Below are 115,343 nucleotides of genomic sequence, written 5' to 3'. Positions count from 1 at the left end.
AGGTCGTCCCTATCTACTTACAGGTATCAAGTGATACGGTTCGGGACCTCTATTTGGCATCCAGTTTGCTCTTAATGGCTTTATCGAAATAACCATTCGACCATTGCCGTACCTTCGTCATGTATCAGAGATGAACCAGACCGTGGTTCCCTTCTGGGGGTCCATCCCGGTGCTGGAATAAGCTCCCAAATAAACATTATAATAGCCACTATTTTCATCCGAAATGACTTGTGACATATCCACTGTCAGGTAAAGTTCTTCTTCTTGGTTGTATATTGCAAATGCTTGTGAAGGCCATATTGGTAAAAAGCTATATAATATGTTTTGTTGCCAGTTATACTGAATATCGGTAGAATAAAAAGACAATGTTAGGCTAGGAATTACAGGGTTACTGTTTCCATTTGGAATGTATTGGATTTCTGTTTCAATCATGTACTGGTTTGTTTGTACGTTATTTATATAAAATGAAAGAGAATTATAGGTATAATAATACCAACTGGAAGTATTAGGATTTGCAACTATACTGTCTTTGACGATAAGATTTTTTGTCGGCTGATTTCCATTCAATTGTAAGCATGCGTATAACCCCGCTGGGGTTTTCATGGACATGGAGCCTTTTCGGTGATAAGTATTAATAGCGCCGGGGGTGCCGGATGGAATGGCGATGGCCGTCCATGCGGGCGTGTTTGGAGGTGGGGCCGCCAGATCCGTATAGATCGGAAGAGCGACTGAAGGGGCAAAAGCCCCAGAATTTCCGAACGGATCATAAGCTGTAATGATATAGTCGCAAGTCATGTCAGTGAAATTTCCAGGCACATCACGTACAAGACTTGGGCTGAATATCAGCGTACCTCTTATGGTTTTGAGATTTGCCATAGTAATATCAATAGACATGTAATCTGTGTAGCCGGTAATTTTTATACCTTGTTGTGAATCGGCGTTCTGTGGCCATATATATGCTGTCGTATTGTAGCCATTTTTAGATTTATTAGCGTAAGGTGCAAAGCCAGGTGGATAATTTAATGCGATATTCAGCATTTCTACATTGGGATATATTCGATAGATAACAGATTCCTCTATATTTAAAGTAATTCCAAAATTATACTGACGCCATATCTGTGGAGAGAAATCTGTATAATTGGTTGGTGGGGTTGCCGAGAAGCTGTCAGTCTCACCATCGTGATATTTATGTTCCAGAGTGCAAGAAAAATCACCTGCTCCATACACTCGGGGAGATTGTGCTATAATTTCTTTTGGACCATTGTTGCCTAAATTAGACAATCCGTTCCTATAGTACTTAAGAAGATCACCATCAGTGGGCTGTATCTGAACGCCGAGCGCAAGAGTAGGTGGATTGGGGTTCGTTGCATTGCATAGAATATAGAACGTTACGCAACTTTGGGAGCTGTCATCAATTTGCCTCGACGAAGCCCCTGTACCTGGGGTTATAAAATCGTTGGCCGTTTGGGTTTGGGCCCAACTCTTGAAGTTCTGAAATTCAGGGGACGAAACAGGGTTATCAGGCGTTGGCGGTGTCGCTAGAAATAGTATTTCCATACCTGTATTATAGTCGATCAACCGGGTAGCTGAATTTAGGATGTCTTGAGGAGCGGAAGCTGGTATTGGTGCATTTCCCGGCCCATTTGAATAAGTAGGTGTGAACCAGACATCGACACGCACCATATTATAACCATTGGAATAGAGAGTTTGACTGTAATCTGGATCTATTTCAAGGTTAGTGACAGAATCCCATAACATGGCGCCGTCATTCAATTCGCGATATTTTTTAAACATTAGTTTCCAATCTGCTTTAATGAATTAATAATAATACTATAATATTAAGTATATTTTATTTCTGCATCGTAATAGTTTGATAGGCATCTTTATTTAAATATCTTCTCGTATTTTTAATACTAGCATGGTTTAATATTAGAGATAACTGTTATTAATTCGGGTTTCGATATAGTGAACGCGCACTGTAACTCTACTCGCATAAAGCCGACCTTGGTATCGCGGTGCTTCGGATCAGAGCTTCAACCGCGAACTGCATTTGAAATGAAATGCGGCTTTCCGATCAGGCGCTGACATAGAGTATGGCAGCATCTACGATCATTCATCAATATTGTTGAACGATATCTTCCATGTTAGAACTTGTCCGTCATAGAATACGCGGTGGCGTATCGTGGCGATCCAAACGCAAGAGAACGACAGAGCGCTTCATGAAGATAAATTCGATCACGCCGCGGCCTGCCGATGCCGCTGCTCGCATGGCCGTCAAACCAGTGATCTGTTATCCGGTCGATACGCTGCCACGACCTGATCTCGATGCCTATCGCGCCCTTCGCGACAAACTTGTTCTTGTCGAGCGCATCACCGTGCAGCCGAGGGATGCAGAGTGCTGGTCCGTTCCGGCCGGGCATTTCTGCCGTATCGTATGCAGCGAGGGACCGCAGGTCGGTGATCTCAACCTGTTCAATGCGGACGACCTCAACGAGAAATTCTATAGCGGCAAGACGCGCGCGCTCAACGGAACCCATGTGGGGCTGGGAGACCAGCTGTTCTCCAGTTTTCCTTACTTGCGTCCGATGGCCACCATCACTCACGACAGTCTGGACTGGTATGGTTTCGACGAATTTGGCGGTGCGGTGCATGACGTGATCGGCACGCGCTGCGATCCTTATACCAATAATCTTCTGAGTCATGGCGGGCAGTACCATCACTGCTGCCATTCCAACCTTACGCGCGCTTTTGCGAAGCAGACGGGCAAGCCGCTGCACGAGGCCGAAACCTATATTCACGACGTGCTCAATGTGTTCATGTGCACGGGCTTCACCCGGGATACTGGGCAATATTTCATGAAGGCAAGCCCTGTGCGACCGGGCGACTATCTGGAATTCTTTGCCGAGATCAATCTTCTTGGCTGTCTGTCAGCCTGTCCCGGGGGAGACTGTTCGGCGGAACATTCTTCCGATACTGCCGCCTGCTATCCGATGGTGGTAGAGATTTACAAGCCAGAACGTCTGCCGGAAGGCTGGGCGGCGCCCGCTCTCAACGGATATGATCGCACACACGGTTTCTGAACCAACAGCAGATCAACAAAAACGCCGCGATCAATCGCGGCGTTTTCTTTCAATTGCCGAAAACTCTATACTTCAGTCGGCGGGAGCGTAGCTGCCATCTTCGCGGTGCACTTCATTGCCAGCCAGCGGTGGCGTGAAAACACAGACCAGCACAAGGTCGCCCTTGGTCGCGCGCAGGATATGCGGGTCGTTTTCGTTCAGCGCATAGATGGTGCCGGGGCGGATCGGAAACACTTCGCCGCTCAGCTTGTGTTCGACTTCGCCTTCACCGGAAAAACAATAATTGGTTTCGAAGTGGTTCTTGTAGTGCAGGTGCAGTTCAGCGCCTTCCTTGACGCGGGTCTCGTGGACCGAATGGCCCATGCCGTCGTCACGCACGATCATGCGGCGGCTTTCCCAACCGGGTCCGGAAGCATCGCGTGCGGTGCCTGCGATTTCATCGGATGTCACGACAATCATAGTATTCTCCTCATTTCAGTGTCAAAAAAGGCTGTTAAAACTTGGCCGCCAGCGGCTCGAGTACTTCTGCGATGGCCAGTAGCGTCTCGTCCTCGCCGCGCAGTCCGGTCAGCATGAGACCGGCGGGGTGCTTGCCCATCGGCAGCGAGATGCTGGGCAGATCAAGACGATTGGCGAATTCTGTCAGCGAGAATGCACGCCGGTTGAGCGCCAGATAGGTTTCCTCGTCTGCAAGCGCGGCCAAAGCGGGCGGCAGCATGGGAACGGTCGGCAGAATGAAACCGTCAAAACCCTCGATTTCCGCGTCGAACTGCTCACGGCAGGCAGCAAGGGCGTTCAATGCATTCACATAGAGATAGGCGGGATTTTCCCGACCTTTTTGAATGCGCGTTCCGACCAAGGGATCATAACTATCGAAATCGACGGCGAGCCGCTCGCGATGAAGCGCGTAAGCCTCGGCACCGATCATCCCGCCATCGACGGCAATCCTGGCACTCTCGATCAAGCTTGGAAGTTCGATATCCTGGACGACAATTCCTGCTGCTTCCAGAGTGGACCGGCAAGCCCCGAAAAGATCTTCAACGGTATCGTCGAGAGCGGTTTCCGAAAGCAGGCGGGGAATTGCCAGTCTTATCTGCTTTGAGCGTCGCGGTTTCCTTGCCGGGATGCCGGTGGCAACATCATCGATCAGGCGACAATGGGCGACGGAAGTGCTGATGATCCCCGGCACGTCAAAGCTGGTCGACAACCAGTGCATTCCATCGGTTTCGTAGCGTCCGCGGCTTGGTTTGAAGCCCACCACGCCACAGAAAGCCGCTGGAATGCGCGCTGAACCGCTGGTATCGGAGCAGATGGCGAAATCGCTATATCCGCGCGCGACGGCCACCGCTGCACCAGAACTAGAGCCGCCGGCGATTGCCTCTCCGGCAGGGTCGAGCGGTGTGCGTGGCGTGCCGAAATGTGTGTTGACCCCCAGCGCGCCATAAGCGAATTCGGTCATGTTTGTCTGCGCGAGCAGTGTTGCGCCACCCATGCGAAGTCTGCGCACCAGAGCGGCGCTTGCACTTGCAGGAGCTGCCTCTTGTAATGCTTTCGAACCACAGCTTGTCACCCAGCCTTCAGTGTCGAAGCAGGCCTTGACCGTCATTGTCAGTCCTGCAAGCGGCGGGAGTTCACGATTGGTTTCACTGAGTGCTTGCCAATGGCCGAGCTCGGTGCGGGCCGCCTCGAACCGCCGGTTGAGAAAAATCTCTCGCGCATTCCAGTCACGCGCCACATAGTCGGCCAGTGCCAAGTCGAGCTTTTCAACCCGGTTGCAAGCCATGGCAGATCCCAATCCGGATTTGTCTTGCGGATCGTGTTTCATAAAGCATGTCCCGTTAGAGCATAATCCGACCGAAGTGAAACGAGGATCGATAAGATTATGCTTGAAATATAAGAGGTTAGAGCGCCGATCTGCTTCAATCGAAGCGAAACGCGCTCTATCGCAATCGGCTGCGATCAGTTCCGGACCAATGCCGTCAGCATTTTCTCTGAATCCGCCAGATAGTTCTCAAGCTGATCGGCGGCGGCTTCGCAGTCTCCAGCTGCGATGAGGCGGCAGATTTCGGCTTCTCTTTTCAACCAAGGCTCATGGAAAGCCTGTTCGTTGCCGGTGACGAAAACCAGACGCAGCTGGGTCACGAGCAGGGAGAACATCTGATCGAAGATAGGACTACCATGCAGCGATACGATTTCCTGGTGAAAGAGAAGGCTCTGGCGGGCCACCGCCGTCCAGTCCGCGCGTGCGGTCGCTTCACTTTCATTGCGGATCACCTCGTTGAGCCTTTCCAGCCAGTCGGCGGGAACCGAGTTTCGCCCACGGAGGGCGCCGAGTTCGACGACCCGGCGCACCACGAAGATGTCGCGAATGTCCGTTTCCGTTAGCCTTTTCACGCGGACGCTCTTGTTCGGCTCCTGCGAGACCAGTCCCTGCTGGCGCAGAAGCTGCATGGCTTCGCGCAGGGTGTTGCGCGATACATCGTAGACATTGATCAGTTCGGCCTCGATCAGGCTCGTGCCGCTCAACAGGCGGCCTTTGAGAATGTCGTCGCGTATGGCATTGGCGACGCGAATGAATGCGGGATCACGAAGGGTGGCAGGCTGGTTCATGTGTCAGACCGTCATATTCTTCAGGAAAGGTTTCAGCTGCGGATAGATACCGGATTTGAGTTTATCCGGCGTATCGTCGCAGACGACCTTTCCCGCGTCCATAAAGAGAATTCTGTCGGAGACTTCGAAAGCGAAGTTCATTTCATGGGTTACGATGACCATCGTCACGCCTTCGCTTGCGAGCGAGCGGATAACGCCCAGCACTTCCTCGACGGTTTCCGGGTCGAGTGCCGAAGTGGGTTCATCGAACAGAATGATGCTTGGCGACATCATCAGGGCGCGAGCGATTGCAACGCGCTGCTGCTGACCGCCCGAAAGCTGGTGCGGATATTTTTCCGCATGGGCGGCCATGCCCACCTTGTTCAGATAATGAAAGGCTTGCCGCTCAAGGTCGGCTCGCGCACCGATCTTGTGGTACAGAGGCGCAAGGAGCATGTTTTCAAGCACAGTCTTGTGATTGAAAAGATTGAAGCTCTGGAACACCATGCCGACATCGCGGATCAAGGAAACGTCTTCCCGGAAAATATGCTTGCCCGATTGCGTCAATTCGGCCGAGATGAACGGCGAGCCGTGCAGTTTTACTTCACCGGCATCGAGACGTTCCAGTCCGTTGAGCAGGCGAATGAAGGTCGTCTTGCCCGAGCCCGAACGACCGATGATAGAGATGACCTCACCGGATTTCACCGTCAGGCTGACGCCCTTCAACACTTCATGCGAACCATAGGCCTTGCGAAGTTCAGTTGCTTCCAGGGCAATGGTGTCGGCTTGCTGGGATTTGCCTTGCGCGCGATCGACGGGAGCTTCAGTGCCGGACAGTTTTGCCGCAACCTCCTGTGGCGACAAGGTGCGTGCCTTCTGACCGCGCCGTATCACATCCGAGCGGCGTTCCAGCATTGAAAGACCGCGATCAAACAGCGTGACGATGAGGACGTAGAAGAAGGCGACGATGGTGAGCGTCTCGAGTACCAGAAAATTCTGCGTATAGAGCCGCTGGCCTACAAGCAGGATTTCGGCAAGCGAAATGACGGAAACCAAAGAGGTAAGCTTGACGATGGTGACGAGTTCATTCGACATTGCGGGTAATGAAACCCGGATTGCCTGTGGAACGACGATCAGGCGCTGGATACCGAGGAAGCTCAGACCCAGCGCACGCCCCGCCTCGATCTGGCCTTTATGAATGGCGAGCAAACCACCCCGATGGATTTCTGCCATATAAGCGGTTTCACTGATGACAAGCGCGATCAGGCCAGCCGCGAAAGCATTCGACAGGAGGGTGCGAAGGACCGGAAAGACCTGCGGCAGGCTGTAGATGAAAATCAGCAGTACCAGAAGCGGAAGGCTTCGGAAGAACCAGATATAGGCCCGCGCGGGACCGTTGATCACCGACCATGATGATTGCTTTGCCAGTGCCAGACCGAAGCCCGCAATCGCCGCCAGAAGCCAGCTCAGCAGGCTGAGCTTGATCACAACCCAGCTCGCCTCCCAGAAATCCCGGTCTGCAAGCAGACCGAGCGCGTAATGCCAATCGTAGTTCAAGCGAAGCCTCCCGTTTCGGCCATGCAGAGGGAAATGGGGCCAGTCCGCCCCGTTTCCGGTTTATTGAGCCGTGGAAACGACCGCTTTGATTTCATCGTCGGTGACAGGCTCCATGCCATAGGTTTTGACGAGCGCGTCATAGGAACCATCCTTTCGCATCTGGGCGAAGGCATCGTTCATGGCATTGAAAAGCTCTTTGTTCTGCGGGGTGGTGGCTACACCCACCATGATCGGATAGATGAGCGCACTGGATGTAACGGCATAATCGTCGGGGAACTTCTTCAGCAGTTCGGCAGCAACGACATTATCCATGAATTCCACGTCGACCGAGCCGCTGCGCAATGCCTGCGTGACCTGCGCATCCGTATCGAATTCGCGTGTCTCGATGGCGCCGAGATTGTTCTTGGCGCAATAATCTTCCGACAGTGCCTTCAGCTTCGGGAGCCAGGACGCTCCTTGCATCGACCCGATGATCTTGCCGCACAGCTCCTTTTCGTTCGCCGGCCGGAACTTGGCGTCCTTCAGCACGAGCAGGGACGAGCCAGCCTTGATGTACGGGATGAAATTGAGAATCTTCTGCCGCTCAGGCGTGACGTAAAGCGCCGATGCAATGACATCGAAATGGTTGGCGCGTGCACCAGTGATGAGGCTGGTGAAGCGCGTGTCCTTGAACTCTGCAGCAAGCCCAAGCTGCTTTGCCACCCCTTCCATCAGCTCGACATCGAAACCTGCCGGCTTGCCGTCCTTCATGTAGACGAAGGGAGGATAGGTCAGGTCAGATCCGACCGACAGTGTGTTTTCCTTGACGGTCTGAGGCGCGGCTGCGGCCTCATGCGGCGCCAACGCGACGACGGCAAATGTGGCGGCGAGCAGGGCTGATTTCAGTTCAGTCACGCGTTTTGAGATTGTCGGAGCAGGCATATCGTTCCCTTTTTTGTTCAATAATATTGTTGAACAATTAAGAGATGGGCTGTGCGATGTCAATATGTCTTCACGCGGGAGCGATGAAGACACGTATGCTCGTCTCTTCCGATGCGATTAGGCGGTATCGGAGCTTCATTTTCGGAACTGGTTTCCAAAACTGGTCTTGGCAAGTTTAGCAGACTTTTGAAGGGTAGCTTTTCGCCAGAGCGCTCCCAGTTAAAACGGAGTCGCTGAAACCGCCCTAAGTATTTGGTTCATTGCATTTGCCTCACGCAAAACCGCTCCGCACTTTTGCTGGAAATGCTTTAACTCTCGAAATCGCCAAAAATATCCTGGAGACGGGTCAGGCTCTGCACTCTTTCATCCACCTGACTACCGAGCTGTATGATGATATGCGAAAGCATGAGATCCATGATGGCAGTCATCGTTGCGGCGCCGTCCCAAAGTGGACCGTGAGAACCGGGTACGATCAGCGCAATATCGGCGACCTCGCTTGCCCACGGGCAAAATTCATCGGTAAAAAGTATCACTTTTACGCCCATTCGGCGCGCTTCAATGGCTAGAGGGCGGGCTTTTGACGCGAAACGGCGGACATCGTGCAGAAACAGAACGCGGTTTTCCCTGGAACCATCCAGGACTTCTGCATAGGTGCCGTTCAACCCGTCCATGAAGGACACTCCCGGACGCGAATAGGATAGCTGTGACGCAAAATATTGCGCTATGCCGCGCACATTCTGATAGGCTGCAACATAGACCTCGCTTGCCCCGATCAGTGCGTTGATGGTCTCCTGCCATTCAGAACGGGTAGTCAGCTCGTAGACGGTGCCGAGATTCTCGATCTGCTGTTGCACCAGGCCGGCAAGCAGTTTGCCTTCGCGAAAATCCTGCTGGAGCCGGGCAACCGGCCCCTTGACCTGCCATGCAGGATTGGAACGACCGCGCCTTAATGCTGTTTTTAACTCCTCCAGCCCGTCGAAACCGAGCCGTCGCAAATAGCGACCGACCGTCATCTGAGAAATGCCAAGACGCTCGGCGATGGACTTTGCCGTTTCGAATGGCAGTTCTGCCAGATTACGCTCGATATAGCTTGCGATCAGCTTGTCGGCCTTGGATTTGCGTAATTCCGCACTTTGGAGACGTATGAGAATTTCTTTAGACAAACTTACCCCTCCCGCTTTGGCTCCGACCCTGATGATGAAGACCGGAGCCAGCACAACAGCTTATTGCGCTGTTTTTACCTTTGTCCATGCCCGGTCGAGCTGGCGCACGCCGGAACCCAGATCCTCGAAGATCTGGAGCCGTTTCATCGTTTCATCTGTCGGATTGATTTCCGTGCTGTTCTTGATGTTGTCAGGTGTCAGCTGACGTGCCGGCACATTGGGCGTCCCGTTGGTCTGTTGGGCTACGTTGAGCGCGGCGATTTCTGGGCGCGTGTAAAACTGCATGAACTTGATGGCATTGTCCTTGTTAGGAGCTGTTTTGAGAACGCACATATCTTCCTGGTACATGGTCGCACCTTCTTCCGGAATGACGTAACCCAAATCTTTCGGATTGCCTAAGACATCCACCATGCTGCCGATAAAATAATGCGCGGCGGCAACGTCGCCCGCGCCGACCATGGGACGGGAATCATAGGTGAAAGCAGCCACATACGGTTTCATTTCGATGACGGTGTCTGCGGCCTGCTGAAGTTGCTTCGGGTCGGTGGAGTTTACGGAGTTTCCGTTGAGAAGAAGCCCAACACCCAGCACCTCACGCATGTCATCGAGAAGCGTGATCTTGAGACCCTTTTCCTTGACCGTCGCAAGCAGATCCTTCCAGCCGGTCACGTCCTTGCCGAGCACGCGACGGTTATAGAGAATGCCCACCGTGCCGAAGGCGTAAGGCAGGCAATATTCTCCGTTGGGGTCGCTTTTGGCGCGCAGAAAGCGCGGGTCGATGTTCTTGAAGCCCTCATATGTATTGATATCGGTTTTCGCAAGCAGATCGAGCTTGGCCATGATGTCCTGCATATGCACGGACGGAAACACGATATCGTAACCGCTGGCGCCACCCTGAATCTTGGCCAGCATTTCCTCATTGGAGGAGTAGGTCGATAGATTGACCTTGACCTTGGTCTCTTCTTCGAATTTCTGAAGCACCGCAGGATTGATGTATTCGCCCCAGTTATAGATGTTCAATTCATCTGCAAAGCTATTGCCTGCAGACATGCCCAGAACGGTGAGCGCAATCAATCCAAGGCGCGGAACGGCACCATTGAAGATCGTCATTGTAGTTCCCCTTGTCATATTTTTCCCCGCAGCCCGCTTTCATTTCTCTGCCTTGGCAGGGATGCAAAGTACGGTCTTCGAGGCGTTGACTTGTACTGGAAAATGATATCAACATAACCAAATCACGCAAGAGTTAATTAAATAACATTTCGGGGAACGAAAATGCGGGATGCGATTGTACGGCTGGTTTCCGCGGCCAAGACCTTTGCGAGTCCAGAAGGCGGCGAGGTCAAGGCACTGGACGGTATCGATCTGGATATCGGCCGTAATGAATTCATCACTTTGCTGGGCCCGTCGGGCTGCGGCAAGACGACTTTGCTACAGGCGATCAGCGGGTTCGCTGCGTTGGATGCCGGACGGATCGAGATCGACGGCGTCGACATGACGGATCGTCCACCTTATCGCCGCCCGGTCAATACGGTCTTTCAGAACTATGCGTTGTTTCCGCATATGAGTGTGGGGCAGAACGCCGGATATGCTCTGGAAGTCGCCGGTATCGGCAAGGCGGAGCGCACGGAGCGTGTCAGGGCTGTTTTGCAGATGGTGGGGCTGGCTGGTTTGGAGGCCCGCCTGCCGCGACAGCTCTCGGGTGGCCAGCAGCAACGTGTGGCTCTGGCCCGGGCCATCGTGGCCCGCCCTAAGGTGCTGTTGCTCGATGAGCCGCTGTCTGCACTTGATAAGAACCTGCGCGAGGCGATGCAGTTCGAACTGAAGACCTTGCAGTACGAACTGGGCATTACCTTCATCTTTGTCACGCACGACCAGCAGGAAGCGCTGACAATGTCGGATCGGGTGGCGGTACTCTCGAACGGGCGCATCCAGCAACTGGACGCGCCGCGGGTTGTGTATGATCGCCCGGTCAATGCCTTCGTCGCCAATTTCGTTGGTGCGAGCAATCTTCTGGAAGGACAAGTCGACGCCAACGGCTTTGTGCTGACGGATGGAACGGTTCTGCAGCACGATGGTGAAGACAAAGCCAAAGGCAGGGGCACCGCACTTCTGCGTCCAGAAAATTTCTCGCTTATCGCGCGCAATGAAAGACATGGGGCGCTTGATGTCACGCTCGACCAGATTGCCTTTATCGGTTCGTCTTTCGAATTGCTCGGACACCTCGCTTCTGGGCGCAAGCTGACGGCGCAGATTCCGGCGGTGGACCGAAACTCGGTCAATGATCTGCAGCCGGGGCAGGCCGCGCGCTGGTATTACGATCCGGCCACAGTCCATCTTCTTTGCGAAGAGGAGGCTGCGTGATGAACCTCGCGAGCTTGCGGCGTCTTCAGCTGGCAGTTCTTCTCGGACCGGCGACGCTGTTCCTGATCGTTTTCTTCGCCATTCCGCTCGCGATCATGGTGGTAACGAGCTTTCTCGCACCTGGCCTTTATGGTGGTGTCGAATGGGAGTTCTATCCTCATAATTTCGGGCGTATCCTCGGTTTTGCGGATCCGGCATTTGAGGAATTCGACCCGATCTATCTGGCGATTTTCTTCCGCTCGGTGAGGATCGCCATCGTGACGGTCATTGCCGCATTGCTGGTCGCTTATCCGGCCGCCTTTTATATCAGCAGGCTTCCCGACAAGTGGAAGAACTTCTGCATCTTCCTCATTACCTTGCCATTCTTCGCCAGCCTGATTGTGCGGCTGTTCGTATGGGTGATGATCCTGCGCCCGACAGGGTTGCTCAACGAGACCTTGATGTCGCTCGGCATTATCTCGCGTCCCCTCGACATGATCTATACCGACGGCGCTATCGTGCTGGGCATGGTCTATGTGTTCCTGCCGTTCATGTTCATGCCTGTCTATGCAAGCATTGAAAAGCTGGACTGGCGTCTGGTGCAGGCGTCGCTTGATCTGGGGGCCGGCCCGGTGCGGACATTCTTCCGGATTGTCCTGCCGCTGACCACGCCCGGCATTGCTGCCGGTTCGGTAATTGTCTTCATTCCTGCGCTCGGAAACTTTGTCGTGCCTGCAGTGCTGGGCGGAGCCAAGGTGATGATGCTCGGCAATCTGATCGAAGGACAGTTCCTGTCGGCGCGCAATTGGCCGTTCGGGTCGGCGCTCGCGATGATGGTGATGGCCGTCATGTTGCTGCTGCTGTTTGGCTATGTGCTCTTTACGAACCGGCGCAATGCCGCCGAAGCGTTGTCGCGGTAAGGGAGACGCAACCATGAAAATCGCCCGTTCCCTCTTCAATGGCGGATTGCTGCTCTACGTCGCGCTGTTCTTCGCCTTCATCTATATCCCGCTGGCACTTATCATCGTCTATTCGTTCAACGCCAATCCGGTGAACATGATGGTGTGGAGCGGCTTTACGACCGACTGGTATGCGCAGGTTCTGGGCTTCAAGACAGTGGTTTCGGAAAGCGCACTCTATATTGAATCGACGGATCAGCTTGTGGCAGCTGTCTTCAACAGCCTGAAGATTGCGACTTCAACGACACTGATATCGACTGTTCTCGGAACTGCGCTGGCGCTGGCCATGCATCGCTACAATTTTCTGGGAAAGCGGTTCTATCAGGTGACGCTTTTCATGCCCATGCTGATGCCGGATATCGTGCTGGGCATTGCGCTCCTGATCTTCTTCGTCAACGCGGGCATTCATCTGGGGCTGACCACGATTATTATCGGCCAATGCACTTTTCTGATCTCTTATGTCTTCATTGTCGTTTCGGCCCGGCTGGCCGGCATGGACCGCACGCTGGAACATGCATCGGCCGATCTTGGCGCCAATGAATGGACCACGTTCCGCAAGGTCGTCATGCCCCAGCTCATGCCCGGCATTCTCGGCGGCGCGTTACTTGCCTTCATCATTTCCATGGATGACCTCGTCATCACCTATTTTATCGCAGGCGTTGATGTTACGACCCTGCCGATGTTCATCTTCGCCATGCTGCGTCGCGGCATCAAACCGGAAATCAATGCGATTGCCGTGATGATGCTGACCTTCTCATTCGTTGTGGCTTCGCTCGGTCTCTATCTTCGTTCTCGGCAGAAATAATATGACTTCACAAACACCTACACGTAAACTGCGCGCTCGCGATCTGGGGCTTCCTTTCACTGGTGTGACCGGTCCGTACAACGCGATCACCGATGTCGATGGCGTTGGCGTCGGCTTTCAGACCATTATCGAGAACGAGCCGCGCCCCGGCCGCAAGCGTCCGGCGCGTAGTGGCGTGACCGCCATTCTGCCGCATATGCAGTCTGAAACCCCGGTTCCGGTTTATGCAGGCGTCCATCGCTTCAACGGCAATGGTGAGATGACCGGAACGCACTGGATCGAAGATGGCGGCTACTTCCTCGGCCCTGTCGTTATCACCAACACGCACGGTATCGGCATGGCACATCATGCGACAGTGCGCTGGATGGTCGACCGCTATGCCTCGACCTACCAGACCGACGATTTCCTCTGGATCATGCCGGTTGTCGCAGAAACTTATGACGGTGCACTCAACGACATCAACGGCTTTCCTGTGACGGAAGCGGATGTGCGCAAGGCGCTCGACAATGTTGCATCCGGCCCGGTGCAGGAAGGCAATTGCGGCGGCGGCACCGGTATGATCACCTATGGCCTCAAGGGCGGCACAGGCACGGCATCGCGTGTGGTCGAATTTGGCGGGCGCAGTTTCACCATCGGTGCGCTGGTGCAGGCCAATCACGGGCAGCGCGATTGGCTGACCATTGCCGGTGTGCCGGTAGGGCAGCATATGCGGGATGGCACGCCGCAGAGCCAGTTGCAGGAGCGCGGCTCGATCATCGTCGTGCTGGCGACCGATCTGCCGCTGATGCCGCACCAGCTGAAGCGCCTTGCGCGTCGTGCAAGCATCGGCATCGGCCGTAACGGAACGCCGGGCGGCAATAATTCCGGCGATATTTTTATCGCTTTTTCCACCGCCAACCAGCGACCTATGCAGCATCGTTCCGCGCCCTTTCTGGACGTCGAGATGGTGAATGACGAGCCGCTTGATCCCGTCTATCTGGCGGCGGTAGATAGTGTGGAAGAGGCAGTGGTCAATGCGATGATCGCGGCTGAGGATATGGGGGGAACACCCTATGACCGGCTGCTTGTTCAGGCCATAGATCACGAACGTCTTCGTGCTGTGCTGCGCCAGTATGGGCGTCTTGCCTGACTCTTCGTAGGATAAGGATTGGAACTCCAGTTCCATCTGATAGCGATCTGGTTCGTGTCACGCGGTTTCCGTCATGCAGGACGGAAATCGCGAATGTCTCCCTTTATCTTGCCGTCTTGACAGTATTCTATCGACGGCACTACGCTACAGTAACACGGCAGATTTTACTGAAGTGAAGGGAGGAATTCATGACTAAAAGTTCAATTATTACAGGGCTGGGTCGAGTTTCAATTTCACGACGCCAGTTTATAACATCGAGCGCACTGGGCGCCGGTGCTCTGCTTCTACCGTCCCTGCCATCTTTTGCAGCTGACAAGCCCAAAGTCGGTCTGGTCATGAAGTCGCTCGCCAACGAGTTCTTCAAGCAGATGCAGGCAGGTGCGGAGGACTACGCCGCCAAGAACACCGACAAGTTCTCCTTTGCCGCTGTTGGCATGAAGGACGAACGTGATTTTGCCGCACAGGTCGATGCTGTGGAAAATTTCATCACGCAGCAGTTCAATGTGATCGTGCTGGCTCCGGCGGATTCCAAGGCCATGGTGACGCCGGTTAAAAAGGCTCTGGAGGCCGGCATCAAAGTCATCAATATTGACGTGGCGCTCGATGAAGAGGCGAAAAAGCAGGCGGGTGTTGACCTTGCCTTTTTCGGTCCGGACAATCGCGAGGGCGCAAAGCTTGCCGGCATGGCGCTTGCCAAGGAGCTCGGCAAGGGCGGCAAGGTGGTTATCCTTGAAGGCAATCCTGAGGCAGACAATGCCAAGGAACGCAAGAAGGGCTTTGACGATGCCGTGGCCGAAGGCGGTTTGACACTGCTCGATTCCAAGACTGCCCATTGGGAAACGGAAGAAGCCAACACGCTGATGACCAATTTCCTGACCCAGTATCAGGACATTCAAGGTGTTATGGCGGCCAACGATTCTATGGCGCTCGGCGTCGTGAAGGCGCTGGATGCCGCCGGAAAATCGGGCCAGATCAAGGTCGTGGGCTTCGACAACATTCCTGCTGTCCAGCCTTTGATCAAGGAAGGCAAGATGCTCGCAACCGTCGATCAGTTCGGCGCACAGATGGCGGCCATGGGCATTGATTACGGCCTCAAGGAACTGGCAGGCGAAAAATTCTCCGGTTGGGTCAAGACGGACATCAAGCTCATCACGGCCCAGGATCTCTGAAAACCGGGATCTTCCAAACATTGCCAATTGTGGGCGGCGCTCCAAGTGCCGCTCCTCTTCACCCGGCAGGCAGGAACAGATATGCAGTCAGCCGACGCCATTTTGAGATTGGAAAATGTCGGCAAGACCTTTCCGGGGGTGGTTGCTCTAAACGGTATCACGCTGGAGCTGCAGCGTGGCGAGACGCATATCATTCTGGGTGAAAACGGTGCGGGTAAATCGACTCTCATCAAGCTTCTTGCTGGCATATATCAGCCCGACACAGGCGAGATTTTTCTGAACGGCCGGCCCTACAAGCCAAAGACCCCGCATGACGCGCAGGTTCAGGGAATCCGCATCGTTCATCAGGAACTCAACCTGCTGTCGCATCTTTCCATTGCCGAAAACCTGATGCTGGAAAGCCTGCCGAGACGTTTCGGCATCATGGACCGAGCGACATTGAACCGGCGCGCCGAAGAGCTTTTGGCCGAGGTCGGTCTGGCGGTCGATCCGCGTATGCCGGTTTCGGAGCTGGGCGTTGCGCAAATGCAGTTGGTCGAGATTGCCAAGGCGCTCGGTTATGACAGCAAACTACTTGTTCTGGATGAGCCGACGGCGACATTGACACCGCCGGAAATCGAACGGTTGTTTGCGATCATCAAGCGGCTGAAGGCAAAGGGTGTCACGATCATCTACATCTCCCACCGTCTGCACGAGGTCTTCGAGATTGGCGACCGCGTGACGGTGCTGCGCAATGGCCGTCTGGTCGAGACGCGCGACCTGCAGGGGCTGAGCGTGCCGGATCTGGTACGCATGATGATCGGTCGCGACATTGCGGATGAGTATGGCTTTAATGCCGATATCAAGCTTGGTTCCGTCGCTCTGGAAGTGAGGAACGTGAAGCGCAACAGCGGCGCTCCGCCGGTTTCGTTTTCGGTGCGTCATGGGGAAATTCTGGGTGTTGCCGGTCTGGTCGGGTCGGGCCGTACTGAAGTGATGCGCGCAATTTTCGGCGCCGATCCCAGATCAGCAGGGCAAATCGATGTTGACGGTCGGCCGGTGACTATCCGTGACCCGCGCGATGCCGTGCGTAATGGTCTGGGTTTTCTGACAGAAGACCGCAAGAGCCAGGGGCTGCTGCTTGATATGCCCGTGTCCGTCAACACCACGATCACCGACCTGAAGAAAATCTCGCACGGTGGCCTGCTGGATAGCCGGGTGGAGAAAGGTGCGGTAACGGAGCTGGTCGAGCGGCTGCGCGTCAAGACTGCGTCTATCGATACGCCGGTGCGTAACCTCTCCGGAGGCAATCAGCAAAAGGTGGTTCTGGCAAAATGGCTGTTTCGCGGGTCATCCACATTGATACTGGATGAACCGACGCGTGGGGTCGATGTCGGCGCCAGACGCGAGATTTATCAACTTCTGTGGATGCTGGCTGCGAACCAGAAGGCCATTATCATGATTTCCTCGGATCTGCCCGAGCTGATCGGCATGTGTCACCGCATCATTGTTTTCTCGAACGGCAAACTGGTTGGGGAACTGGACCGGTCGCAATTTGATCAGGAGCGTATTCTTTCGCTCGCCTATCAGGAGCATGTTCACGCATGACGGAACCCATTTCTCCATCTGCCCAACACCCCGGTGCTGCCGACCGTCAGAAGCTGAAGCGCTTCCTGTTGCGTGATGCCGGCGTATTCTTGGCGTTGATCCTGATAACGCTGGTATTTTCCGTCACTGCGCCCTATTTCGCAACATCGGGCAACGCGCTGAAGATCTTCGTTCAGATTGCGATCAACACAGTCCTTGCGGCAGGTATGACTTTTGTCATTCTGACTGGTGGCATTGACCTCTCAGTCGGCTCGGTTCTCGCCTTATGCACGGTCGTCGGTGCGCTTATCATGACGTCCGGTCTGGAGCCTGCCTTGTCAATTCCGCTGGCTGTTCTGGCATGTATCGCCGTTGGCGGGCTTTGCGGCTTCATCAACGGCAAGGTGTCAACCTACTGGAAAATCCCGTCGTTTATCGTCACGCTGGGCATGCTGAACATCGCCGCCGGTGCGGCACGGGTGGTTTCCAACAACTCCACCATTACCGGTCTTCCGCAGGGTTTTGTCGATTTCGGTAATCTGATTGTCGGCGGCTTTCTGCCGTCAATTTTCTTGATCGCAGTGGCCGTGATCGCTGTCGGCTGGTTCGTTTTGCGCTTTACCGTCTTCGGTCGCATGATCTATGCGGTTGGCGCCAATGATGAGGCTGTGCGCCTGTCGGGACACAATCCCGACACATACAAAATCGCTGCGTTTGTCATTTCCGGCGTCACCGCTGGTATTGCCGCGATTGTCTATCTCCTGCGCCTGAACATCGGCAGCCCGATTGCAGGGGTTGGCTATGAACTGAACGCGATTGCAGCCGTCATCATCGGCGGGACGAGCCTTTTCGGTGGTAAGGGCTCAATCGTCGGCACATTGGCCGGGGCCTGTATTTTGCAGGTGCTCGCGACCGGGCTGCAATTGCTTGGTATCGGCGATAATTACAAGCCGATCATAATTGGCACCGTGATCATCCTCGCCGTGATTGTCGATACCTATCGTGAGAGGCTGTTACGGCGTATTCGCTGACACCGATACTCGAGATGCAGCCACGACCGAACTCAAAAGAAGGCTTCTTGTCCCGCTAACGCATCACGTAATCGGGACGAAGCCATCTTATGCTGGAGTTCAACTGCAGTTAGATATTGATGTTGCCGCGATCTCCGGTCGGAGCCTCCATTTTATTTATAGATGCTCGGCAGGATCGGAGGGAGATTTCGCTGTAGTGGCAAGAGACGGCAAAGCTGTGAGTTTCTCAGAATATTCTTTGCTCCGAATCCTAAGGAAATAACACCATATTTCTCATGAGGCGTAATTTATATATTATAAATTACTGATACTTAAAGTAAATTACAGGAATTGATTTTAACATAAATCAGGTTATACGTTTCAAATAAGCCATTATGAGATTCTCATGGATGAGAATTATTCAATGAATTTCCAAGCAGGCGTCAAATGTTTGGAAATTATAAACAAAATTATTAATCGTCAAGAATTATATTAATACAGAAATTATTAATATAATTATTTTCGGAGAAATTAATATGCATTCCCGTCTGAATTCATCCATTGCGAGTAATATTATAAGTCGGGATGTATTGAGATTAACTTCTGGAATCAGCGCAATAAGTATTCCATTGCTTTTTGGTGTTTTGTTTTCTACCCATGTTAACGCCACGGACTATACAGCACCTGTAACCACCAGCCTTCAAAACGGTGATACTGTCACGATTGTCGGTAATGGCAATGAGGTGAGGGCGCTGTCGAGTGCAAATGGAACAACGCTGACGCTGCCGGGAAATAACACCATAACTGCAACTGGCCCCGCAGCCGCCGGGCTTTATGCCACCGGAAGCGGTTCGGTAATCAATGCTACGGGGGTTGTTGTAATCACCACTGGTTCCAGCAATTCATTCGGCGTTGGTGCCGTCAGTGGTGGGGTCATCAATCTTTATGGCGCGCGAATTTCGACCTCGGGGACGGGAAGCCATGCACTGAAGATCGGTAGTGCTGGAAGTAATGTTACGACCGACAAGAATACGAAAATTTCAGCTTCCGGTGCCAGCGCCTACGCGATTCAGGTCTATTCCGGTGCAGTGAAACAATACGATAAGACATTACCTGCCAATGCTCTGGCAGGAGAGATCAGCGCAACCGGGACCGACGGCGCGGCATTTCAGGTAACTGGGACCGGCTCAAGGCTTATTTTTAAAGATATTGATTTCGCCAACGACACGAAAATCACGCTTGGCAACTCGTCATGGACAGGAATTGTCGCATCAAACGGGTTCATGCAGTTTCAAGGTAATAGCAGCGCCTCCAATTCAAGGTTCCTTGTCGGCACGGGAACAATAGGTTTCGCTGGGAATTCCACTGCACAAGGCAGCCAGTTCACGTTGAACGGTTCGAGCTCTATTCTGGATCTGCGGAGTTATACGGGGACGTCGGATTTTAATGTTGCCAGCATTGACGGGGCTACTGGCGCACGCATTCTGATAGGCAGCAACACATTTGTGGTTGACGGAAGTACGTCAAGCACTTTCTCCGGTACCATCGATGGCACCGGGCGCCTGGTGCGCGGTGGAAGCGGCACTCTTACACTTTCCGGCACCAACACATATTCCGGCGGAACTTTTTTCAACTCCGGAGCCATTGCGGTCAGCAAGGATGCCAGCCTCGGCGCATCAACTGGAGGGCTCAACTTCAATGGCGGTACGCTTCAACTGACCGACAGTTTCGTATCGGCGCGTTCTGTCACACTGGGTGCTCAGGGAGGTACGGTTCAAACGGCGGCAAACGAGATTAACGAGCTCTCGGGCGGTATTGTCGGATCAGGCAAGCTCATAAAGACGGGTGCCGGTACGCTGGTTTTGTCGGGTTCCAATACCTATAGCGGCGGCACCGTGATCAATGGCGGCACTGTATCGATCAGTGCCGATAAAAACCTAGGCGATGCCACCGGCACGTTGGCCATGAATAACAACGCCACGCTTCTGCTGGTTGATAGTTTCGACAATAGCCGGGCGGTTACGCTGGGCAGCGGTGGAGGCACGGTTCAGACCGTCATGGGCAAAAGCAACGCTTTTGCTGGCGCAATCGACGGCTCAGGCCCGCTGACAAAATCGGGCGATGGCACGCTGACGCTTTCGGGCACCAATACTTATAGCGGCGGGACCTTTATCAATGGCGGTGTTGTTTCGGTTGGCGCGGATAGCAATCTTGGGGCTTCGAGCGGCACGCTTTCGTTCGACGGCGGCACGCTGCACCTGACGGGCAGTTTCAACAACAGCCGTGCGGTGACGCTTGGCGCCGGAGGCGGTACGATCCAGACAAGCCTGCTTCACAGCAATGAGTTTTCGGGGACGATCGGCGGTACAGGCAAGCTGACGAAGAACGGCGCGGGTACGCTGACGCTTGCAGGCGACAACAGCTATACGGGCGGCACGGTTGTCAATGCCGGTGTTTTGTCGGTCAGCGCCGATAAAAACCTTGGTGATTTGTCGGGCGGAGTGCAGCTCAATAGCGGCACGCTGCGGCTGACGGGCGATGTTACGAGCGATCGGGTGGTTGCGTTTGATGCGGCGGGTGGAACTATTGATGCGGCGGCTGGTACCAACAGCACATTCTCCGGGCTGATTGATGGACTTGGCTCATTGACCAAGACTGGCGCAGGCACACTGGTACTGTCTGGGAGTAATGATTATCTGGGCGGGACCGTTGTTGAAGCCGGCACACTGTCAATCAGTTCGAATGACAATCTCGGCGATGCAGCAAGTAACTTGACCTTCAATGGCGGTACGCTTCGAGTTGCAGATTCTATCACGACTGACCGCAATGTTGTTCTCAACGCAAATGGCGGTACGATCGAAACCACTGCAGGTACAAGCACCTCTTTCACGCAAGGCATTACCGGCACAGGCAAACTGAACAAGGATGGTGACGGCACCCTGATCCTTACAGGCAACAATGTCTATGCCGGTGGAACCCACGTCTCGAAAGGTGTTCTTCAGATAGGGGCAGGCAGTACGGTTGGACAGATCGGCGGCAATGCCCAGGTTGATGCGGACGCTGCTCTCGCTTTCGATCGATCCGATGATATTATATTTGCCGACGTTATCAGTGGGGAGGGCGCCCTCCGTCATGATGGCTCAGGAAAACTGACGCTTACCGGCGAAAACAGCTTTACTGGCGGGACCACGATTTCGGCAGGCACGCTGCAGATCGGCAATGGCAGCACCACCGGCAGCATTGCCGGCAATGTGGACAATAACGGCACGCTGGCGTTCAATCGCAGCAACACGCTTGACTTCTCCGGTGTCATCAGCGGCACGGGACTTGTTCAGCAGAATGGTGCGGGCAGCCTGACACTGAGTGGCGACAGCAGCGCTTTCGGCGGTAGCACCTCCGTTGCAGCGGGCACGCTTCTTGTTGACGGTTCGCTTGGCGGAACTGTGAGTGTCGCCAGCGGTGCCAGCCTCGGCGGCGGCGGAACCATCGGCGGCAATACGACGGTTGCCGACGGCGCAACATTGGCGGGCAGTGGGGCGCAGACGCTGACATTTGATAAGAACCTCAGCCTTGGTGCTGCTTCAGTGGTTTCTGTCAGCTATGGCACTAGCGCCGGTTCATCGCCTTTCCTTGTGAAAGGCGATCTCGCCCTTGGAGGCGTGATCAATGTCACTGACTTCGGTCACAATGGCCCCGGCATCTATCGCGTGTTCAGCTATGCGAATAATCTGACTGGCACGATTGGATTAGGCAGCCTGCCAACCAATATAACCGATCCGTCTACTGTTACTCTCCAGACCACGGATGATGCAGTCAATCTGATCAACACCGTTGGTCTGGTTCTCAATTTCTGGGATGGACAGGCTGCAGGCCATTCTTTGAATGGTCAAGCCAACGGCGGTAGCGGCACCTGGAACAAACAGAACAACAACTGGACGGGCCTGCCGGATTTCCAGTTGAATGGTCCATGGTCGACAGGCGAGTTCGCCATCTTCCAGGGCGCGAGCGGCATCGTTACAATCGACAACAGCGCCGGAACCATTTCAGCAGCGGGTATGCAGTTTACAACCGGTGGCTATGAAATCACAGGCGACGACCTCACATTGGCATCGACTGCGGCCAATGCCGGCGATACGCCGATAATCCATGTTGGCGATGGCTCCATTAATGACGACACCGAAGTGGTGACGATTTCGACGCGAATTCTTAGTACAGAAGGTATTGATAAAACGGGCTTGGGTACGTTGGTGCTCACCGCAGACAATAACTATACGGGCGGTACATTTGTCACGGGTGGCATCTTGCAGCTTGGCGACGGAACATCTGGCGGTAAGGGCGGGGTTGAAGGTGAGATCAATCTTGGCTCTACAGCTGCTTCCGCAGGTACGCTTGCAATCAACCGTGCTGGCTCTGTTACAATTGACAATACCATTACCGGCTCTGGTCATGTTGTCATCGACAGTCCTGGCGAGATCGAGTTCAATCAGACGAATTCTTATCTGGCTGGTACTTTTATCAAGAATGGCGTTTTGATTGTCTCCAGTGACGACAATCTCGGGGACACCAACAGTGATGTGCAGATTGAAGGCGGATCGACACTGCGTTTCAAGTCTGCTTTCAGCAGCAGCCATAACTATGTGTTGGGAACAGGTGGCGGTTCGATTGAAACAACGGGCACCAACATCAACAAGATCCTGACTGCCGTTACGGGCGTAGGCTCTCTAACCAAGACCGGCACCGGCACGTTGGTTTTTTCGGGTGATAATGATTATGTTGGTGTCACGACGATTTCGGATGGCACTTTGCAGATTGGAGATGGCGGCGGCACGGGCAGTGTTGTCGGCGATATCACCAACAATGCGCGTCTGGCCTTCAACCGCAACAATGCTTACGCTTATAACGGTTTGATTTCCGGTACGGGCTCTGTTGTGCAGGCGGGGACCGGTACTACGACGCTGACAGGCCAGAACACCTATGCGGGTGGCACGGTTGTGTCTGCGGGCGTCCTTCAAGTGTCCAGTGACAAAAATCTCGGTGCAAGTTCGGGCAACCTGACCATTGACGGCGGTACTTTTGCCAACACGGCTGCTTTGACCAGTGCACGCGCTGTCAATGTCACTGCAAATGGCGGGTCGATCCGCACGGATGCCACTTTGACCCTGACCGGAGCCTTTGATGGTTCGCCGGCTTCAGACTGGCACAAGACCGGTACCGGCCTTCTGGTGTTTGACAGCAGTGCGACCGGTGACGTTGGCGCTGGAGCCAATGTCGACGCTGGCAAGATCGTTGTTGAGGGCAGCCTCGATGGAAGCTTCGCTGTAAACAGCGGTGCGACGCTTGAGATCAGTGGCACGCAAGGGGGCGATGTCAATGTGAACGCCGGTGGCACATTGATGGGGTCCGGTCAGGTCGGCCAGAATGTCGTGGTCGCGGACAATGGCAATTTGCAAGGCAAATATGGCCAGACGCTTCAGATTGGCGGCAATCTTGCTCTTGATGCCAACAGCCAGGTCAATGTCACACTCGGCATGCCGAGCCAGACCGCCCTTTACGATGTGCAGGGCAATGTCACTCTGGCCGGGTCGCTGAACATCACGGACGGCGGCGGCTTCGGTCCGGGCCTTTATCGTCTCATCGACTATCAGGGCAACCTGACGGACAATGGGATGACCATTGGCACGGCTCCGGGAGGTGATCCCACACGGATGTGGATCGATACGGATGAGGCGAACAAGCAGGTCAATCTGATGAGCAGCTACGGGGTCAGGCTGAACGTCTGGGATGGCGGCAATGGTGCCTGGAACCTTGTGTCCGATCATTCCAATGATGTCTGGACGGATAATGCAGACAATATCAAGGGTCCTTATGATCAGGGGTCGTTCGCCGTGTTTCGGGGTACGCCGGGTACGGTGACGATCAGCAATGCCGCAGGCAATGTGACGGCATCCGGTCTTAATTTTGCAACCGATGGCTATGTTTTGGCGGGCGATGCGCTCGATCTCGACAATACCGACCAGCCGATTATCAACGTCGGTGACGCCACCGATGCAAGCAAATCGATGACGGCAACTATCGCGGCGACGCTGACGGGCAGCAAGGGCATCAACAAGACCAACTACGGCACCTTGGTTCTGACGGGTGCGAACAGTTATAGCGGCGGGACGACGGTGACAGGTGGTGTCCTGCAGATCGGTGACGGTGGCAATACGGGCAGCATCAAGGGTGACGTTGCGGTTTCGAGCGGCGCCTATGGTGACGGCACGCTGGCCTTCAACCGGAGCGACGATACGGAGTTTGACGGCAACATCACCGGTGACGGCAAGGGTGGTGTGGTCCAGAAAGGCGCAGGCACAACGACGTTTACCGGCGACAACACCTTCTCGGGCGGTCTGACGGTTGAGAATGGCGGGGTCAAGGCAGGTGTCGCTGGCCATGCCTTCGGCACGGGCACCTTGAAGGTCAAGGCGGGTGCAACGGCCGATCTCGGCGGCTTCGACACGACGGTCGGCGGTCTTGCGGCCTTCGACGCGAGCGGTACGACGGGCGATGGCGATATTGCACTTGGATCGGGCAAGCTGACGGTCGAACAAAGCTTCGACAGCAAGTTCTCCGGTGTAATCTCTGGTGCTGGCGATTTGACCAAAAGTGGCACTGGTACCCTGACCCTCAATACGGCCGGCACCTATACCGGTGCGACCAATGTCGATGGCGGCACGCTGAAGCAGGGCGCAGCTGGTGTCTTCAACAATGCATCGTCGGGCTACACTGTCGGTACAGACGGGACGCTCGATCTTGGCGGTTTCGATACCACGCTGGCCGCGCTGTCGAATGGCGGTCTCATCACGATGGGAACACAGCAGACGGCAGGTACGACACTGAGCGTGACCGGCAACTATACCGGCACCGGTGGCACGGTCGTCATCAATACGGTGCTCGGCGACGACAGTTCCAAAACCGATCGCCTGAAGGTGGGTGGTGACACATCCGGCACGACCAATCTGAAGGTCAACAATCGCGGCGGACTGGGGGCACAGACTGTCAACGGCATCGAAGTGGTCGAGGTTGCCGGTCAGTCGAACGGAACCTTCTCGCTTGTCAGCGACTACACCACCAAGGACGGTCAGAAGGCGGTTGTGGGCGGTGCCTATGCCTATACGCTGCAACAGGGGGCGGGCAGCGGCAACAAGGACGGCAACTGGTATCTGACCAGCCAGACGACACAGGAACCGCCGGCCCCCGATTGCCAGCAGACCAATACCTGCCCGGTCGATCCGGACAACCCGCGCTATAGTGCCGGTGTTCCGGTCTATCAGGGCTATGCGCAGAACATGCAGGTGCTCAACAAACTGCCCACGCTGCAGGAACGTGTCGGCAATCGCTATCTGACGAGCGGGAACGACAACGACGCGAGCAATACAGGCAGCAGCACTGTCGACAGCCGCGGGATCTGGGCGCGCATCGAGGGCGCGCATAACCGGCTTGAGCCGCACAGCGCGACCGGCATGAAGCAGGATATCAACAGCTTCATCATGCAGACCGGTGTCGACGGGCAGTTCTATGAGGATGCCAACGGGAAGCTGATTGCCGGGATCACCGGGCAATATGGTACGGCGCATGGCAATTCCAGCTCGTTCTTCGGTGACGGTTATACCGACACCAGCGCCTGGAGCCTTGGCGCGACCGCAACCTGGTATGGCAATGACGGCTTCTATGTCGATACGCAGGGCCAGCTGACATGGTTCGACAATGATCTCAACTCCGATACGGCTAATAGCGGGCTGGCCGATGGCGCAAAGGCCTTCGGCTATGCGCTGAGTGCCGAGGTGGGGCAGCGGATTGCGCTCGACGAACATTGGTCGCTGACGCCACAGGCGCAGCTGATGTGGTCGTCACTCGATGCGGATGCGTTCCACGACATCTGGGGCAACCGCGTGCACATGCAGGATGGCGACAGCCTGACGGCACGCATTGGTCTTGCCGCCAACTATCAGGACAGCTGGCAGGGGGATGACGGCCGCATGGTCAACACATCGGTCTATGGCATCGCCAATGTCTATCAGGAGTTCCTCGGCGGCACCCGCATCAATGTGGCCGGTGTCAACGTCGATACCGACAATGACAAAACCTGGGCCGGCATCGGCGCCGGCGGCACCTATGCTTGGGCCGACAGCAAATATGCAATCTACGGCCAGGGCTCCATCAACACCTCCCTCAACCACTCAACCGACAGCTATGCCGTCAAGGGGAATGCTGGCTTCATCGTCAGGTGGTAACCAACAAGCCACAACCAAAAATCGCCGCAATACAAGGCTCGCGCCTCCAAAGGACCTGCGCGAGCCTGCTTTCCTAACGCTAAAAGAAGGGCGGATGTGCGCATACATTCTTGTCAGCCATGTATTACAGCGGCCGCCGTCCGCTAGCTTTGATTTAACCAGTACTAAGTCTAGTTATCCTGCCCTGTCATCGCGCTGATAAATCGTGAGAACAGCTCTCCCTGCGAATTGATGTGAAGTTTACCGTATATATTGCGTCGATGGATGCGCACGGTTCCACATGATATTCCTAAAGCATGTGCGGTCGCTTCGGCTGAATAGCCTTTCAGAATATACTCTGTTACCTCCACCTCACGGGTGGTTAAAATCTGACGTCCCAGATTGCGAAAAGCATGCTGGATGATTTTTGAAAGATTGTCTGTTTCCGGTTGCTGAGAGGTTTGGGTGAATTGCTTCGACAAGTCCGCCCAATTGTGCCGTCCTACTGCACCAATGAATGGCACCAGTTCCCCCAGCTTGCGAAATTCATGCGCAGAAAACGGCTTTGAAGTTCGCATGGCAGAAATTACAATGCAGATATTTGGTTCAACATTGAACATGAACCCGATTTCTTCGGCCAGTTCCGTTTGGACATAGTAGTTACGGAAATACTCTCCCTGATAAAAACGGTCGGGTGCCATATCCCGCAATCGTACGAGGCGGGGATCACCGGGCCGGGATGATTGCAGGTAAAATGGATCGAGGAGATAAGGTCCTTCCTGATAGTCCTCGACCATAACCTTGTGTTTCCATACGGGGAATTCTGAATGCAGAGCGATGGGGCGCCGGTTGCCACAATAGGCGAAGGTCACCGTATGCTCGAAAGGCACCACGCTGCGGATCGCTTCGATCAGCGTTGCTGGAAAATGTGGCTGGTGTAACGCATCAATGACCCGTGCAGACGTCTGCGCCCAGTTCATTCGGAATCTCCGTCTCTATGCCTTTTGTGATATATACACATATCGACTAGTTTTATATGTTTTTCTCAAAATAAGGGATATGCCGCTTTAGGCAAAGCTCTCTAGGGGAATATATTTTGATGGTATACGCTACCGAGGCTTCTGTTGGTCGAAGCAGCGACACTGTTGCGGAATTTGTCGGCACCACGAAACGCTATGGTGCCGTACTTGCAGCCAGTCAGCTGAACCTGCGAATCCGGCGAGGGGAGTTTCTTTCCTTTCTCGGACCATCGGGCTGCGGCAAGACGACAGCACTGAGGATGTTAGCCGGATTCGAGCAGCCAAGCGAAGGCGAAATATTGATCGACGGGTCAGAGGTGGGGACGACACCGGCCTACAAGCGCCCCGTCAATATGGTATTTCAAAGCTACGCTCTCTTCCCGCACATGACCGTAGCCCAGAATGTGGCTTATGGATTGAGGCAGCGTCGACCGCGATTGGCAAAGGCCGAAATCGCGCTTCGCGTCGCAAAAGCATTGGAAACCGTTCGCCTTGCTGATTTCGGCGGGCGGCGGATCTGGGAGATGTCGGGTGGCCAGCAACAGCGCGTGGCACTTGCCCGTGCGATCGTGAACGAGCCAAAGATATTGCTGCTCGATGAACCCATGGCCGCACTCGACGCCAAGCTTCGGACCGAGATGCAGCTTGAACTTTTGTCGCTACAACGCGAGCTGGGCATCACTTTCGTTCTCGTCACTCATGATCAGCAGGAAGCATTGTCGATGTCCGACCGCATCTGCATCATGGGGCATGGTCGTATCGCTCAGATAGGGACGCCGCGCGAACTCTATGACCGTCCTGCCAATCGCTATGTTGCCAACTTTGTTGGGCGCGCCAACATTCTCGCCGGGAAGGTCGAACATACCGACGGTGACGATGTGGCGGTGAGCCTGGCTTCGGGCCACAAGGTGGTAGTTGAGACAGCTTTTGCTGTGGCGCCCGGCGATGTTGTCGACGTCATGATCCGACCTGAAGCGCTGCGCCTGACTATCTCCCCAACGGAGGGGGAGCAGACGATTGAAGTACAGGTTGCCAACAAGATTTTCCTCGGCGAGCACATCGAATTCCTGCTGACGCACCCGGTTCTGGGCCAATTGCAGGTTCTGGTTCCGAGGCAGGCGGAAAGAGCATTGCCGGGCGTCGAAGTGGGCTCGAGCGCGCATCTTGTCTGGGATCGTGGAGCAGGACTGATCCTTGAGCGTGGCGAATGAGTTTTGCGAGTTTGGCGTCTGGCTGGCATCCGTGAGGACAAACCTCAAGCGCCAAATTCGATCTGCTGACAATAAACGGGAGGGATGAAATGACGAAGAACGACAAGCCGGTTTCCCGGCAGACTTTCATGGAAGAACTGCGCCGTTACCAGAAAGGTTCGGTTACACGCCGCCATTTTTTGGGCGTGACCGGATTGGGTGCCGCAACGGCGGTCCTGGCGGGCGCAATACCGGGACTTTTGCCAACACGTTCCTGGGCAGGCGACATTGGTGACCGGGTTTCGATCGCAACATGGCCAAATTATCAGGACCCCGACAATTTGGCGGCCTTCCAGAAAGCGACTGGCGCAGCGGTGCAAGTGAATGTTTTCGGTTCAAACGAGGAAATGTTCGCCAAGCTGCAGGCCGGTGGAGCAGGCTGGGATATTGTGGTCGCTACGAACTACGCTATCAGCACCTATGCCGACAGCAAGATGATAGAGCCACTCGATCTGACAAAAATACCCAACTACAACGCCGAGTCCTTCGAGGCGCGTTTCGCAACGCCCGGCACTGTCGACGGCAAGCTCTACGGTATCCCAAAACTATGGGGCACAACGGGTATGGCCTGGGACAGCAACAAGGCGAAGACACCTTTCACCAGCTGGAAGGATTTTTTCGACCGGACCAAAACCGACTTTTCAGGTCGCACAATTATCCACGACTATCAGCTGACCGCTATCGGAAATGCCCTGAAATATTACGGCTATTCGTTCAATTCCGTCGATCCGAAGGAATTGGCCGATGCAGAGAAACTGCTGATCGAGGTGAAGCCGCATCTCTTTGCCATCACCTCCGACTATCAGCCCTCCATGCGTAACGGCGATGCCTGGCTGACGATGTGCTGGACCGGAGATGCGAAACAGATGAATCGCGATCTGCCGGAAATCCAATACACGCTCGGAAAGGAAGGCGGCGAAATCTGGTCCGATTTCTATACCATTCCCACAAGCGCGCCCAATCGTGAAGGCGCTTACGCATTGCTGAACTTCCTGCTCGATCCTTCGGTCAATGCGCGCGAGGAACTCTTCCATGGTTATCCGGTGCCCGACGCACGCGTCGAAGCTCTGGTGCCGGAGGAAATGCGCAATGATCCTATCCTTCATCCGGCGGCGGAACTTCTGTCGACACTGGAGTTCGGGGCGGCGGTCACGTTGACCGATCCAAACCGGGCAGAACTTATTGCCCGCTTCAAATCGGCATAACGGACGGACACAATGGCACTGTCTCAGCGAAAAATGCGCTGGCTCCTGCTGGGGCCGGCGGGCCTGTGGTACGCTGCGCTCCTTGTACTGCCGCTGGCGGTCGTCCTCGTCTATTCCTTCGGGGAGCGCGGGGCAGCTGGCGGTTACGAGCCGGCTTTCACCCTTGCGCAGTACGCCAATCTGGGAAGTCGCTGGGCCGCATTCCGCAACACATTGACGCTGGCGCCCATCGGCACCATCGCGGCGCTGCTGATCGCTTATCCGCTGGCCTATTATCTTGCATTGCGGGTCGGCAAGCAGTGGCGAACATTGCTGCTTGTGTTGGTGATTGTGCCATTCTGGACTTCGATCCTGATCCGCTCCTATGCGTGGATCTTTCTTCTTGGCGGGCGGGGAATTCCCCAATTGCTGTCGGCGTTCGGGCTCGGTGAGTTCCGCCTGATCAATACGCCTTTCGCCGTTCTGGTGGGCATCGTCTACGGTTATCTGCCGCTGATGTTCTTCCCGATCTATGTGAGTCTCGAAAAACTCGACCGACGGCTGTTGGAAGCGGCAGACGATCTTGGGACGCCACCCTGGCGGCGTTTCCTGCAGATTACCCTGCCCCTGTCGCTCCCCGGCGTGGCAACCGGCTCGATGCTCGTCTTCATTCTGCTCATGGGTGAATATCTCATCCCGCAGATGCTGGGTGGAGGCAACGTTTTCTTCGTCGGAAATGCGCTGGTCGACCTTTTCCTGCAATCGCGTAACTGGGCGTTCGGCTCCGCCGTGTCGATAACGCTGGTGGCGATCATGTTGCTTGTCGTCTCCCTTTACATGCGTTTCCTGCGCTTGATGGGGACAGCGCGCGACGATGTCAGTTTGATGTGAGGAAACCATGCGCATTTATGCTTTTGCAGTTTATCTGTTCCTCTATCTTCCTATCGGGATTATCGCGCTGTTCAGCTTTTCTGCGGGCCGATCGGCGAGCCAGCTTCAGGGTTTCTCGACGCAATGGTATTCCAAGGCACTCGACAACCCATTCGTTATCGATGCTCTCAAGACTTCGGCATCAGTCGCGTTGACATCGGCGTTCCTGTCTTGCCTGCTTGGCACGATGGCTGCGATTGCATTGACGGGCCTGAAAGGAAAATTGCGCGTTCTCTTTGATGCCCTCATCTATATTGCAGTGATGATCCCAGGCATTGTCATCGGCATTGCAACGCTGATCGCGTTGGTGACCGTATTCAACACCGTTAATCCCTGGCTTCAGGCGGTGACGGGTTTGAAGCTCTCTTTGGGGTATGGCTCGCTCATAGCGGCGCATGTGCTGTTCACCATGTCTCTCGTTATCATTCTGGTGCGTGCCCGTATCGACGGCATGGATCGTTCTTTGCTGGAAGCTTCCTTCGATCTCGGTGCAGGGCCAATCGGCACCTTCCGGCAAGTAACCCTGCCAATGCTGATGCCTGCGATAATGGCCGGATTCCTGCTCAGTTTCACCTTCAGTTTCGATGATTTCATCATCGCTTTCTTTGTTGCCGGGCCAGAAACGACCCTTCCGATCTACATCTTTTCGTCAATCCGTCGCGGAGTGACGCCGGAGATCAATGCCATCGGCACGATGGTAATGGTGTTCTCTCTGCTGCTGCTTGTCTTCGCACAAATCATTCTCCGGCGCGGGAAACCGGCAGGTCATTAGATGCCAAAAGCATTTCAAGCGCCTGCCTTCCTCCTGTTCTCCGCGATCATTCTAGGGAAAAAATCATGAAATCTTGTCTTGAGGGCCGGGTTGCCCTTGTCACTGGCGCCGGATCAGGTATCGGCCGCGCAGGCGCGATTGCCATGGCGGCAGAAGGCGCAACCGTTGTAGTTACGGATCTTCGCGCGGAACTTGCTGAAGCGACTGCGCAGGCGATCAGAGATGCCGGAGGGCAGGCGGAGAGCGCAGTGCTCGATGCCCGTGATGACGCCGCCATCACAGAAACAGTTTCCGGCGTTGCCGCTCGTTACGGACGACTTGATGTTGTGCATTCGCATGTCGGCATCCAGATTGCAGGCAAACTGGAGGATGTGACGCCTGCCCAGATGGATCTGGCGTGGGCGTTGAATGTGCGGTCGCATTTTGTTGTGGCGCAGGCCGCGCTTGCGCCAATGCGGGCGCAGGGCGGGGGATCGGTGATTATTACTGCCTCCAATTCCGGATGCCAGTATGATCGCGGCATGATTTCCTATGCCACCACCAAGCATGCAGCGGTGGCGATGGTACGGCAGATGGCGGCTGACTATGCGCGGGAGAACATCCGGTTCAATGCGCTTTGTCCGGGATTTGTCGATACGCCTTTCAATGCTGGCTTTGAACAGCAGATGGGTGGTCGAGAGGCTCTCGAAAACTACGTCGCCGAAACAATACCGATGGGGCGCTGGGCATCGCCAGAGGAAATTGCAGCCGGTATAGTATACCTCGCCTCGCCGCAGTCGGCTTTCGTGACTGGTCTCGCGCTGGTCATCGACGGGGGCGAAGTTCTTTAGAACGATGGGCGGGCCGTGCTTGGTGTGCTATGTGACATACCCATAAAAGAGTATGTGATTTGACGGATTTCGAATGGTCAATGCTTGAACCACTTATTCCGACCGAAGTGCGCGATAAGGAGCGTATTGATAATCAGCTCCTCATCGATCCGCGTTCATCAACATGGGACCAAAGATCCGAAAAAGCGAAAGATCAAGTTGCATGGGTCGCTCGCTGATTTCATAAGAGACAGATTGCAGTGCGTGACAAGAGCTTTCCTTGCGGGGGTATCTTTAAGCCAAGCAAGATTGCCCTCGTGTTTGATCGATTTGGAAGGCGGCGCCACATTAAGTTGCGCGCAAGCTTGGGTGGTATGTGAGGAGAGATGAAGCAACAGGTACGGCAATAAGGGTGAAACAGACTGCAAAGCGAAAGATGAAGCCGAAACTGGCAAAGCAGCGGGCGTCAGTGTCCCGACCTCATGTTAGTCCAACAACGCGGCATCAAGATTCGGTTGTGCGGATCATAGCATTCGATTCAACTAACCGACAGAACCGCTCGCTTACCGGTATCCCTGATATCACGGCAACGCGATGGACGTGTTTTGGCATTGCCATGCTCTTGTCGTGTGTTGCGTTGGCGCTTCCTGCACTCACGTTTCTCATCCGACCCAGCCTTGACCATGATCCGATAGCCCTCATTGTATCGACACTCATCGCAGCAATGCTTCTTGTTCCGGTCTTCATGTTTGCGCGCGCTGGTCTTTTGGCTGGTGCCTGGATCACGATAACACCACAGAATGTCCAATATGGAACAGGTGATGGGCTTGCGGATCAGCAAGGCACGGTAATCGAATGGGCGCGCATAGCGCCCGATCAGATGGCACGTTATGACGTGCGTCTCATTTTGAAAGGGCCCGTGCGGGAGCCTCGGATAGCGTTCGGTTATAAAATGCCCGACGGAACGCAGAGCGAGTATTCGCTTCCAATGTCATTGCGGGAACGTGGCATGCAATGTCTGTGGTTCGTCAATGCTGACGCCCTGCGTATTGCTCTGCTACAGAACATGGCAGCTCGCTCGAATTTGCGTTTCGACCCGGATATTTTCGTTGAAGCCGGTATTGATCCGGAGACGTGGCATCTGATGCCAAAGCCCCGCAAGGTTGAGTGGGCGATAGCCATAGCTTCGATGGCAGCGGTGTTGATATTCGGCAGTTTTATATCGGCGACGACATCTGTCGTGTTGGTCGTAGGGGGTGTTTTCGCAATTCTGGGATTGGGCCTTCTTGCAACATTCAGTTTCAGGAAGAGAGCTTATCCGGGTTTCGATCACGTCATCTGTTTTCGTGAAAACCGATAGTTCGTGCTGGGTTATTGCGGTTCTTCCATATCCGCATAAACCAGATAGCGAAGCGGCCCAGGCGTGATAGCATCGAATGGATAACAGGTCGCCAGCACAACATGGCGGCCTTCGCTATTCACGGCGATCTTCGCTTCATCCCAACGCGCGACGGCCATATGACTGACACGATAGGAAATCGTCTTACCGTCGCTGCGGGTGACGAGTATCTGGTCGTTCTTCTCGATATTCTTCAGAAAAGCGAAATGTGTGTCGCGATGCGCAGCATAGACGGCTGTTCCCCGTTCGCCGGCCATCGACGTATTGTCCAGATGACCGGGGCCGAAAGCCAATGCCTGACCGCTGGCGCCTTTCAACGCGATGGCGGATTCATTAAGTCGTGGAGCTTCGATGCGGGCAACCGGCCATGTATCGATCCAGCTCCAGGGTTTGACTGGTGCGCCAGTTTCAATGCTTTCCGCAAAAGCTCGTTCGAGGAGGATCTGTGCCACAAATGCCTTCGCATGGATCCAGATTCCCTGACTGGCAATTATCATCCCGAGCGCAATCAGCACCATGCCCACCGTGGGGAGTAGGGAGCGCCACAGTGCGCTCCCTGTCATAATCGGATTGATAGACATCACGCATTCTCCTTGCGGCGGAAGAACCAGAAGACGAACAGGCCAGTCAGCATCAAACCCAAGCCTTGCATGAGCAGTAGTGTCGCTGACGTTGCCGTCTGCGGCAGCGGGATCGACTGCGATGGCGATGATGGTGATGTAGGGCTTTCGTGGCTGCGGACAGCGTCATTTACACCATTCATGTCCATGTTTGCGTGATCCCCGACGGTGCGATCCGCACGGATGTCGAACAGCTTGTCATAGTCCCAGCCCGCGGGCAGTTGCAGAGGAATATCGGCACGGGTCAGCGGAGAATTTGCCGGTCGCGACGGTGTCTTGTCGACAGCCACAAGGCTCGTCAGCCGGCTGACCAGATGATGCTCCAGTGCAAGGTGGAGAATGCGCGCATCGGCAGCGTCCTGGGAAATTTTCCCAAGGGTTAGTTCCACTTCCGCATCATCGATTTTGCGACGTGCCCACAGTTTTGAAATGCCTTCAGCATTCATTGCCTGATCGAGTGGCAGATTGACTGTCCACGGACGGCCATCGATCTGGCCTTCAATAGCAAGGTTTCCGATCGCCTTGCCCATTCGCGCTGCGATGACAAGTGGTTCACCACGATAAAGATCGGGCAAAAGGGAAGGTGTCATGCTCACATTCTTTTCCGAGAAATTGGCCTTCAGATCGGTAACAGCCGGGTTTTCAAGCTTGTCGAACAGAGCCCGCATGCGTTCGTCCACTTCAGCCGCCGACCCGATATGGGTGAAGGTTCCACGTCCAAGTTCTGCCGCACGGTTCATCAGATAGGAGTTCGGGGCAGAGCCGATGCCGACCATGAAAATACGCGAGCGCCCCCGACGTGCTGCAACGGCATCCAGCAATTGCTGCTCATTGCTGATCTCGCCGTCGGTCAGAAACACGATCTGGCGCAATCCATTACCCTGATTACTGTCATCAAGCGCGGCATGAAGGGCAGGCAACATTTCCGTGCCGCCTTGCGCTTCAAGGCTCGTCACGAAACGGCGGGCGGACGCGATATTCTCCTGATTGGCATCGACTGAATCTTCGAAGAATTTGGTCAATGTGTCGTCGAAGCGGATCACGTTGAAACGATCTCCGGGCTGAAGTTGCGACAGTGCATAATCCAGGCTCGCCTTCGCCTGTTCAATGGAAGTACCACCCATTGATCCGGAATTATCGATCACGAAGATGACCTCACGCTGGACCTTTTTTGGGCTGGCAAGCGCCGGTGGCGTAACATAGGCAAGCACATAGTCATCCTTGCCGATATGTTCGCGGAACAGCCCGACTTGTGGTGCATCGCTTGCGACGGCGCTCCACTCCAGAACGAAATCACGATCAGCAGCTGCAGCTCCGTCCAGCGTGATTTCCCGTGTCGCGTCGTTCGTCGTATCGATCCTTACCTTGTGGAAAAGGCTCTCAACCTTTCCAAGCGGGAAGCCTGCCTTCAGTTTGACTGAGATGGTCACAGGATTGGTTCGCAGGGCAGTCGGTGGGGCCAAAGGCGTTACAAGCGGGGTATTGTAAGTATCAGGCTTGCCCGTATCGCGCGACTTGCCCCAGCCGTTCTTTATTTCGACTTCCTGGACAACCGGGGAGGCATTGTCCGGATTGTAACGGGGTGCGACGACCAAAGGCACACGCAGCGAGAAACGCTCATCGGAAAGACGTACCGCCTGCTGATACTCGATCTGGATGACGACTTTCTCGTGCGGACCGATATTGGCGACCGCATTGGTAAACACGTTGGGTCGCTGCTGCTCGATCAGCGTTGCTTTTTTGCCTTCGCTTTTCGCCTGTTCATATATTTCGCGGGCTTTCTGCTTCTCCTTGATGTCAGCGACAATCACGCGATCACCGATAACCATCTTCAGCGAATAGACCGCACTTTCTTCTGGCAATGGGAAAACATACAAGGCTTCAACGAAACCATTGGTCGGGTTCTCGAATGCCTGCGTCAGCCGGGCTCGGGCCGTCGGCCCACTCACATCGAGATTGACGTCCGTTGCGAGCCGAGGCGCTTCGACGTAACGTCCGGCTTCGTTTGTCTCAAGCAGAAGGCTGCCGGATTGAACCTCGTTCGGCCTGACGAGAGCGGGTGTTTCAGCGCTGGCCTGCACGATCTGCAACAGACAGAAAATGACAGCCAGTGCTGGCAGCAACGCCATGTTGCAGAACCAGATGAACGAACAGAAGCGGGAGAGTACCCGACCTCTATTGCTATGATTTGGAAGATTTATCGCGGGTGACATGACGTGCTCCTTGTTCACCTCGAAGAACTGGAGCCATTGTCGCTGGAGCCACTGTTTCCACTCCAGCGTAAGCTTTGCCAAGTTTCAGCCGTCACTTTCCGCAAACCGCCTTGCCGGTTACGCATATGTGTGGAATTGTGCAGAAAAGTACGCAGTTCAGGATAAGCCATGTCCGATCAGGACCCTCATCTGCCCGACCAGATCAATGCCCGTGTTGCAGTCCGGGTTCGTGAGGAAATCGCCCGACGGCGTATTTCGCGCCAGCTTCTGGCCGATGAAGCGCGGATCAGCCTCTCGACTTTGGAAAAGGCGCTGTCGGGTCACAGGCCCTTCACGCTCGCAACCATCATCCGGCTCGAACAGGCAATGGGTGTCGCCCTGCGCGAACAGGCAGGTGAAGCGCCCGCCCAGCTGGCCAGAAATGGCGACAGTCACGCAGCGGAAGAGCTGGGCGCCTATTCGCGCGCCTCGGTTTCATGGCTCGAAGGTGATTACCTGACCTTGCGTCCGTCCTTTGGGGAGGACAAGGCCATCTTCGCTTACATCACGGAAATCGGTTGGGATTTCGATGCCGGGCATCTCAATTTTCGTGAGCGTGAACGTTCTGACGTCTCGTTCTCACAACAGGGGGCTGTCTCCGTTCCACATCTTTCGGGACACATCTATCTCGTCACGAATACATCCGGCCAGTACCGTATGGCCGTGCTCTCCCGCCCAAGCATCACAGGCGAAATGTTCGGCATCCTGACGACATTGCGCGCCGGGCAGGGTGCACATCTGACACCAGTTTCGACACCACTTGCACTTGTTCCCATGAAGCAGTTCGCTGATCCGTCATTTGGGCGGGTGCGACCTGGCGACATATCCTTTGCAGCTTATTCGGCAATTCTGCACAAGACATTGGGCGACGGCTATGCGGGTTTTATTTCAGGGTAATTTTACAGCGAAATCCAATTCGTTTTGGCCTTACTCCGTTCAATCCCTCTGTCCGTGAACGGTGTCGTTATGATGATTAAGTGTACTTCCGTAGCCATGAAATCTCGTATACTTTCCGCTGGCTAACTCCTAACCCGGAGGATTGTCGCGTTGAAAAATTTATTGAGCGCAGCATTTTGTGTCCTGCTACTTGGGGCTTTCAGCCAGTCCGCGTCCGGTGCGTCAATCGGTGCTGGCAATCCCTATCCTGTTAGCCACTACAAGTGCGAGGATGGCACTCAGTTGGCGGTACGCCTCTTCGGTGACCGTGCTTCCGTCTCTGTTAACGGCAATGCGGCGATTGATTTACCTTCTATCGGCAAAGAAGGTACGACCTATTCGAACGGCCGACAAACGCTGACCATCATACAGGGACGTCTCTCATGGGGCGTGGGCCGCGCTGTTCCTTCAGCATGCAAGGGCGGTTGAAGGGCAGGTCTTGCCACGTGGGAATTGGCAGGCATAGGAAATCAGTCCATTGAACTGATTTCCTTCGTTAGGTGCTTTGCGTGTTTACTGGAAATGGCCTAACTCGGACTGTGAATAATCCAAAACTTCTCCAGATCACTCGGATTGTCCCATGCTGCTACAGCGCCGGGACGAACGAGGAAGATATCGCCCGCCACGAATGTCACGCTTCCCTCATCAGGGTTTGACAATGTCACCTCGCCCCTGCGCAGCATCATCAATTCCGAGAATGAATAGGTGATCGGATGACGAGCATAAGGCGTCGTGGCCCAGATGCCCCAGGCGATTGGATCGTCACTTTGGAACTCGTGACGGGAAGTTGTTGGTGCAGGGGTGGTCAGAAGTGCCGGATTGGGCGCTCCGCCGGGTGACATGGGATGGTCAAGATCAAGTTTACCGAAGGATACGCTTAGGCTCTCTTGATGTATCGTGAGGATGACACAATCTGCCGCGCGCGCCTCCCATGAAAATATGCCTGCAGGCAGACTTGCTACCTCACCTTGGGTCAGTGTGATTTCGAGACCATTATTGTCCCGGATATTCAAAGCACCATCACGCAGCATTATGATGGAGGAAAACAGGCTTTCCACCCCTGTTCCTTGGCCAGAAAGGATTGCGCGTCCGAAGCCGAAAGGTTCCGTCGACTGACCGTCCAGGCTGACGGCTCGGAAAGCTGTTTCCAGATCGGAGCCGCAAGAAGGTGCAACGCCCAGATTGATTACGTTTCTCAGCACGTTAGGTTCTCTCTGCATGGGATTTATTTCGATGCGAAACCAAGGCTGTCCTTGATCCAGTACCAGCGGATGCCGAGGTCCATGACAGGCTTGCGGATCGCATGCCAGGCAAGGCGCGGTATATTTGTGGTTGGATAAACCATGGGGCGGCCTTCGGCGATATATTCGGCATACATCTTGCCAAAAGCGGTGGCCATGGCAACGCCCCGGCCATTATAGCCAAGCATGGCATGCAAGCCCGCAGCAGGATTGTGAAGATGTGGCAGGCCATCCATGGTCAGCGCCACGTGCCCGGACCAGTGATAATCGATGCCGATACCTTCGAGCTGTGGAAACAGCCGCACCATTCCGGCTTTCAACGCTTCCATCAGCGCGTTCTTTTCGTTCATTCCGACGGCGCCGCGTCCGCCAATAAGAAAACGCCCGTCTTCAGATTGGCGCATATAAAAAGCGATCTTGCGTGTTTCGGATAGAACCACTCCGCCTGGTATGATCTCCCGCCGCTGCTTTTCTGAAAGCGGCTCTGTCGCGATCAGCATGCTTTGCACCGGAAGAATGCTTTGAGCAAGACCCGGTACGAGGTTGTCAGTGTAAGCGTTGGTGGCGACAAGTGCTTCGCGCGCGCGAACCGACCCATTTGCGGTCTTTGCAATCCAGTCGCCATTCTCCGGCGTCAGGGAAGTTACGGAGGAGTCTTCAAAAATCTGAACGCCGCGTGCCGTGGCGGCGCGGGCAAGCCCACGGGCATAATCCAGCGGCTGCAGGGCACCTGCGCGGGGATCGCGCCATCCGCCGAAATAGCGCTCCGTGCCGGAAAGCTCAGTAATCTGCGCGCGATCCAAAATCTCGACTTCGACGCCTTGCGCCTGCCATTGCCGCGCACGTTTATGGACGGCAGCGGTTGCAAGCTGGGAATGGGCGGCTTGTATCCACCCGGCTCGAACAGGAGAGCATTGGATACCATGTTCGCGTACAAGGTCGAAAACAAGATCGCCTACACCACCCACGAGGTCGATCATGCGCTTGCCGTGCTCTGGACCATAGGCAGCCAGAAGATCTTCTGGGTCATGCTTCAAACCGGGGATCACCTGTCCGCCGTTGCGTCCTGATGCGCCGAAGCCGACATGGCGCGCCTCAAGGACCACTACAGTTTTCCCGCGTTCGGCAAGGAACAACGCGCTGGAAAGGCCTGTAAAGCCGCCTCCAACAATAACGACGTCCGCCTCGTGCACGCCATTCAGTTTGGAATGGTTCGGTTTTGCCTCGCCAGCTGCGTTCCACCATAATGAGCGTGAGAAGCTCTCAGGGCTGCTTGCCATTTTCATCTTTCTCCAGCGTTTTTTCGGCCTGTCGAGCGACTTCACTCGGGTTTGTTCACCCAGAGCACGAAGGCTTCGGCTTCACCATTATTGAAGAATCTGTGGCGGGTCGTTGAAGGCAGTGCAAATCCGTCACCTGCTGAAAGCAGGTACTGTGCGTCTTCAATCTGCAGCGTGAAACTGCCCGAAATGACGTAACCCAGTTCCTCGCCGGAATGCGTGTAGCATTCCTCACCGGAACTCCCGCCCGGAATGATCCGCACTGCGAAGGATTTCATGGTCTCAATGAGTTCAGGCGAAGCACGGTGCTTGATGACGCCACCAGCGTTCAGCACTTCTGGCTGTTCTCCGGCACGCAATACATAGGGATTAGCTCGGGCGGCAGCGGCGAAGCCTTGTGGGTCGATGAGCTGGGCCGGGCTCATGGAGAGCACCTCGGCAATCGTATAAAGGGTGCGCACAGTCGGCGATACGAGGCCCCGCTCGATCTGTGACAAGGCACCCGTCGACAGACCAGAGACTTCCGACAGATAACCGAGAGTGAGACCCAGCGTCTGCCGTCGCAAGCGAATGCGCGCTCCGATATCCCCTGCGTCGTTGGGCGCAGGCTCGCTGGTCGGGGATATTTCTGCCTTGTTCACTTTTGGCATCCTTTGATGGCTCTCGCTACAAACAGGATTGAATCGGGGTTGATTAGTTTTCACTATTCTGCTTCATATTTGATCCACGTTCAATAAACTAAAAACAAAATCCATCCAAAACATGGAGGGGGACATATCGGACATGGCTCACAAGGATACACCTTATTGGTGGGAAGCCGCTCCGCCGCGTAGCATCGAGAACCACGAAATCGAGCGGGACTGCGACGTTGCCATTGTTGGTGCGGGTTATGCGGGGCTTTGCGCTGCTCTTCATCTGGCGCGCGCAGGGCGAAAGGTTCAGGTTTTCGAGCGGGAACAACTGGGGTTTGGCGCTTCCAGCCGCAACGGCGGCTTTACCAGTGGCAATATTCGTCCCGACGATAAGACACTGGTGCGCAAGTTCGGCTTGGAACGTGCGGTCAAGATTGCTGCTGAAGGCCATGAAGCGCGTCGCTTCATGATCGATTTTCTGGCTAATGAAGGCATCGACGCGGATTTCCAGCTTGTGGGACGGTTCAGCGGTGCAATGACGCGCGCCGAATATGACGATATGGCGCGAAGCGCTGAAGCTATCCAGCGAGCGACCGGCATTGAATCCTATGCGGTTCCCTTGAACGAGGTTCGCCGCCATATCGCCACGGACCTCTATGCTGGCGGCAGCGTGCGTATGGATATAGGCGGTCTGCATCCGGCAAAATTTCATGCGGAACTGGTGCGGCTTGCACTCGCTGAAGGGGTGCTGATTCACGCCGAATGCCGCGTAGAAGGTATCGACCAAGGCGCTGATAAAAAGACAGTAATTACCGCGCGTGGCCGCGCTCAGGCACGCGAAGTCCTTGTTTGCACGAACGGTTATACCGACCATTCGGACCGTTGGTTGCGTCAGCGGCTAGTGCCTTTGCGTTCACGAATCATCGCAACCGAGGATCTGGGTGAGGAACGTGTGCGCGACTTGGTGCCGGGGTTGAAAATGCTCACCGACACCCGTGCTATGACTTACTATTTCCGCCCATCGCCGGATGGACGGCGCATTTTGTTCGGTGGGCGTGACGTAACAAGCCGAGGCGACCCGGATAGTGCCACGCAGCGCAATTATGCAGAAATGTGCAGGGTTTTCCCTCAACTTGAAGGCGTTGGTATCTCGCATAGCTGGTTTGGCTATGTGGCGATGAATCGGGACATGGTGCCTCGAATTTTTCAACGTGGAGCGGTTCATTATGCAACCGGTTTCTGTGGCTCGGGTGTTGTCTGGGCTCCCTGGCTCGGCCTCAAAGCAGCGCAGAAAATACTGGGTGTACCGAACAGCGAGAGCAGTTTCGATTTTCGTCCCCCACGTCTTGTTCCTACGTGGCGCGGAAAAGCCTGGTTCATGCCGCTGGTTTTCGCCGACCTTGAACGGAAGGATCGCAAGTTGGAGGCAACCGCATCCAGTGAACGAGCATTGAGAAACAGCACGGGTTCTCAGGGTGGCCACAAGTGAGAAGCCGCAACGCGGACGCTGGTCACAACGAATTTCACTTTATCAAACGCGGTTTCACAACCGGCGTTACGAATAACAGGCTTATCGCTGCATTTAGGAAGGAGAATGTCATGCGTCTCAAGAAAATTTTCGGTCTGGCGGCTATGGCGGTCATCATGGGGGGCGCGATGCCTGCCTTGGCCCAGGAGGTCGTCAAAGTAGGCTCTTCGCCCACCGGTTTGCCGTTTACTTTTGTGAACACGGAAACCAAGGCGATGGATGGCGTATTGGTCGATGTAGTCAAGGCCATTGAATCGGATATCGGCATCAAGCCGGAATTCGAAGCCGTGCAGTTTTCGGCGCTCGTGCCATCGCTAACCTCGAACAAGATCGACATGATTGCTTCGGCAATGTTCATCACGGAAGAACGTGCAAAGGTCGTGGACTTCTCTGATCCTGTCTATGGTTATGGCGAAGGCGTCTTCGTACCGGTTTCGGATGATACCGCATACAAGACCTATGCGGATCTCAAGGGCAAGACTATCGGCGTGCAGGTGGGGACCACTTTCGTCGATCTCTTCAAGAAGAGCGGGCTGTTCAGCGATGTTAAGGTCTACAAGGGCATTCCCGATATCATTGCCGACGTGAACGCCGGGCGTATCGATGCCGGTTTCGGGGATGGTCCGATGGCTGCCTATTACCTCTCTCAGGGCCGGTTCCCCAAGGTGAAGATGGTCGAGAGTTATGAAGCTTCGGCTGGCGGCGAGTTTGGCCTGGCCCTGCGCAAAGGCGATGAACGTATGCCCAAGATCAACGCGGCCATTGCCCGCATCAAGTCGGACGGTACGCTTCAGAAAATTCTTGCGAAATACGGACTGAAATAATTCCAGTGCGAGCATGGGGATCAATCCCCATGCTCGAAATTTCAGGTGTGCTCCACGCGCGCGTCCGAGCTGAAGCTCTTCATGCTTTCCGGTCTGCGCACGAGACGGGGCCTACCGGCCGCAAGGCCTAATCCCCGTTTGATCGCGCCAAATAAATAGAGTTAAAGCCAATGCAAAATTTTCTCATGGACATCCGCGAGTTCTTCCCGATCTTGCTGGAAGGCGTGAAATACACGCTTCTCGTGACCCTGGGTTCCCTTGTCCTTTCGACGCTTCTGGGGCTCGTTTGGGCGCTGATGCGGGTATCGGGGATTCGCTGGGTGTCGGCTATTGCCGCAGCTATCGTTAATGTGATCCGCGGTATCCCCATTCTGGTGCAGCTGTTCTATATCTACTTCGTTCTACCGGAATTCGGCATTGCGCTGTCCGCTCTTCAGGCTGGTATCATCGGTCTCGGCATTGCCTATTCGGCCTATCAGGCAGAAAATTTCCGCGCTGGTATCGAAGCCATCGACCATGGGCAGACGGAAGCCGCGCAGTCCATCGGTATGGGCTGGTTCATGACGATGCGCCGCGTGATCCTGCCGCAGGCTGTTCGCGTGATCCTGCCGCCTTACGGCAACATCATGGTCATGCTGTTGAAGGACAGCTCGCAGGCATCGGCCATCACCGTTGCTGAACTAACTCTACAAGGTCAGCTGCTTGCCTCTTCGACCTTCAAAAACATGAGCGTCTATACGCTGGTTGCCATGTTCTACCTCTGCCTGAGCTTGCCGTTGATGATGGCTGTCGGGCGTCTCGAAAAGCTCTTTGGTAAAAGAAACGGACACTGATCATGGCGATGATTGAAATAAAGAACGTCACCAAATCCTATGGTCCGCTTCAGGTTCTCAAGGGCATCAGTGCTGATGTGCAGAAGGGTGAAGTGGTCTGCCTCATAGGTCCCTCCGGTTCGGGAAAATCCACGATGCTGCGCTGCCTGAACGGGCTGGAAACCTATCAGGGCGGCGATATTCTGATCGAAGGCCAGCGGGTCAACGCGAAGGATCGTTCGATCCACGATATTCGCACGCGAATGGCGATGGTCTTCCAGCGGTTCAACCTGTTTCCCCATCGAACCGCACTTGAGAATGTCATTGAGGGGCCGGTCTACGTCAAAGGTGAAAAGCCAGCCGAAGCTCGCAAATATGGCGAGCATCTGCTTCAGCGCGTGGGTCTCGGAGACCGGGCCAACCACTATCCGGGCCAGCTTTCCGGAGGTCAGATGCAGCGTGTTGCGATTGCCCGCGCCTTGGCGATGCGGCCGCAGGCAATCCTTTTCGATGAGCCCACGTCTGCGCTCGATCCTGAACTGGTGGGCGATGTGCTCGATGTCATGCGCAGTCTTGCCGATGAGGGGCTCACCATGCTGGTGGTGACGCACGAGATGGGCTTTGCCCGCGACGTAGCTGACCGTGTACTTTTTCTCGACGGTGGTGTCATCGTTGAACAGGGTAAGGCCAAGGACGTGCTCGGCGCACCCCAGCATCCGCGTACACAGGACTTCCTGCGCCGCGTTCTCAATCATTGATCCAAATTCACGCGTGACACATGCCTTGTGTCGCGCTGGAGGCGTCATGGCTTTCTATTGTTATCTGGATGCAGCGCGGACCGAGCAGATTCGCGACGTGTTTGCCCACGAACTGCCGGAGATGGAGTTCCTCTCCGGCGCGTTGGATGCAGACACTGCGGCAAGGGTTCGTCATTTATTATGCTGGCAGGTTCCTGAAGGGCTGGCGGAGCGCTTCCCTGCATTGGAAATCATTTTCTCAAGTGGGGCGGGCGTAGAGCAATTTCTTGAAGCAGATATTCCTTCTCACGTTCGCATTGTCCGCATGACCGAGCCAGGTCTTGCACGGATGATGCAGGAATATGTGACGCTCGCCGTGCTGTCCGTATTCCGACAATTGCCCGCTTATCTGAAACAAAGCCGTGACGAGATTTGGCAGACGCTTCCTCAGCCAAGTGCGCATCGCCGCCGGGTGGGTGTAATGGGGCTTGGATATCTTGGACAGGCCGCGTTGACGGCGCTCAAGCCTTTCGGTTTCCCACTGTCCGGCTGGAGCCGCAGCGAGAAGAATATTGAGGGTGTGCAGTGTTTTTCCGGTGAGGATGGGCTTCACGAATTCGTTGCGCAAACAGACATACTGGTTTGCCTTCTGCCGCTCACAACGGAGACGGAAGGCTTGATCAATGCCGGGTTTATTGCGCGTCTGCCGAGGGGGGCAAGTGTGATTCTGGTCGGCCGCGGGCCGCATACGGATTATGATGCGCTTCTTACAGCTCTCGATAGCGGACATCTTTCGTCGGCTTTCATTGACGTGACTGCCCCTGAACCACTTCCATCGGCGCATCCCCTCTGGTCGCATCCAAAAGTAATCCTCACCCCCCATATTGCTTGCGTGACTGACAGCCATGGAGCGGCTGACATACTCGTTGAAAACCTGCAGCGGCTGCAGACGGGCGAAGCGCTTATGGGGGAGATTGACCGCAAGCGAGGTTACTGAAGCAGAGGGGGGAGCCATAACGTTGGCGATCGATCAACGAACCTCCATCGTGGCGGGGTGCAGTTTGATATTGTTCACTCCGTTGCGGCAACAAGGCGTTTGCATGCGCTGACCAGATCAGGTTCCGACAGCAGTGCACCGCCGACGAGGTACATGATGTCATTGCCGTAAGCTTCGCGCATTTCCGGGATGCGGGCGAAGGTCATGCCGCCGCCGGGTGCCGCGACGATGGCCTTGGGACCACCCATATCCACGGAGCAGGTCTTTGCGATCGATTGACATTCCTCGCGAGTAAAGCCGAAACGGCCACCGAAATTTGGATAGACCACGGCGTCAGCGCCCATCAGGCGGTGCAGCGTGCCAAAAAAGGCACGGTGCGTGAAGCCACAATCGGGTGAGACGACGTTGGCGCCGGAAAAGGCCGGGTGCGAGACGATGGGCAGGGAAAAATCCGGATCTGCAGCAAGTGTACGCACGATATCATAGCCTGCAAGCGCTGGAGCGATCATTACACCGCCTGCGCCGTATTCCTGCGCCTGTTTTGCCCGCTCGATGATCGCGGTTGCAGGGCCTGTGATGTTAGGAACGAAACTCGTGCGACCGCCGCTCTTCGCATTCGCCTCGCCGACCGCCTCAATACAGGCCTTCAGCCGCTCCTCGAAGGGAGCGGTCTTCTGGTCGACGAGACCGTGGTCGTCCTTCACAAAATGCATACCACCCAGCGCAAAATCATAGGCGAGGCGGGCAAGCTCCGTAGTCGACAGGCCGGCCGGCTTGATGGCGGACATCAAGAGCGGCTTTTCGCCGATGCCAGCGCGGGCACGCAGGCCTACTATGCCGTGGCGTGGTCCCTTGCACAGATCAAGCAGGCCCGGCGACAGGCCAATATCCTCGACCTTGATGCCGGGCTTGATGGAGCTGTTACCGAAGACGATGTTGAGAAACTGCAGGAAATCCCCGCCGATATCGTCCTCCGAATAGGAGATTGCGGCGAGAAATCCCGGTCTGCCTTCGGGATCCTGGAGCAGGCTTTCCAACCGACCGAGTATCTCGTCCTCGACATAGCCTTTCGGCACGACGTTGCGCGGGATTTCCACGGTCTGTTCCAGCGCAATGTCGAGCGCACGCGCTTTGGCCTCCGCCTCGTCGGCGGCGCGCACGAAATAGGTAACCGTAAAGCGCGGTGCCATCAAAGCGCCTCGGCCTTCTGTGCGGAATGCACATGATCGAGGCGCACTTCCACCAGCTCCTCTTCGCCGATGGCGAGATTCTTGCCGACAAGTTCTTCAATTGCCGAAACCAGAGCGCCAGCATCAAGCCCATATTTCTTCATGAGATATGGCTTCGAGGCGCCGTGCGCAAAAGTGTCGTTGAGACCAAGGCGCTTGAGGCGGATACCAAGCCCTTCTTCCGCAAGGATTTCCGAGACAAGCGAGCCGAGGCCGCCGATGATGGTGTGGTTTTCCAGCGTGACGATACCCTTCTTGCCGCGCGCGGCTCTCAGGAGACCGTCCTTATCGAATGGTTTCAGCGTGGAGGCGTGAAGATGATGGATGCCGACACCACGCGCGGCAAGTGGGCCGGTGGCGCGCAGCGCTTCCTCGGTACATACGCCGGAAGAGACGACGAGGATGTCATCGCCTTCCGAGAGCGTGCGCAGCTTATTGAATTCAAAGGGCGTTGAAAACAGACGAGGTACTTCGCCGCGCAGGATGCGCACATAGACCGGGCCGTCGATGCTGTCGGCGACTTCCAACACAGTCTCGACTTCCGTCGCATCACCCGTTTCGAGGATCGTCATGTTCGGTACCGCGCGCAACACGGCAATATCCTCAATCGCCTGATGCGTAATGCCGCCCGGTGTGGTGATGCCAGGAAGGAACCCCATCAATCGCACCTTGCGATTGGAATAGGCAATCGAGTTGATCAGCTGGTCATAGGGCCGTCGATAGAGGAAAACTGAAAAGGTATGGATGAACGGCCGGAACCCCTGCATGGCGAGACCGCCAGCAAAGGACAACATGTTCTGTTCGGCCATGCCGAGAGTGAGAAACTGCTCCGGATGCCGATCGCGAAAACCGTCGACTTCGCAAGACGAGGTGAGATCAGCCGAAAGGCACAGAACTTCCGGGCGCGCGGTGGCGAAGGCTTCGAAAGCCTTGGCGTAAGGGCGGTTGACGATTTCGACCATTGTCAGGCCCTTTCCATCGCAGTGAGATCGATACCGAGTTCGATGGCAAGTGCCGTCTGCATTTCCTGCCTCTCTTCCGCGCTCTTGAATCGGACATAGTGCAGGCGTGGGAAACGCTTCTTCAGAAAATCCATGCCCTGGTAAGGCGAGGTGTTGGCGAGGATGACAAGTGGCTTACCAGCTTCCGCGCTCTCGGCAGCTGCGCGTAGTGCGCCCAGATCGTGGCCATCCACCGAACGGCAGGTGACCCCAAAGGACGCCACACGGGACGCAAGGTCGCCAAGGTCGAGCACGGAAGACATGGCGCCGTCGCATTGCTGGCGGTTTACATCGACGATCACGCGGATGTTGTCGATCTTGTGGTAGCTCATCGCCGCAAGACATTCCCAGGTCTGGCCTTCCTGGAATTCGCCGTCGGACATATAGACCCAGACTTTGCCGGGCTCCTTTTTACGCAGCCGCGCCCAGGCAACGCCTGACGCCATGGAAAGCCCCTGGGCCAGCGATCCTGTGGTCACTTCCATGCCGGGGCTATGTTCGGCGCCGATCATTTCGACGGAACCGCCATCCTTGTTGAAATGATCAAGCGCGTGTTCGTCCATCCGTCCCATTTCGATCAGCACGGAATAGATGACGAGCGCATAATGGGCAGGCGAGATGAAGAAGCGGTCGAAGTTCGGACCGACGGGACCATGATATCCGGCGCCGGTGAAGGCATCCGGATTATGCGCCGAAGGCACGCCACGGAAAGGCAACGGCACTTTCGGCAGGGTTGGCTCGCCGAGCGTCAGCAACTCATTGTAGAGCAGCGCAAGGCTCTCGGCGGCGGAGCAGGCCTGGCTCAGATAGCCGCCATTGTTCTTCATCGTATGGAAGAAGACCCGTCGACGGATGCCGAGTGCGATTTCCTCGGTGGATTTTTCGTTGGTCAGAATCATCGTCTCAGCTCCTTTCCGGGAAGAGCGCCTTCAGGCCTTCAGGCGACGGCGTTGCGATGCCGCGCTCCGTGATGAGGCCGGTGATGAGGCGGGCTGGCGTGACATCAAAGGCGGGATTGGCGGCAGGGCTGCCTTCGGGCGAGATGCGGACGCTCGCAATGGACCCATCGGCGGCGCGGCCCTGGACGAAGCTCACTTCGTCGGCGGTGCGTTCTTCGATCGGGATTTCCTTGACGCCGTCCTGCACCGTCCAGTCGATGGTTGGCGAGGGGAGTGCAACATAGAACGGCACGTCGTTGTCACGCGCCGCGAGCGCCTTGAGGTAGGTGCCGATCTTGTTGCAGACATCGCCGTTTGCAGTGGTGCGATCTGTGCCGACGATCACCATATCGATATCGCCGTGCTGCATCAGATGTCCACCGGCATTGTCGACGATCAGCGTGTGCGGCACACCATGGCCGTTCATTTCCCAAGCCGTCAGATAGGCACCCTGATTGCGCGGACGCGTCTCATCGACATAGACATGGACCGGGATTCCTTCTTCAACGGCCATATAGATCGGCGCGGTCGCGGTGCCATAATCGACGGTAGCAAGCCAGCCGGCGTTGCAATGGGTAAGGATGCGCACGGGCTCGCCCGGCTTCTTTTTCGAAGCGATCTCGCGAATGACATCGAGGCCGTTCGCGCCGATTGCGCGGTTGAGCTCAACATCTTCTTCGGCGATCTCGGCGGCACGCTTATAGGCAGCATCCGCACGTTCTGCCTCAGGCAATGGACGCAGATATTCGCGCATCGCATTCAGCGCCCAGCGCAGGTTGATGGCGGTGGGGCGGGTCTCGTTGAGTTCTTCCCATACGGCATCGAGGTGAGCATCCGAGGGGTCTTTCGCCATCGCGATGGCAACGCCGTAGGCGGCGGTGACGCCGATCAGCGGCGCGCCGCGTACCCACATGTCGCGGATTGCATCGGCGACATCGGCGACGGTTTTCAGTGTTACGACACGGAATTCATGCGGCAGCCAGCGCTGGTCGATGATGTCAACGGAGCGACCGTCTTCGTTCAGCCAGATCGTATGGTAGTGGCGTTCTCCGACTTTCACGCGAGAATCTCCTTTTCAAGCCGTTCCACGGTCTCTCGGATATCCCGAAGACTATGGATGCGCTGCCGGTTGACGGCGAGGTGACGCCCGAACTTCAGCGCCTTGCTCTCGCAAGAAGCGCGGCGGTCGGGGTCGGTGATGGTTTCAAAATCGGCATTGTGGGCAAGACCCAGGATGCGGCGATGGGTTTCGATGCCGGCAAAGCCCAGCATTTCGTGCCAGATCTCGTCGATGACGATGTTGAGTGCCTGTTCGGCGGCAAGCGGGTCCTGGCGATCTTCGAAGAGGCTTGCCTGATAGAGGATACCCTTGCGCTCCGTACGCCACAGGGCAGCGAATTCGGCGCGGAACGTTTCCCAAAGTGTGTCGATCGTATCCAGAAGATAGGCACGCATGCTGTCGCGAGCGCCGGGTGCAGTCTCATGACCAGCCTGTGAAAAATAGCTCATCCAGAAATTGGCGATCAGCATACCGACGTCGAAGCTGATCGGACCGTAAAAGGCAAATTCCGGATCGATGACACGGGTCTCATCGTCGGTCACCATGACCGAACCGGTGTGCAGGTCGCCATGGCATAGTGTTTCAGCCTTGGCAGAGAAGAGGTGTTTCAGCCGCTGCGCTTCCACCTTGAGCTCGCGGTCGGCGCGCAATTCCGCCACGATTGGATCGAGCTGCGGTGTGGTGTGGTGATTGAGCTTTGCCTCGAAATAGGGATCGGAAAAGACGAGATTTTCCGTGATGTCACAGAGCTCGACATTGTCAGAGAACAAGGCGACGTCCGCTTTCTTCTCGCGGGTCACCATGGAAAGGTCGGACCCCCGGAAAAGAGTACGAGCAACGAAGAGGCCGAGGTCACGACCGATCTTCGGAAGTTCGCGACCGTCAATCAAAGCGCGGCGCAGAATGATGTGCGGGGTCAGGAATTCCATGACGATGATTGCCTGGGCTTCGTCAAAGAACAGGATTTCCGGCACCATACCCGGGTCACGCGCACCCTGGCGCTTGAGAGCGTGATATTCGAAAAACGAGCGTTTGAGCGGAAGCGGCCAGCTTTCGCCGACGAGGCGCACGTAAGGCAGTGCCTGCTTGACGATCACAGCGCCCGCTTCGCCTGTGACGATGAAGACCAGATTGAGATTACCGTCACCAACTTCCCTGATGGCCCAGCGTGACGAATCGCTCCCGACCTTCTCTTTCATGGCGGCATTGCCACCAAGCCGAACTGGCAATGTCTCTGTACTCAGCGCCTCGAAGACGTGGCTGTCCATAATGCTCTCCTCCTGCGCATGGGCCGCCTCCACCATGCGCCGCCATGCCGTCTTTCCCACAGCTAAGGCATCATTCTGTCAAATGTCAATGGCCTTGACATTTGATGGCAGCCTATCTTAACGTGGCGTCAGTGGGAGGAATTTATGAGCGAACAGCCAGTGTTTCGCATTGAGGGCGTGCGCAAATCCTTTGGACCGGTGACGGTCTTGCAAGGTGTTGACCTCGACCTCAAAGCAGGCGCAGTGACGGTTTTGATGGGGGCCAACGGCGCCGGAAAATCGACGCTCGTGCGCATCCTCTCGGGCGTCTATACGCGTGGTGCCGGCACTATCACGCTGGCAGATGCTGCCTTTGATCCAGCGACGCCCGCCGAGGCAATCCGTGCTGGCGTTGTCACAGTGCATCAGAACATCAATGACGGCGTCGTCGCCGATCTCGATGTGGCGACCAATCTCACGCTCGATCGGTTGAACGGGCGTGGTGCGCGGCTTTTTTTCAATCCGCGCCGGGTGCGTCGCGAAGCGGCGGCGGTCGCCTCGCGCATGGGCCTTGCCATCGACCTTTCGGCCAAAATCACTGACCTGACACTTGCGGATCGCCAGATGGTGGCGATTGCGCGTGCCATGGCGCATGAACCTAAAGTGCTGATCCTCGACGAACCGACGTCGTCGCTTTCCAGTGCCGAGGCGGATCGTCTGTTCGACCTCGTTGATCGGTTGAAGGCGCGGGGTGTCGCCATTCTCTATATCTCGCATCGCATGTCGGATATTCGTCGCCTTGCCGACAGCATCGTGTCGCTGCGCGACGGTCGCATCACTGGCCGTTTCGAGGGGCCGGAACTCGATTACGAGGGCGCGGTCAATGCCATGCTGGGGCGCAAGGTGTCGGCTGGTGCCGTCGCCGTGCGTGACGCAAGTCGTCCGGTCTTTAGCGTGCGGGGCCTTAAGCTTTCCGAACAGGCGCGACCCTTCGATTTCGATCTCGGGGATGGTGAGATCGTCGCGGTCACGGGTCTTGTTGGTGTCGGCAAGACGGCACTTGCTGAAACGCTGTTTGGTGCGCGGACCCCGGAAGCAGGCGAAATGACGTTGGATGGTGTGAACTACGCACCGAAGACGACTGGTCAAGCGATAGCCAGAGGCGTTTTCCTTGTCGCCAAGGACCGTGCGATCAGCGGCATCGTGCCGGACTTCAATATCTACGAAAATATCAGCTTGCCATTCTTACGCCGGCTTTCGACTTTCGGCATTTCAAGCCGACGGGCAGAGAAGGCAACGGCGCGCCAGCAGATTTCGTCGCTCGGTGTCGTCTGCCGCAATGAGCGTGACGAGATGCAGACGCTGTCGGGCGGCAACCAGCAGAAGGTTATGGTCGGTCGCTGGCTTTCCGAGCCATCGCGACTGCTCATCCTCGATGAGCCCTTCCAGGGAGTCGATATCGCCGCTCGTCGCGACATAGGTGAGAAGCTGCGCGCTTCTGCGGCAGGGCGCACCACAATTCTTTTCCTGACGGAGCTCGACGAAGCCTTCGAAGTCGCCGACCGCATTCTCGTGATGTCGGAACACACTATCGTGGGCGAGCACCGCAATGTCGACATCGATGTCGAGCGGCTGCTCTCCGAGATTGCCGGACAATCCCATCAACAGGTCAGTGCATGATGATAAGTGAACAGAGCAAATCCACCGCCACCGGCGCAATTCCGCCTGCGGGCCTGAATATCCGGGAAACCGCGATCAAATATGGCTTCCTCGTGCTGCTTGCTGGCATGGTGCTCTATTTCTCGGCTGTGACCGGTGGTTTCGCTTCGCCCCAGAGCGCGGTCTTTATCCTGCAATCCGTGTCTATCACCGGTATTCTTGCACTTGGTGTCACCGCGACGCTCGTTGTTGGCGGTTTTGATCTTTCCATCGGTTCCGTCGCAACGACTGCCATGATGGCTTCGTCTTATGTGATGGTGGTCATGGGTGGGGACGCCCTGACGGCGACACTTGTTTGCCTTGCCGTCGGTGTGCTCGTCGGTTTGGTCAATGGGATCATCATCGTCTATATGCGCGTTCCCGATCTTCTGGCGACGCTCGGAATGATGTTCCTGCTGCTCGGCCTGCAACGCATCCCGACTGAAGGACGCTCGATTGCAACGGGCATGACGTTGCCGGATGGCTCGACGGCAACCGGTGCTTTCAGTCCGGCCTTTCTGGCGCTTGGCCGTCATCGTTTCGATTTCATCCTGCCCAATCTGGTGCCAGTTTCGGTAGTGGTGCTGATCGTGCTGGCCATCGTCATCTGGTTCTTCCTTGAATATACCCGCTTCGGCCGGATGATGTACGCTGTCGGCTCCAACGAGCGCGCGGCAAGCCTCGCTGGCGCGCCGGTCAATGCCTACAAGATCTCGGCCTATATCATCTCCGGCGTCTTCGCCTCGATCGGCGGCATTCTGCTTGCCGCCCGCCTCGGGCGCGGGGATATCGCCTCGGGCAATAATCTGCTTCTCGATGCCGTTGCCGCGGCCCTCATTGGTTTCGCAGTGCTTGGCGCTGCCAAGCCGAATGCGTTCGGCACTGCCGTTGGCGCTCTCTTCGTCGGCATTCTTTTGCAGGGCCTGACGATGATGAACGCGCCTTACTACACACAGGATTTCGTCAAGGGCGCCGTGCTCGTCATGGCCCTGATTTTCACCTTTGCGCTCTCGAAAAGAGGCAAACGCTGAGGCGGGAACCTTCAGCGGGCTAACAATATTGATCAGTGGAGGAGACTGACATGAATTTCACGCGTAGAACCCTGGGCAAGCTGACGCTCGGGCTGATGGCTGCAGCAACATTTGGTACGCCATCCTTTGCGGCCGATATGCCGAAACCCTTTGACAAGCCGGGAGAGGTGAAGATCGCACTCGTGCGCTATCTGTCGACCGGCGACTTCTTCCAGTCCTACCTCGCGGGCGTTGAAGCACAAGCCAAGGCGTTGGGTGTTCAGCTGCAGGTGTTCGACAGCCGTCAGGATGCAGCTCTGCAGGCCGATATGGTCGATCAGGCCATTGCGCTTGGTGTGCAGGGCATCATCATCCAGCACGGCCTGACGGAATCCATGAAGGAGGCCGCCAAGCGTGCGGTCGACGCGGGCATCAAGGTGGTCGCTTTCGATGTGAACGTCGAGAACGAGAATATCCCGCAAGTCGAGCAGTCCGATCATGATCTCGCTCGTTTGGCACTTGAGCAGGCGATCAAGGACAATGGCGAGAGCTTCAAGGCTGGCTATGTCTATGTCGCAGGCATCGCACCGCTCGACCGTCGTGACGAGAAATGGAAAGAGTTCAAGGCGAAATATTCCGGCATCAAGGAAGCCGCCCAGTTCGGCACGATGGACAATCCCATTGCAAATTCGGTCGCCAATCAGGCACGCTCGGTGATCTCCGCCAACCCTGACATCACGGTGATGTTTGCACCCTATGACGAATTCGCCAAGGGCGTGAAGATTGCGGTCGACGAAGCTGGCATGTCTTCCGACGTGAAAATTTACTCGGCGGATATCTCGACCTCCGACATCGCCGCCATGCGTGAATCCGGTTCTGCATGGGTTGCGACGGCAGCGACCAACCCGGCTGTAGTTGGTCAGGTGTCTGTACGCTCGCTCGCCATGCTGCTGGCCGGTGAAAATCCTGGCAAGCAGGTCATCGTGCCGCCGACCCTGATTACGCAGAAAGATCTCAACGATCAGGACATCAAGAATATGGAAGAGCTCGGCACGAAACTGCCGCAGTTCGCTCATGCCGATGTTGCCATGCCTGCATGGATGCCGAAGCCCTGATTTAGAGCATTTCCAGCAAAGGTGCGAAGCGGCTCTGTGTAGGATAATGCGCCGAAACAACTGCTCTAGGCATGACGGAATGAAGAAGGGGCGGTCCATCGGACCGCCCCTTTCTGTATGTCTGGAAGGCTGAAGCAGTTGTCTGCACCAGCCCAAAAGATCAACGCATGGCTGCTGCGATATTGCCGCCATCGACTGTAGTCACGTCGGCAGTCGTGCGTTCGGCTAGTGCGTGATGGACAAAGGCACGGGCAACGTCTTCAGCCGTCACTTCAAGGCCAAGCAGATTGCCGCCCATATAGTCCTTGACGGAGAGGCCGCGAGCCGCAGCCCGATTGGCAATCATCTCATCGTTCAGCAGGCCGGAACGGATACGATCGGCATTGACCGCATTGACGCGGATGTTGTCGGCACCGTGTTCCAGCGCGTATTGGCGCGACAGGAAGAGCGTTGCCGCTTTCGGCAGGCCGTAGGCACCGAATTTCGCGCCGGGATTGACGGCCTGCTTGGAGGCATTGAACAGCAGAACGCCGCCGGTTTTCTGTGCCTTCATGATGCGCACGGCATTTTGTGCGACTGTCTGATGAGCGAAGAAATTGAGCTCGAAACTCTTGCGCAGCAGCGTGTCGTCCATCGTGGCGATAGGGCTTTCCCAGGCTGCGCCGGCATTTGACACTACAATATCGACGCCGCCAAATGTTGCGACTGCCTTGTCAAAGGCGGCTCGCACAGATGCGGGATCGGTGATGTCGCAGGCAATGCCGATGGAACTGTTTCCGGCAGCCTTCGCAACCGCCGAAGCCTTCTCGCCATCGAGATCGAGCGCAACGACATGAGCGCCCTCGGCTGCAAAGGCCTTGACGACGGCAGCACCGATGGCCCCCGCACCGCCAGTGACGACAGCGACCTGCCCAGTGAACGGTTTCGGCTTGGCGCCCGCGAGCTTTGCCTGTTCGAGCGACCAATATTCGAGATCGAAGAGATCGGGACGACTGACCGGCTCAAAGCGACCAACGGATTCGGCATCGCGCGCTGCTTCGATCCACATCTCGCCGACATCGACGGCGATGGTCGCATCCTTGAAGGTTCGACCATGGCCAAACATGCCAAGGCCGGGCACCAGCGTCAGGCGCGGCATGGGATCGAGCATGGTGCGCTTGACGTCGTCGCGCGCATCATTGCTGCGGAAATATTCGGTGTAATCGGCGACAAAGGTTGCAACGTGCTGGTCGATCACCGCGCGGTAACCGGCCAGATCATCCGTGGCCGGTGCGGGCAACACCATAGGGCCGGTCTTGATGCGGATTGAAAGATCGGGTGTGGAGACACCGCGCGCCGCCATGTCCGCGACCTCGCGGGCATTGACGAAATCGAGAATAGCCGGAGTTGTGCGGAAAACGCTGACCATCCGGTCATAGCGGCCTTCTCCCTTGTCGACGGCAACTGCGCCGCGCAGCATGGAGACGATATCGCCGGGCCTTGCCAGCGAAGCAGGCAGGGTAGCGGGCGTGAACGGATTGCGACCGTGGTTCTTGACGTGATCCTCCGCGACCGTGACATAGTGAATCATCCGGTCATAGGCTTCCTTCGCAGTGTCGCCAAAGGTGAAGATGCCGTGCTTGTCGAGGATCAGGCCCTCAACCGTCGAGTCCTGTTCGAACACTTCGGCGGCCGCTTTGGCGAGCGCGAAGCCGGGCATGATATAGGGCACAAAGCCCATTTTCTTGCCGAAGAGTTCTGTGCTCATCTTCTGGCTCTCGGCCTGATCCGCAATGGCGAGAATAGCCGTCGAATGTGTGTGGTCGATGAACTTGTGCGGGAGGAAGGCATGCAGTAGCGCTTCTACCGAAGGGTTCGGAGCGGCGGGTTCGATGAGATTGGCGCGCAGCAGCGTCACCATATCCTCGTCCGAAAGCCTGTCGAGTTTGCGGCTCTTGAGAAGGGCGTCGATTTTCACAGCGGGCAGGCCTGCCGGTTCGATAGTTCCCATGTCCCAGCCGCTGCCTTTGACGCAGAGCACCGCATGCGTGTCGCCGACGAGGTCTGTCACCTCGGTTTTTACCGACGTGTTGCCGCCGCCATGTAACACCAGTCGTGGCTCGCCGCCCAGAAGCCGCGTCGTATAGGTACGCAGCGCCAAATCGCGGTTGACGCCTTTCGCGGCGTATTCGGCGATGACCTTTTCCGCTTCGTCATCGCGCCAGAGATTTTCCATGGTAGTCAGCCTCCCGATAAACCGGCCCGGCCGGCATCGGCGGACCCAAACTTTTCTGGCTCAAGCCTTGCTTGAACCGCCTTTGCCGAGCCCATCCTTGCTCCAGCGATCCAGAATCCGACGCGCCATCGAGGTGGTAATGACGAGATGGGAAGCAAAGCCGCCCTTCAATGCCGCCACCAGCGGCTCGAACTTGTTGTCTTCCTGCACGACAAGCATGCGTTTCTTGATGGCGCGAATGGAAGCGAGGTCGGCGGAAATGCAGCGCCTGTTGTGATTGCAATCCAGCCATTGGCCATCGCGGTCTATGAGCTGACCGGCAATGACCCCGGCAGCGCCCTTTTCGCCCATGGCATGCATGTCGGCGGCCGAAAGCGCGCCGCATTTAACGAGATGGCTGTCATCCTCAATACCGCCGACGGAATAAAGCGCCAGATTGCAGTCCGGGATTGTAGCGAGCTGTTCTTTGATGACAGGTTCACCGCGCAATTCATCAGCGAGGCGCTCGGAAGAGAGAACGAGCGGCGCATAGAAGTTGATGCCTTCCGCATTGAGACGGCGGGCGATTTCCGTAGTGCACTGGTCCGGCCTATAGGAATAGGGCGCACCGAGATTGCCGCAGAGCTGGACAACGGTAACGCCGCTCAGATCCGCGAAAGGCATTACGTCGGCAATGTGATAGACGGTGCGGCCCCAGGCAACGCCGACGCGGTCGCCCTTGTTGAGGAGTTCAAGGAAAACAGAAGCTGCGACGACAGGCATTTCAGCTGCGGGATCCATCGCTTGACGGTCTTCCGGCACCAGCCAGACAGTGTTTAGGCCCGTCGCGTCTTCCAGTTCGCGCGCCAGCACATCGTCTGAAAACAGTTCCGAGGAGGTCGAGATGGTAACAATCCCCATCTCGCGGGCCTTGCGCAGATACATTGCAATTGAGGCGCGGGAGATTTCGAGACGTTGGGCCACTTCGTCCTGGCGCAGGCCGTGCGTATAATAAAGCCAGGCGGCCTTGTGGATGATCTGGTCATTCGGTCGGACAGGCATTGAGGTTCTTTCGTTGGATATTCTGACATTAGTCACTGATGCTGACAAAAGTCAATGCTCCAACATGGTGCGGCAGCGTGATGGTTGACGAGAAACGACGACCTGCCGTCGCGGTCGCAATATTGTGCAACGCGACGATGGAAGAAGGTAGTTCCATTGCTCCCGGTATTCCTTGGTTTGCATCTTCCCCGACGAACACATTAGACACCCTTGCGCGTACACCATTTGTCGACTTTGATGCCAGAACTTGAAGCGAGATGGTGCTACACAATCTCATTGAGTTTGAAACCCGGCTGAATCGATTGAGGAAGTGCGCGAAAAAGCCTTTGAACGATCAGCTGACCGTAATACGCTATGGTCGATGATGGCTTTCGATCTTTCCAAACAGTTTTGAAAAACGGGGTGGGACCACGCGCCGATGACCAAAGACTATCCATGGCGTAGTGTTCTTAACGACGAACTGCATTCGCGTCCGTCGATTTATTTTGATGCTCCGGCAGTGGTTTGGCATGAAGCTTTTTTTGTCGGAAACGAGACCACGCGTGTTCCCGACACTCTTCTAAAGCTGGGATTGAAGAATACCAGTGACGGCAAAAGCGGTATTGCACAAACGACAAGCGGTCGCATCAAGTGGGAAATCCACGCTGAATTTGTATCGCTGACCTATGTCATTCAATGGAGCGGCGACTACAATGCCATCCCGCTCAGAGAAGAAATCTGGATCAAACTCGTCAATGAAATGCCGGGACAGCGCATCAATTCCATTGAAATTGTCGTTGGTCTTGCGGGTACGCATGATGCGAAGCTTATGCTCGGTGCAGAAACGGATACAGATGTTGCCGTTTCTGCAATAGGCAATTGCGACGCTGAAATCTGGTCGACGTTTCGGTTCAACGAAGCCAACGCGACGCGCTTTGTCCTGCTCAATCACAATCTCAATGCGTTTCGGACCGGACGTATGGTTCGGCGATTACTCGAAATCGAAGATTACCGTCTCATGGCGTTGATCAGCCTGCCGCTGGCGCAGGACACTTTTGCACGTTGTTCCGAGTTCGAGACCCGGTTGCAGACAATCGTTGATGCGCTAGGCAAAGAAGCGCACCAGCAAGAGCGGCTTCTCAAGGATCTGGCACAGCTTGCCAGCGAAATTCTCGACGTATCGGTCAATACGGGCGAGCGTTTCAGCGCCACTGCTGCCTATGCGGAACTGGTGTTTGCGCGGCTTGCTGAATTGCGCGAACAACATGTCGACGGTTATCAAAGGCTCGGCGTATTCATCGAGCGTCGTTTCCGCCCCGCTATCAGGTTTTGCGCGCAAGCCAGCAGACGCGTCGAGAATTCAGCCACCCGCGTTGCCCGCGCCAGCGATTTGTTGCGAACGTCGGTTCAGGTTGAGTTGGAGCAGCAAAACCTGCAACTGCTGGAATCGATGGAAAAACGGGTGCAGGTGCAGACCAAGCTTCAGGAAGCCGTTGAAGGGTTCTCTATCGTCGCCATCAGCTATTACGCCATCGGGCTCTACAAGACGCTACTGGAAAGCCTGAGCCATGTTGAAGTTATCTCCGGTCTGAAAACGCTTCTGACGCTTGCGGGCTTCCCGGTAATCATTGTTGCCGTGTGGTATCTTGTGCGCCGGGCGAAAAAACTTACCCATCTCTGACCGGTGAACTGTTTTCGTTGCAGGTTGGATATCGCTTGGCGGAAAGTTTGACTTCGGGGTAAGCATAGATGAGCGGTTGCTAAAGCCTGAAAATTTTCATTTGTCGAGATGGATTGAGCATGGCCACAGATGGTATTTCTTCGCTCCCAGTTTCCCAGTCAGTTGTCGGAAAGCTGACGAGAGCCGCTATCTTTCTTGTCGTAACCATCAACGAGGGCGCTGATGCGGAGCGGACGGTTCGGGGGTTGTGCGCGGATCTTTCAAGCCTTGTACGAGGCGTTGGATTTCGGCGGTTGAATGGACAGCTCTCCTGCATAACCGGTTTTGGTTCGGAGGCTTGGGACCGGCTCTTCGGCTCACCGAAGCCGAAAGAACTGCATGCGTTCCGGGAGATTCGCGGTGTTCACACGGCTGTATCGACACCCGGCGATATCCTTTTTCACATACGCGCAGACAGCATGGATCAGTGCTTCGAGCTGGCCAGCCACATTATGTCCAGGCTTTCAGGTAACGTTGCAGTTGTCGATGAGGTGCACGGTTTCAAGTTTTTTGATGATCGCGATCTTCTGGGGTTTGTCGACGGCACGGAAAACCCGGTTGATCAGGCAGCCTTGTCGGCAACTCTCATCGGCAATGAAGACCCGGAATTTTCCGGCTGTAGCTACGTAATCGTCCAGAAGTATCTTCATGACCTCGATAGCTGGAACAAAGTCCCCGTTGAGGAACAGGAGAATATAATAGGTCGGCACAAGCTTTCCGATATTGAGCAACGCGATGAGCAAAAGAAACCCTACGCACACAATGTACTGACAAACATTGAAGAGAATGGAGAGCAGTTGCAGATCGTGCGTGACAACATGCCCTTTGGCGAGATTGGAAAAGGCGAGTTCGGAACTTATTTTATCGGCTTTGCCCGTTCGCCGTCACGTATTGAAAAAATGTTGGAGAATATGTTCATCGGCAACCCGCCGGGAACCTATGACCATGTTCTCGATTTTAGTCGTGCGGTAACGGGCTCTCTGTTCTTCGTTCCCACGGTGAACTTTCTTGATGACGTCACCCCGGACACAAAAAACAACAGGAAGCTTTGATGCTTGAAACGCGCGTCGGATGTCTGTGTCGTTAAGGACCTGGCGTCATCTGACAATCGGCCAACTGCGAACCAGCAAACGTCGCGGTCGGTTACCGTCTTCAAATGCTCGATACGGCTTCCTCTAATCGCCCTTGGAAAGGTGGTAAATTATACATTCTTAAATTATTATATAATTAACACAAAGAGTTACTTATATATTGGCGTTGAAAGGTTTTCGTATTTGATGTCAAATAATAATGCAAAGATAATTAGCTTTGCTTAGTAAATATGGAGAAATATTATTATGATTAAGAAAACTTTTATTACGCTTTTTATTGCTCTTGCTCCTTTTGCAGCCCATGCCGGGACCATGAAGTCGCCAGTAGAATCGGGCGTTGCTCAAAAGTCCCCGGCAGCGACGACCCTGTTCCAGGGCAATGGTGGCAACAATACTGGTAATGGCAACAGCGGCTCCGGTAACTCCGGTGACAATAGCGGCAACGGCAACACCAACAACGGCGGCCGTTGGTAAAATAAATGAAGCGCCTACCTGAGATATGGTAGGCGCTTATAATAGGTATTATGGGGGCTCTGGGGCGAAAGTTGTTCAGCGCTTTGTCTTTCGACATACTTGTGCCGCAGGGTCTTCATCGGCGTACTCGCTGTCACCGACGACTTTACGATAATACTCCACCAGAGCCTTGTTTACACCTCCAGCGCGATAGCGCTCGATTGACCAGCCGATGGCACTCCAGTTCTGGAGCCGCGTATTCCTGTTAAGAGATTTCTCGTAGTGGCACTTGGTGAACATCAAGCACATTCTGCACTTTGAAAGGCCAAGGCCTTGGTCGGCATCGTCGCCGAGATGTTCAAAATAGAGACCTTCTATATCGCTCAAATTATCGCGAGCCAGGGCAGTCTTCTGGAAGGCCGCCTGGCTCGCGCTGGTCTGGGAAATAATATTATAGACCTAGTCTAAGCGATCAATAAAACCTCCAAATTTTGGTAAACTTTAGTTGTTATTTCCATTTCCGCTATAGTCTCCGCTATTTCCACTGCCAGAATTGTAGCTATTTACGATATTGTTATAATCTTTTTTGGATCTATTTCTGTTATTCAACAGCAATATTGGCAGAGTGCTGGATAGCGTGCTGCTGGATGAACTAATCAAAGCATTGGCGATGCTACTTTCGGATCCAACCGCGTGGGATACCAATTCGCTCTTCTTGTTTGGGCGAATATGAAAAGTTTTAACGCCGGTTACAGTAGGGGAGAGCCCTTTTCCGTCAGACCCAACGGTAACGACATCTTGATATGTGTCACCATTACTTAATTTATATGGGGGAAGCACTTTTGAACTCGGCGTCGAGCAGCCAAATAAAAAGAAAGGGATGCAATAAATAAATAAATTGCTCTTCATTTAATAGTCCTCATTTTTAAATGTATAATTAGTATAATTATGTATTTATAATAAATATTATAGTATAGAATTAGTCATAATAATATGATTATCGTATCTTATTTTATTAGATTTATATATCGCTATTGATTGCTATCTCAAAAAATTAACTATTCCATGGCGGTATTCTTTTTTTTGTATATAATTTCCTTATTTTCTGAGATCAGATTGCTGGCAAAATTGGATGCTTATTCGAGCGTCTATTTGAATTCTAGAAAGCATGAGTTTGCATGAGCGTGTATTCATGATCGCGGTTTGTCTTTCGAGGAATTACTGGGCTCCGTGGGCTTACCGGACGTGTTCCGTTCCCGGAGAATGATCTCTTTTCGTTTCTCGCTAGAGGTGGTCACCGTCCTGCCAGGCTGATCATTCAGTTCCGAGGAAACATCGTCAGTTGGCTCGCTTAGCTCACAGATGCTGGGCCGATGTATCAGAGATATCTTCTCGGCATGGCTTTTCCAGGATGTCTTGAATTTTCAATCCGGCCCGACGAGTGCGCGGTTCCGTTGTCGAGTCAATGGGACGAAAGTTCGTAAAGGCTCGTCGATGCCCAATCCAATAGGAATGATGTGGTCAGATCATCTTGAAGCTCCCCAGGGTGCGGCAGCTCAGCGCTTCATGTGGAATTTTTGTCGATTATAGAGTATATTTTCAGCAAAATAAGTATATAGAATTATTATATATTAGTAATGCATAATAAATAATCAAGCGAAATGTGCCATAATTTCTATACTATTGAGGTATTTGGGAAATCAGTTTACACCGTTCATTAATAACGCATGTGATTATTTTTATGTCATACTTCGTGGAGAAATCCTTTGGCGGGTTTTTATTGCTCAGTTTCAGCAGTCGTGCCGTTCACGCGGCGTGAAACCAGATATAAAAAATCTGGCGGTGGCGTCCTGGCTTCCGCAGCGCTTGTGCTGGCCATTTCCGTCTCCACGCTGGCGCTTTCCGTCAGCTCCGGAAAGGCAACGGATTATACGGCACAGGACAATAGCGACGAGTTACAGGTTCCAACACTGGTCGTGGCCGATCCCTATGTTTCTCCCATTGCTTCGTTCAATTTTGGTGCAGGTGATTTGAACGATGGCACCCCGGTCACGTTGTCGACGGCAGGTGGAGCTGCGTTCAGCTCGCCCTTGCCTTCGGCTGTGTTCAATGTTGCCGCGACAACCGGCGCTACACCTGACTTGTGTGGTCCGGTAGCGCCATCGCCCGGTGGTGCTGGTGGGGCTGGCGGTTGTGGCAATGGCGGTGGCGGTTCTACAGTTGATGTCGATGGTAATCCCATAGCTGGAGAAGCTCCGTCGCAGAATGGTGTTGGCGGCAAAGGTGCAAATGGGACATGGAGTGGAGAAGTAGGTGGAGCTGGGGGGGCAGTCGGTGACACCGCTATTCCGGCCGATGGTTCGACAATACACGGTCAGGACGGAGTGACCGCCCCCGCGATTAATGTCGGTTATCCAAGCGGTGGCGGTGGCGGTGGCGGTGCTGGGTTGTACCTCGTCGACCTCACCGGGGAGTTGCGATCAGATGTCTCCGGCGGGAAGGGAGGGAATGGGGTTGGCTCCTCGAGTTCCTACTATGGCAGCGGCGGCGGCGGTGGTGGTGCTGGTATCATCCTTTCCGGAACAACTTTGTCAACTTACATGACCGTAACAGGCGGACAGGGTGGAAGTGGTGGCCAGGGTAACATGTCGGGAAGGGGGGGGGCTTCGGGCGGCGGCGGGGATGGCGCTGTTGTCACCAACACATCTACCCTGATCAACTACGGAACAATAGCGGGTGCTGCCGGGGTCGGGTCATCGCAGGGTGTATCTCTCGGCTTTGCTGGAAGCGGTGTACGAATGGGGGCGGATTCGCATGTTGTGAATGCAGGGACGATATCTGCAGGTGCTCGGTGGGTGTCGGGGGGCGCGAGTGGTCCCAGTTCCAATGCGGTCGATATCGTCGGCAATAACAATACATTCGAGATATGGAATGGCTCCGTCATCAATGGCAATGTGGTTGCAGCTGGTGGCACGAGCGGAAACGTCTTCGTTCTTGGCGGAACCGATGCCTCAAGCTTCGATGGCACACAGATCGGTGTAAAATATCAAGGGTTTGAGCAGTTTATCAAGGATGGAACCAGCACCTGGACGATGACCGGTGCTGTGAACGACACGCATAATTGGACCATCAAGCAGGGGACTTTAGCTCTTTTCAGCGATGGCAGTCTGGCTAAGGCTGACAGCGTGACGGTTAATGGTACGCTGGACATCTCAGCCATCAGTGCATCGTCCACCGCCATTCAGCACCTTACAGGCGATACAACCGGACAAGTCGCGCTGGGCAGCAAGACTTTAACCCTGACCGCAGGTACAGGCGATGAGTTCAAAGGTTCGATCTCCGGTTCCGGTGGCATCGACCTGGTGTCTGGAACGCAGATACTGTCCGGGACAAACAGCTACACCGGGCTCACAACGATCGATAGCGGGACCACACTGCAGATCGGTAATGGTTCGACGAGCGGCAGTCTTGCCGGCAATATTACCAATAATGGCACTCTGGTCTTCAACCGTTCCGATGCATCGACATTTGCCGGCAAGGTGAACGGAACCGGCAAGCTGACCAAGACCGGCGCTGGCACGCTGACGCTTTCGGGCACCAACACCTATTCGGGTGGCACGGATATCAACGGGGGCACGCTTGCCGCTGGCAATACGAGCGCGCTTGGCACAGGCGGGCTTGCCTTTGACGGCGGTGCCTTGCAATTGACTGCCAATGTCAGCTTTGGCGGAGCAGTCGCGTTGAATGGCAGCGGGGCGATCGCGGCGGATAGCGGTACGAGCAGCAGTTTTTCCGGTGTCATGTCCGGCACTGGCGGGTTGACTAAGACCGGTGACGGTACACTGACGCTTTCGGGCACCAATACCTATTCCGGTGGCACTTCGCTCAATACGGGTACTTTGATCGCCAGCAGTGACAGCAATCTTGGTACGGGTGCTTTGACATTTGATGGCGGCGCGCTTGGTCTGGGCGGCGACTTGACCCTGGCTGCGACGCTGAATGCTGGCGGCGGCACGATTGATGTGGCCACGGGTGCAAGCCATAGTTTCAGCGGCAAGCTGAGCGGCACCGGCAAGCTGACCAAGACGGGCGCTGGCACGCTGACGCTTTCAGGTGCCAACACTTATTCCGGCGGCACGGATATCAATGCGGGCACGCTTGCGGTTGGCGGTATGAGCGCACTCGGCACGGGTCCGCTTGGCTTCAACGGTGGTGCCTTGCAGCTGACGGCCAATGTCAGTTTCGGCGGTACGGTGGCGTTGGGCGCGGGTGGCGGCTCCATCGAGACGAATACCAGCACGAACAGCACGTTTTCAGGGGTGATGAGCGGCGCGGGCAGCCTGACCAAGACCGGTGCGGGATCGCTGAAGCTTTCGGGCACCAACACCTATACGGGCGGGACCTTTATCAATGACGGTGTTCTGAAGGTCACAAGCGATGCCAATCTGGGTGCTGCAACTGGCGCGGTGACGCTCAATGGCGGCACGCTGGAAACCGACGGAACTTTCTCCTCCGCACGCAAGGTGCATTTGACGGGCAATGGCAAGCTCAGTGCCTACAATGGAAACGCGACCTTCTCCGGCGTGATCGATGGGAATGGTGCGTTGACAGCAAACGGCTCACTGGTTCTGACCGGCCAGAACACGTATAAGGGTGGTACCTTTGTAACGGATTATTCGTCTCTGACCGTCAGTAGCGACGAGAATCTGGGCGATGCCAGTGGAGATTTGACGCTTGGCCTTCAATCCACACTACAGCTTGACAGCCAGTTTTCCACGAATCGCAAAATACATCTGGACAGCAATTTCGCCAGCTGGATCAATACAGGTGGTCATGATGCCGTGCTCAATGGTACGATTGATGGTGCGGCTATTTTAGTCAAAGACGACGATGGCACACTGACGCTTTCAGGCAACAACACCTATCAGGGCGGCACGGCGATCAACAAGGGCACCCTGATTGTCAGCAAGGACGAGAATCTTGGTGACAAGGCCGGTTATGTCGATTTTTCTGGTGGTACTTTGCAGCTTGGCGGTTCCGGTTTTTCTTCCGGGCGGGAGTTGCGTCTTAACGCAGCCGGCATAATCGACACCAACGGTTTCAATGGCACCTTCAGCGGTGTGATTGATAATGGCGATGACCCCAATTATCCTGGCCAGCTGATCAAGGTTGGCGCCGGCACACTGACGCTTTCGGGCGACAGCACCTATACGGGCGGGACCGTCATCAATGGTGGTGTTGTCTCGGTTGGTGCGGACGCCAATCTTGGGGCCACGACGGGTGCGCTTTCGTTTAACGGCGGCACGCTGCAGCTGACGGGCAGTTTCGAAAATTCGCGCGCGGTGACGCTTGGTGCGGGTGGCGGCACGATCCAGACCAGCCTGTTTCACAGCAATGAGTTTTCCGGTGTTATCGGCGGTGCGGGCCAGCTGACCAAGACGGGCGCTGGCACGCTGGTGCTTTCAGGCGTCAATACCTATACGGGCGGCACGGCGGTCAATGGCGGTGTCCTGTCTGTCCGTGTGGACAAGAATCTTGGCGCGACGACCGGTGCGCTTTCGTTCGACGGTGGCACGCTTCTGCTGGCCGACAGTTTCGACAACAACCGCGCGGTGACGCTTGATGCCGGCGGCGGTACGATCGAGACAACGGCGGCCAAGAGCAACGGTTTTTCCGGTGTGATCAGCGGTGCGGGCAAGCTGACCAAGACCGGCGCCGGCACGCTGGCACTTTCAGGCGTCAACAGCTATACGGGCGGGACGGCGGTCAATGGCGGTGTCCTGTCTGTCGGTGCGGATGAGAATCTTGGCGCGACGGCTGGTGCGCTTTCGTTTAACGGCGGCTCGCTTCTGCTGACCGACAGTTTCGACAGCGCGCGCGCGGTAACGCTCGGCGCGAGTGGCGGCACGATCGAGACAACAGCGGCCAAGAGCAACGATTTTTCCGGTGTGATCAGCGGTGCTGGCAAGCTGACCAAGACGGGTGACGGCATACTGGTCCTGTCAGGCGCGAATAGCTACAGCGGCACGACGACGGTCTCGAAAGGCACGTTGCAGATCGGCAATGGCAGCACGACGGGCAGTATCACAGGCACAGTCGATATCGCCTCGGGGGCCACGCTCACCTTCAAGCGCAGCGATGCATATACATATAGTGACGTGATCAAGGGCGCCGGGGCGCTGCATCAGGATGGCAGCGGCACGCTGACGCTGACAGGGACAAACACCTATACGGGCGGCACCACGATTTCGGCAGGCACGCTGCAGATCGGCAATGGCAGCACCACCGGCAGCATTGCAGGCAATGTGGACAATAACGGCACGCTGGCGTTCAATCGCAGCAACACGCTCGACTTCTCCGGTATCATCAGCGGCACGGGCATTGTTCAGCAGAATGGTGCAGGCAGCGTGACATTGAGTGGTGACAGCAGCGCTTTCGGTGGTAGTACCTCCGTTGCGGCGGGCACGCTTCTTGTTGACGGTTCGCTCGGCGGAACCGTGAGTGTCGCCAGCGGCGCCAGCTTTGGCGGAGCCGGAACCATTGGTGGCAATGTGACGGTTGCCGACGGTGCTTCACTGGTCGGTCAAGCCGGTCAGGTCCTGACTTTCGACAAGAACCTCAGCCTCGCCAATAACAGCACCATCGAGGCCTCATTCGGCGGCGCCAGCCAGACGGGGCTGTTCAATGTCAAGGGCGACCTGACGCTGGGCGGCACAATCAATGTCGGCACTTTCGGCGACGATGGGCCGGGTATCTACACGGTCTTCGACTATTCCGGAAACCTGACAGACAATACGCTTTCTGTAGGAACCCTGCCGTCCGGTCAGGATGCTGCCAAGGTGAGTGTCCAGACCAATCAGTCGGGTAAGGTCAATATCCTCAATACCAACGGGGGTGAGCTGACTTTTTGGGATGGTGACAATCCTGCCAACCAAGACGATGGTGCGCAGAACGGCGGTGACGGCACCTGGACGAACGAGGCCAGCAACAAAAGCTGGACCGATCATAACTATCTGCTCAACGGTCCGTGGGATGATTCCGGCTTTGCGATCTTTGCAAGCAACAAAGGCACGGTGACTGTCGACAATAGTGCCGGTGCGGTCAAAGCTTCGGGCATGCAGTTCCAGACCGACGGTTATGAGGTGACCGGCGGTGATCTCACCCTGGTGTCGCCTGCCTCCAATCTGTCGGGAGCGCCGATCATTCGCGTTGGCGGCGGCACGAATGACGGCGATATGAAAGCCACGATCTCGGCCAAGCTGGTTGGCACTGATGGAATGCGCAAGACTTATGCGGGGCGGCTGGTTCTGACGGCTGATAATCAATATACCGGCGGCACTGACATTCTGGGCGGTACTCTGCAGCTTGGAGATGGCGGCACGAGCGGAAGCGTTCTGGGCGATATCGACACGGGCATAGACGGCATCAACAGAGGGCTTCTTGCTGTCGACCGTTCCGGTACTGTGACGGTTGACAATACGATCACCGGCACGGGAGTCGTCAGTATTACAGGCAGTGGTGAAATCACACTCTCGGGTAACAACAGCTATAGCGGCGGAACGTATGTCAGGTCTGGAACTCTTGTCGTCACGCAAGATGACAATCTGGGGCCTGCCGAAAGCGTCGTAGCGGTCGGAGCGGACCCCGAGGATGTCGCCGGAGGCGCTACCGGGAACGCGGTCTTGAAGTTTGGCGCGGACTTTACGGGCGCAAACACTTTCACACACACAATCGAGCTGAATACAGCGCAAAGCCAGCTCGACACGAACGGCCATACAGTCATTGCCAGCGGCGTCATCCTGGGTAGCGATGGTCTCACCAAGACGGGCGACGGTACGCTGATCCTGACCTATAACAATGACTATGACGGCGGCACCACGATTTCGAAGGGAACTTTGCAGATCGGTAATGGCGGAACGTCCGGCACGATCGAAGGCGATGTGACCAATAACGGCATTCTGGCTTTCAACCGTTCCGATGCCTATGCGTTCGATGATAAAATCTCCGGTACCGGCAGTGTCGAACAAATCGGCACCGATACGCTGACGCTTACAGGCGCGAATGATTATACGGGTGGAACCTCTGTCAAGAGCGGTACGCTGGCCGTGGCATCGAATGGTGTACTCGGGGACCAGTCTGGCAAGCTGACGCTGGATGGCGGCATATTCGAGAACACGGCAGCCTTCTCGACGCAATCACGGGCCATCGAGATCGGCAATGGCGGCGGCACGTTCCAGACGGATGCCGATCTGACACTTGAAGGTGCACTCACGGGAACCGGAACCTGGACCAAGACCGGGACCGGCGACCTGATTTTTGGCGGTGACGAAAGCGCCTTTGTGGGCACAGGCACAGTTCAGACCGGCACGGTGCGCGTGGATGGCACGCTCGGGGGCGATCTGGCGGTTCAGACCGGGGCAACGCTCAGGGGAACCGGTACTATCGATGGAAATACGACAATCGATAGTGGTGCAACACTTGTCGGGCTGGATAATAATACGCTGACAATGAACGGTAATCTGACGCTTGCGAACGGTAGCATGACGAATATCGCGCTCGGCACGCCAACCGGAAGCGCGCTGTTCGACGTCAAGGGAGATCTGACGCTTGGTGGTACACTGAATGTGACCGAGGATGTTGGCGGCTTTGGCGCCGGGGTGTACCGCATCTTTGATTATGGCGGCACCCTGACGGACAACGGGATGACCATCGGCACTGTCCCCCAGAACTCTGACGCATCTGGAATGTGGATTCAGACGGATTACGAACATCAGGTCAATCTGGTCAATCAGAACGGTGTCGAGGTGACGTTCTGGAATGCGGAAGGTGACCGCAGCCAGAACAACCAGAACAGCAAGATCGTCGGCGGCAGCGGTACCTGGGATGTCAGCAATGACAACTGGACCGAGGACGACAAGGGCTCCCAACAGGGGCAGCTCTTTAACGGTCGCTGGGATAATGGTTCATTTGCCGTGTTCGGCGGTAATGCCGGTACGGTCACAATCAATAATCAGAACGGAACGGTGACGGCATCCGGTCTTAATTTTGCAACCGGTGGCTATGTGCTGACGGGCGATGCGCTGATGCTCGATAACGGTGCGCCGGGCACTGCGCCAATCATTCGCGTCGGCGACGGCAAGGCGGATTCGAATATCACGGCAACGATCAGTGCCGAACTGCAGGGAACGGGCGGTTTGCGCAAAACCGACTACGGCACCTTGGTTCTGACGGGTGCGAACAGTTATAGCGGCGGGACGACGGTGACAGGTGGTGTCCTGCAGATCGGTGACGGTGGCAATACGGGCAGCATCAAGGGTGACGTTGCGGTTTCGAGCGGCGCCTATGGTGACGGCACGCTGGCCTTCAACCGGAGCGACGATACGGAGTTTGACGGCAACATCACCGGTGACGGCAAGGGTGGTGTGGTCCAGAAAGGCGCAGGCACAACGACGTTTACCGGCGACAACACCTTCTCGGGCGGTCTGACGGTTGAGAATGGCGGGGTCAAGGCAGGTGTCGCTGGCCATGCCTTCGGCACGGGCACCTTGAAGGTCAAGGCGGGTGCAACGGCCGATCTCGGCGGCTTCGACACGACGGTCGGCGGTCTTGCGGCCTTCGACGCGAGCGGTACGACGGGCGATGGCGATATTGCACTTGGATCGGGCAAGCTGACGGTCGAACAAAGCTTCGACAGCAAGTTCTCCGGTGTAATCTCTGGTGCTGGCGATTTGACCAAAAGTGGCACTGGTACCCTGACCCTCAATACGGCCGGCACCTATACCGGTGCGACCAATGTCGATGGCGGCACGCTGAAGCAGGGCGCAGCTGGTGTCTTCAACAATGCATCGTCGGGCTACACTGTCGGTACAGACGGGACGCTCGATCTTGGCGGTTTCGATACCACGCTGGCCGCGCTGTCGAATGGCGGTCTCATCACGATGGGAACACAGCAGACGGCAGGTACGACACTGAGCGTGACCGGCAACTATACCGGCACCGGTGGCACGGTCGTCATCAATACGGTGCTCGGCGACGACAGTTCCAAAACCGATCGCCTGAAGGTGGGTGGTGACACATCCGGCACGACCAATCTGAAGGTCAACAATCGCGGCGGACTGGGGGCACAGACTGTCAACGGCATCGAAGTGGTCGAGGTTGCCGGTCAGTCGAACGGAACCTTCTCGCTTGTCAGCGACTACACCACCAAGGACGGTCAGAAGGCGGTTGTGGGCGGTGCCTATGCCTATACGCTGCAACAGGGGGCGGGCAGCGGCAACAAGGACGGCAACTGGTATCTGACCAGCCAGACGACACAGGAACCGCCGGCCCCCGATTGCCAGCAGACCAATACCTGCCCGGTCGATCCGGACAACCCGCGCTATAGTGCCGGTGTTCCGGTCTATCAGGGCTATGCGCAGAACATGCAGGTGCTCAACAAACTGCCCACGCTGCAGGAACGTGTCGGCAATCGCTATCTGACGAGCGGGAACGACAACGACGCGAGCAATACAGGCAGCAGCACTGTCGACAGCCGCGGGATCTGGGCGCGCATCGAGGGCGCGCATAACCGGCTTGAGCCGCACAGCGCGACCGGCATGAAGCAGGATATCAACAGCTTCATCATGCAGACCGGTGTCGACGGGCAGTTCTATGAGGATGCCAACGGGAAGCTGATTGCCGGGATCACCGGGCAATATGGTACGGCGCATGGCAATTCCAGCTCGTTCTTCGGTGACGGTTATACCGACACCAGCGCCTGGAGCCTTGGCGCGACCGCAACCTGGTATGGCAATGACGGCTTCTATGTCGATACGCAGGGCCAGCTGACATGGTTCGACAATGATCTCAACTCCGATACGGCTAATAGCGGGCTGGCCGATGGCGCAAAGGCCTTCGGCTATGCGCTGAGTGCCGAGGTGGGGCAGCGGATTGCGCTCGACGAACATTGGTCGCTGACGCCACAGGCGCAGCTGATGTGGTCGTCACTCGATGCGGATGCGTTCCACGACATCTGGGGCAACCGCGTGCACATGCAGGATGGCGACAGCCTGACGGCACGCATTGGTCTTGCCGCCAACTATCAGGACAGCTGGCAGGGGGATGACGGCCGCATGGTCAACACATCGGTCTATGGCATCGCCAATGTCTATCAGGAGTTCCTCGGCGGCACCCGCATCAATGTGGCCGGTGTCAACGTCGATACCGACAATGACAAAACCTGGGCCGGCATCGGCGCCGGCGGCACCTATGCTTGGGCCGACAGCAAATATGCAATCTACGGCCAGGGCTCCATCAACACCTCCCTCAACCACTCAACCGACAGCTATGCCGTCAAGGGGAATATAGGGTTCACAATACGATGGTAGCCGTTGTGAAAAGATAGCCAATGAAGAAGCCCTTCGGGGCTTCTTTCATTTTCTGGTGCGTGTGGGACGTTGTGACAGTCAACTGTTGCTACTGTGGCTCGAGCCAAGGCCAAGGCTTTGCAGGTGAATTCAAATGATCTTAGGTTTCGAACGTCTGTCCGAGTTGTTGGCGTCAATAAAACCCATAATCCGTTGGGCCGGAACCGTCTGATTCTGGCAAGCGATGTTTGATGCTATTTCATGTACGATCTAATCGGTGCCTGTTGTAGAGTGATTTCTCTCGATGACGGTTCCGCTGCCGGATGTATGGGAAAAAGCTTTCTACTCTTTCCGCTCGACGAAAATCAGATATCACGTGGGATGATCAGTTCCGTCGGTATCATTTCCGGTAGGTCGGTTGTTTGAACTGGTTCGTCCAGAAGCTTAAAGGCGCGTTCGATCATTGCTTGAACATTTTGCCGGACCATCACAACCGGGAAGTGGAGAACTTCGATGAAGGGATCCCAGTCGAAACATCCGATGGAGCACTCCCGAACCTCGTCAACCGGCAGTGTCTTGAGAAAACTGACGACGCCCTCAAAGGGACTCGTCGAATTAACGAACAATGCCTCTGGCAATCCATTCAACTTGCCATAAATGTCCCGGATCGTCACTGCGGCGGTATCGGGACCATATCCATTCGTGACGATGGTGTCGGCATGAATGGCGATGTTCAGTGCGGCTAGCTCATCTTGATAGCCGAGCACGCGTGCGCGTGTATTATGGTCACTGTCCACGCCACCGATGAAGTAGAAGCTGTTTTCCTTTCGATGTGACCTGCGACTGGCAATCTGTTGCGTCAGCACGCGGGCGCCTTCATAATTGTCACTGATTACGGATGCACCGTGCTTCCCGGGAAGGTCCACATTTATATGTTTCAGATGAGCCTTTTCGCAGAGTTCGGCGACACTGTCCGGATCGGTTGCGCCCGCGATCAGCAAAGCGTCGACATTGTGGGCAATCAATGTTTCCACAGTGCTGCGTTCCTGTTGTGGATCGCGCAATGTGCTGGCTACGACGGGAATAAGATTCCGTGAGCGTGCTACCGTCTCAAACGACGCGGCCATGGAGCTGAAGTAACGGTTGTCCAGCATCGGCAAGATCATGCCGATCAAACCCGAATTGGATATGCGTAACCCGCGTGCTTGAAGGTTGGTGGTATAGCCAAGTTCACTCGCTATTACTCGGACTCTGTCAGCTGTTGCTTTTGTAATTCTCCGATTTTCCCATGAGCCATTCATAACGGAAGCAACCGTAGATGCGGATACACCAGCTCGCTCCGATATATCATAAATGGTTACTTTGCGGGGAATGTTCATTAGGACTGCTTTTCGTCTGGATTGGCCCCTTGATCTTAGCGGTCCGATAGCATTCGCTGCAAGTAGGGGAAGACGTAATCCAATCCATTCCTCTGTCATTTTTCCCCTTGACCAGATGCCAGATGTTGAGCGATGGTTATGCTGCACTATCGATGGTGCAACTTGATTATATGCCGAGAGGAGCGGTGCACACATGCCGAGGCCGGGAAAAAGGCTTCCCTTCATGCGTGACAAGCCCTGTGAGTATTGTTCGATTTGATTGCCGTGCCGCAAAGCAAGACGGCACCGGAATACAGGAGTCCGAGGGAGCCGGAGGTCGCTATAGGGAGGACATATGGGGTGGAATAGCGAGATAAAATTTGTCTGCAAGTTTACGTAAAATACAAAATTAAAACCCAATGGGAGTGAGACATGAAGAATATACTTGGTAAAGCAGCTTTTGCTGCAGTGGTGCTGTCGTCGTTCGCGGGCAATGCGCAGGCAGAAGTGAAGGATGCAGTGGTCGGCTTTTTGATGCCAGACCAGGCATCGACACGCTATGAGGAGCGCGACTATCCGGGCTTCGCCGCAGAGATGAAGAAAATCTGTGAAAGCTGTAAGGTGCTTTATCTCAATGCCGATGGCGATGCGAGCAAGCAGCAGCAGCAGTTCAACTCGGTCATTTCACAGGGTGCGAAGGTGATCGTGCTCGACGCGGTCGATACGGCGGCGGCAGCTTCGCTGGTCAAACTCGCCCAGTCGCAGGATATCAAGGTCATCGCCTATGACCGTCCGATCCCGGATGCGACCTCCGATTTCTATGTGTCGTTCGACAATGAAGCTATCGGCAAGTCGATTGCGGAATCACTGGTCAAGCATCTGAAGGACAAAGGCGTTGCGGGTGATAAGGGCGGCGTTCTGCAGATCAACGGTTCGCCGACCGATGCTGCAGCCGGTCTCATCAAGAACGGTATTCATGCCGGCCTGAAGGATAGCGGTTACAAGACGCTTGCCGAATATGACACGCCGGAATGGGCGCCGAGCAAGGCTCAGCAGTGGGCGAGCGGCCAGATCACCCGCTTCAACGACCAGATCGTCGGTGTGGTCGCTGCCAATGATGGCACTGCTGGCGGTGCGATTGCAGCTATGAAAGCGGCTGGCATTGATCCGCTTCCACCTGTTACCGGCAACGATGCGACGATTGCCGCACTTCAGCTCATCATTTCGGGCGATCAGTACAACACGATCAACAAGCCGTCTGAAATCGTTGCAGCAGAAGCCGCCCGCGTCGCAGGTCAGCTTCTGAACGGTGAGACCCCGAAGGCTGAAGCTACGCTCTACAATACGCCGTCGAAGCTTTTCGTTCCGGTGGTTGTGACGGCTGATAACCTCAAGGCGGAGATCATCGACAAGAACATCGTTTCAGCTGAAACGCTGTGCGTCGACCGTTACGCCGAAGGCTGCAAGAAGCTCGGTATCACGAAGTAACCCAACCATGGCGTCCGGCTTGGGCCGGACGCTTTCTTTCCCCGCGCGTGTTATCTTGCGCGGTGGACGTTGGGGAAAACTGCGACACCCAGGGAAAAGCGAACATGTCCCAAGATCACAATGCCGCTACAACGTCGCGGCAGCCAGTGCTGCGTCTAAGCGGAATATCCAAGAATTTCGGCGCCGTTTCAGCGCTGACAGATATCAATCTGGAAGTCTTTCCGGGCGAAGTTGTCGCTCTTGTCGGCGATAACGGCGCGGGAAAGTCTACCCTTATCAAGACGCTGGCAGGCGTCCATCAGCCGACATCCGGCACTATCGAATTCAATGGCGAGAAGGTGGTGCTTTCGTCGCCGGGCGTTGCGCTCGATCTCGGCATTGCGACGGTCTTTCAGGATCTGGCGCTGTGTGAGAATCTCGACGTCGTTGCCAATATTTTCCTTGGCCGCGAAATGAGCCCCTATCGCCTTGATGAAGTGTCCATGGAGATCAAGGCGTGGAAGCTTCTGAACGAGCTTTCCGCTCGTATCCCGAGCGTACGTGAGCCGGTCGCCTCGCTTTCAGGTGGTCAGCGCCAGACCGTCGCGATTTCGCGTTCGCTATTGCTCGATCCCAAGCTCATCATGCTTGATGAACCAACGGCGGCACTGGGCGTTGCACAGACGGCCGAGGTTCTTGATCTTATCGAGCGTGTTCGCGACCGAGGACTGGGCGTCTTGATGATCAGCCACAATATGGAAGATGTGCGCGCAGTTGCTGATCGCATTGTGGTGTTGCGCCTTGGCCGCAACAACGGCGTTTTCTACCCGGATTCCTCGAATGAGGAACTGGTCGCGGCCATCACCGGCGCGAGCAGCAATTCCGTTTCCCGTCGTGCCGAACGGCGTCAGGCGCAGCATGAAGCCGATCATACCCATGATCGGGGAGAAGCATAATGAATCAGGCAAGCGGAAATACCCCTCTCGACCGTCAGGATACACGCGTGCGCCATGATGAAGGCGTTTCAGGCGCGCTGCGCAGTTTCTTTGATCGTGTGCGTTCAGGCGATCTCGGATCACTGCCGGTTATCATCGGACTCGTCATCATCTGGACTGTTTTCCAGACGTTGAACCCGGTCTTCCTGTCGAGCAACAACCTTGTCAATCTGCTGTTCGACTGCTCGACCATCGGCGTGATTTCGCTCGGTATCGTCTGCATCCTGATGCTGGGCGAGATCGATCTTTCGGTCGGTTCGGTTAGCGGTCTGGCGTCGGCAATCGTCGGTGTGCTCTGGGTCAATCATGGCTGGCCTGTCGGCTTTGCAATGCTGGCGGCACTGTGCACTGGCGCGCTGATCGGCCTGCTTTACGCATTCCTCTATAACCGCTTCAGCATGCCGAGCTTCGTTTCCACGCTGGCCGGTCTGCTGGCCGCGCTCGGTCTCCAGCTTTATCTGCTCGGTAATACCGGCTCAATCAATCTGCCTTACGGCTCCTGGCTCGTGAGCTTCGGCCAGCTTCTGGTTATGCCGCGCCCTGTGTCCTACGCATTGGTGCTGATTGCCGGACTTGCCATCTTCTTCACCGGGTTCCGTTCTGCACAGCGTCGCCGCGAAGCCAGTCTGTCGGCGCCTTCGTCGGTTGGAATTGCGTTCAAGGCTATCGTCATCACGGTCATTGTCGGTGGCGCGGTATTTTATCTCAACCAGTCGCGCGGTGTGCCGTGGATGTTCGGCCTGTTCGTGGCGCTAGTCATTGCGATGAATTATGCACTTACCCGCACCCAGTGGGGGCGTGCCATGCAGGCGGTTGGCGGCAATCGTGAAGCAGCGCGCCGTGCCGGTATCAATGTGAACTTCATCTACATATCGGCCTTCGTAACTTGTTCGATCTTGGCCGCAGCAGGTGGCATCTTGGCCGCTTCGCGTCTTGCCTCATCCAGCCAGCAGGCCGGCACCGGTGACGTTAACCTCAACGCCATTGCGGCGGCTGTCATTGGTGGTACCAGCCTCTTCGGCGGACGTGGCAGCGCCTGGTCGGCTCTGCTGGGTATCATTGTCATCCAGTCGATTGCCAGCGGTCTGACGCTGCTCGATCTGTCATCTTCGCTTCGCTACATGATTACCGGCGCAGTGCTTGCTATCGCCGTTATTGTCGACTCCCTTGCCCGCCGCTCGCGCCAGTCGCACGGCCGCGCCTAAACCTTCAAGGACTGAAAAATGGCTCAGGATCTCAACGGAAAAGTTGGCGCCGTTACTGGTGCTGCCTCTGGCATCGGCTTCGAATGTGCAAAGCACATGATCGAAGCGGGCATGACGGTGTTTCTTGTCGACCGTGATGACAAGGCGCTTAAGGAAAAATGCGCCGAGCTTGGCGACAAGGCCAAACCGTTGGTCATCGATCTGCTCAATCCGGCGTCTGTCGCCACGATGATGCCGCAGATACTCGAACAGGCGGGCCAGCTCGACGTGTTCCATGCCAATGCGGGCGCTTATATTGGCGGACCTCTTTGGGAAGGCGACCCGGATGCATGGGACCGCATGCTGAACCTCAACATTAACGCGGCCTTCCGCACCATTCATGCCGTGCTGCCGCATATGATGGAACGAAAGACCGGCGATATCATCATGACAAGTTCCGTTGCGGGTGTTGTGCCGGTGATCTGGGAGCCGATCTATACGGCATCCAAACACGCCGTTCAGGCCTTCGTGCATACGGTTCGCCGTCAGGTCGCCCCGCATGGTATCCGCGTTGGCGGCGTTCTGCCGGGACCGGTTGTGACCGCACTCATCAGCGACTGGCCGAAGGCCAAGCTTGATGAAGCACTGGCCGCAGGCAGCCTGATGGAACCTAAGGAAGTTGCGGAGTCGGTGATGTTCATGCTGACCCGCCCGCGCAATATCACCATTCGCGATCTGGTCATTCTTCCGCAGAGCCTCGATCTGTAAATGGGAGCGACCATGACCAGCTACTATCTGGGCGTCGATGTCGGCACCGGTAGCGCCCGCGCCGGTCTGTTCGACGCGAGCGGCACCATGCTTGCTTCAGCCAAGCGCGATATCACCATCTGGCGTAAGGCGGGCAGCATTGTCGAACAGTCGAGTGCCAATATCTGGCAGGCTGTTTGCGAAAGCGTGCGTGAAGCGGTCGCGACCGCCGGTGTCGACCCGACGGATATCGCCGGTATCGGTTATGACGCGACCTGCTCGCTGGTTGTGCTGGGCGAGGGCGGCAAGCCGCTTGCCGTAGGTCCATCCAACGATCCTGCGCGGGACATCATCGTTTGGATGGATCACCGTGCTATCGGACAGGCCGAGCGTATCAATGCGACCAAGGCGAAGGTTCTTGACTATGTTGGCGGTGCCATTTCCCCCGAGATGGAAACGCCGAAGCTGTTGTGGCTCAAGGAAAACAAGCCCGAAACCTTCGCTGCTGCCTGGCAGTTTTTCGATCTTACCGATTTTCTCACATGGAAATCCTGCGGCAGTCTTGCTCGTTCAGCTTGCACGGTCACTTGCAAATGGACTTATCTCAGCCATGAAAAGCGCTGGGACGAGGCTTATTTCCGTGAAGTCGGCCTTGGCGAACTGGCGGATGAAAATTTCGTCCGTATCGGTACCGACGTTCGCGCTGGTGGCGAAAACCTCGGTGGTTTGAGCGAACAGGCTGCGGCAGAACTTGGCCTCAAGCCGGGTACTGCAATTGCCGCCGGTCTGATCGACGCTCATGCGGGCGGCATCGGCACAGTTGGAGCGCGTGGTTCGGAAGGCCAGATATTGTCACGCATGGCCTATGTGTTCGGCACTTCGGCCTGCACCATGACCACGACCGAACAGCCTGTTTTCGTGGACGGTGTGTGGGGCCCGTATTATTCGGCAATGGTGCCGGGTCTCTGGCTCAATGAAGGTGGCCAGTCAGCAGCAGGTGCTGCTATTGATCACCTGATCCATATGCATCCCTTCGCGGCAGAAGCTGAAAAGCTGGCAGCAGCTCAGGGCAACGGTTTAGCCGACAGTCTTGCTGCTGAAGTTGAGGCAAGGGGCGGCGTTGAAAAGACGGCCATGATCGTTGGTGACATTCATGTCGTGCCCGAATTCCTCGGTAATCGTGCACCGTTCGCTGATCCCGATGCGCGTGCGATCATTGTCGGGCTCGATCTCGACGCCGGGATCGATAGTCTGACGGCGCTTTATCTCGCCGGTCTGTGCGGTCTCGGCTATGGTGCGCGGCAGATCGTCGAGGCACAAAAGGCAAAAGGTATCGTGACCGATACCATCGTCGTTTCAGGTGGGGCTGCGCGTTCGCATCTGGTGCGACAAGTGCTTGCCGACACAACCGGCCTTGTCATCGTCGCCTCCACCTCGCCAGAGCCGGTTCTGCTCGGCTCTGCCATGCTGGGCGCTGTGGCGTCAGGGGCATATCCTGACCTTGCCTCTGCGATGCATGCCATGTCGGAACTTGGTGAGGTGAACAGACCGGATGCCGGGCGCGCCAGATGGCATGACAGGCGTTTCGAGGCTTTTACACTGTTGCAGGCAACTGCGCGGAAAATCCGCTCTATGGATGGCTCGAACTAACTTGAAAATAAACAGGCGGCGACAGGAAGTTTCCTGTCGCCGCCTGTTTATGCATTAATCTCACGCGACCTGTTGTCGCCTTGTCAGAATGAGACCTTGAGACCGACGGTGCCATTTACGCCGAAGCTATCGCTTGGATGCGCAAGGCTGGTCTTCAACATGCCTTCTCCGTAAAGCGAATATTTCCCGCCAGACCAGCTGTAAGTGCCGCCAAGGCCGACGCCGCCCCAGAATCTGTCGTTCTCGGTGCTGAGGGCTGTTCCTGCAAGATTGACACGAGCGCCATCTAGAAACTCATAGTAGAGATTGGCGATGCCATATACGTTGGTGCTGGAAATCAACCCGTTCGCAGCCTGCCAGCTTTTGCGATAGTCAGCTGATAGGCCAAGGCGACCATTGAGGCTGTCGCCGTCTTTCAGCGATACGCGTGCACCAAACCCATCGTTAAAGCTGTCAAAATCAATCGACGAATAGATCAGTTGCGCTTGTGGCGTCAGCGTCCAGCCAGGGGCAACGGCAAACCGTTTTCCGGTTTCCATGCCCAGCGCATAGCCAAAGCCCTTGTTGCTATCGGTCATGCCTCTTTCTGCTGTCACAGAAGAAAGATCGCTGTCGAACCAGTTGGCCTGAACCTGACCGTCGACATAAATGCCATTGTCGCCATACCATGTCAGTGTCGCGCCAAGCCCGTAGCCATCGGTATCGATGGTACCGTCACCGAATACTGACCAGACGTCTGCAGATGCCTTGCCATATTGCGCCGTCAATCCGCCGATCAGTCTACCGCTATCGCCGTCGAAGAACTGGCCATCGAGGCCAGCCTGCATTTTGTAGGTATCGACGTCGTACGATGTCAATGTCGTCGTCGAGTTGGGCGTGAGGCGGTTATGTGCGCCTTCAATTCGACCCCATACCGACGATCGGGTCGTGTTGCTCGTGCCCCCATTCTCGTCCGTAGCCCAATAGCGATCACCAACCCGCTGTTGCAGCGTAGACAGGCCGTTCAATGCCTGAAGCACCTGCGGATAAGCTTCATAGAGCGGAGCACCCGCCTGATAGAGCGGCTTTGAAGGGCTTGTCGGTGTTACCGGATCGACCGTTTTGGGCTTTAATGCCGAACGCAGGTACCAGTCGCCGTCGGTCGGATTGGTTTTACCGTTCTTGTAGAGCTGATAAGCGTATGCTCCAGCTACAACAGCCTGCTCGCCCTGGATTTCATAATCGCCCTTGAGTGAAAATTCGCCGTCGGACACTCCGCCGATCTCAATAATTTTAATCCCCTCGACGGTCGGCGCACCTTCGCCTTTGAGATTGTTAACGTTGACTGTGGAATTGCCTGAAGTGTCGCCGGTGACCACGAGCCTATCCGTAGCAGAATCATCGCCTCCAAGATCGGTGTTCAGGATAAGCAGACCATCGTTGCCAGTATAGTTTCCGGCAATCATCAATGTTGTTCCGGGCTTCGTGCCAAATTTCAACGTGCCTGCATTTGAAAAACTGGCGATGGATTGATTATAACCACCGAGATCGAGTGTGGCTCCTGCGGCCAGATCAACGGCGCTGGCTGCACTGAAAGTGTTTGCAGCGCCAGCCCGCAGCGTGCCAGCCAGCACATTCGTGGAGCCGGTATAAGTGTTGGCGCCCGCAACGATCAGGGTGCCGTCTCCTTGCTTGGTGAGGGAACCGTCGCCGCTGATATCACCGCCGAGCGTTTCATTGAAAGTGCCGGTATCGATTGCCGATGTGTTGCCGCTTGCAAGAATGATGTCATTCTTAATCACCAAGTCATCGACGAGGAAGCCGAGTGCGGCAGTGCCTTGCATGTTTACCGCACCGCTGCCCAATGCCTTGGCATTGCCAACGTACAGATGGGCGCTGTTGATATCTGTGCCACCACTATAAGTGCTTTCTCCGGAAAGAACGGTAGTGCCTTGCTGCAAGATGAGCTTTCCGGTTCCCGAAATCTGTCCGGCAAAGTCGTTCCCGCCTTCGTTCAAGGTCAGATTGCGTGCGCCGAGCACGATGCTGCCATTGCCGGTCAGGACGGCCACGCTGGTGCCTCCCGGAATTCCCGAAGGGTCATACTGACCGTCGGCGGTCGCAGAAATATCGAAAACACCGTCGACACGAACAACGCTGGAACGTCGCAGGCTGGCAGTGCCTATCAGAGCCAGTGTTCCCTGTTGGATCCAGGTGCTTCCGGAATACTGCGCGGGCGAGTCAGTGAATGCCGAATTATTGGTGTATCCTTCGATAGTCAGAAGCCCTGCGCCAGTCTTGACCAGATTTCCCGAACCAATAATTTCATAACCTCCGGTTACATTCATTAGGTTGGCTGTGTTGACTGGATCAAATGTTACAGTATAGCCGTTTGTCTCAAGAAATCCTGTCGTACTTCCTCCGGCCGGAGGAGCAGAAAAGTTAAATCCGCCCCCGGCTTCGTTGGTCGCCTGAATGGATATATTCCCGCCTACATTTGTTCCGCGGAAAAAATTTATCATCTGCGCGGCATCTGTTCGAACACCGGCACCGTCAATGCCGTTGATTGTAATTGCAGCAGAAACTGAGGACTGATTGAACGTTTTCAGGGCGCTGGTTTGGGTTATCCATATTGAACCGATAGCGCTTGCAGCGGGGATAATACCGGTTGCAGATCCCGCAATAATGGCCCGGTCGCCGCCGCCGGGAAGCTTGCCTTCCGCCCAGGACGCAGGCCTACCCCATCTGTCTAGAAGGGAGTGTGTGCCGATATAATGATAATCGTCAGCCCGAACGGGATTGGCAGCGACTATTGTCGTCACTCCAGCCAACGCAATTGCAGAATAGGAGACGGTCGAGCACAAGTACTGCGAAAGACCGTGAGCCAATGCCTTTATGCGCCTTTGCGTAAGCTTGGCGGATGAGGTGGTGCAATCTGTTCCGGTTGAATGTTTCATACTGCTCCTGCCGCTCAACGAATTTGCAAGACAAGCAGTTTCGTCGAAAATATTGCAATCAATTCATAAGTCACTAATTGAGTATAGATTATGGATTGGCAACAGCCCTGAAGTTGTAATGAGCGCCGAGTTTTCTATATCTATATTTTTAGTTGATTTAGAGGCTTCTTAAATAATAATAAATAAGAATGTGCTAAATATATATATTTGGTTATCATTGATAATGAGCGAGCGAGAATTGTCTTGGAAAGCAAGCTGCCGGAACAGAACTCACCTATATAGCCGAGAACGCGCTGGTATTTTACAGCCTTTATCCGTCCGACTGGGCGCAGCAGTTTGAAAGCAGACCATGAAGAAGATCGGATTACTTCCCCAAGATGACAAGACCAACGGCTGGAGCGCACTTCTGCCAGCACGGCAACCGAAGCCGTCATTGCGCGGTGATATTGTCGCCGATTTTGTTGTCATCGGTGCCGGATTTGCCGGACTTGGTGCTGCGCGTCGTCTTGCGGAGCTACGGCCAGATGCAAAGATTGTGATATTGGATGGCCAGCAACTTGGCGAAGGATCATCCGGGCGTAATTCCGGTTTTGCCATAGATCTCCCGCACAATGTCGGGTCATCTCTGGAGGAACTGGCGAAGGGGCATGCTTATCTGCGGTTGGCACGGGCAGGCATCGCTTCATTACGCGATAGCGTTACAACATATGGTATTGACTGCGACTGGAGTGAGGACGGCAAATATCATACGGCTTCGTCGGAGCGTGGCGCGAAAGAGATTCTGCAGCCGACGCTCGAGATGTTGAAGACGCTGAATGAGCCCTATGAATGGCTGGATGGCAAAGAAACGACGAAACGTCTGGGCACGTCGCATTTCGCGGCCTCGATCTATACGCCCGGTACGGTTCTGATCAATCCGGCTGCGCTCAATCGTGGGTTGGGCGACGCATTGCCAGAGAATGTGACACTCTTTGAACAGTCTCCGGTTCTGGAGGCGGATTTCGGTTCGAAAGTGCTTCTGCGGACTGCGGAAGGAACTGTTGCCGCTCCGAAAGCGATTGTGGCGGTTAACGGCTTTGCGACGCGCTTCGGTTTCTGGAAGGGACGACTTCTGAACTTTGCAGCCCATGCCAGTTTCACGAGACCTCTGACCGAAAAGGAACAAGGTATTTTCGGTAATATCGGGTCATGGGGCTCAACACCTGCCAACGCCTTTGCAGGCATTACCATGCGCTATACAAACGATCGCCGCATCCTCATCCGGCAGAACATTGAGTTCAGCCCCGGCATGCGCCAGTCGGATGCGCGCCGGGCTTCGGTTCGGCAGGATCACCAGCGTCTTTTTGACGAACGGTTTCCGATGCTTCGTGGCGTCCATGTCGAACACACATGGACTGGCTACATCTGTCTTTCGCGCAATGGCGCGCCGGGTTTCGGGAAGGTCGCTCCGAATGTCTGGAGCGCCGTTTGCCAGAATGCTGTCGGCATCGCCAAGGGCACGATCAGCGGGAGACTGGCCGCCGAAATGGCGTTGGGCGAGGATAATGGGTTGATATCGGATATGCTCAGCCTCGGAACGCCATCAGCTGTTCCGCCAAGGCCGTTTCTCGACATTGGCGTGCGTGCAAGATTTGCCTATGAGCTTTATCGCAACCAGCACGAAGCGTGATCGAGTTTCAACGGCCTCCAATTTTCCAGACTGCAGCGCCGGCGAGCATTCCGGCACCGGCTGCCGATAAAAGAAGCCGCTCACCGGGCTGAAAAGGCCGTGATTTCGATGCCAGCGACAGCGAAAGCGGAATCGTCGCCGCCGACGAATTGCCGAATGTATGGATCGTTCTTGCCGCGATAGAAGCAGGCACATGCAGTTGGTCGCAGACTTTATCGATCATGCGCATATTGGCCTGATGAGGAAAGAACCTGTCCACATCGGCGGCGGCTAACTTTGCCTGTTCAAGCACATCCGCTGCACAACGCGTCATCATGCGAACGGCCTGCGTAAAGACGGCTTTGCCGTCTTGCATGGTCATTCTTGTATCACCGGCGGGAATGGAGATCAGGCCATAATTCCCGCCATCGGATATGAGTGCTGATCCCCGCAGTCCTTCATGCGGGTCGTTTGACGGTGCGAGCAGAACGGCTCCAGCAGCGTCCGCGAAGAGAATTGCCGTGTTGCGCTCCTCCATGCTGATGCGACGGCTCAATATATTGGCTGCGACCACCAGAACCGGCTTTCGGAAGTTTTTGACGAAGCCGTCGGCCAGCACAAGTGCATAGAGAAAACCTGAGCAAGCGCCCGCCAGATCGATCCCGCCGCAGTTTTCCAGCCCCAGCTTGTGCGCGAGAAGGGGCGCGGAAGGCGGCAGAAGATGATCCGGCGTCGATGTGGCGAGAATGACGAGCGCCACCGAACTGTGTGGAACACCGGCATTGTCGAGCGCCATTGCACCGGCCTTCATTGCCATATCCGTCAGCGTTTCATCCGGCGCCGCCCAGCGTCGTTCGCGGATGCCGGTGCGTCTCTCGATCCAGCCAGCTTCAAGCCCAAAACGCTGCTCCAGTTCGGCATTTGCAACACGGCGGTCTGGCACATAATGACCAAAGCCCGCCATACGGCTCGAAATGCTCATCGCGCCCCGCCCCTTATCATGTCCGCTGCCGCGTCGATCGCGTCATAGGCGAGGTCCAGATCAGCTGGCGTCACGCAATAGGGTGGCATGAGATAAATCACATGGCCGAGCGGACGCAGAAGCACACCCCGTTCGCGGAAGAAGGCTTTCAGTTTCGGCCCCGCATCGGAGAGATAGCCGGTTTGTTCGACCGCGAGATCGAGGGCAGCAATGGTCCCTTGCTGGCGCAGATTGGTAAAACGAGGATCACCCTGAAAGCGTGAAAGTCGTTCGGAATGCCATTGACCGAGCGTCTTGATACGATCCGCAACGGGTTCTGTTTGCCAGACTTCGATATTGGCACATGCTGCCGCGCAGGCAATCGGATTGGCGGTATAGGAACTGGAATGGAAGAACGTGCGGCTGCGATCTTTCGAAAAATGCGCATCGAAGATTTCAGCAGTACTGAGCGTCGCAGCCAACGGAAGAGCGCCGCCAGTAATACCTTTGGAAAGACACAGAATATCCGGTGTGATGGAGGCCTGTTCGCAGGCGAACATGGTGCCCGTGCGCCCCCATCCGGTCATCACTTCATCGGCGATGAGAAGTGTTCCGTGGCGCTGCGTAATCCGCCGGAATTCAGCCAGCAAATGCGCGGAATAGATTTTCATGCCGCCTGCACCCAGAACCAGCGGTTCAATCAGCAGGGCTGCAACCTCGCCATTGCGGCAGAAATGTTCCAGCGCATCAAGCGTTTCCTGCTCTCGCCCCGCCGACGGAAACGGAATGGTGTCGACCTGAAACAGCAAGGGTTCATAAGCGGCGTTGAACACGCCGCGCGCGCCGGTGGACATGGTGCCGATCGTATCGCCGTGATAACTATGCTCCATCACCACGATGCGTGAACGCGGTTCGTTTCTGTTGTGATAGAAGCCGAGCGCCATCTTGATCGCGACTTCGACCGCTGTGGAACCGCTGTCGGAATAGAACACATGGGCGAGGCCCTGCGGGGCGAGTTTGACCAGCTCTTGCGCCAGCCTTTCTGCCGGTTCGTGAGTAAACTCGGCAAAGATGATCTGATCAAACCGTTCCAATGCGTCCCGGATTGCCGCCATGATCTTTGGGTGGCGGTGCCCATGGGTAATCACCCACCATGACGATATGGCATCCAGCACGGACTTGCCGGTTTCATCTAGCAGATAGGCACCGTCAGTTTTGACGATCCTGCGGAAAGCCGGTTCGGTGGCGTGTTGGGTGAAAGGATGCCAGACGGGAGACGAATGCGCGGTCATTCGGAAGCTCCGCCAAAAATGTTTATGTCGAAATGCTCGCGAAAGGCTTGGCGGAGTGCGTCCGGATCAAGTTTCGCAAGGCGGGGCAGCCGCCCCAGTCTGCGCACGCCGCTCAGTTCCGGGATGATCTTCTCTGTATCCGGTTGATGATCGCCGACGAAGGCAATGCCGAGCACGGGAATATTGCGTCGGTTCAATGCCTCAAGCGAAAGCAATGTGTGATTGATGGTACCGAGCCCGGTTCTTGCACAGAGGATGACCGGCTTCCGCCAGCGCGCAAAAACATCGATGAACGTCGTGCGCCGCGTCAGCGGTACATGCAATCCGCCTGCACCTTCAATCACCAGAGGCGCATCGACCGATGGTACTGCAAGTGCATCCGTATCGATCTCCACCCTGTCGATCTGCGCCGAAAGATGCGGTGAAGCAGGCGTATTCAGGCGCCAGCTTTCGGGGATCACGTTCCGACGTGATAGCCCGGCAAGCTGGACAACGGTTTCGCTGTCAGTTGCCTCTTCCAGCCCCGACTGAACCGGCTTCCAGTAATAGGCGTTGAGCGCACCCGCAAGGGCTGCGGAAAAGACGGTCTTGCCGATACCCGTATCGGTGCCGGTGATGATGAAGGTGCGGTTCATATCATTTCCTCTGCCATGATCGCGGCAAGGTGCTCGAACATGCGCGTTATCGTGGGTTCGTCGACATTGAGCGTGATGGTGATGCGCAGTCGCGCCGTGCCGGCAGGCACTGTTGGCGGGCGTATGGCGCGCATGTCGAAGCCCTCGGCCTGCATGCGATGTGCAATACGCAAAGTGCGGTCGGCATCGCCAATGACGAGCGGCAATATCTGCGTTCCGCTGCCGGACCTGCCGAAGCGATTGGCGAATTGCGCGTTGGCGACGTCGATAAGCCGATGCAATTCGTGCCGCCGATGTTGTTCGGCGGCCATGGTTTTGAGCGCACGCCGTGTCGCCGACACTTGCAAGGGTGAGGGCGCGGTCGAATAGATGAAAGGCCGCGCGCGGTTGACCAGAAAATCGCGCAGGATTGGGTCTGCTCCAACCAACCCGCCGGCGCTTCCCATCGCCTTGCCGCAGGTGTGAAGCGTAATAACATTCGGTCTGTCTTCCAGTCCGGCAGTAAAACCGCGCCCGTCCGATCCGTGCACGCCTGTGGCATGGGCTTCGTCGATGAAAAGAAATGCATCGTGGCGGTCTGCTATCTCAATGAGATCGGAGAGCGGCGCGCGGTCGCCATCCATCGAATAGAGGCTTTCCACCACAATCCAGGGGATGCCAATTCCTCCCTTCTCGCGCCATGTGCGGATGGCTCTCTCGAATGCATCCGCATCGTTATGCGGGACGGAGACGATGTCGGCCTTTCCGGCTCGCATGCCTTCGTGTGCGCTGGCATGGATAAGCTCGTCATAGACGATCAGATCGCCGCGCAGCGGCAAGGTCGAGAGAACCGCGAGATTTGCCGCATAGCCATTGCTGAAATAAAGCATCGACGGCGCCCGAAACCAGGTAGCGGCTTCGGCCTCCAGAAATTCGTGTTCCAGGTGATTGCCCCGCAACAGCCGGGAGCCGCCAGACCCGGCGGCAAGGCCGTTTTCCAGCTCGGCAATCAAAGCATTGCGGATCGACGGTGATGCGGCAAGGCCCAGATAGTCGTTCGAACTGAAGTCTGCGCCCTTATTGCCCGAAAGCGTGCGCAGATGCCGCCGCCGCTCAAGGTTTTTCAGCTTGGCGGCGTAACGGGCCAATGGATCCGTGTTATGCATGGTTGTCCAGCGTGTCGGCGGTCAGGCCAAGCCGCCGCATAAGGCTTGTGTCGCGGTCTTCGCCCGGATTGGCGGCGGTCAGCAGCGTGTCACCGATAAAGATCGAATTTGCGCCTGCGAAAAAACACAGAGCCTGCATTTCATCGCTCATCGAATTGCGCCCGGCTGTCAGTCGCACATGCGATTGCGGCATCATCAGGCGGGCAAGCGCGATGATGCGGACAAAGGCGATAGGGTCGACGGGCGATGCTTTCTCCAGCCGCGATCCGGGCATCGGGATCAGCATATTGATTGGCACGCTTTCCGGTGGTGTCGGCAGATTTGCCAACGTCACGAGCATATCGATGCGATCATCTTCGGTTTCTCCAAGGCCGAGAATGCCGCCGCTGCAAACCTTGATTCCGGCTTCACGAACATGGGCGAGTGTTTCCAGCCGATCATCGAAACTGCGCGTCGTGATGACCTGCGGATAAAACCGCTCCGACGTATCGATATTGTGGTTGTAATAATCAAGTCCCGCTTCCGCAAAGGTCTGCGCCTGATCCGGGCTCAACATGCCAAGCGTCATGCAGGTTTCCAGGCCGAGCGCTTTCACCTGTTTGACCATTTCGGCAATCGCCGGTTCATCACGCGGCTTTGGGCTGCGCCAGGCCGCGCCCATGCAATAGCGGGTTGCGCCGCTATCCTTTGCCTTCTGCGCTTCTTCGAGAACCGTATCCAGGCTCATCAGTTTGGAGGCTTTCAGACCCGAGGCATGATGCGCCGATTGGCTGCAATAGCCACAATCTTCGGGGCAGCCACCGGTCTTGATATTGAGCAGTTTGCTGAGCTGAACGCGGTTCGGATCGAAATTGGCACGATGAACGTTCTGTGCCTCGAAAAGAAGATCGTTGAACGGAAGATCGTAGAGCAGACGCGCGCTTGCGAGCGTCCATGCATCTTGTTCCGATTTGGACGCCGTTTTCTCAACGCCTTTCGGGTTCGATTGCACCATATTGAGCATGCCTTCTCCACTTTATCTATAAAAATAGAAAGAATCTATGAAATATAGATTATTCGCATGTATGCTGGCGACTCAAGTGAAATTATTATAGATAAAAAGGCGTGTTAAATGACGCACTGCATTGTGACTGCGCCAGAACGAAAAACGCCGCGATCGACGGATCACGGCGCTATAAAATCAGTGGGGCAGAGAAGTCAGCAAAAGCCTGTTGCAGCGCAGGCGGCTATCCGTCTGAGGGTTCGAGCTGCGTTTCAAGACGTTCTTGACGGAGGCGATGACGTCCCAAAGGCAGCATGATGGGGCGACCGGAGGTCGGGTCGGTCATGATGCGGCTTTCCAAATGAAAGACATCGCGGACATTTTGTTCCGTCAGCACTTCGTCAGGCGTCCCGGTTACGTGTAGCTGTCCGTTAGCCATTGCGACCAGAAAATCTGCATAGCGGGCAGCAAGATTGAGATCGTGCAGAACCATGACGATTGTGGTTCCGCGCTCCCGGTTGAGGTCGGTGAGGAGGTCCAGAACCTCAACCTGGTGACTGATGTCGAGAAAGGTCGTCGGCTCGTCCAACAGGAGGATGTCGGTCTGCTGCGCCAGTGCCATCGCAATCCACACGCGCTGGCGCTGGCCGCCGGAAAGTTCGTCTACCGGTCTGTCAGCCAGTTCGGTTGTCCTAGTTGCTTCAAGTGCCGCTGCGATTGCTTCGTCATCGGCCCGCGTCCATTGCGAGAAAACGCCGTGATAGGGGTTTCGACCTCGGCTGACGAGATCGGCGACCAATATGCCTTCTGGCGCCACCGGCGATTGCGGCAGCAGACCGAGCGTCTGTGCCAGTTGCCGGGAGGGGAGGGTGTGGATCGACTTGCCGTCAAGCAGCACCTGCCCGTGGCGCGGGACCAGAAGCCGGGACATCGTTCGCAAAAGCGTGGATTTTCCACAGGCATTCGCTCCGACTATCGCGGTCACCTTGCCGGAGGGGATTTCAAGATCGAGACCGTCCAGCACAAGCCTGTCACCATAGCCGGTGGTCAGCTCACGCACGATGAGAGTGTGATCGGTCATAGGGATGCCCCGCTGCGATTGGCACGTATGATAAGGTAGATGAGATAGGGAGCGCCCAGAGCTCCGGTGACGACGCCAACCGGATAGCGGCCCGGCAGCAGGAATTGTCCGCAATAGTCGCCAGCGAGAACAAGTATGGCTCCGATCAGCGCAGACGGGACGAGCAGGGAACCGTTACTGCCGATGATGCGTGCTGCAATGGGGCCGGACAGAAAGGCGACGAAGGCGATGGGGCCTGAGACGGCTGTGGCGAAGGCTATCATACCGACGGCGGCAATGATGATGACGATCCGGGTTCGCCCGACATTGGTTCCCAATGCTGCAGCGCTGTCGTCGCCCAGCCGCAATGCTTCGAGATCGCGAGACCGGCTCAAAAGCAAACCGCCTAAAACGATCAGGGCGATCAGAAGCGGAAGCATCTGGTCCAGCCTTGCGCCGTTGACGCTGCCGGTGAGCCAACGCATGGCTTCCTGCAAGCTCCATGCCGGAGCGCTCGACAGAATATAGGCGATGAAGCTTTCGAGCATCGCCGAAACGCCAATGCCGACAAGGATAAGACGGGTTCCGGCAATCCCGTTCCTGAAGGAAAGTCCATAGACGGCAAGCGCTACGGCAAGCCCAGCCACAACGGCAAAGATCGAAACAATGGGGCCGCTCAGCGAGAGCACAACGATTGCAAAAACAGCTGCAGCACTTGCACCGGAACTGATGCCGATAATGTCGGGGCTTGCGAGCGAATTGCGCAGCATAAGCTGGAATGCGACGCCGCCGAGGCCGAAGCTCAGCCCTGCCAATACGGACAGGACGGCGCGCGGCAGGCGCAACTTCCCGACCGTGAAGCTTGCGCCTTGAACATCTTCGCCCAGAAGCACCCGCACAACATCTTTCGGCGGGGTGAAAGATTGGCCCAGCATCAAAGTGAGGAGGAAGAGGGCGACGAGAATGACCAGAAGAAGGCCGATCACAAGATTGCGCTTGCGGGTGCGGCTGCGACGGTTTCGGGCGATGAGATCAGCGGTGGCATGCAGCATGGTTACAACTCGCGAACCCGTTGGCGTCTGACGATCCAGATGAAGAACGGCGCACCGATCAGGGCGATGACGATCCCGACATCGAGTTCGGCAGGACGGGCAATGAGGCGTCCGACAATATCGGCAACAAGCAGGAGACAGGCTCCGCTGAGGGCCGAGAACGGTAACAGCCAGCGGTGATCCACGCCTACCAGCAGGCGACAGAGATGCGGCACAACCAGACCCACAAAGCCGATGGGACCGCAGATGGCGGTGGTTGCGCCACACAGCAGAATTGCGCCGAGCGCCGCAACTGCGCGTGCGAAGGCAACCTTTTCTCCCAACCCGGCGGCAAGTTCGTCGCCGAGTGCGAGCGAGTTCAGTTTGCGCGCCAATAGAAGGCTGACAATGAAACCGGCGGCGAGAAACGGCAGCACATAAGAGAGTCGGTCGAAAGTTGCACCGCCAACGCCACCGATCTGCCAGGCGCGAATGCCGCCGGCGATGTCGTTGCGGGGTAGCACGATGGCGATAACCAACGAGGAAAATGCCACCGACGTGGCTGCACCGGCCAGCGCGAGCTTGAGCGGTGTCGCGCCACCACGGCCAAGCGATCCGACCATATAGACGAAGACGGCGGCACAACCGGCACCGAATATTGCTGCCCAGATATAAGCTGGTGCAGAAACGATGTTGAACCACGCAACGCCGATGACGACGGAGAGCGACGCGCCCATATTGATGCCCAGAATGCCGGGGTCCGCCAGCGGATTGCGGGTGATGCCTTGCATGATCGCGCCCGCCAGTCCGAGTGCCGCACCGGCGAGAACCGCCAGCAAGGTGCGCGGAATGCGCATGGCGACAGCGGCCTGTCCGACGGTGTCCATATGGCCGCGCAGGGCCGCGACAATGTCAGACCACGGCACTTCACGCGTGCCGAGCGACACGGATAGAACGCAGAGGATCACGAGAAGAAGGACGACGGCGCCGAGCCAGCCGGTCCTTGCTTTGTTGGACCGATATATAGTGATCGGCTGGCTTGAGCGCCGGACGCGGGCGAAAGTCATTTTGCTTTATCGGCCGCGCCGGCGAGAAGGGCGACATAGTCCTTCAGTACCCAGGAAATGGAAAGCGGCGTGGGATTGGCAGCGGTCCCGAGCGGATTTCTGCCCAGCATGACCACTGCATTGTTTTCGACCACTGGCATTCTGGCGAGAAGCGGATTGTGTTTCATGGCATCCAGCAATTCCTGACTGCCATAGGTCACGACGATGTCCACGTCATCGAACATGTCGACGCGCTCGGCACTGATGGAGCCAGAGAACTGGCCCGGCTTGGAGGCGTCGACCACGCTTTTGGGGGAGTTCAGGCCAAGGTCCTTGAAAAATCTCACCCGCGTATCGTTGGTGGTGTAGAAATTGACCGTGCTCAGGTCTGTCGTGTCGAGATGCGTGACGAACATGGCCGACTTGTCCTTCAGGTGCGGATACTGGCTGACCGTCTCGGCAATCTCGCCTTCGATCTTTGTGATCAGCGCTTCACCTTCTTCCGCCATGCCCATGCCGGCGCTGTTGAGGCGGATCATGTCGCGCCAGTCGGTTGACCAGGGCGCTTCGGGATAGGCAACGACGGGGGCGATCTGGCTGAGTGTCTCGTAGTCGGACCGGCTCAGGCCGGAATAGGATGCGAGGATGACGTCGGGCTGCGTTTCGGCCACGGCCTCGAAATCGATCCCGTCGCCCTCATCGAAGAGTACTGGCGTATCAGCGTCGAGTTCCCTCAACTTTGCGGCCACCCAAGGCAAGAGACCATCATTGTCCTCATCACCGAAATTGGCTCGCGCAAACCCAACAGGAACCACGCCGAGTGCAAGGGGGACCTCATGGTTCGCCCAGGCAACGGTGACAATCCGCTTCGGCTTTTTCTCTATCGTGGTTGTTCCGAAAGCATGTTTGATAACAATCGGGTAGGCTGTCTTCTCATCAGCTTGAACCCCTTGCGGCGCGATGATCGCCAAGCAGGACAGGGCAACGAAAACGAGAGAGCGAATGGACCACGTCATCCGGCGCATTCTCCTTGTGTATAAAGTGGCCTTTCAGTCTCAAGTTAAGCTCATCGCGTCAAGGCCGAAGCTCGCACCTTGATAAAGCTGTTGCGAATTAACCGTGATTTCCTACAAAAAAGCAGTTTTCTACAATACTGGACAAAGCTTCTCAAGTTAGTGGCGATCCGGGGACAATTTCAGTTTCTTGATTGCTTCGACGATCGGGCTCATCCGGTCGTTGATCGCAACGCTGGTCGATGTCTCCACACTTTGAAAACCGTCGCCGAAAGCGATCGCCGCAAACTGCATATCGGACCTGACCATGGACATTGAAAAGACCGCTGAGATGAAGAAAACCACCCAGGTTCGCTACCGCAGGGCAATTCTTCTGGGGTGCACGGCGCTTGTCGTTTCCATGCCGGGTCTGGCTTTGGCGCAGCAGGCGACGACAACGGAAACGCCGACGGTGCTCAAGACCATTACAGTTGATGGGACTGGCGGGCGCGACGACGATTCCAAGTCGATTGTCGCGACGAGAACCACCGGCGGCGGCAAGATGGCGACGGATATCATGGATACGGCAGCCTCCGTATCGGTGATCACCGCCAAGGAAATACAAGAGCGCAACGCCCAGACCGTCGAGCAGGTGCTGCAATATACGGCGGGTGTCTCCACCAATTTCTACGGGTCGGATGACCGGTTCGACTTTTTCCAGATCCGCGGTTTCGATGCCAACACTTATCGCGATGGGCTGTCCCTCGGCCGTCCTTTTGGCGGCATACGCGAAGAACCCTATGCGTTTGAACGCATTGAAGTTCTGAAAGGCGCGAGCTCCACGGCTTTCGGTGTTTCCGATCCGGGTGGCATGGTCAATTACGTGACCAAGCGACCGAAGCGCGAGCGCTTCGGCGAAGCCTATGTCACGGGCGGCTCGTTCAATCACAAGGAAGTCGGCTTTGATTTCGGTGATAATCTGACCGGCGACGAAACGCTGTCCTATCGCCTAACCGGCAAATTCAAGGATTCTGACGCCGAATATGATTATTCGCGCGATGATGAAAAGTTCATCATGGGCGGGCTGACGTGGCGTCCGAGCGATGCGACCAATCTGACGGTGATCTTCGATCATCTTCACCGCAATGGCGTGCCCGGAAGCGGCGGTCATCCGGTCGGCACTAATTTCAACAGAAGCCGCTTTTTCGGCGAGCCGGATTTCAACTATCGCGGCACCGACAGAAATACTGTCAGCGCCATGTTCGATCATGATTTCGGCAATGGTTTGAGCATGAGCGCCAACGGGCGTTACAGCAAGCAGGACACCGATTTCGGCTATGCCTATATTGCGTCCACACCGACCGATGGTTCCACGATTGCCAAGCGCGACTTCTTCGGCAATGAAGCTTCAGCCGAGAACTTCGTGGGCGATGCGAACCTGAAATATGAGACAAGCTTTGACCGGTTCGAAAGCCGGACGATGGCGGGCGTCGAATACAATAATTATTCGGCCACCAACAAGACGCTCTGGGGCCCGGCACCGAGCATCGACTGGACCAATCCTGTCTTTACCGGTGCTCCGGTCAATCTGCCTCTTATCGGCAGCACGTCAACCAAGCAGAAAACCAAGGCGATCTACTTTCAGCAGGATCTGACATTCGCGGAAAAGCTGATCGCCAGTGTCGGTCTGCGTAATGATTGGCTCGACCTGTCGCAGACGAACAATCTCAGCAACAAGACGACAGATGGCGATCTGAGCGAGTTCACCAGCCGCTTCGGCCTCACCTATCGGGTAACGGATGAATGGGCGGTCTATACGAGCTATGCTGAATCGGTCGCTCCTCCGGCCATTGGTGTCGATCCTGAGCGGGGCGAACAGATCGAAGTCGGCGTGAAATACCAGCCAACTGCATTTCCGGCCCTGTTCACCGCGTCCGTTTATGATCTGACCAAGAACAATATCTCGGTCAACAATCCTATCACACTTCAGCCATCCACGATTGGCGAGGTTCGCGTTCGCGGTATCGATCTGGAAGCCAAGGCCGAGCTGACGAACAATCTCAACCTGATCGCGGCCTATTCCTATATGGACCCCGAGATCGTAGAGAACGGTACCGGTGGCAATGAGGGCAACCGCCCGCAATTTGTTTCTAAGCACCTCGCTTCGCTTTGGGCGAACTACAAGATCGAGGGCAGTGGTCGTCGCGGCGACATGACAATCGGTGTCGGCGGTCGTTATATTGGTGCGTATTACTTCACGCCAGCCAATACGTCGGGCACCAGCGGCAATGTCGTGTTCGATGCCGCATTCACTTACGAGTTCCTCGATAATTCAGCGCTGCAGGTCAATGTCAGCAATCTGTTCGACAAGAAATACGTCGCCTATGGCGGTTTCGGAGCGGATTTCTACAATCCCGGTCGCGAGATCACGGCAACGCTTCGCCGCACCTGGTAGGATGAGCAGCTCCGCCGGAAACAGGCGGCGGAGCTTACAATCCGAAATTGGTCAGCGGTTCGACTGGAAGCGCCGCCATGCGGCTGGCGTTTCTCCCACCACCTGACGGAAAGCCTTGGTCAGATGAGCCTGATCGGTGAACCCGAGCTGTGCTGCGATGCCAGCGACGGTCAGGTTGCTATCTGCCAGCAATTGTTGCGCCAGATCGATGCGCTTCGCCATTTGCCATTGCAGCGGAGTTTTCCCGGTTGTCTGCTTGAAGACATTGGCAAACCAGCTTTCCGACAGACCCACCGCTGCCGCCATTTCGGCGACGCTTAACCGGCGATCACCGCAACTGTCGAACCGTGCGTTCAGCTTGTTCATCTGCGCCATGGTGAGGCGGCCGTAGCCCTGCTTGTTATCCTCGTTCGGTATATCGAGAAGCCCGGTCAGAATGCTGCCGATGAGGTTTTCCGCAAAAAGCCCGTGTTTTACCGGATTGGCTGTTTCATCGACGAGCAGGCGGGCAAGCATTTCTATGGCGCCAAGGTCCTGAATTTCCACCGGACTGCGCATGGCGGCCATGGCCATAGAGGTGCCGAGTGTCGGACTTAGATATTTGAGCAGCCGATCCTTGTGAAAATGCAGGTTCAGGTGCGAAAACCGGTGAAGCGAAACCGTATTCGTCCACATCGGTACGCCAGCGGGTATGTAGATCGCACGCGTCATCGGGCGGTGATGCTGGGTAAGGACGCTGCTGTCGTTCGATATGCGAATGTTTGACGAAACATCCTGAAAAAAGATCATGATGCGGGGATCGTGCGACAGGAAATAGCCATTGGCTCCCGTCTGGCTTTCAGCCTCCCAATAGACACTGACCAGCCCGTCCAGTACGCGCCATTGAACCGGCGCAACCACCCGGATGCCTTCGGCTTGCCAGATCATCGAATGCCAGAAGCCCAAAACGTTCCGATCCGTATGCGACAGCGTTTCATTGGAATTCCGGCTTCATGGCCGGACATGTTTCGTAAGAAATGCGCCCGGATACCGTCGCATTAATATGACTAAAATTATCATCTTTGAAGGCGAAGACAAGATAATTCTACCAAAATGCGGGGGAGACGTTGCCCCTATTTCACTCGAGGTCCTCCTGCTCGAAATGTTGGGTAACGTGAATATCGGTTGTTTCCAGACGCCCGGGCCCGAGATTGATGAACTTGTGCGGTATGTTTGCCGGACCGAAGACAACCTGTCCCTCCGTCGCCTCGATCTGTTCATCGCCAACAATGAACAGGGCATTTCCCTGACGGACGATGAAAATCTCGTCATAGGGGTGCCGGTGCAGTTTGGGACCATGCCCTACAACATCGGTCGAGAAGAATATGATCGACGCATCGGTGCCAAATCTCTTGCCTTCGACGCGCCCAGACCAGGCATCATCACGCCTCGCCCATTCTTCTCTTTTCAAGACAACGGCTTGTTTCGTCAAAACGGTTCTCCCGGCTTTTCAAGGCACTGGAATTTCGACCCTGCTGTTGGCATTTCCCGATTGGGAACGGAAGGTCAAATTCTAACGAGACCGGAGCGCTTCAACAACCCCATCAGAACCAAGGGCAAAAGCGTGGTGATGAGAATGGCGATGAATGCCATGGCCATGCCGAGGCCGACTGAGCCTTGCTCGAACTGACGCCAGATGAAGATCGAGATGGTCTGCATTCCAACCGGAGCCACCAGTATCGATGCGACGAGCTCACGCGTGGCGACGGCAAAGACGAGCAACATCGCCGTTATCAGGCTGGGGGCGATCAGAGGCAGCATGATGCGCCGGAAAGCGGTAAAGCTGTTTGCGCCGCACACTCGTGCCGCAGCTTCCAGATTGTCGCCGATCTGGTGGAAGGCAGCCGATGCATAGCGGATCGGCTGCGGCAGAAGAATGCAACAATAGGCAAGCAGCAGGATCAGCGGCGTATTGTAGGGCGAGACAGGCAGCATCGGCTGGTTCCATGCCAGAATGAGACCGACGGCCACAACGACGCCGGGCAGGGCATTGGGCAGGACGGTCAGTATGTCGAGCCAGAAACGCCCGCGAAAGCGCATCTTCACCACGGCATAGGCGGCAACCGCGCCGAGCAGTCCTGTCAGCAGGGCACTCGCAACACCGAGTGACAGGCTGTTGACCAGTGCACGCATGCCACCTGCGCTGTCTTCGGCAATGGCTGCAAAATTGTCGAAGCCGAGGTTCGATGGGGTCAACCCGCCAGATACGGTTTTGGAAAGAGCGGTCGCCAGAATGGCCAGCAGAGGAATGCCGGTCGCAGCAAAGGCGATGATGGCGAACAGAACCACCACCGGAATTGTAAGGGCCCCAAGCGGACGCTTGTCCTTTGCCTGCGGCTTGCCGCCCGTCGTCACATAGGAGCGGCGCGTCAGTATCCAGCGCTGGACGAGAAAGGCGGCCAGCGACAGGCATACAAGCGCCAGCGAAAAGACGGCAGCTCCTGCAAGGTCGATAGGCCAGTCGGAAATGCGCAGATCAATTTCCGTTACCAGAACGTCAAAGCCGGAACGGCGTCCAAGGGCTGCTGGCGTACCGTATTCCTCGATAGCTGCCGCGAAAACCAGAAGAAGACTTGCCGCGAGGCCCGGCGTCGCCAGGGGCAGGGTAATGCGGAAGAAGGAGCGCCACGGCGAAGCCCCGAACACCCGTCCGACATCGGAATAACGAGCGCCAACTGCTTCAATCGTACGCGACACCGCGAAATAGACGAGCGGAAACGTGTTCAGCGCCATGACGAAGCTCATGCCTGCGACAGAAAACAGGAATGGAGCCAGATTGAAACCTGTGAGCTGTTCAAGATAACCGCGCGGCTGCAGGGTCATTATCCAGCCAAGCGTGGCAATATAGGGCGGGATCATGAAGGGCACGAGCATCAGCACGTCCCATAATATGGCGAACGGCACCTTGTAGAGTGCCCGGAAAACTGCAAGCGGTACGGCGATGAGGGCAGAAAGCACAACCACCGAAAGCCCGAGCAGAACGGTATTGCTGCTCATGCGCAAAAGCTTCGGGTCTTCAAACAGGGCCGAGAGATGCAGAAAAGGCTCGGCCAGCGAGCCTCTCCCCAGTTGCGGAAAGATTGCCTGAAGGACGATGAAGACAAACGGCACCGCGACAATGAATGCAAGCCCGGCTACCGCAACAAATCCGAGCGGGTTGCCAGCCGCCGCACTGCCTGTCTTCATATCTGTCTGTCCCCCAAGTATTAGTTGCTGGCTGCGAAAGCGGCGCCGAATTCCTTCAGCGTATCGTTGCGCTTGCCATAGACTTCCTTGGCGTCGATCGGCAGGATTTTCAGGTCGCCGATCAGCGGGCGATTGGCCGGAATGTCGGTGCGCGACGGCATCAGATAGGTGTCGGCAACCATTTTCTGGCCTTCGTCGGACAGCATATAATCGATGAACTGCTTGGCTTCGTCCTGGTTCTTCGACCATTTGAGGATCATGGCCGGTCGCGGTGCAATCACTGTGCCGGATGTCGGGAAAATGACGTCGATGGATTCACCCTTGGCCTTGCCCGCGAGCGAGATGTAGTCGACGGCACCGAACACGGCGGCCTTGGCGCCCTGAAGGACGGGGTTCAAAGCTTCTGCATTGGCACCGGCGACAGTTGCGCCATTTTCGTGCAGGTTCCGGAACAGGTCCCAACCCTGTTGCGCCTGAAGGGCGGCAACGAGCTCGAAGGTTGCTCCCGACTGTGCCGGGTCCGGCAGATTGACGAGATCCTTGTATTCAGGCTTGGCGAGATCCGCCCATTCGGCGGGCTTCGGCGTCTTGCTGGCAGGGTTCCACGCGATACCGAGGGCAGAGACGCCCTGCGCGACCGCTGTTTCATTCTTGAGGAAATCCGGCACTTTTTCGGCGTTCAGGCTGGTATAGGCGACCAACCAGTCACGCTTGGCGAAGTCGGTTGCCGTATCCCATGAGGCCGAGATCAGAACGTCGACAACCGGATTGGCGGCTTCCGCTTCGATGCGCGCCATGACTTTGCCGGTCGTTGCCTGAAAGACATTGACCTTCGCACCGGTCTTGGCGGTGAAGCCTGCGGCAAGCTTTTCGATCAGGCTGCCCGGACCAGCCGAGTAAACCGTGATATCTGCATAGGCCGCAGTGCTGGCCAGCAAAGCGGTGACAAGCGCAAGCCCCGCGCCGAGAATGGATTTTTTCATGTTTGCCTCCTGAGATATTCCTGATGGAATGGTCTATTTTGAGAACCAGCGCAGCTGGCTGGCATCGACGGAGATGCCGACCGGAACGCCGGGTGAAAGACGGATGCTGTCGAGATAGGTCAGTTCGTGGCCGTCCTGCTGCGAGCCGATGCGCACTGTGGTCAGATGACCGTCGCCGCGAAACTGCGAGCGCAGGACCGTTGCCGGGATTGCAGCTTCATGGACGGGCACGCTGCGAACCGAGCGCGACGGCAACAAGACATGCGTTGCCTGTCCCGCATGAGAGCCATGGGCGATGTGGATCTCGGTGCGTGCAATCCTGTAGGCGTTTTCACGCCGCTCCACCGGGACGACACAGCCGAGCCGCAGAAAATCTGCGACTTCCGGTGTTGTCGGTTCTGCGACAAGCGCCTCGGGGGCGGCGAGCTGTTCGATCACACCGGCGCGCATGACAGCTACCTGATCGGCAAGCGAGAAAGCTTCGCTCTGGTCGTGGGTGACATAGATCGCGGTCAGGCCGAGATTGGCGACAAGCTGTCCGATCTCGGTGACCATGTTTTCGCGCAGTTCGCGGTCGAGATTGGAAAGCGGCTCGTCGAACAATACCAGTCCCGGCTCGGCGACGATGGCGCGGGCAATGGCGACGCGTTGCTGCTGGCCGCCCGACATATCGCTGATGGCACGCTCGCCGAAGCCCGAAAGACCGACGCGGTCGAGTGCCGAGGCAACACGCTTTTCGCGCTCTGCACGGCCGAAGCCGCGCATTTCGAGCGGAAAGGACACATTGCCGAAAACAGTCATATGCGGCCAGAGCGCATAATCCTGAAACACCATGCCGAGATGGCGCTTCTCAGGCGGAATGAACGATCCTGTCTTGGCATCGGCGACGGTGACGCCGTTGATTGTGATCGAGCCCTTCGTCGGGGCGAGAAGGCCAGCCACGAGACGGAGCAGCGTTGTCTTGCCGCAACCGGATGGCCCGAGCAAAGCGAGCGTCTGTCCCTTCGGCAGTGAAAGATCGATATTTTTCAAGATGGTGGCCGTGCCGTAGGCCAGATTCAGCCCTTCGGCCCGAACGGCGACATCCGCTTTAATATTCGAGGAATGCAACATTTTCCCACAATCCAAATAGATTGGGAGCTTCTATTCCGATTGCATGACAGTGGCATGACGCTGCGGAAGCTCATCTTGTTTACCGTCGGGAACCAATCGCCATCGCATCGGTTTGTCCCTTCATGCGACAAAGGAAGGGAAGACAATGAGATTTGGAAAGCTTGCTCTTGGTCTGACAGGATTGGCGGTAGGATATGCGCTGACACGGGCAAGTTCGCCGCAAATCCCGCAGGGTATCGTGCCGGTAAAACCCTTCGATCTCACGCGTTATCTCGGCAAGTGGTACGAGATCGGGCGGCTTGAAAACCGCTTCGAGCGCGGTTTAACCCGGACGACGGCGGAATATTCATTGAATCCCGATCAAACCGTAAAAGTGGTCAATCGCGGCTTCGATCCATGGAAAGCGCGTTGGACACAAGCCACAGGAATCGCTCGCTTTGTGCGATCTGCCGATGAAGGCGCGTTGAAAGTTTCATTCTTTGGACCCTTCTACGGGGGCTATAATATCGTGGATATCGATGAAGACGACTACCAGTGGTCGATCATTGTCGGTTCGACGCGGAGCTATTTCTGGGTGCTTTCGCGCGAGCCCGAGGCAAGCGGAGAGCTGAAGGCGCGAGCGGTCGCACAGGCCCTCCTGTTGGGGATCAATCCAGACACTATTTTGTGGGTGCCGCAATAAGCGCGAAAACCCTGCATCAAAAGGCCCGCCGAAGCGGGCCTTTTGGTTCTGATCTATGCCCCGTATGGCACCCAGATATTCTTCACCTGAATGGCACGGCGCAGATAATCCCGGCCCTGTCCTTCGGTCTTGTTGAACCAGTTCGGCAAGCGGCCATTGGTGACCCATGTGGCCTTGAGGTTTCCGGCTGACGCCTTTTCGGCCATTGCGCTGCCCTCACGTGAACCAAAATACCAGAGCGCAGCAACGTCATCATGTTCGGCAAGTGTCTTCGTCAGAAGGTCACGCTCGCCAGTGACGATGTTGACCACGCCGCCGGGCACGTCGGACGTGTCGAGCACCTGATAGAAATCACCTGCGATCAGCGGATGACGGCTCGATGGTACAACGACCGTCCGGTTACCCATGGCAATGGCGGGAAGTACCAGTGAAACGAACGAGAGAAGCGGCGCTTCGTCGGGGCAGACGATGCCCATCACGCCCCATGGTTCGTTCATCGCCAGTGTCACATGACGCGACTTGGTGGAATGAACCGCTCCGTCGAACTTGTCGGCCTGTGCGGCATAATAGAAAATCCGGCGCAGCGCGGTTTCAAATTCCTCTTCCGCTTTCTTTTCGCTGACGCCGGTGCTTTCGATCAGCCGTGCCACGAAGTCCGTGCGGCGTGCATCGAGGTTTTCGCCAAGATAATAGAGCACCTGAGCCCGGTTATGCGCAGTGGCTGCGCCCCAGCTTCCAGCCTTGCTTGCAGCTTCCACCGCATTGCGGATGTCCTTGCGGTTGCCGATGCCAGCCTGACCGATGACCGAGCCGCCCTTGCCGGTGACCGAATAGCTATAGCCGCCATCCGGACGTGCCTGCTTGCCGCCAATATAGTTCTTCATCGTGCGGTCGATACCGTTGATGGTGATCTTGTCGTCGCCGGAGGGCGAAGCTGATGGCACGAAGGCTTCCGCAATCTTGGTCGCGGACAGTGCCTTTTCCCAATCGGAGACGAGATATTCGTACATGCCTTCGCGTGCGCCTTCGCGACCGAACCCGCTTTCGCGATAGCCACCGAAGCCTGCGCCTGCATCCAGCATGTTTGTGCAGTTGATCCAGACGACGCCGGCCTTCACCCGCGCAGCAAGATCGAGTGCGACATTGATGTTTTCGGACCAGATCGAAGCGGCCAATCCGTAACGTGTGTTGTTGGCGAGCGAGACGGCTTCGTCCGGTGTGCGGAAAGTTGTCGCCGCCGCAATCGGTCCGAAGATTTCCACCTGACAGACGGTTGATGCCTGATCCACTTCGGTGAAGAAGCCGGGCGCGATGTAATTGCCCTTTGCGGGTAGCAGGTTCGGCGTCTGCCAGAGCTCGCCGCCCTCCTCAATGCCCTTCTGGATCAGATCGGAAATGCGCTTCACCTGACCGGGTGAAACGATGGCGCCGACATCGGTGGATTTATCCAGCGGATCACCCACGCGCAATGTCTCGAGACGCTTTCTGAGTTTGGCATAGAAGCGCTCGGCAATGCCTTCCTGCACGAGCAGGCGCGACCCGGCGCAACAGACTTCGCCCTGATTGAACCAGATGGCATCGACCACGCCTTCAACTGCGGCATCAAGATCGGCATCTTCAAAGACGATGAAGGGCGATTTTCCGCCCAGTTCCAGCGACAGTTTCTTGCCCGATCCGGCAATCTGTTCGCGGATGACGCGACCAACCTGTGTCGAGCCGGTGAAGGCCACCTTGTCCACGCCGTCATGGCCGCAGATTTCCGCACCGGTGCTACCATCGCCCTGCACGACGTTGACGACACCGGCGGGCAGGCCGACTTCATGGCAGATCTCGGCAAAGGCAATGGCCGAGAGCGGCGTCAGATCGGCAGGTTTCAGCACGACCGTGTTACCGGCGGCCAAAGCTGGTGCGATCTTCCAGGCAAGCATGAGAAGCGGGAAATTCCACGGAATGACCTGACCGCAGACGCCAACGGGCGAAAAGCCCTTGAACTCATCTTCCAACATCTCGGCCCAGCCTGCATAGTGATAGAAGTGACGGGCGGCGAGCGGAATGTCGATGTCGCGGGTTTCGCGGATCGGCTTGCCGTTGTCCATGGTTTCCAGTACGGCCAGAAAACGCTCGCGCTTCTGAATATGGCGCGCGATGGCATAGAGATACTTGGCCCGCTCATAGCCCGAAAGTTTGGACCATTTGCCAAAAGCGGTGCGGGCGGCTTTCACCGCCTGATCGACATCATCCGCGTTGCCGCAGGTGATTTCGGCGAGCTTGTCACCATTGGCCGGATTGGCAACCGCAATTGCCTTGCGGCCTTCCGGTTTGACAAAGGTCCCGTTGATATAGTGGCCGAAGGAACGGCCATGCTGTTCCAGCCACAGGTTCACATCGCCGTTTGCTTCGGGGGAAGGTCCATATTCCATGGTCTTCAGGATGTCCTTGATGGGTCGCATTTCAAATTTTCCTTACGAGCATTTCCAGCAAAAGTGCGAAGTGGTTTTGCGCAGGAGAATGCGAAATTCCAAGTTTAAGCAGCGGCGTGACGGTTGGCGGCGGAGTAGCGCCCGGTCACGAAGTGCTCCAATTGCCGTTCGATATCGCCAAGCATCGACGATGCGCCGATGCGGAACAGGTCGGGCTCCAGCCAGCGATTGCCGAGTTCTTCCTTCATCAGCGTGAGCCAGGCCAGCGCGTCCTTTGCGGTCTTGAGGCCGCCCGCGGGTTTGAAGCCGACACTCTGACCGGAAAGCTCGCCATAATCGCGCAGCGCCCGCACCATGGTCAGGCTCACTGGCAAGGTGGCGTTGACGTCTTCCTTGCCCGTCGAGGTCTTGATGAAATCGGAGCCTGCCTGCATCGCCACCATCGAGGCGCGATAAACATTGGTCAGCGTATTGAGATCGCCGGTGGCGAGGATCGCCTTCATATGCGCATCCCCGCAGACTTCGCGCATGGCGGCAATTTCATCGTAAAGAGCCGACCAATTCTGTGTCAGCACATGCTCGCGCGTAATCACGATGTCGATTTCATCTGCGCCCTGTTCGACGGCATAGGTGATTTCAGCAAGGCGGAGCGGCAGCGGCGTCAGTCCGGCGGGAAAGCCTGTCGCCACCGAGGCAACCGGAATGCCGGAACCCTCAAGCGCCTTCACGGCATGGGACACCATGGTGGGATAAACGCAGACCGCGCCGGTGGTGATGCCTGCATCTGCAAGGCCGAGCGCTTCCAGAATATCCTCGCGCACCGGACGGCGCGCCTTGGCGCAGAGCCTGCGCACGCGGCCCGCCGTGTCGTCGCCTGCAAGCGTCGTCAGGTCTATGCACTGGATGGCGCGGATGAGCCACGCCGCCTGATATTCCTTTTTCACCGAACGGCGGGCGCTAATCGTAGCGGCACGGCGCTCGGAAGCGCTGCGATTGACGGACATATCCTCAAACCATTCCGGCTTGAGCGGTGTCCCGTTATTGCGGGGGAGGGCTTCGGTCATTTCATTGTCCGTTCGTGGGTTCAATTACGTTCAAGTGCGATCAGGCACGTTCGGTCGAAGGGGCGTGATCGCGGCAGAACGTTTCGAATTCTTCCTGGCTGGCATAGGCTTTCTGCGTGCCCGGCCGGGTGATGGAATGGGCCGCATAAAGAGCGGCCTTGCGAAGCGAGGCTTCCACATCGCCGGTCCCGGCGTAGAAGCGGGCAAAGGAGCCGATAAAAGCGTCGCCTGCGCCGGTCGTGTCTTTTGGTGTGACCTTGACCGGGGGAATATTGACGATTTCGCTGGCGGTAATCATGCGTGCGCCGCGTCCGCCGAGCGTGACAATGACGGTGCGGATGCCGCGCGCGATGAGCGAACGCGCAGCGGTAACGATCTCATCGTCCGTGCCGGTCGGCAGGCCGGAGAGGATCGCAAGCTCGCTCTCGTTCGGCACGAGAAAAGTCACCTGCCGGATCAGTTCGGGATCAAGGTCGGCGGCAGCAGGCGCAGGATTCAAAATGGTTTCGATGCCGTTTTCAGCGGCGAAAGCGATGGTGTGGTAGACTGTCTCGACCGGAACTTCCATCTGCATCAGGATGAGGCCGCAAGCTTTCAGATCGTCGGCAGCCTTGTCGACTTCGGCAGGCAGAAGATCGGCATTGGCGCCCTTGACGATCAGGATCGAGTTTTCACCCGATGGTTCCACGAAGATGGGTGCTACACCGCTCGACTTGCCGGGAACCTTGCGCACATGGCGCGTATCGACGCCGAACTCGTTCAGGTTGCGGATGGTATTGTCGGCAAAAATATCGTCGCCCACACGCGTGACCATCATCACATCTGCGCCAAGGCGCGCGGCAGCCACGGCCTGATTGGCGCCTTTTCCACCACAGCCGATTTCAAATGTCGGGGCTTCCAGCGTTTCGCCGGGGCCGGGCATACGGTTCACATAGGTGATGAGGTCCACCATGTTGGAGCCGACCACTCCGATCTTTCTGGTCATGAGACGTTCCTTTGAAATTTCAGAGTGCCTTGATCGTGGCTTCAAACTGTTCGGCGGCGGCTGTATCGAGATAGCCGACGCGTACGGGGAAAACGGCGCGCTCACCCGATGCCAGCACCTGCACATTGTTCTTGGCTTTTTCCGCCAGATAACCTTCCGGCTCGCAGGTCGAGGGCAGGGCAAAGGCTGCAACCTGTGCATCCCCGTTCACGAGAATCCAGCGCACGGTTTTTGGGAAGATTTCGGTCGGGTAGGAAATGCCAAATCCGTCGCCCTCGGGAAGCTGCATCATCAGATGGGTGTTGCCTTCGGCATCTTTCGGCAATCCGCGAATATAGAAGACCTGCTCGGGATCGTAGCGCTCCGGTTCGTCCAGCACTTCCATCGCGGCTGGATCGGTGGCCAATTCGTCGATCAGCGACAGGTAATCATCATTGGGCGTAACGTGGCCGGGAACGGCTGTGCGCACCTGCACATGATCCGGCGTATAGGGCACTGGCTGGACGATTCGCGCACCTTCCGCATAGGCAAAATTGACGTGGCACATATACATCAGCTCCATCGGAGCGGATGAAAGGTTCTCGACATCCATGGTGATGTCGAACAATGTTTCATCCGCATGAAGCCGCACGGTTGGCCGCGCCAGATAATGCGCGCCGAAGCCCATCACATGTTCATATTCACCGGTGATTTCGACAAAGGCGCCGCGCTCGTCATGGCCGAAGAGAAGACCGGCCTTGTCCATTTTCGCGCAAGCCATTTCGCCATGCAGAAGATGATTGTCCTGAGGCGAAGGACAGCCATTGCGCAGGATGCCGCTATGGAACGCAAAGCAGCCGTAGGTCTCGACGATGGTCGTTGCCGGGCGCGGCATGGAGAAGCTGTTGCCCATGGTCAGATCGACGCCGTCGAACTCCGCGCCCCAGATCATCTGCCCCATGAAAGGCAGCACGATGAGATTGCCGCGTTCGTTCTCGACCAGCAGCGCCTCGATGCCGCTTGGATAGCGAAAGGCGGTGACGCTGAGGCCATAGGTATTGGCGACGACATGCGGCTGTTGGACAAAATCCTGACGGCGAAGATGAAATTCGATGTCCTGCATAAGGGATCACCTGCCCTGATTGCGCGATGCGTTGATCGCAATGACGAGAATGAGGAAAGCGCCCCAGATGAAATCGATGAGGTGGTTGGAGAACCGCATCATCTGGAAGCCGGAGGAAAGCAGCATTAGAGCAATCAGCGCGATGGCGACGCCCAGAACACGTCCCTTTCCACCCGCCGGGTTGGTGCCGCCGAGAACGGCGATCAGCACGGCCTGCAGCAGATAGGATGCGCCATAGTCCGACTTGGCGGCATTGGTGCGGCCCGAAAGGATGATCCCGGCTATGGAGGCGAGCACGCCGGTGAGCATGTAGGAATAGAGGATCATGCGATCCTTGCGGATACCGGCAAAGGCGGCTGCACGCGGATTGGTGCCGATCAGCATGAGATTGATGCCGAGCGTCGTGCGTGTCAGGAGAATTGCCACGACGATGCAAACCGCGATGAACAGCAGGAATGGCGTGGCAACGCCGAACAGCTTGCCATTGCCGACCCAGTTCCACGCATCAGGGAAGCCGACGATGGCCGGGCCGCCTGTCAGAACCAGTGCCAGCCCCATCAAAACCTGTCCGGTGCCGAGTGTGGCAAGGATCGGTGTGATGCGGAGCTTGGCTATGAGCAGGCCGTTGACAAGGCCCGATACCAGCCCGATCAGCACGGCAAGCAATATGCCGATGATGGTGTAGAACAGCATGCCGGAACCGGACGTCTGTGCCGCCTGCACCATGGAGGAATGGAAATAGACCCCGGCCATGATGCCCGCCAGATTGGCGATGCCCACCACCGAAAGGTCGATGCCGCCTGTCAGCATGGCAATCATCATGGCGATGGAGAGGATACCCAGCTCCGGCATGATGTAGCTGATGGATTCGAAGTTGTAATAGCGCAGGAACTTGTCCGGGTTCATCCAGGTCATCAGCGCAAAGACCAGTACGGTGATGACGATGAGCTGGATGATATTATTGTCTCCGCCAAGGATGCGGCGCATGTCGAAAGACTGTTTCATGTCGCGTTCTCCTCTCAAGCGATACTTTTGCGGTCACGCCATGCGGTGATGGCTGTGGCGACGATGATGATGAGGCCGACAACGACGCGCTGCCATGTGGTGTCCACCTTCATGATGATGAGCGAGTTCTTGACCATGACGAGCATGAAGACGCCCATCAGCGTGCCGAGAACCGTGCCGCGTCCGCCGAAGATCGATGCGCCGCCCAGAACCACGGCTGCGATCACGTCCAGTTCAAGCCCGACGAAATCGCGCGGATTGGCAAGCCAGATCATCGAGGAATGCAGAAGCCCTGCGAAACCTGCCAGTGCACCGGCCACGCAATAGACGAAGAAGATCGTGCGGCGGGTATTGAAGCCGACACGCTTTGCCGCTTCCGGCGAGCCGCCATAGGCATAAACGCTGCGCCCGATCATCGTATAATTGAGGATCAGGTGGATCAGCAGCGCTAGCGCCAGATAGACGAGGAACATTGCGGTCAGGCTAAAGGCTGTTCCGGCGGCATTGGTCAGCGAAACAACATCCGTCTTGCCAAACTCGATCAGCTCCTTCGGCATCTTGTTGATGTTAACGGTGCTTGTACCCACCAGACCAAGCACCAGCCCGCGCACGATGGAGCCAGTACCGAGCGTCACGATCAGCGGGATCATCTTGAAACGATGGATGATGAAGCCGTTGAATGCGCCAAGCAGCAGGCCGATCAGCGTTGCTGCCACAAACGGAATGAGCACGCCGTCATAGCCGAGATAAACCATGGCGCGGACGGTCAGATACATGGCCGCGATAGCAAAGGCGGTGAAGGAGACGTCGATGCCGCCGGAAATCATCACAAGCAACACACCGAGCGCCATGATGCCGATCACGACATTGGAGCGCAGAAGGCCGAAGATATTGTCCAGCGACCAGAATGCCGGATTGATGAGGCCGATAATAACCATGGCCGCGAACAGCACGCAGGCAATGATGAATTCGGTACTGCGAAAAAACTTCATGTGCCGGTTCCTCAATTCAGCGTCTTGAGCCGGTCATTGACGGCATCTTCGGTCATGGTTTCACCGGAAAGTTCGTCGACGAAACGTCCGCGATGCATCACCAGCACACGATTGCAGTTCTGCACCAGCTCGGGCACATCGTCGGAAATCATCAGGACGGCGAGCCCTTCATCACTGGCGAGCTTGCGGATGATATTGTGGATCTGTGCCTTGGAGCCGACATCGACACCGACGGTTGGTCCATTGAGGATCAGGATTTTGGCACCTGTCAAAAGCCAGCGTGCCAGCACCACACGCTGCGCATTGCCGCCCGACAGGTGATTGACCGGCGTATGCGGACCGGGGGCAACGATGTGCATCGCCGAAAACATGTCGCGGGTTGTGGTGTCAGCTTGTCTGCGGTCGATGAAGAGGCCGCGCACGAATTTTTCGATGGAAGTGACGATGATGTTGCGCTCGATCGATTGCGTCAGGAACAGGCCTTCCGTCAGGCGGTCTTCCGGCACATAGGCGACGCCGCAGGCGATCCCTTCCTGAACTGTCTTTGGATGAACTTGCTTGCCATCGATACGAACAGTGCCGGTGAAATCCGGCTTCATGCCGAAGAGCGCGAGTGCGAGTTCCGTGCGACCGGAGCCGATCAACCCGGATATGCCGACGATTTCGCCCGCATTGAGAGCGAGGCTCGCATTTTCCACCGCCCCCGGAACAGAAAGGTTTGTGATTTCAAGGATCGGATTGGCCGAAGCGCCTTCACGCGGGGTCCAGTGATAATGGTCCGATGTGAGTTCCTGACCGGTCATCGCGCGGGTGATCGTCGGTTCGTCGAAATCGGAAATCGGGCCTTCGGCAACCTTCTTGCCATTGCGGAAGACGGTCAGCCTTTCGCTGATTTCCAGCATCTCGCGCATCTTGTGGCTGACGAAAAGCACCGCGATGCCTTGTGCCTGAATATCGCGCACGATTTTGAACAGTGCATCGACTTCATGCCGCGTCAGCGCGGTGGTCGGCTCGTCCATGATAATGAGGCGGGCGTCAGCCATGACGGCGCGCGCAATCGCCACGATCTGCTTGCCTGATGTCGGCAGGCTGTCCACATCCGCATCGAGGTCGATGCTTACGTCGAGCCGCGCCAGCGCCTTCTGTGCTAGGTCACGCACGCGCTTCCAGTCGACGCCCTTGCGGCCTTCGATAAGAAAAGTATTGATTGCCAGATTTTCAGCAACCGTCAGGTTCCCGAACAGCGAGAAATCCTGATAGATCACCTGAATGCCGTGGTGAACCGACTTGACGGGGTCAAGTTTGCCGACTGATTTGCCGTCGATCAGTATCTCGCCGTCTTCCGGCGTGTAGACGCCCGACATGACCTTGATGATGGTGGACTTGCCGGAACCGTTCTCGCCCGCGAGACAGTGGATTTCGCCGGGCTTGATGGCAAAGGAAACATCGTCCAGCGCCCTGACGCCACCGAAACGTTTTCCGATATGGCGCAGTTCGATCAGGTTTTCATTCATATGGGGGCCTCGTGCAAGGCTGGAATGCGATTTGTCCGACAGGAGGGGCAGGAAGCCCCTCCCGTCAGGCAGCCATGGATATCAGAAGTCGTACTTATCCATGTTTTCCTTGGTCACACCGACCCAGCCTGCACCATAGAGCAGGTTCGGCTTGGCAGCGTCAGGCGCCAGCAGGCTTTCATAGCCCGGCAGACCCAGATTGAGACCGGCCTTGATCTGGTCGTTCTTCTTTTCAAGCGCTGCGACGGCCAGCATGTTCATGGCATAGCCCGCAACTGCCGGGTCCCAGAACTGAATATATTGAACGTCGTCATTCTTGATATATTCGCCTGCGACCGAAACGAGACCGGTGCCCGCGAAGAAGACCTTGCCCTTGAGGCCGCCTTCGGCGATCAGGCGTCCGGCACCGGCAGAGGTCGGCATCGGCGCACCGAGGATGCCCGTGATGTCCGGATAGGCGGTCATCGCTTCCTTGAGCTTGTTATAGTCGGTGTTGGCATCGTCATAGGTTTCGAGACGGCCAGTTGCTTCCGACATTTCCGGGAAATTGGCCTTCTGGTATTCGACGGCACCGTCGATCCATTCCATCTGCGACTTGGAGGTCAGGCTGCCGACGGTCGTGACATACTTGCCCTTGCCACCCATCGACTTGCCGAGTTCCTTCATGAGATTGGCGCCATAGGCCTTGTTGTCGAAGGCTTCGATGTCGTAATCGACATTCTGGATGTTGGAGGCTTCATGGCTGATGACCACGATGCCACGCTCACGCGCCTTCTTCAGAACCGGCTCGACGGCTTCAACGGAGAACGGCACGATGGCGATGGCGTCAACGCCCTGCGCGATCAGGTTCTCAACGATCTGGACCTGTGCCGCGGCATCCGCCTGGCTCGGACCGACCATCCAGACATCGTTGCCGGTGTCTGCCTTGAACTGGTCGACGCCGTCGCGCATACGGTCGAACCATGCAATGCCATCAACCTTCACGACGGTTGCGATGGTGTATTTCTTGTCATTGGCAGTGGTAATCAGTTCCTTGTTGATCTTCGACGTATCAACGACGCCTTCCGCGAAAGCGTGCGGAACGGCCACGGACATGGCGATCGCCACGGATGCTAGAAATTTTTTCACCGGTGTTTCCTCCCAAGACGCATCTCCAAAGCGCTGACCGGTTCGGATAGATGCGCATTACTCCAAAATTCCGGAGCTCCTTCAGCGTATTCGACCAGAAGAAACTCCGAACTCCCTGTCCCGCCGCGCCATTGGCTGCAGTAGGACGATGCTGACGCTGACGCACCCTGGAACGGTAGGGCGCGTCAGCGTTCTCCTCCATGCCCGGCTTCCCGGCCGGGCGAAAATTCGATCTGTTTTCCCGCCTGTCTGACGTCCTCGAAGAACGGAATTCTGTTCGAGGCGTGCAAAACCCTGTTGTTTTATCCTCCCAACAATGCGAATTATAATGTTACAATCCGATCATTATGTTTGGATCGTTTCACATTTATGTTCGGCCTGTCAAGATCGGATGATCGCATTGCGTGAAATGTGACGGACGTATAAACGGGTGAGCGGATCGCAAGGATTGGGGACAGCGTGAGCAGAATCAGCCGGAAGGAAGAGCGGATTGCCGAACTGGCGGCGCTGGTCGATGACGTTGGCGTGCTTCGCCTGCGGGATGCGGCAGCGCGTCTTGGCGTGTCGGAAATGACGATTCGCCGCGATATCGGCAGCGATGGCGGGATGCTGAATTGTTTGGGTGGTTACATTATTCCCACGCAGGACGGTGTGAATGGCGATTATGTCTTTGATTTTGAAAAAGACAGCCATGCCAATGCCAAAGCGCAGGCTTGTGCCGCAGCGGCAGCGTTGATCGAACCCTATGATACTGTTTTCATAGATTGCGGCACGACAATGCCGCACCTTGCTCACCGCATACCGCAGAACCAGCATATTACGGTTGTCTGCTACGCTCTCAACATTGCGGAAATCCTGTCGCAGCGCAGTGATGTGCGGCTTATTGTTTTGGGCGGACTTTATCACCCGGAAGCGGCGTCGTTTTCAGGGGATGAGGGGATCGACGTCCTGAAGCGCGTCAACATCAACAAAGCTTTCCTGTCGGCTGGCGGCGTCGACGAGCAGCACGGGGTTACGTGTTCACACTTCCATGAAGTACCGATCAAGCAGATGGCGATGCAGCGCGCTGTCGAAAAACATCTCGTCGTCGACAAGAGCAAATATGGCAAGGTCCGCGCCGCGCGCTTCGCGGGCATAACCGACTTCACGTCGATTGTGTCGGGCTAGTTCATTTTTTTCGGATCAGCAGGCCTTCCAGAAGCTTCCGGAATGCCTTGACGGCCCGCTTCGATGTGGTCTCGGGATCGTCTGAATTGGCAATCCATTGGGCCGCAGCACTGCTCGCCGCATTGATCAGCCGCGCGGCGGCTTCCGAGTCGATATCGACGATGACACCTTCTTCATGCAATGCGACAAGGCTGGTCGTTATCGTGCGGATACAGCCATTGGCGCTCGGCCAGCTGGAGGGATCGCCGAACACCGCCGGTCCGTCGCGAAACATGATGCGCTGGATTTCCGGTTCCAGTGCCATTTCGATATAGGCCGTATTCTCGTCGACAAAGCCCTGCCAGCGGTCGGGTGCCTTGGCGGAAATCGTGCACAGCCTTGCGGCCATCTCGCAATCGATTTCGTTGATTACGGCCTGCAGAAGGCCTTTCTTGTCGCCGAAATGATGATAGAGCGCGCCGCGTGTCAGCCCGGCAGAGGCTGTAAAATCATCCATCGAAGCCTCAGTGTAACCAACGGTCCCGAAAGCCTTGCGGCCCGCAGCCATCAGCTTCGTCCTCGTTTCAGCAATCATTTCGCTTCGCGGTTTACGCATCATGATTCCTTTTATTTGCATACGCTGCGTATATTAGTTGACATACGCCGCGTATCAATTATTTAATTAACATACGGACCGTATGCAAGTGTTGTAATTTCCCCTTTCAAGGACCCACTCCGATGTCCAATCCATATAGAGAAATTTTCAGCGCCCCAGGCGCTATCGGCTTTTCGGCGGCGGCCTTTTTCGCCCGTCTTCCCATCGCGATGGCCCCTGTCGGCATCGTGGCCATGCTTGCGCAGACGCACGGCGAATATTGGCTGGCGGGCGCGGTGTCTGCCACTTTCGCGCTCACGAATGCATTCATAGCGCCGCAGATTTCACGCCTTGTCGACCGTTACGGACAAAGCCGCATCGTCATGCCTGCCACGGTCGTTTCGGTGATAGCCTTCGCCTTTCTGCTCGTAGCGACAAATCAGGGCTGGGCAAACTGGACATTGTTCGTCTCGGCATTTTTTGCCGGTGCCATGCCCAGCATCCCGGCCATGGTAAGGGCAAGATGGACGGAAATTTTCCGCAATCGCCCCGAACTGAACACCGCTTTCGCATTCGAGTCGGCGGCGGATGAGTTGGTCTATATTTCAGGCGCTTCCCTTTCCGTGGCGCTGGCGGTGTCCCTTTTCCCCGAAGCGGGGATGCTTATCAGCACGGCTTTTCTGGCCGTGGGCACGATCGCCTTCCTCCTGCAGCGCTCCAGTGAACCGCCAGTTCGTGCGCTCGATCAGGACAGCCCGCAACGTTCCGCTATCTGGTCGCGTCCCGTTCAGATCATCACGCTGGCACTTATCTTCGTCGGCTCCACCTTTGCGACAGCCGAAGTCAGTGCTGTGGCGATCACAAGCGAGCTTGGTCAGCCCGGTGCGGCCAGCCTTGTGAT

At 56.2% G+C, this 115,343-nt stretch carries 90 protein-coding genes (1 of these 90 running past the window's edge); 40 read left to right on the top strand and 50 right to left on the bottom strand.

Features of this window, described 5'->3' with window-relative positions:
• Window positions 1–117: 117 nt before the first annotated feature.
• Window positions 118–1,794 carry a hypothetical protein gene (locus KWJ32_RS11105; protein ID WP_011982547.1) on the bottom strand — a complete coding sequence of 559 codons (1,677 nt, stop codon included), beginning with the start codon at window positions 1,792–1,794 and terminating at the stop codon, window positions 118–120.
• A 425-nt stretch (window positions 1,795–2,219) separates the two neighbouring features.
• Here KWJ32_RS11105 and KWJ32_RS11100 point away from each other — a divergent pair, with 425 nt between their 5' ends.
• Window positions 2,220–3,080: a DUF1989 domain-containing protein gene (locus KWJ32_RS11100; protein ID WP_125334679.1), complete on the top strand. Its 861-nt coding sequence runs from the start codon at window positions 2,220–2,222 to the stop codon at window positions 3,078–3,080.
• 72 nt (window positions 3,081–3,152) lie between these two features.
• Here KWJ32_RS11100 and KWJ32_RS11095 read toward each other — a convergent pair whose 3' ends face one another.
• The 7 genes from KWJ32_RS11095 to KWJ32_RS11065 form a co-directional block, all read right to left on the bottom strand.
• Window positions 3,153–3,539 (bottom strand): ectoine synthase, encoded by a 387-nt coding sequence (locus tag KWJ32_RS11095; protein WP_010660497.1) that lies wholly within the window; start codon window positions 3,537–3,539, stop codon window positions 3,153–3,155.
• A 34-nt stretch (window positions 3,540–3,573) separates the two neighbouring features.
• Window positions 3,574–4,905 (bottom strand): amidase family protein, encoded by a 1,332-nt coding sequence (locus KWJ32_RS11090; protein ID WP_151610157.1) that lies wholly within the window; start codon window positions 4,903–4,905, stop codon window positions 3,574–3,576.
• 134 nt (window positions 4,906–5,039) lie between these two features.
• Window positions 5,040–5,690 (bottom strand): GntR family transcriptional regulator, encoded by a 651-nt coding sequence (locus tag KWJ32_RS11085; RefSeq protein WP_011982550.1) that lies wholly within the window; start codon window positions 5,688–5,690, stop codon window positions 5,040–5,042.
• 3 nt (window positions 5,691–5,693) lie between these two features.
• On the bottom strand, window positions 5,694–7,226 hold the full coding sequence (locus KWJ32_RS11080) for an amino acid ABC transporter permease/ATP-binding protein (protein WP_151610158.1): 1,533 nt from the start codon (window positions 7,224–7,226) through the stop codon (window positions 5,694–5,696).
• Window positions 7,227–7,286: 60 nt separating this feature from the next.
• Window positions 7,287–8,147 (bottom strand): ABC transporter substrate-binding protein, encoded by an 861-nt coding sequence (locus KWJ32_RS11075; RefSeq protein WP_010660493.1) that lies wholly within the window; start codon window positions 8,145–8,147, stop codon window positions 7,287–7,289.
• A gap of 308 nt (window positions 8,148–8,455) precedes the next feature.
• Window positions 8,456–9,310, bottom strand: coding sequence for a MurR/RpiR family transcriptional regulator (locus KWJ32_RS11070; RefSeq protein ID WP_151610159.1), 855 nt, complete (start codon window positions 9,308–9,310; stop codon window positions 8,456–8,458).
• Window positions 9,311–9,370: 60 nt separating this feature from the next.
• Window positions 9,371–10,420 (bottom strand): spermidine/putrescine ABC transporter substrate-binding protein, encoded by a 1,050-nt coding sequence (locus KWJ32_RS11065; protein ID WP_036588306.1) that lies wholly within the window; start codon window positions 10,418–10,420, stop codon window positions 9,371–9,373.
• 162 nt (window positions 10,421–10,582) lie between these two features.
• On the opposite strand from KWJ32_RS11065, the gene KWJ32_RS11060 reads away from it, so the two are divergent.
• The 8 genes from KWJ32_RS11060 (at window position 10,583) to KWJ32_RS11025 (ending at window position 26,561) form a co-directional block, all read left to right on the top strand.
• Complete coding sequence (locus KWJ32_RS11060) at window positions 10,583–11,671, top strand: ABC transporter ATP-binding protein (RefSeq protein WP_256885979.1); 1,089 nt, start codon at window positions 10,583–10,585, stop codon at window positions 11,669–11,671.
• Window positions 11,671–12,570, top strand: a complete 900-nt coding sequence (locus KWJ32_RS11055; RefSeq protein ID WP_011982554.1) for an ABC transporter permease — start codon at window positions 11,671–11,673, stop codon at window positions 12,568–12,570. Before KWJ32_RS11060 ends, KWJ32_RS11055 begins: the two co-directional genes overlap by 1 nt.
• Before the next feature lie 13 nt (window positions 12,571–12,583).
• The gene (locus KWJ32_RS11050; protein WP_011982555.1) at window positions 12,584–13,414 is read left to right on the top strand and encodes an ABC transporter permease; all 831 of its coding nucleotides are present in this window, start codon (window positions 12,584–12,586) and stop codon (window positions 13,412–13,414) included.
• A gap of 1 nt (window position 13,415) precedes the next feature.
• On the top strand, window positions 13,416–14,543 hold the full coding sequence (locus KWJ32_RS11045; RefSeq protein ID WP_011982556.1) for a P1 family peptidase: 1,128 nt from the start codon (window positions 13,416–13,418) through the stop codon (window positions 14,541–14,543).
• A gap of 188 nt (window positions 14,544–14,731) precedes the next feature.
• Window positions 14,732–15,712, top strand: coding sequence for a sugar ABC transporter substrate-binding protein (locus KWJ32_RS11040; RefSeq protein WP_011982557.1), 981 nt, complete (start codon window positions 14,732–14,734; stop codon window positions 15,710–15,712).
• An 81-nt stretch (window positions 15,713–15,793) separates the two neighbouring features.
• Window positions 15,794–17,299 carry a sugar ABC transporter ATP-binding protein gene (locus KWJ32_RS11035; protein ID WP_011982558.1) on the top strand — a complete coding sequence of 502 codons (1,506 nt, stop codon included), beginning with the start codon at window positions 15,794–15,796 and terminating at the stop codon, window positions 17,297–17,299.
• Complete coding sequence (locus KWJ32_RS11030) at window positions 17,296–18,309, top strand: ABC transporter permease (protein ID WP_011982559.1); 1,014 nt, start codon at window positions 17,296–17,298, stop codon at window positions 18,307–18,309. Before KWJ32_RS11035 ends, KWJ32_RS11030 begins: the two co-directional genes overlap by 4 nt.
• 608 nt (window positions 18,310–18,917) lie before the next feature.
• Entirely contained in the window at window positions 18,918–26,561 is a 7,644-nt protein-coding gene (locus KWJ32_RS11025; RefSeq protein WP_256885978.1) for an autotransporter-associated beta strand repeat-containing protein, read from the top strand.
• Between the two features lie 170 nt (window positions 26,562–26,731).
• Here KWJ32_RS11025 and KWJ32_RS11020 read toward each other — a convergent pair whose 3' ends face one another.
• Window positions 26,732–27,520: a LuxR family transcriptional regulator gene (locus KWJ32_RS11020; protein WP_011983130.1), complete on the bottom strand. Its 789-nt coding sequence runs from the start codon at window positions 27,518–27,520 to the stop codon at window positions 26,732–26,734.
• Window positions 27,521–27,639: 119 nt separating this feature from the next.
• On the opposite strand from KWJ32_RS11020, the gene KWJ32_RS11015 reads away from it, so the two are divergent.
• The 7 genes from KWJ32_RS11015 (at window position 27,640) to KWJ32_RS10985 (ending at window position 33,864) form a co-directional block, all read left to right on the top strand.
• A complete protein-coding gene (locus tag KWJ32_RS11015; protein ID WP_011983129.1) occupies window positions 27,640–28,770 on the top strand; it encodes an ABC transporter ATP-binding protein in 1,131 nt (376 codons plus the stop codon).
• 89 nt (window positions 28,771–28,859) lie between these two features.
• Window positions 28,860–30,014, top strand: a complete 1,155-nt coding sequence (locus KWJ32_RS11010; RefSeq protein WP_011983128.1) for a spermidine/putrescine ABC transporter substrate-binding protein — start codon at window positions 28,860–28,862, stop codon at window positions 30,012–30,014.
• A gap of 12 nt (window positions 30,015–30,026) precedes the next feature.
• Window positions 30,027–30,884, top strand: a complete 858-nt coding sequence (locus KWJ32_RS11005; RefSeq protein ID WP_011983127.1) for an ABC transporter permease — start codon at window positions 30,027–30,029, stop codon at window positions 30,882–30,884.
• Window positions 30,885–30,891: 7 nt separating this feature from the next.
• Window positions 30,892–31,695: an ABC transporter permease gene (locus KWJ32_RS11000; protein WP_011983126.1), complete on the top strand. Its 804-nt coding sequence runs from the start codon at window positions 30,892–30,894 to the stop codon at window positions 31,693–31,695.
• Between the two features lie 65 nt (window positions 31,696–31,760).
• On the top strand, window positions 31,761–32,525 hold the full coding sequence (locus KWJ32_RS10995) for an SDR family NAD(P)-dependent oxidoreductase (protein ID WP_011983125.1): 765 nt from the start codon (window positions 31,761–31,763) through the stop codon (window positions 32,523–32,525).
• 59 nt (window positions 32,526–32,584) lie between these two features.
• Window positions 32,585–32,743 (top strand): hypothetical protein, encoded by a 159-nt coding sequence (locus KWJ32_RS10990; protein WP_172488815.1) that lies wholly within the window; start codon window positions 32,585–32,587, stop codon window positions 32,741–32,743.
• 377 nt (window positions 32,744–33,120) lie between these two features.
• Complete coding sequence (locus KWJ32_RS10985) at window positions 33,121–33,864, top strand: hypothetical protein (RefSeq protein ID WP_235823029.1); 744 nt, start codon at window positions 33,121–33,123, stop codon at window positions 33,862–33,864.
• 11 nt (window positions 33,865–33,875) lie between these two features.
• Here KWJ32_RS10985 and KWJ32_RS10980 read toward each other — a convergent pair whose 3' ends face one another.
• Both KWJ32_RS10980 and KWJ32_RS10975 read right to left on the bottom strand, forming a co-directional pair.
• Window positions 33,876–34,484 carry a class GN sortase gene (locus tag KWJ32_RS10980; protein WP_011983123.1) on the bottom strand — a complete coding sequence of 203 codons (609 nt, stop codon included), beginning with the start codon at window positions 34,482–34,484 and terminating at the stop codon, window positions 33,876–33,878.
• The gene (locus KWJ32_RS10975; RefSeq protein ID WP_011983122.1) at window positions 34,484–36,736 is read right to left on the bottom strand and encodes a marine proteobacterial sortase target protein; all 2,253 of its coding nucleotides are present in this window, start codon (window positions 36,734–36,736) and stop codon (window positions 34,484–34,486) included. The genes KWJ32_RS10980 and KWJ32_RS10975 overlap by 1 nt, the downstream gene beginning before the upstream one ends.
• 168 nt (window positions 36,737–36,904) lie before the next feature.
• Between KWJ32_RS10975 and KWJ32_RS10970 the strand changes: the two genes are divergently transcribed.
• Window positions 36,905–37,672 carry a helix-turn-helix transcriptional regulator gene (locus KWJ32_RS10970; RefSeq protein ID WP_011983121.1) on the top strand — a complete coding sequence of 256 codons (768 nt, stop codon included), beginning with the start codon at window positions 36,905–36,907 and terminating at the stop codon, window positions 37,670–37,672.
• Window positions 37,673–37,834: 162 nt separating this feature from the next.
• A complete protein-coding gene (locus KWJ32_RS10965; RefSeq protein WP_036588329.1) occupies window positions 37,835–38,140 on the top strand; it encodes a hypothetical protein in 306 nt (101 codons plus the stop codon).
• Between the two features lie 98 nt (window positions 38,141–38,238).
• Here KWJ32_RS10965 and KWJ32_RS10960 read toward each other — a convergent pair whose 3' ends face one another.
• From KWJ32_RS10960 to KWJ32_RS10950, 3 genes are read right to left on the bottom strand one after another with little or no spacing between them, the layout of a single operon-like run.
• The gene (locus KWJ32_RS10960; protein WP_231771529.1) at window positions 38,239–38,913 is read right to left on the bottom strand and encodes a cupin domain-containing protein; all 675 of its coding nucleotides are present in this window, start codon (window positions 38,911–38,913) and stop codon (window positions 38,239–38,241) included.
• Between the two features lie 23 nt (window positions 38,914–38,936).
• Window positions 38,937–40,232, bottom strand: coding sequence for an FAD-binding oxidoreductase (locus tag KWJ32_RS10955; RefSeq protein ID WP_040128782.1), 1,296 nt, complete (start codon window positions 40,230–40,232; stop codon window positions 38,937–38,939).
• A gap of 41 nt (window positions 40,233–40,273) precedes the next feature.
• Window positions 40,274–40,882 (bottom strand): cupin domain-containing protein, encoded by a 609-nt coding sequence (locus KWJ32_RS10950; protein ID WP_011983117.1) that lies wholly within the window; start codon window positions 40,880–40,882, stop codon window positions 40,274–40,276.
• Between the two features lie 133 nt (window positions 40,883–41,015).
• Between KWJ32_RS10950 and KWJ32_RS10945 the strand changes: the two genes are divergently transcribed.
• The 5 genes from KWJ32_RS10945 (at window position 41,016) to KWJ32_RS10925 (ending at window position 45,762) form a co-directional block, all read left to right on the top strand.
• Window positions 41,016–42,353 carry an FAD-binding oxidoreductase gene (locus KWJ32_RS10945; protein WP_011983116.1) on the top strand — a complete coding sequence of 446 codons (1,338 nt, stop codon included), beginning with the start codon at window positions 41,016–41,018 and terminating at the stop codon, window positions 42,351–42,353.
• A gap of 110 nt (window positions 42,354–42,463) precedes the next feature.
• Window positions 42,464–43,216, top strand: a complete 753-nt coding sequence (locus KWJ32_RS10940) for an ABC transporter substrate-binding protein (protein ID WP_010660474.1) — start codon at window positions 42,464–42,466, stop codon at window positions 43,214–43,216.
• Window positions 43,217–43,386: 170 nt separating this feature from the next.
• Window positions 43,387–44,049, top strand: coding sequence for an amino acid ABC transporter permease (locus KWJ32_RS10935; RefSeq protein WP_011983115.1), 663 nt, complete (start codon window positions 43,387–43,389; stop codon window positions 44,047–44,049).
• An 8-nt stretch (window positions 44,050–44,057) separates the two neighbouring features.
• Entirely contained in the window at window positions 44,058–44,786 is a 729-nt protein-coding gene (locus tag KWJ32_RS10930; RefSeq protein WP_010660472.1) for an amino acid ABC transporter ATP-binding protein, read from the top strand.
• A 46-nt stretch (window positions 44,787–44,832) separates the two neighbouring features.
• On the top strand, window positions 44,833–45,762 hold the full coding sequence (locus KWJ32_RS10925) for a glyoxylate/hydroxypyruvate reductase A (RefSeq protein WP_011983113.1): 930 nt from the start codon (window positions 44,833–44,835) through the stop codon (window positions 45,760–45,762).
• Window positions 45,763–45,836: 74 nt separating this feature from the next.
• Here KWJ32_RS10925 and KWJ32_RS10920 read toward each other — a convergent pair whose 3' ends face one another.
• The 5 genes from KWJ32_RS10920 to mtnK are packed head-to-tail and all read right to left on the bottom strand — an operon-like array spanning window position 45,837 to window position 51,258.
• Complete coding sequence (locus KWJ32_RS10920; protein WP_011983112.1) at window positions 45,837–46,952, bottom strand: RuBisCO large subunit C-terminal-like domain-containing protein; 1,116 nt, start codon at window positions 46,950–46,952, stop codon at window positions 45,837–45,839.
• Window positions 46,952–47,953, bottom strand: coding sequence for a transketolase C-terminal domain-containing protein (locus tag KWJ32_RS10915; protein WP_011983111.1), 1,002 nt, complete (start codon window positions 47,951–47,953; stop codon window positions 46,952–46,954). Before KWJ32_RS10915 ends, KWJ32_RS10920 begins: the two co-directional genes overlap by 1 nt.
• Window positions 47,954–47,955: 2 nt before the next feature.
• The gene (locus KWJ32_RS10910; protein WP_011983110.1) at window positions 47,956–48,891 is read right to left on the bottom strand and encodes a transketolase; all 936 of its coding nucleotides are present in this window, start codon (window positions 48,889–48,891) and stop codon (window positions 47,956–47,958) included.
• 4 nt (window positions 48,892–48,895) lie between these two features.
• The gene (mtnA, locus tag KWJ32_RS10905) at window positions 48,896–49,990 is read right to left on the bottom strand and encodes an S-methyl-5-thioribose-1-phosphate isomerase (protein WP_011983109.1); all 1,095 of its coding nucleotides are present in this window, start codon (window positions 49,988–49,990) and stop codon (window positions 48,896–48,898) included.
• Window positions 49,987–51,258 (bottom strand): S-methyl-5-thioribose kinase, encoded by a 1,272-nt coding sequence (gene mtnK / locus KWJ32_RS10900; RefSeq protein WP_011983108.1) that lies wholly within the window; start codon window positions 51,256–51,258, stop codon window positions 49,987–49,989. Before mtnK ends, mtnA begins: the two co-directional genes overlap by 4 nt.
• 144 nt (window positions 51,259–51,402) lie before the next feature.
• On the opposite strand from mtnK, the gene KWJ32_RS10895 reads away from it, so the two are divergent.
• Genes KWJ32_RS10895 through KWJ32_RS10885 form a run of 3 tightly spaced genes read left to right on the top strand, consistent with a single transcriptional unit; the run spans window position 51,403 to window position 55,060 of the window.
• Complete coding sequence (locus tag KWJ32_RS10895; RefSeq protein WP_125335847.1) at window positions 51,403–52,917, top strand: sugar ABC transporter ATP-binding protein; 1,515 nt, start codon at window positions 51,403–51,405, stop codon at window positions 52,915–52,917.
• Window positions 52,917–53,966 carry an ABC transporter permease gene (locus tag KWJ32_RS10890; RefSeq protein ID WP_172488819.1) on the top strand — a complete coding sequence of 350 codons (1,050 nt, stop codon included), beginning with the start codon at window positions 52,917–52,919 and terminating at the stop codon, window positions 53,964–53,966. Before KWJ32_RS10895 ends, KWJ32_RS10890 begins: the two co-directional genes overlap by 1 nt.
• Before the next feature lie 50 nt (window positions 53,967–54,016).
• Window positions 54,017–55,060, top strand: a complete 1,044-nt coding sequence (locus tag KWJ32_RS10885; protein WP_011983105.1) for a substrate-binding domain-containing protein — start codon at window positions 54,017–54,019, stop codon at window positions 55,058–55,060.
• A 160-nt stretch (window positions 55,061–55,220) separates the two neighbouring features.
• Here KWJ32_RS10885 and KWJ32_RS10880 read toward each other — a convergent pair whose 3' ends face one another.
• The 3 genes from KWJ32_RS10880 to KWJ32_RS10870 are packed head-to-tail and all read right to left on the bottom strand — an operon-like array spanning window position 55,221 to window position 58,473.
• Window positions 55,221–57,275 (bottom strand): bifunctional aldolase/short-chain dehydrogenase, encoded by a 2,055-nt coding sequence (locus KWJ32_RS10880; RefSeq protein ID WP_011983104.1) that lies wholly within the window; start codon window positions 57,273–57,275, stop codon window positions 55,221–55,223.
• 60 nt (window positions 57,276–57,335) lie between these two features.
• Complete coding sequence (locus KWJ32_RS10875) at window positions 57,336–58,316, bottom strand: sugar-binding transcriptional regulator (protein ID WP_011983103.1); 981 nt, start codon at window positions 58,314–58,316, stop codon at window positions 57,336–57,338.
• A 28-nt stretch (window positions 58,317–58,344) separates the two neighbouring features.
• Window positions 58,345–58,473, bottom strand: a complete 129-nt coding sequence (locus tag KWJ32_RS10870; RefSeq protein WP_255412157.1) for a hypothetical protein — start codon at window positions 58,471–58,473, stop codon at window positions 58,345–58,347.
• A 261-nt stretch (window positions 58,474–58,734) separates the two neighbouring features.
• On the opposite strand from KWJ32_RS10870, the gene KWJ32_RS10865 reads away from it, so the two are divergent.
• From KWJ32_RS10865 to KWJ32_RS10855, 3 genes are all read left to right on the top strand, one after another.
• A complete protein-coding gene (locus tag KWJ32_RS10865; RefSeq protein WP_011983101.1) occupies window positions 58,735–59,976 on the top strand; it encodes a DUF3422 domain-containing protein in 1,242 nt (413 codons plus the stop codon).
• 119 nt (window positions 59,977–60,095) lie between these two features.
• Window positions 60,096–61,067, top strand: a complete 972-nt coding sequence (locus KWJ32_RS10860) for a Dyp-type peroxidase (protein ID WP_011983136.1) — start codon at window positions 60,096–60,098, stop codon at window positions 61,065–61,067.
• A 285-nt stretch (window positions 61,068–61,352) separates the two neighbouring features.
• On the top strand, window positions 61,353–61,580 hold the full coding sequence (locus tag KWJ32_RS10855; protein WP_040128498.1) for a hypothetical protein: 228 nt from the start codon (window positions 61,353–61,355) through the stop codon (window positions 61,578–61,580).
• Window positions 61,581–61,655: 75 nt separating this feature from the next.
• On the opposite strand, the gene KWJ32_RS10850 is transcribed toward KWJ32_RS10855, so the two are convergent.
• A complete protein-coding gene (locus tag KWJ32_RS10850) occupies window positions 61,656–61,946 on the bottom strand; it encodes a hypothetical protein (protein ID WP_125335853.1) in 291 nt (96 codons plus the stop codon).
• A gap of 114 nt (window positions 61,947–62,060) precedes the next feature.
• Window positions 62,061–62,468 carry a hypothetical protein gene (locus tag KWJ32_RS10845; protein WP_011983135.1) on the bottom strand — a complete coding sequence of 136 codons (408 nt, stop codon included), beginning with the start codon at window positions 62,466–62,468 and terminating at the stop codon, window positions 62,061–62,063.
• Between the two features lie 857 nt (window positions 62,469–63,325).
• On the opposite strand from KWJ32_RS10845, the gene KWJ32_RS10840 reads away from it, so the two are divergent.
• Entirely contained in the window at window positions 63,326–72,925 is a 9,600-nt protein-coding gene (locus tag KWJ32_RS10840; protein WP_235906870.1) for an autotransporter-associated beta strand repeat-containing protein, read from the top strand.
• Window positions 72,926–73,269: 344 nt separating this feature from the next.
• On the opposite strand, the gene KWJ32_RS10835 is transcribed toward KWJ32_RS10840, so the two are convergent.
• Entirely contained in the window at window positions 73,270–74,283 is a 1,014-nt protein-coding gene (locus KWJ32_RS10835) for a substrate-binding domain-containing protein (protein WP_040128491.1), read from the bottom strand.
• Window positions 74,284–74,694: 411 nt separating this feature from the next.
• Between KWJ32_RS10835 and KWJ32_RS10830 the strand changes: the two genes are divergently transcribed.
• The 5 genes from KWJ32_RS10830 to KWJ32_RS10810 all read left to right on the top strand — a co-directional run bounded on the left by KWJ32_RS10830 (window position 74,695) and on the right by KWJ32_RS10810 (window position 80,305).
• Window positions 74,695–75,750 (top strand): sugar ABC transporter substrate-binding protein, encoded by a 1,056-nt coding sequence (locus KWJ32_RS10830; protein WP_011982562.1) that lies wholly within the window; start codon window positions 74,695–74,697, stop codon window positions 75,748–75,750.
• Window positions 75,751–75,854: 104 nt separating this feature from the next.
• Window positions 75,855–76,685, top strand: coding sequence for an ATP-binding cassette domain-containing protein (locus tag KWJ32_RS10825; protein WP_011982563.1), 831 nt, complete (start codon window positions 75,855–75,857; stop codon window positions 76,683–76,685).
• Window positions 76,685–77,929 (top strand): ABC transporter permease, encoded by a 1,245-nt coding sequence (locus KWJ32_RS10820; protein ID WP_011982564.1) that lies wholly within the window; start codon window positions 76,685–76,687, stop codon window positions 77,927–77,929. Before KWJ32_RS10825 ends, KWJ32_RS10820 begins: the two co-directional genes overlap by 1 nt.
• Window positions 77,930–77,947: 18 nt before the next feature.
• Complete coding sequence (locus KWJ32_RS10815) at window positions 77,948–78,676, top strand: SDR family oxidoreductase (protein WP_011982565.1); 729 nt, start codon at window positions 77,948–77,950, stop codon at window positions 78,674–78,676.
• A 12-nt stretch (window positions 78,677–78,688) separates the two neighbouring features.
• Window positions 78,689–80,305 carry an FGGY-family carbohydrate kinase gene (locus tag KWJ32_RS10810; RefSeq protein WP_151610161.1) on the top strand — a complete coding sequence of 539 codons (1,617 nt, stop codon included), beginning with the start codon at window positions 78,689–78,691 and terminating at the stop codon, window positions 80,303–80,305.
• 83 nt (window positions 80,306–80,388) lie between these two features.
• On the opposite strand, the gene KWJ32_RS10805 is transcribed toward KWJ32_RS10810, so the two are convergent.
• The gene (locus tag KWJ32_RS10805; protein WP_158304332.1) at window positions 80,389–82,632 is read right to left on the bottom strand and encodes an autotransporter outer membrane beta-barrel domain-containing protein; all 2,244 of its coding nucleotides are present in this window, start codon (window positions 82,630–82,632) and stop codon (window positions 80,389–80,391) included.
• A gap of 958 nt (window positions 82,633–83,590) precedes the next feature.
• On the opposite strand from KWJ32_RS10805, the gene KWJ32_RS10800 reads away from it, so the two are divergent.
• Window positions 83,591–84,910 carry an FAD-binding oxidoreductase gene (locus tag KWJ32_RS10800; RefSeq protein ID WP_011982568.1) on the top strand — a complete coding sequence of 440 codons (1,320 nt, stop codon included), beginning with the start codon at window positions 83,591–83,593 and terminating at the stop codon, window positions 84,908–84,910.
• Window positions 84,911–84,917: 7 nt separating this feature from the next.
• Here KWJ32_RS10800 and KWJ32_RS10795 read toward each other — a convergent pair whose 3' ends face one another.
• From KWJ32_RS10795 to KWJ32_RS10750, 10 genes are all read right to left on the bottom strand, one after another.
• Entirely contained in the window at window positions 84,918–85,871 is a 954-nt protein-coding gene (locus KWJ32_RS10795) for a beta-ketoacyl-ACP synthase III (RefSeq protein ID WP_151610162.1), read from the bottom strand.
• The gene (locus KWJ32_RS10790; protein ID WP_011982570.1) at window positions 85,868–87,142 is read right to left on the bottom strand and encodes an adenosylmethionine--8-amino-7-oxononanoate transaminase; all 1,275 of its coding nucleotides are present in this window, start codon (window positions 87,140–87,142) and stop codon (window positions 85,868–85,870) included. The genes KWJ32_RS10795 and KWJ32_RS10790 overlap by 4 nt, the downstream gene beginning before the upstream one ends.
• Complete coding sequence (gene bioD / locus KWJ32_RS10785) at window positions 87,139–87,777, bottom strand: dethiobiotin synthase (protein ID WP_011982571.1); 639 nt, start codon at window positions 87,775–87,777, stop codon at window positions 87,139–87,141. The genes KWJ32_RS10790 and bioD overlap by 4 nt, the downstream gene beginning before the upstream one ends.
• Window positions 87,774–88,922 carry an 8-amino-7-oxononanoate synthase gene (locus KWJ32_RS10780; protein WP_011982572.1) on the bottom strand — a complete coding sequence of 383 codons (1,149 nt, stop codon included), beginning with the start codon at window positions 88,920–88,922 and terminating at the stop codon, window positions 87,774–87,776. Before KWJ32_RS10780 ends, bioD begins: the two co-directional genes overlap by 4 nt.
• On the bottom strand, window positions 88,915–89,925 hold the full coding sequence (bioB, locus tag KWJ32_RS10775) for a biotin synthase BioB (RefSeq protein WP_011982573.1): 1,011 nt from the start codon (window positions 89,923–89,925) through the stop codon (window positions 88,915–88,917). Before bioB ends, KWJ32_RS10780 begins: the two co-directional genes overlap by 8 nt.
• A 223-nt stretch (window positions 89,926–90,148) precedes the next feature.
• Entirely contained in the window at window positions 90,149–90,985 is an 837-nt protein-coding gene (locus tag KWJ32_RS10770) for an ABC transporter ATP-binding protein (RefSeq protein ID WP_011982574.1), read from the bottom strand.
• On the bottom strand, window positions 90,982–92,016 hold the full coding sequence (locus KWJ32_RS10765; RefSeq protein WP_011982575.1) for an iron ABC transporter permease: 1,035 nt from the start codon (window positions 92,014–92,016) through the stop codon (window positions 90,982–90,984). The genes KWJ32_RS10770 and KWJ32_RS10765 overlap by 4 nt, the downstream gene beginning before the upstream one ends.
• A gap of 2 nt (window positions 92,017–92,018) precedes the next feature.
• Window positions 92,019–93,062, bottom strand: coding sequence for an iron ABC transporter permease (locus tag KWJ32_RS10760; protein WP_256885976.1), 1,044 nt, complete (start codon window positions 93,060–93,062; stop codon window positions 92,019–92,021).
• Window positions 93,059–94,057: an iron-siderophore ABC transporter substrate-binding protein gene (locus tag KWJ32_RS10755; RefSeq protein ID WP_011982577.1), complete on the bottom strand. Its 999-nt coding sequence runs from the start codon at window positions 94,055–94,057 to the stop codon at window positions 93,059–93,061. Before KWJ32_RS10755 ends, KWJ32_RS10760 begins: the two co-directional genes overlap by 4 nt.
• A 156-nt stretch (window positions 94,058–94,213) precedes the next feature.
• The gene (locus tag KWJ32_RS10750; RefSeq protein WP_158304333.1) at window positions 94,214–94,369 is read right to left on the bottom strand and encodes a hypothetical protein; all 156 of its coding nucleotides are present in this window, start codon (window positions 94,367–94,369) and stop codon (window positions 94,214–94,216) included.
• Here KWJ32_RS10750 and KWJ32_RS10745 point away from each other — a divergent pair.
• Complete coding sequence (locus KWJ32_RS10745) at window positions 94,362–96,488, top strand: TonB-dependent siderophore receptor (RefSeq protein WP_040128489.1); 2,127 nt, start codon at window positions 94,362–94,364, stop codon at window positions 96,486–96,488. The two genes, KWJ32_RS10750 and KWJ32_RS10745, sit on opposite strands and share 8 nt — an antisense overlap.
• Before the next feature lie 51 nt (window positions 96,489–96,539).
• On the opposite strand, the gene KWJ32_RS10740 is transcribed toward KWJ32_RS10745, so the two are convergent.
• From KWJ32_RS10740 to KWJ32_RS10720, 5 genes are all read right to left on the bottom strand, one after another.
• Entirely contained in the window at window positions 96,540–97,433 is an 894-nt protein-coding gene (locus KWJ32_RS10740; protein ID WP_040128488.1) for an AraC family transcriptional regulator, read from the bottom strand.
• 172 nt (window positions 97,434–97,605) lie between these two features.
• On the bottom strand, window positions 97,606–97,959 hold the full coding sequence (locus KWJ32_RS10735) for a cupin domain-containing protein (protein WP_011982580.1): 354 nt from the start codon (window positions 97,957–97,959) through the stop codon (window positions 97,606–97,608).
• 74 nt (window positions 97,960–98,033) lie between these two features.
• The gene (locus KWJ32_RS10730; protein WP_011982581.1) at window positions 98,034–99,713 is read right to left on the bottom strand and encodes an iron ABC transporter permease; all 1,680 of its coding nucleotides are present in this window, start codon (window positions 99,711–99,713) and stop codon (window positions 98,034–98,036) included.
• Between the two features lie 20 nt (window positions 99,714–99,733).
• A complete protein-coding gene (locus tag KWJ32_RS10725; RefSeq protein WP_011982582.1) occupies window positions 99,734–100,696 on the bottom strand; it encodes an ABC transporter substrate-binding protein in 963 nt (320 codons plus the stop codon).
• A 33-nt stretch (window positions 100,697–100,729) separates the two neighbouring features.
• Window positions 100,730–101,809 carry an ABC transporter ATP-binding protein gene (locus tag KWJ32_RS10720; protein ID WP_040128487.1) on the bottom strand — a complete coding sequence of 360 codons (1,080 nt, stop codon included), beginning with the start codon at window positions 101,807–101,809 and terminating at the stop codon, window positions 100,730–100,732.
• Between the two features lie 145 nt (window positions 101,810–101,954).
• On the opposite strand from KWJ32_RS10720, the gene KWJ32_RS10715 reads away from it, so the two are divergent.
• Window positions 101,955–102,491 (top strand): lipocalin family protein, encoded by a 537-nt coding sequence (locus KWJ32_RS10715; protein ID WP_011982584.1) that lies wholly within the window; start codon window positions 101,955–101,957, stop codon window positions 102,489–102,491.
• A gap of 53 nt (window positions 102,492–102,544) precedes the next feature.
• Here KWJ32_RS10715 and KWJ32_RS10710 read toward each other — a convergent pair whose 3' ends face one another.
• From KWJ32_RS10710 to KWJ32_RS10675, 8 genes are all read right to left on the bottom strand, one after another.
• Window positions 102,545–104,941: an aldehyde dehydrogenase family protein gene (locus KWJ32_RS10710; protein WP_011982585.1), complete on the bottom strand. Its 2,397-nt coding sequence runs from the start codon at window positions 104,939–104,941 to the stop codon at window positions 102,545–102,547.
• A gap of 74 nt (window positions 104,942–105,015) precedes the next feature.
• On the bottom strand, window positions 105,016–105,975 hold the full coding sequence (deoC, locus tag KWJ32_RS10705; RefSeq protein ID WP_011982586.1) for a deoxyribose-phosphate aldolase: 960 nt from the start codon (window positions 105,973–105,975) through the stop codon (window positions 105,016–105,018).
• A gap of 40 nt (window positions 105,976–106,015) precedes the next feature.
• On the bottom strand, window positions 106,016–106,960 hold the full coding sequence (gene rbsK, locus KWJ32_RS10700) for a ribokinase (protein WP_011982587.1): 945 nt from the start codon (window positions 106,958–106,960) through the stop codon (window positions 106,016–106,018).
• Window positions 106,961–106,979: 19 nt separating this feature from the next.
• Entirely contained in the window at window positions 106,980–108,062 is a 1,083-nt protein-coding gene (locus KWJ32_RS10695) for an aldose 1-epimerase family protein (protein ID WP_011982588.1), read from the bottom strand.
• Between the two features lie 6 nt (window positions 108,063–108,068).
• Window positions 108,069–109,067, bottom strand: coding sequence for an ABC transporter permease (locus KWJ32_RS10690; protein ID WP_011982589.1), 999 nt, complete (start codon window positions 109,065–109,067; stop codon window positions 108,069–108,071).
• 14 nt (window positions 109,068–109,081) lie between these two features.
• Complete coding sequence (locus KWJ32_RS10685) at window positions 109,082–110,059, bottom strand: ABC transporter permease (RefSeq protein WP_011982590.1); 978 nt, start codon at window positions 110,057–110,059, stop codon at window positions 109,082–109,084.
• A gap of 11 nt (window positions 110,060–110,070) precedes the next feature.
• Window positions 110,071–111,573 carry a sugar ABC transporter ATP-binding protein gene (locus KWJ32_RS10680; RefSeq protein ID WP_151610163.1) on the bottom strand — a complete coding sequence of 501 codons (1,503 nt, stop codon included), beginning with the start codon at window positions 111,571–111,573 and terminating at the stop codon, window positions 110,071–110,073.
• Between the two features lie 81 nt (window positions 111,574–111,654).
• Window positions 111,655–112,701 (bottom strand): autoinducer 2 ABC transporter substrate-binding protein, encoded by a 1,047-nt coding sequence (locus KWJ32_RS10675; protein WP_011982592.1) that lies wholly within the window; start codon window positions 112,699–112,701, stop codon window positions 111,655–111,657.
• A gap of 459 nt (window positions 112,702–113,160) precedes the next feature.
• Between KWJ32_RS10675 and KWJ32_RS10670 the strand changes: the two genes are divergently transcribed.
• Window positions 113,161–113,868: a DeoR/GlpR family DNA-binding transcription regulator gene (locus KWJ32_RS10670; protein ID WP_011982593.1), complete on the top strand. Its 708-nt coding sequence runs from the start codon at window positions 113,161–113,163 to the stop codon at window positions 113,866–113,868.
• A gap of 1 nt (window position 113,869) precedes the next feature.
• On the opposite strand, the gene KWJ32_RS10665 is transcribed toward KWJ32_RS10670, so the two are convergent.
• Window positions 113,870–114,463, bottom strand: coding sequence for a TetR/AcrR family transcriptional regulator (locus KWJ32_RS10665; protein ID WP_011982594.1), 594 nt, complete (start codon window positions 114,461–114,463; stop codon window positions 113,870–113,872).
• 122 nt (window positions 114,464–114,585) lie between these two features.
• Between KWJ32_RS10665 and KWJ32_RS10660 the strand changes: the two genes are divergently transcribed.
• Window positions 114,586–115,343, top strand: partial view of an MFS transporter gene (locus KWJ32_RS10660; RefSeq protein ID WP_011982595.1) — the 5' portion only. It continues 475 nt past the right edge of the window; 758 of the gene's 1,233 nt are visible here — the first part of the coding sequence; it begins with the start codon at window positions 114,586–114,588; the stop codon falls past the right edge of the window.

It is taken from the genome of Ochrobactrum sp. BTU2, assembly GCF_024539785.1.
GTDB classification, from domain to species: domain Bacteria; phylum Pseudomonadota; class Alphaproteobacteria; order Rhizobiales; family Rhizobiaceae; genus Brucella; species Brucella anthropi.
The sequence above is the reverse complement of the archived record's forward strand: the minus strand, read 5'-3'. Positions and strand labels throughout refer to the sequence as shown.

Excerpts from the sequence above, each read along its gene's own strand:
- KWJ32_RS10860 (WP_011983136.1), top strand. The coding sequence starts at position 60,096 with ATGGCCACAGATGGTATTTCTTCGCTCCCAGTTTCCCAGTCAGTTGTC.
- bioB (WP_011982573.1), bottom strand. The coding sequence starts at position 89,925 with ATGCTCAATATGGTGCAATCGAACCCGAAAGGCGTTGAGAAAACGGCG.
- KWJ32_RS11085 (WP_011982550.1), bottom strand. The coding sequence starts at position 5,690 with ATGAACCAGCCTGCCACCCTTCGTGATCCCGCATTCATTCGCGTCGCC.
- KWJ32_RS10880 (WP_011983104.1), bottom strand. The coding sequence starts at position 57,275 with ATGGAAAATCTCTGGCGCGATGACGAAGCGGAAAAGGTCATCGCCGAA.
- KWJ32_RS10895 (WP_125335847.1), top strand. The coding sequence starts at position 51,403 with ATGAGCGAACAGCCAGTGTTTCGCATTGAGGGCGTGCGCAAATCCTTT.
- KWJ32_RS10810 (WP_151610161.1), top strand. The coding sequence starts at position 78,689 with ATGACCAGCTACTATCTGGGCGTCGATGTCGGCACCGGTAGCGCCCGC.
- KWJ32_RS10755 (WP_011982577.1), bottom strand. The coding sequence starts at position 94,057 with ATGACGTGGTCCATTCGCTCTCTCGTTTTCGTTGCCCTGTCCTGCTTG.
- KWJ32_RS10995 (WP_011983125.1), top strand. The coding sequence starts at position 31,761 with ATGAAATCTTGTCTTGAGGGCCGGGTTGCCCTTGTCACTGGCGCCGGA.
- KWJ32_RS10890 (WP_172488819.1), top strand. The coding sequence starts at position 52,917 with ATGATAAGTGAACAGAGCAAATCCACCGCCACCGGCGCAATTCCGCCT.
- KWJ32_RS10855 (WP_040128498.1), top strand. The coding sequence starts at position 61,353 with ATGATTAAGAAAACTTTTATTACGCTTTTTATTGCTCTTGCTCCTTTT.
- KWJ32_RS10770 (WP_011982574.1), bottom strand. The coding sequence starts at position 90,985 with ATGACCGATCACACTCTCATCGTGCGTGAGCTGACCACCGGCTATGGT.
- KWJ32_RS10825 (WP_011982563.1), top strand. The coding sequence starts at position 75,855 with ATGTCCCAAGATCACAATGCCGCTACAACGTCGCGGCAGCCAGTGCTG.
- KWJ32_RS10915 (WP_011983111.1), bottom strand. The coding sequence starts at position 47,953 with ATGGTCGAAATCGTCAACCGCCCTTACGCCAAGGCTTTCGAAGCCTTC.
- deoC (WP_011982586.1), bottom strand. The coding sequence starts at position 105,975 with ATGACCGAAGCCCTCCCCCGCAATAACGGGACACCGCTCAAGCCGGAA.
- KWJ32_RS11010 (WP_011983128.1), top strand. The coding sequence starts at position 28,860 with ATGACGAAGAACGACAAGCCGGTTTCCCGGCAGACTTTCATGGAAGAA.
- KWJ32_RS10910 (WP_011983110.1), bottom strand. The coding sequence starts at position 48,891 with ATGATTCTGACCAACGAAAAATCCACCGAGGAAATCGCACTCGGCATC.
- KWJ32_RS10780 (WP_011982572.1), bottom strand. The coding sequence starts at position 88,922 with ATGCATAACACGGATCCATTGGCCCGTTACGCCGCCAAGCTGAAAAAC.
- KWJ32_RS10710 (WP_011982585.1), bottom strand. The coding sequence starts at position 104,941 with ATGCGACCCATCAAGGACATCCTGAAGACCATGGAATATGGACCTTCC.
- KWJ32_RS11060 (WP_256885979.1), top strand. The coding sequence starts at position 10,583 with ATGCGGGATGCGATTGTACGGCTGGTTTCCGCGGCCAAGACCTTTGCG.
- KWJ32_RS11035 (WP_011982558.1), top strand. The coding sequence starts at position 15,794 with ATGCAGTCAGCCGACGCCATTTTGAGATTGGAAAATGTCGGCAAGACC.
- KWJ32_RS10920 (WP_011983112.1), bottom strand. The coding sequence starts at position 46,952 with ATGGCACCGCGCTTTACGGTTACCTATTTCGTGCGCGCCGCCGACGAG.
- KWJ32_RS10680 (WP_151610163.1), bottom strand. The coding sequence starts at position 111,573 with ATGAATGAAAACCTGATCGAACTGCGCCATATCGGAAAACGTTTCGGT.
- KWJ32_RS10845 (WP_011983135.1), bottom strand. The coding sequence starts at position 62,468 with ATGAAGAGCAATTTATTTATTTATTGCATCCCTTTCTTTTTATTTGGC.
- KWJ32_RS10935 (WP_011983115.1), top strand. The coding sequence starts at position 43,387 with ATGCAAAATTTTCTCATGGACATCCGCGAGTTCTTCCCGATCTTGCTG.
- KWJ32_RS10790 (WP_011982570.1), bottom strand. The coding sequence starts at position 87,142 with ATGACCGCGCATTCGTCTCCCGTCTGGCATCCTTTCACCCAACACGCC.
- KWJ32_RS11045 (WP_011982556.1), top strand. The coding sequence starts at position 13,416 with ATGACTTCACAAACACCTACACGTAAACTGCGCGCTCGCGATCTGGGG.
- KWJ32_RS11030 (WP_011982559.1), top strand. The coding sequence starts at position 17,296 with ATGACGGAACCCATTTCTCCATCTGCCCAACACCCCGGTGCTGCCGAC.
- KWJ32_RS11095 (WP_010660497.1), bottom strand. The coding sequence starts at position 3,539 with ATGATTGTCGTGACATCCGATGAAATCGCAGGCACCGCACGCGATGCT.
- KWJ32_RS10720 (WP_040128487.1), bottom strand. The coding sequence starts at position 101,809 with ATGTTGCATTCCTCGAATATTAAAGCGGATGTCGCCGTTCGGGCCGAA.
- KWJ32_RS10795 (WP_151610162.1), bottom strand. The coding sequence starts at position 85,871 with ATGAGCATTTCGAGCCGTATGGCGGGCTTTGGTCATTATGTGCCAGAC.
- KWJ32_RS11040 (WP_011982557.1), top strand. The coding sequence starts at position 14,732 with ATGACTAAAAGTTCAATTATTACAGGGCTGGGTCGAGTTTCAATTTCA.
- KWJ32_RS11075 (WP_010660493.1), bottom strand. The coding sequence starts at position 8,147 with ATGCCTGCTCCGACAATCTCAAAACGCGTGACTGAACTGAAATCAGCC.
- KWJ32_RS10925 (WP_011983113.1), top strand. The coding sequence starts at position 44,833 with ATGGCTTTCTATTGTTATCTGGATGCAGCGCGGACCGAGCAGATTCGC.
- KWJ32_RS10875 (WP_011983103.1), bottom strand. The coding sequence starts at position 58,316 with ATGCCTGTCCGACCGAATGACCAGATCATCCACAAGGCCGCCTGGCTT.
- KWJ32_RS10970 (WP_011983121.1), top strand. The coding sequence starts at position 36,905 with ATGTCCGATCAGGACCCTCATCTGCCCGACCAGATCAATGCCCGTGTT.
- KWJ32_RS10945 (WP_011983116.1), top strand. The coding sequence starts at position 41,016 with ATGGCTCACAAGGATACACCTTATTGGTGGGAAGCCGCTCCGCCGCGT.
- KWJ32_RS10940 (WP_010660474.1), top strand. The coding sequence starts at position 42,464 with ATGCGTCTCAAGAAAATTTTCGGTCTGGCGGCTATGGCGGTCATCATG.
- KWJ32_RS10800 (WP_011982568.1), top strand. The coding sequence starts at position 83,591 with ATGAAGAAGATCGGATTACTTCCCCAAGATGACAAGACCAACGGCTGG.
- KWJ32_RS10765 (WP_011982575.1), bottom strand. The coding sequence starts at position 92,016 with ATGCTGCATGCCACCGCTGATCTCATCGCCCGAAACCGTCGCAGCCGC.
- KWJ32_RS10865 (WP_011983101.1), top strand. The coding sequence starts at position 58,735 with ATGACCAAAGACTATCCATGGCGTAGTGTTCTTAACGACGAACTGCAT.
- mtnK (WP_011983108.1), bottom strand. The coding sequence starts at position 51,258 with ATGGACAGCCACGTCTTCGAGGCGCTGAGTACAGAGACATTGCCAGTT.
- KWJ32_RS10695 (WP_011982588.1), bottom strand. The coding sequence starts at position 108,062 with ATGCAGGACATCGAATTTCATCTTCGCCGTCAGGATTTTGTCCAACAG.
- KWJ32_RS11105 (WP_011982547.1), bottom strand. The coding sequence starts at position 1,794 with ATGTTTAAAAAATATCGCGAATTGAATGACGGCGCCATGTTATGGGAT.
- KWJ32_RS10955 (WP_040128782.1), bottom strand. The coding sequence starts at position 40,232 with ATGGCAAGCAGCCCTGAGAGCTTCTCACGCTCATTATGGTGGAACGCA.
- KWJ32_RS10730 (WP_011982581.1), bottom strand. The coding sequence starts at position 99,713 with ATGAAGACAGGCAGTGCGGCGGCTGGCAACCCGCTCGGATTTGTTGCG.
- KWJ32_RS10950 (WP_011983117.1), bottom strand. The coding sequence starts at position 40,882 with ATGCCAAAAGTGAACAAGGCAGAAATATCCCCGACCAGCGAGCCTGCG.
- KWJ32_RS10760 (WP_256885976.1), bottom strand. The coding sequence starts at position 93,062 with ATGACTTTCGCCCGCGTCCGGCGCTCAAGCCAGCCGATCACTATATAT.
- KWJ32_RS10725 (WP_011982582.1), bottom strand. The coding sequence starts at position 100,696 with ATGAAAAAATCCATTCTCGGCGCGGGGCTTGCGCTTGTCACCGCTTTG.
- KWJ32_RS10820 (WP_011982564.1), top strand. The coding sequence starts at position 76,685 with ATGAATCAGGCAAGCGGAAATACCCCTCTCGACCGTCAGGATACACGC.
- KWJ32_RS11050 (WP_011982555.1), top strand. The coding sequence starts at position 12,584 with ATGAAAATCGCCCGTTCCCTCTTCAATGGCGGATTGCTGCTCTACGTC.
- KWJ32_RS10885 (WP_011983105.1), top strand. The coding sequence starts at position 54,017 with ATGAATTTCACGCGTAGAACCCTGGGCAAGCTGACGCTCGGGCTGATG.
- KWJ32_RS10975 (WP_011983122.1), bottom strand. The coding sequence starts at position 36,736 with ATGTCACCCGCGATAAATCTTCCAAATCATAGCAATAGAGGTCGGGTA.
- KWJ32_RS10745 (WP_040128489.1), top strand. The coding sequence starts at position 94,362 with ATGGACATTGAAAAGACCGCTGAGATGAAGAAAACCACCCAGGTTCGC.
- KWJ32_RS11005 (WP_011983127.1), top strand. The coding sequence starts at position 30,027 with ATGGCACTGTCTCAGCGAAAAATGCGCTGGCTCCTGCTGGGGCCGGCG.
- KWJ32_RS11000 (WP_011983126.1), top strand. The coding sequence starts at position 30,892 with ATGCGCATTTATGCTTTTGCAGTTTATCTGTTCCTCTATCTTCCTATC.
- KWJ32_RS10930 (WP_010660472.1), top strand. The coding sequence starts at position 44,058 with ATGATTGAAATAAAGAACGTCACCAAATCCTATGGTCCGCTTCAGGTT.
- bioD (WP_011982571.1), bottom strand. The coding sequence starts at position 87,777 with ATGAACCGCACCTTCATCATCACCGGCACCGATACGGGTATCGGCAAG.
- KWJ32_RS10685 (WP_011982590.1), bottom strand. The coding sequence starts at position 110,059 with ATGAAGTTTTTTCGCAGTACCGAATTCATCATTGCCTGCGTGCTGTTC.
- KWJ32_RS10665 (WP_011982594.1), bottom strand. The coding sequence starts at position 114,463 with ATGCGTAAACCGCGAAGCGAAATGATTGCTGAAACGAGGACGAAGCTG.
- KWJ32_RS11065 (WP_036588306.1), bottom strand. The coding sequence starts at position 10,420 with ATGACGATCTTCAATGGTGCCGTTCCGCGCCTTGGATTGATTGCGCTC.
- KWJ32_RS10805 (WP_158304332.1), bottom strand. The coding sequence starts at position 82,632 with ATGAATGTAACCGGAGGTTATGAAATTATTGGTTCGGGAAATCTGGTC.
- KWJ32_RS10835 (WP_040128491.1), bottom strand. The coding sequence starts at position 74,283 with ATGAACATTCCCCGCAAAGTAACCATTTATGATATATCGGAGCGAGCT.
- rbsK (WP_011982587.1), bottom strand. The coding sequence starts at position 106,960 with ATGACCAGAAAGATCGGAGTGGTCGGCTCCAACATGGTGGACCTCATC.
- KWJ32_RS10870 (WP_255412157.1), bottom strand. The coding sequence starts at position 58,473 with ATGGAACTACCTTCTTCCATCGTCGCGTTGCACAATATTGCGACCGCG.
- KWJ32_RS11020 (WP_011983130.1), bottom strand. The coding sequence starts at position 27,520 with ATGAACTGGGCGCAGACGTCTGCACGGGTCATTGATGCGTTACACCAG.
- KWJ32_RS11090 (WP_151610157.1), bottom strand. The coding sequence starts at position 4,905 with ATGAAACACGATCCGCAAGACAAATCCGGATTGGGATCTGCCATGGCT.
- KWJ32_RS10690 (WP_011982589.1), bottom strand. The coding sequence starts at position 109,067 with ATGAAACAGTCTTTCGACATGCGCCGCATCCTTGGCGGAGACAATAAT.
- KWJ32_RS10715 (WP_011982584.1), top strand. The coding sequence starts at position 101,955 with ATGAGATTTGGAAAGCTTGCTCTTGGTCTGACAGGATTGGCGGTAGGA.
- KWJ32_RS11015 (WP_011983129.1), top strand. The coding sequence starts at position 27,640 with ATGGTATACGCTACCGAGGCTTCTGTTGGTCGAAGCAGCGACACTGTT.
- KWJ32_RS10985 (WP_235823029.1), top strand. The coding sequence starts at position 33,121 with ATGCTCTTGTCGTGTGTTGCGTTGGCGCTTCCTGCACTCACGTTTCTC.
- KWJ32_RS10830 (WP_011982562.1), top strand. The coding sequence starts at position 74,695 with ATGAAGAATATACTTGGTAAAGCAGCTTTTGCTGCAGTGGTGCTGTCG.
- KWJ32_RS10815 (WP_011982565.1), top strand. The coding sequence starts at position 77,948 with ATGGCTCAGGATCTCAACGGAAAAGTTGGCGCCGTTACTGGTGCTGCC.
- KWJ32_RS10750 (WP_158304333.1), bottom strand. The coding sequence starts at position 94,369 with ATGTCCATGGTCAGGTCCGATATGCAGTTTGCGGCGATCGCTTTCGGC.
- KWJ32_RS11055 (WP_011982554.1), top strand. The coding sequence starts at position 11,671 with ATGAACCTCGCGAGCTTGCGGCGTCTTCAGCTGGCAGTTCTTCTCGGA.
- KWJ32_RS11100 (WP_125334679.1), top strand. The coding sequence starts at position 2,220 with ATGAAGATAAATTCGATCACGCCGCGGCCTGCCGATGCCGCTGCTCGC.
- KWJ32_RS10980 (WP_011983123.1), bottom strand. The coding sequence starts at position 34,484 with ATGTCTATCAATCCGATTATGACAGGGAGCGCACTGTGGCGCTCCCTA.